Source organism: Thioalkalivibrio sp. ALgr3 (assembly GCF_000377325.1).
In the GTDB taxonomy this organism is placed as follows: domain Bacteria; phylum Pseudomonadota; class Gammaproteobacteria; order Ectothiorhodospirales; family Ectothiorhodospiraceae; genus Thioalkalivibrio.
In genome coordinates this window covers 1-109,463 of the sequence record NZ_KB897980.1, presented here as the reverse complement: position 1 = coordinate 109,463, position 109,463 = coordinate 1, and the positions used below count along the sequence as shown (strand labels likewise).

The 109,463-nt window shown below is 69.0% G+C and carries 113 protein-coding genes, 2 tRNA genes, 1 other RNA gene and 2 riboswitches (1 of these 118 running past the window's edge); of the genes, 86 read left to right on the top strand and 30 right to left on the bottom strand.

Annotated features, from left to right (window positions below; all coding sequences use genetic code 11):
• A protein-coding gene (locus tag C998_RS0107495; protein WP_018870244.1) for a TRAP transporter permease crosses the window boundary here: on the bottom strand, positions 1 to 2,414 show its 5' portion. 352 nt of this gene lie to the left of the window's left edge; 2,414 of the gene's 2,766 nt are visible here — the first part of the coding sequence; the start codon lies at positions 2,412 to 2,414; the stop codon falls past the left edge of the window.
• On the bottom strand, positions 2,407 to 3,390 hold the full coding sequence (locus C998_RS0107490) for a TAXI family TRAP transporter solute-binding subunit (protein ID WP_018870243.1): 984 nt from the start codon (positions 3,388 to 3,390) through the stop codon (positions 2,407 to 2,409). Before C998_RS0107490 ends, C998_RS0107495 begins: the two co-directional genes overlap by 8 nt.
• Positions 3,391 to 3,568: 178 nt before the next feature.
• On the opposite strand from C998_RS0107490, the gene C998_RS0107485 reads away from it, so the two are divergent.
• The gene (locus C998_RS0107485; RefSeq protein ID WP_018870242.1) at positions 3,569 to 4,927 is read left to right on the top strand and encodes a diguanylate cyclase; all 1,359 of its coding nucleotides are present in this window, start codon (positions 3,569 to 3,571) and stop codon (positions 4,925 to 4,927) included.
• A gap of 55 nt (positions 4,928 to 4,982) precedes the next feature.
• Here C998_RS0107485 and trxA read toward each other — a convergent pair whose 3' ends face one another.
• The gene (trxA, locus tag C998_RS0107480; RefSeq protein ID WP_018870241.1) at positions 4,983 to 5,972 is read right to left on the bottom strand and encodes a thioredoxin; all 990 of its coding nucleotides are present in this window, start codon (positions 5,970 to 5,972) and stop codon (positions 4,983 to 4,985) included.
• Positions 5,973 to 6,290: 318 nt separating this feature from the next.
• Between trxA and parE the strand changes: the two genes are divergently transcribed.
• The 8 genes from parE (at position 6,291) to C998_RS0107440 (ending at position 13,656) form a co-directional block, all read left to right on the top strand.
• The gene (gene parE / locus C998_RS0107475; RefSeq protein ID WP_018870240.1) at positions 6,291 to 8,177 is read left to right on the top strand and encodes a DNA topoisomerase IV subunit B; all 1,887 of its coding nucleotides are present in this window, start codon (positions 6,291 to 6,293) and stop codon (positions 8,175 to 8,177) included.
• A gap of 12 nt (positions 8,178 to 8,189) precedes the next feature.
• Positions 8,190 to 8,444, top strand: coding sequence for a Smr/MutS family protein (locus C998_RS0107470; protein WP_018870239.1), 255 nt, complete (start codon positions 8,190 to 8,192; stop codon positions 8,442 to 8,444).
• Positions 8,445 to 8,504: 60 nt separating this feature from the next.
• Entirely contained in the window at positions 8,505 to 8,738 is a 234-nt protein-coding gene (locus tag C998_RS0107465) for a hypothetical protein (RefSeq protein WP_018870238.1), read from the top strand.
• A 94-nt stretch (positions 8,739 to 8,832) separates the two neighbouring features.
• Complete coding sequence (locus C998_RS0107460; RefSeq protein ID WP_018870237.1) at positions 8,833 to 9,189, top strand: DsrE family protein; 357 nt, start codon at positions 8,833 to 8,835, stop codon at positions 9,187 to 9,189.
• Positions 9,190 to 9,199: 10 nt separating this feature from the next.
• A complete protein-coding gene (locus tag C998_RS0107455) occupies positions 9,200 to 10,828 on the top strand; it encodes a hypothetical protein (protein WP_018870236.1) in 1,629 nt (542 codons plus the stop codon).
• 157 nt (positions 10,829 to 10,985) lie between these two features.
• Positions 10,986 to 12,446 (top strand): Fic family protein, encoded by a 1,461-nt coding sequence (locus C998_RS0107450; protein ID WP_231364967.1) that lies wholly within the window; start codon positions 10,986 to 10,988, stop codon positions 12,444 to 12,446.
• Between the two features lie 14 nt (positions 12,447 to 12,460).
• Positions 12,461 to 13,354: a carbamate kinase gene (locus tag C998_RS0107445; protein ID WP_018870234.1), complete on the top strand. Its 894-nt coding sequence runs from the start codon at positions 12,461 to 12,463 to the stop codon at positions 13,352 to 13,354.
• 92 nt (positions 13,355 to 13,446) lie between these two features.
• Positions 13,447 to 13,656 carry a hypothetical protein gene (locus tag C998_RS0107440; protein WP_018870233.1) on the top strand — a complete coding sequence of 70 codons (210 nt, stop codon included), beginning with the start codon at positions 13,447 to 13,449 and terminating at the stop codon, positions 13,654 to 13,656.
• A gap of 12 nt (positions 13,657 to 13,668) precedes the next feature.
• Here C998_RS0107440 and C998_RS0107435 read toward each other — a convergent pair whose 3' ends face one another.
• From C998_RS0107435 to fnr, 3 genes are all read right to left on the bottom strand, one after another.
• Positions 13,669 to 14,238: a DUF2058 domain-containing protein gene (locus C998_RS0107435; protein ID WP_026279523.1), complete on the bottom strand. Its 570-nt coding sequence runs from the start codon at positions 14,236 to 14,238 to the stop codon at positions 13,669 to 13,671.
• A 104-nt stretch (positions 14,239 to 14,342) separates the two neighbouring features.
• Positions 14,343 to 14,831, bottom strand: coding sequence for a DUF2390 domain-containing protein (locus tag C998_RS0107430; RefSeq protein ID WP_018870231.1), 489 nt, complete (start codon positions 14,829 to 14,831; stop codon positions 14,343 to 14,345).
• Positions 14,824 to 15,552: a fumarate/nitrate reduction transcriptional regulator Fnr gene (fnr, locus tag C998_RS0107425; RefSeq protein WP_026279522.1), complete on the bottom strand. Its 729-nt coding sequence runs from the start codon at positions 15,550 to 15,552 to the stop codon at positions 14,824 to 14,826. The genes C998_RS0107430 and fnr overlap by 8 nt, the downstream gene beginning before the upstream one ends.
• 227 nt (positions 15,553 to 15,779) lie before the next feature.
• Here fnr and C998_RS0107420 point away from each other — a divergent pair, with 227 nt between their 5' ends.
• From C998_RS0107420 to cobJ, 17 genes are all read left to right on the top strand, one after another.
• Positions 15,780 to 17,012: a class I SAM-dependent methyltransferase gene (locus tag C998_RS0107420; protein ID WP_018870229.1), complete on the top strand. Its 1,233-nt coding sequence runs from the start codon at positions 15,780 to 15,782 to the stop codon at positions 17,010 to 17,012.
• Positions 17,013 to 17,121: 109 nt separating this feature from the next.
• A complete protein-coding gene (locus tag C998_RS0107415) occupies positions 17,122 to 19,017 on the top strand; it encodes a hypothetical protein (protein WP_018870228.1) in 1,896 nt (631 codons plus the stop codon).
• A gap of 54 nt (positions 19,018 to 19,071) precedes the next feature.
• Positions 19,072 to 19,324, top strand: a riboswitch (cobalamin riboswitch).
• 152 nt (positions 19,325 to 19,476) lie between these two features.
• Entirely contained in the window at positions 19,477 to 21,318 is a 1,842-nt protein-coding gene (locus tag C998_RS0107410) for a TonB-dependent receptor domain-containing protein (RefSeq protein ID WP_018870227.1), read from the top strand.
• Between the two features lie 4 nt (positions 21,319 to 21,322).
• Complete coding sequence (locus tag C998_RS0107405; RefSeq protein WP_018870226.1) at positions 21,323 to 21,889, top strand: cob(I)yrinic acid a,c-diamide adenosyltransferase; 567 nt, start codon at positions 21,323 to 21,325, stop codon at positions 21,887 to 21,889.
• Positions 21,890 to 22,079: 190 nt separating this feature from the next.
• Positions 22,080 to 26,696, top strand: a complete 4,617-nt coding sequence (locus C998_RS0107400; protein ID WP_018870225.1) for a cobaltochelatase subunit CobN — start codon at positions 22,080 to 22,082, stop codon at positions 26,694 to 26,696.
• A gap of 35 nt (positions 26,697 to 26,731) precedes the next feature.
• On the top strand, positions 26,732 to 27,172 hold the full coding sequence (locus C998_RS0107395) for a MotA/TolQ/ExbB proton channel family protein (protein WP_018870224.1): 441 nt from the start codon (positions 26,732 to 26,734) through the stop codon (positions 27,170 to 27,172).
• Positions 27,169 to 27,468 (top strand): DUF2149 domain-containing protein, encoded by a 300-nt coding sequence (locus C998_RS0107390; protein WP_018870223.1) that lies wholly within the window; start codon positions 27,169 to 27,171, stop codon positions 27,466 to 27,468. Before C998_RS0107395 ends, C998_RS0107390 begins: the two co-directional genes overlap by 4 nt.
• A 53-nt stretch (positions 27,469 to 27,521) precedes the next feature.
• Positions 27,522 to 28,130, top strand: a complete 609-nt coding sequence (gene cobO / locus C998_RS0107385) for a cob(I)yrinic acid a,c-diamide adenosyltransferase (protein ID WP_018870222.1) — start codon at positions 27,522 to 27,524, stop codon at positions 28,128 to 28,130.
• Positions 28,127 to 29,449 carry a cobyrinate a,c-diamide synthase gene (locus C998_RS0107380; RefSeq protein ID WP_018870221.1) on the top strand — a complete coding sequence of 441 codons (1,323 nt, stop codon included), beginning with the start codon at positions 28,127 to 28,129 and terminating at the stop codon, positions 29,447 to 29,449. The genes cobO and C998_RS0107380 overlap by 4 nt, the downstream gene beginning before the upstream one ends.
• Positions 29,446 to 30,261: a uroporphyrinogen-III C-methyltransferase gene (gene cobA / locus C998_RS0107375; RefSeq protein WP_018870220.1), complete on the top strand. Its 816-nt coding sequence runs from the start codon at positions 29,446 to 29,448 to the stop codon at positions 30,259 to 30,261. The genes C998_RS0107380 and cobA overlap by 4 nt, the downstream gene beginning before the upstream one ends.
• Positions 30,262 to 30,295: 34 nt before the next feature.
• Positions 30,296 to 31,414 carry a cobalt-precorrin-5B (C(1))-methyltransferase gene (locus C998_RS0107370; protein ID WP_018870219.1) on the top strand — a complete coding sequence of 373 codons (1,119 nt, stop codon included), beginning with the start codon at positions 30,296 to 30,298 and terminating at the stop codon, positions 31,412 to 31,414.
• The gene (locus C998_RS0107365) at positions 31,411 to 32,352 is read left to right on the top strand and encodes an ABC transporter ATP-binding protein (protein WP_018870218.1); all 942 of its coding nucleotides are present in this window, start codon (positions 31,411 to 31,413) and stop codon (positions 32,350 to 32,352) included. The genes C998_RS0107370 and C998_RS0107365 overlap by 4 nt, the downstream gene beginning before the upstream one ends.
• Positions 32,349 to 33,134: an ABC transporter permease gene (locus C998_RS0107360; protein ID WP_018870217.1), complete on the top strand. Its 786-nt coding sequence runs from the start codon at positions 32,349 to 32,351 to the stop codon at positions 33,132 to 33,134. The genes C998_RS0107365 and C998_RS0107360 overlap by 4 nt, the downstream gene beginning before the upstream one ends.
• Positions 33,131 to 34,555, top strand: coding sequence for a precorrin-3B synthase (cobG, locus tag C998_RS0107355; RefSeq protein ID WP_018870216.1), 1,425 nt, complete (start codon positions 33,131 to 33,133; stop codon positions 34,553 to 34,555). Before C998_RS0107360 ends, cobG begins: the two co-directional genes overlap by 4 nt.
• Positions 34,542 to 35,183, top strand: a complete 642-nt coding sequence (locus C998_RS0107350) for a precorrin-8X methylmutase (protein ID WP_018870215.1) — start codon at positions 34,542 to 34,544, stop codon at positions 35,181 to 35,183. Before cobG ends, C998_RS0107350 begins: the two co-directional genes overlap by 14 nt.
• Entirely contained in the window at positions 35,180 to 35,965 is a 786-nt protein-coding gene (locus C998_RS0107345) for a precorrin-2 C(20)-methyltransferase (RefSeq protein ID WP_018870214.1), read from the top strand. Before C998_RS0107350 ends, C998_RS0107345 begins: the two co-directional genes overlap by 4 nt.
• Positions 35,962 to 36,732, top strand: coding sequence for a precorrin-3B C(17)-methyltransferase (gene cobJ, locus C998_RS0107340; protein WP_018870213.1), 771 nt, complete (start codon positions 35,962 to 35,964; stop codon positions 36,730 to 36,732). Before C998_RS0107345 ends, cobJ begins: the two co-directional genes overlap by 4 nt.
• Here cobJ and C998_RS0107335 read toward each other — a convergent pair.
• Entirely contained in the window at positions 36,705 to 37,523 is an 819-nt protein-coding gene (locus C998_RS0107335) for a cobalt-precorrin-6A reductase (protein ID WP_018870212.1), read from the bottom strand. The two genes, cobJ and C998_RS0107335, sit on opposite strands and share 28 nt — an antisense overlap.
• A gap of 4 nt (positions 37,524 to 37,527) precedes the next feature.
• Here C998_RS0107335 and C998_RS0107330 point away from each other — a divergent pair, with 4 nt between their 5' ends.
• From C998_RS0107330 to cobM, 3 genes are read left to right on the top strand one after another with little or no spacing between them, the layout of a single operon-like run.
• Positions 37,528 to 38,763: a bifunctional cobalt-precorrin-7 (C(5))-methyltransferase/cobalt-precorrin-6B (C(15))-methyltransferase gene (locus C998_RS0107330; RefSeq protein WP_026279519.1), complete on the top strand. Its 1,236-nt coding sequence runs from the start codon at positions 37,528 to 37,530 to the stop codon at positions 38,761 to 38,763.
• A gap of 29 nt (positions 38,764 to 38,792) precedes the next feature.
• Entirely contained in the window at positions 38,793 to 39,221 is a 429-nt protein-coding gene (locus C998_RS0107325) for a cobalamin biosynthesis protein (protein ID WP_018870210.1), read from the top strand.
• Positions 39,221 to 39,985 (top strand): precorrin-4 C(11)-methyltransferase, encoded by a 765-nt coding sequence (gene cobM / locus C998_RS0107320; protein ID WP_018870209.1) that lies wholly within the window; start codon positions 39,221 to 39,223, stop codon positions 39,983 to 39,985. The genes C998_RS0107325 and cobM overlap by 1 nt, the downstream gene beginning before the upstream one ends.
• 195 nt (positions 39,986 to 40,180) lie before the next feature.
• Here the strand turns inward: cobM and C998_RS0107315 are convergent, their stop codons facing one another.
• Positions 40,181 to 40,747, bottom strand: a complete 567-nt coding sequence (locus C998_RS0107315; RefSeq protein ID WP_018870208.1) for a cytochrome c — start codon at positions 40,745 to 40,747, stop codon at positions 40,181 to 40,183.
• A 19-nt stretch (positions 40,748 to 40,766) separates the two neighbouring features.
• Complete coding sequence (locus C998_RS0107310) at positions 40,767 to 41,882, bottom strand: porin (RefSeq protein WP_026279518.1); 1,116 nt, start codon at positions 41,880 to 41,882, stop codon at positions 40,767 to 40,769.
• 121 nt (positions 41,883 to 42,003) lie between these two features.
• Positions 42,004 to 42,235: riboswitch (cobalamin riboswitch) on the bottom strand.
• Between the two features lie 169 nt (positions 42,236 to 42,404).
• On the opposite strand from C998_RS0107310, the gene C998_RS0107305 reads away from it, so the two are divergent.
• On the top strand, positions 42,405 to 43,406 hold the full coding sequence (locus C998_RS0107305) for a cytochrome-c peroxidase (protein WP_018870206.1): 1,002 nt from the start codon (positions 42,405 to 42,407) through the stop codon (positions 43,404 to 43,406).
• A 96-nt stretch (positions 43,407 to 43,502) separates the two neighbouring features.
• Here the strand turns inward: C998_RS0107305 and C998_RS0107300 are convergent, their stop codons facing one another.
• The gene (locus C998_RS0107300; protein ID WP_051076731.1) at positions 43,503 to 43,922 is read right to left on the bottom strand and encodes a DUF4399 domain-containing protein; all 420 of its coding nucleotides are present in this window, start codon (positions 43,920 to 43,922) and stop codon (positions 43,503 to 43,505) included.
• 168 nt (positions 43,923 to 44,090) lie between these two features.
• On the opposite strand from C998_RS0107300, the gene gltX reads away from it, so the two are divergent.
• From gltX to C998_RS0107280, 4 genes are all read left to right on the top strand, one after another.
• Positions 44,091 to 45,497, top strand: coding sequence for a glutamate--tRNA ligase (gltX, locus tag C998_RS0107295; protein WP_018870204.1), 1,407 nt, complete (start codon positions 44,091 to 44,093; stop codon positions 45,495 to 45,497).
• A 43-nt stretch (positions 45,498 to 45,540) separates the two neighbouring features.
• Positions 45,541 to 45,616 (top strand) — tRNA-Ala (locus tag C998_RS0107290).
• 24 nt (positions 45,617 to 45,640) lie between these two features.
• Positions 45,641 to 45,868 (top strand): hypothetical protein, encoded by a 228-nt coding sequence (locus C998_RS14470; RefSeq protein WP_024329038.1) that lies wholly within the window; start codon positions 45,641 to 45,643, stop codon positions 45,866 to 45,868.
• 24 nt (positions 45,869 to 45,892) lie between these two features.
• A tRNA-Glu gene (locus tag C998_RS0107280) sits at positions 45,893 to 45,968 on the top strand.
• A gap of 60 nt (positions 45,969 to 46,028) precedes the next feature.
• Here C998_RS0107280 and C998_RS0107275 read toward each other — a convergent pair.
• On the bottom strand, positions 46,029 to 46,478 hold the full coding sequence (locus tag C998_RS0107275; RefSeq protein WP_018870202.1) for a bacteriohemerythrin: 450 nt from the start codon (positions 46,476 to 46,478) through the stop codon (positions 46,029 to 46,031).
• Positions 46,479 to 46,885: 407 nt separating this feature from the next.
• On the opposite strand from C998_RS0107275, the gene C998_RS0107270 reads away from it, so the two are divergent.
• Together C998_RS0107270 and C998_RS0107265 are read left to right on the top strand one after the other, a co-directional pair.
• Positions 46,886 to 47,506, top strand: a complete 621-nt coding sequence (locus tag C998_RS0107270) for a class I SAM-dependent methyltransferase (protein WP_018870201.1) — start codon at positions 46,886 to 46,888, stop codon at positions 47,504 to 47,506.
• Positions 47,507 to 47,580: 74 nt separating this feature from the next.
• Entirely contained in the window at positions 47,581 to 47,811 is a 231-nt protein-coding gene (locus C998_RS0107265; RefSeq protein WP_018870200.1) for a putative motility protein, read from the top strand.
• 52 nt (positions 47,812 to 47,863) lie between these two features.
• Here the strand turns inward: C998_RS0107265 and C998_RS0107260 are convergent, their stop codons facing one another.
• Positions 47,864 to 48,475 (bottom strand): YceI family protein, encoded by a 612-nt coding sequence (locus C998_RS0107260; RefSeq protein WP_018870199.1) that lies wholly within the window; start codon positions 48,473 to 48,475, stop codon positions 47,864 to 47,866.
• Positions 48,472 to 49,245, bottom strand: a complete 774-nt coding sequence (locus C998_RS0107255) for a CDP-alcohol phosphatidyltransferase family protein (RefSeq protein WP_018870198.1) — start codon at positions 49,243 to 49,245, stop codon at positions 48,472 to 48,474. Before C998_RS0107255 ends, C998_RS0107260 begins: the two co-directional genes overlap by 4 nt.
• A gap of 80 nt (positions 49,246 to 49,325) precedes the next feature.
• Here C998_RS0107255 and C998_RS0107250 point away from each other — a divergent pair, with 80 nt between their 5' ends.
• From C998_RS0107250 to C998_RS0107235, 4 genes are read left to right on the top strand one after another with little or no spacing between them, the layout of a single operon-like run.
• The gene (locus tag C998_RS0107250) at positions 49,326 to 50,330 is read left to right on the top strand and encodes a zinc-binding alcohol dehydrogenase (RefSeq protein ID WP_018870197.1); all 1,005 of its coding nucleotides are present in this window, start codon (positions 49,326 to 49,328) and stop codon (positions 50,328 to 50,330) included.
• A gap of 36 nt (positions 50,331 to 50,366) precedes the next feature.
• A complete protein-coding gene (locus C998_RS0107245) occupies positions 50,367 to 50,765 on the top strand; it encodes a 6-carboxytetrahydropterin synthase (protein ID WP_018870196.1) in 399 nt (132 codons plus the stop codon).
• Positions 50,762 to 51,823, top strand: coding sequence for a glycosyltransferase family 4 protein (locus C998_RS0107240; RefSeq protein WP_018870195.1), 1,062 nt, complete (start codon positions 50,762 to 50,764; stop codon positions 51,821 to 51,823). The genes C998_RS0107245 and C998_RS0107240 overlap by 4 nt, the downstream gene beginning before the upstream one ends.
• Positions 51,820 to 52,674 carry a class I SAM-dependent methyltransferase gene (locus C998_RS0107235; protein ID WP_018870194.1) on the top strand — a complete coding sequence of 285 codons (855 nt, stop codon included), beginning with the start codon at positions 51,820 to 51,822 and terminating at the stop codon, positions 52,672 to 52,674. The genes C998_RS0107240 and C998_RS0107235 overlap by 4 nt, the downstream gene beginning before the upstream one ends.
• Before the next feature lie 6 nt (positions 52,675 to 52,680).
• On the opposite strand, the gene fabA is transcribed toward C998_RS0107235, so the two are convergent.
• Both fabA and C998_RS0107225 read right to left on the bottom strand, forming a co-directional pair.
• Positions 52,681 to 53,193, bottom strand: a complete 513-nt coding sequence (fabA, locus tag C998_RS0107230; protein WP_018870193.1) for a 3-hydroxyacyl-[acyl-carrier-protein] dehydratase FabA — start codon at positions 53,191 to 53,193, stop codon at positions 52,681 to 52,683.
• 94 nt (positions 53,194 to 53,287) lie between these two features.
• Positions 53,288 to 53,602: a hypothetical protein gene (locus tag C998_RS0107225; protein ID WP_018870192.1), complete on the bottom strand. Its 315-nt coding sequence runs from the start codon at positions 53,600 to 53,602 to the stop codon at positions 53,288 to 53,290.
• Between the two features lie 200 nt (positions 53,603 to 53,802).
• Here C998_RS0107225 and C998_RS0107220 point away from each other — a divergent pair, with 200 nt between their 5' ends.
• From C998_RS0107220 to mnhG, 9 genes are all read left to right on the top strand, one after another.
• Positions 53,803 to 55,179, top strand: coding sequence for a hypothetical protein (locus C998_RS0107220; RefSeq protein ID WP_018870191.1), 1,377 nt, complete (start codon positions 53,803 to 53,805; stop codon positions 55,177 to 55,179).
• Between the two features lie 117 nt (positions 55,180 to 55,296).
• Positions 55,297 to 55,986 (top strand): TIGR04211 family SH3 domain-containing protein, encoded by a 690-nt coding sequence (locus C998_RS0107215; RefSeq protein WP_018870190.1) that lies wholly within the window; start codon positions 55,297 to 55,299, stop codon positions 55,984 to 55,986.
• A gap of 116 nt (positions 55,987 to 56,102) precedes the next feature.
• Entirely contained in the window at positions 56,103 to 58,406 is a 2,304-nt protein-coding gene (locus tag C998_RS0107210; RefSeq protein ID WP_018870189.1) for a putative monovalent cation/H+ antiporter subunit A, read from the top strand.
• Positions 58,403 to 58,828, top strand: a complete 426-nt coding sequence (locus tag C998_RS0107205; RefSeq protein ID WP_018870188.1) for a Na+/H+ antiporter subunit B — start codon at positions 58,403 to 58,405, stop codon at positions 58,826 to 58,828. The genes C998_RS0107210 and C998_RS0107205 overlap by 4 nt, the downstream gene beginning before the upstream one ends.
• Positions 58,825 to 59,178: a Na+/H+ antiporter subunit C gene (locus C998_RS0107200; protein WP_018870187.1), complete on the top strand. Its 354-nt coding sequence runs from the start codon at positions 58,825 to 58,827 to the stop codon at positions 59,176 to 59,178. Before C998_RS0107205 ends, C998_RS0107200 begins: the two co-directional genes overlap by 4 nt.
• Positions 59,175 to 60,689: a Na+/H+ antiporter subunit D gene (locus tag C998_RS0107195; protein WP_018870186.1), complete on the top strand. Its 1,515-nt coding sequence runs from the start codon at positions 59,175 to 59,177 to the stop codon at positions 60,687 to 60,689. The genes C998_RS0107200 and C998_RS0107195 overlap by 4 nt, the downstream gene beginning before the upstream one ends.
• On the top strand, positions 60,686 to 61,159 hold the full coding sequence (locus C998_RS0107190; RefSeq protein WP_018870185.1) for a Na+/H+ antiporter subunit E: 474 nt from the start codon (positions 60,686 to 60,688) through the stop codon (positions 61,157 to 61,159). The genes C998_RS0107195 and C998_RS0107190 overlap by 4 nt, the downstream gene beginning before the upstream one ends.
• Positions 61,159 to 61,440, top strand: a complete 282-nt coding sequence (locus C998_RS0107185; RefSeq protein WP_018870184.1) for a monovalent cation/H+ antiporter complex subunit F — start codon at positions 61,159 to 61,161, stop codon at positions 61,438 to 61,440. The genes C998_RS0107190 and C998_RS0107185 overlap by 1 nt, the downstream gene beginning before the upstream one ends.
• Positions 61,433 to 61,840 (top strand): monovalent cation/H(+) antiporter subunit G, encoded by a 408-nt coding sequence (gene mnhG, locus C998_RS0107180; protein ID WP_018870183.1) that lies wholly within the window; start codon positions 61,433 to 61,435, stop codon positions 61,838 to 61,840. Before C998_RS0107185 ends, mnhG begins: the two co-directional genes overlap by 8 nt.
• A gap of 133 nt (positions 61,841 to 61,973) precedes the next feature.
• On the opposite strand, the gene C998_RS0107175 is transcribed toward mnhG, so the two are convergent.
• Complete coding sequence (locus C998_RS0107175; RefSeq protein WP_018870182.1) at positions 61,974 to 62,423, bottom strand: hypothetical protein; 450 nt, start codon at positions 62,421 to 62,423, stop codon at positions 61,974 to 61,976.
• 218 nt (positions 62,424 to 62,641) lie between these two features.
• Here C998_RS0107175 and C998_RS0107170 point away from each other — a divergent pair, with 218 nt between their 5' ends.
• From C998_RS0107170 to C998_RS0107155, 4 genes are all read left to right on the top strand, one after another.
• The gene (locus C998_RS0107170; RefSeq protein ID WP_018870181.1) at positions 62,642 to 63,310 is read left to right on the top strand and encodes a metalloregulator ArsR/SmtB family transcription factor; all 669 of its coding nucleotides are present in this window, start codon (positions 62,642 to 62,644) and stop codon (positions 63,308 to 63,310) included.
• 52 nt (positions 63,311 to 63,362) lie between these two features.
• Positions 63,363 to 64,682, top strand: a complete 1,320-nt coding sequence (locus tag C998_RS0107165; protein WP_018870180.1) for an MFS transporter — start codon at positions 63,363 to 63,365, stop codon at positions 64,680 to 64,682.
• Between the two features lie 135 nt (positions 64,683 to 64,817).
• Positions 64,818 to 65,648 (top strand): nucleoside triphosphate pyrophosphohydrolase, encoded by an 831-nt coding sequence (gene mazG / locus C998_RS0107160; protein WP_018870179.1) that lies wholly within the window; start codon positions 64,818 to 64,820, stop codon positions 65,646 to 65,648.
• A 56-nt stretch (positions 65,649 to 65,704) separates the two neighbouring features.
• Positions 65,705 to 66,436 carry a ferredoxin--NADP reductase gene (locus tag C998_RS0107155; protein ID WP_018870178.1) on the top strand — a complete coding sequence of 244 codons (732 nt, stop codon included), beginning with the start codon at positions 65,705 to 65,707 and terminating at the stop codon, positions 66,434 to 66,436.
• Positions 66,437 to 66,440: 4 nt separating this feature from the next.
• Here C998_RS0107155 and nadC read toward each other — a convergent pair whose 3' ends face one another.
• Genes nadC through C998_RS0107140 form a run of 3 tightly spaced genes read right to left on the bottom strand, consistent with a single transcriptional unit; the run spans position 66,441 to position 69,522 of the window.
• Complete coding sequence (gene nadC / locus C998_RS0107150) at positions 66,441 to 67,340, bottom strand: carboxylating nicotinate-nucleotide diphosphorylase (protein WP_018870177.1); 900 nt, start codon at positions 67,338 to 67,340, stop codon at positions 66,441 to 66,443.
• On the bottom strand, positions 67,337 to 68,761 hold the full coding sequence (gene xseA / locus C998_RS0107145) for an exodeoxyribonuclease VII large subunit (RefSeq protein WP_018870176.1): 1,425 nt from the start codon (positions 68,759 to 68,761) through the stop codon (positions 67,337 to 67,339). The genes nadC and xseA overlap by 4 nt, the downstream gene beginning before the upstream one ends.
• On the bottom strand, positions 68,758 to 69,522 hold the full coding sequence (locus C998_RS0107140; RefSeq protein WP_018870175.1) for a DUF4197 domain-containing protein: 765 nt from the start codon (positions 69,520 to 69,522) through the stop codon (positions 68,758 to 68,760). The genes xseA and C998_RS0107140 overlap by 4 nt, the downstream gene beginning before the upstream one ends.
• Before the next feature lie 152 nt (positions 69,523 to 69,674).
• On the opposite strand from C998_RS0107140, the gene guaB reads away from it, so the two are divergent.
• Both guaB and guaA read left to right on the top strand, forming a co-directional pair.
• A complete protein-coding gene (gene guaB, locus C998_RS0107135) occupies positions 69,675 to 71,135 on the top strand; it encodes an IMP dehydrogenase (protein ID WP_018870174.1) in 1,461 nt (486 codons plus the stop codon).
• A gap of 65 nt (positions 71,136 to 71,200) precedes the next feature.
• Positions 71,201 to 72,778, top strand: a complete 1,578-nt coding sequence (guaA, locus tag C998_RS0107130; protein WP_018870173.1) for a glutamine-hydrolyzing GMP synthase — start codon at positions 71,201 to 71,203, stop codon at positions 72,776 to 72,778.
• A gap of 27 nt (positions 72,779 to 72,805) precedes the next feature.
• Here the strand turns inward: guaA and C998_RS0107125 are convergent, their stop codons facing one another.
• The 4 genes from C998_RS0107125 to C998_RS0107110 all read right to left on the bottom strand — a co-directional run bounded on the left by C998_RS0107125 (position 72,806) and on the right by C998_RS0107110 (position 77,576).
• Positions 72,806 to 73,657 carry an HDOD domain-containing protein gene (locus C998_RS0107125; protein WP_018870172.1) on the bottom strand — a complete coding sequence of 284 codons (852 nt, stop codon included), beginning with the start codon at positions 73,655 to 73,657 and terminating at the stop codon, positions 72,806 to 72,808.
• A gap of 145 nt (positions 73,658 to 73,802) precedes the next feature.
• Positions 73,803 to 75,197, bottom strand: a complete 1,395-nt coding sequence (gene gorA, locus C998_RS0107120; RefSeq protein ID WP_018870171.1) for a glutathione-disulfide reductase — start codon at positions 75,195 to 75,197, stop codon at positions 73,803 to 73,805.
• A gap of 184 nt (positions 75,198 to 75,381) precedes the next feature.
• Complete coding sequence (locus C998_RS0107115) at positions 75,382 to 76,131, bottom strand: glutathione peroxidase (RefSeq protein WP_018870170.1); 750 nt, start codon at positions 76,129 to 76,131, stop codon at positions 75,382 to 75,384.
• A 185-nt stretch (positions 76,132 to 76,316) separates the two neighbouring features.
• Positions 76,317 to 77,576 carry a diguanylate cyclase gene (locus C998_RS0107110; protein WP_018870169.1) on the bottom strand — a complete coding sequence of 420 codons (1,260 nt, stop codon included), beginning with the start codon at positions 77,574 to 77,576 and terminating at the stop codon, positions 76,317 to 76,319.
• Between the two features lie 165 nt (positions 77,577 to 77,741).
• On the opposite strand from C998_RS0107110, the gene ffs reads away from it, so the two are divergent.
• From ffs to C998_RS0107085, 6 genes are all read left to right on the top strand, one after another.
• Positions 77,742 to 77,838: signal recognition particle sRNA small type (ffs, locus tag C998_RS14465), an RNA gene on the top strand.
• Between the two features lie 80 nt (positions 77,839 to 77,918).
• Positions 77,919 to 79,748, top strand: a complete 1,830-nt coding sequence (gene dnaX, locus C998_RS0107105) for a DNA polymerase III subunit gamma/tau (RefSeq protein ID WP_018870168.1) — start codon at positions 77,919 to 77,921, stop codon at positions 79,746 to 79,748.
• Complete coding sequence (locus tag C998_RS0107100; RefSeq protein WP_018870167.1) at positions 79,745 to 80,071, top strand: YbaB/EbfC family nucleoid-associated protein; 327 nt, start codon at positions 79,745 to 79,747, stop codon at positions 80,069 to 80,071. The genes dnaX and C998_RS0107100 overlap by 4 nt, the downstream gene beginning before the upstream one ends.
• Before the next feature lie 11 nt (positions 80,072 to 80,082).
• Positions 80,083 to 80,673 carry a recombination mediator RecR gene (recR, locus tag C998_RS0107095; protein ID WP_018870166.1) on the top strand — a complete coding sequence of 197 codons (591 nt, stop codon included), beginning with the start codon at positions 80,083 to 80,085 and terminating at the stop codon, positions 80,671 to 80,673.
• A gap of 35 nt (positions 80,674 to 80,708) precedes the next feature.
• Positions 80,709 to 81,053 carry a histidine triad nucleotide-binding protein gene (locus C998_RS0107090; protein WP_018870165.1) on the top strand — a complete coding sequence of 115 codons (345 nt, stop codon included), beginning with the start codon at positions 80,709 to 80,711 and terminating at the stop codon, positions 81,051 to 81,053.
• Positions 81,054 to 81,140: 87 nt separating this feature from the next.
• The gene (locus C998_RS0107085) at positions 81,141 to 81,935 is read left to right on the top strand and encodes a hypothetical protein (protein ID WP_026279516.1); all 795 of its coding nucleotides are present in this window, start codon (positions 81,141 to 81,143) and stop codon (positions 81,933 to 81,935) included.
• A gap of 36 nt (positions 81,936 to 81,971) precedes the next feature.
• On the opposite strand, the gene rsgA is transcribed toward C998_RS0107085, so the two are convergent.
• From rsgA to C998_RS0107070, 3 genes are read right to left on the bottom strand one after another with little or no spacing between them, the layout of a single operon-like run.
• Complete coding sequence (gene rsgA / locus C998_RS0107080; RefSeq protein ID WP_018870163.1) at positions 81,972 to 82,904, bottom strand: ribosome small subunit-dependent GTPase A; 933 nt, start codon at positions 82,902 to 82,904, stop codon at positions 81,972 to 81,974.
• An 18-nt stretch (positions 82,905 to 82,922) separates the two neighbouring features.
• Positions 82,923 to 83,258 carry a 4a-hydroxytetrahydrobiopterin dehydratase gene (locus C998_RS0107075; RefSeq protein WP_018870162.1) on the bottom strand — a complete coding sequence of 112 codons (336 nt, stop codon included), beginning with the start codon at positions 83,256 to 83,258 and terminating at the stop codon, positions 82,923 to 82,925.
• Between the two features lie 5 nt (positions 83,259 to 83,263).
• Positions 83,264 to 83,572: a cytochrome c gene (locus tag C998_RS0107070; RefSeq protein WP_018870161.1), complete on the bottom strand. Its 309-nt coding sequence runs from the start codon at positions 83,570 to 83,572 to the stop codon at positions 83,264 to 83,266.
• A 131-nt stretch (positions 83,573 to 83,703) separates the two neighbouring features.
• Between C998_RS0107070 and orn the strand changes: the two genes are divergently transcribed.
• A complete protein-coding gene (orn, locus tag C998_RS0107065) occupies positions 83,704 to 84,273 on the top strand; it encodes an oligoribonuclease (RefSeq protein ID WP_018870160.1) in 570 nt (189 codons plus the stop codon).
• On the opposite strand, the gene nadB is transcribed toward orn, so the two are convergent.
• Positions 84,240 to 85,889 (bottom strand): L-aspartate oxidase, encoded by a 1,650-nt coding sequence (nadB, locus tag C998_RS0107060; RefSeq protein ID WP_026279514.1) that lies wholly within the window; start codon positions 85,887 to 85,889, stop codon positions 84,240 to 84,242. The two genes, orn and nadB, sit on opposite strands and share 34 nt — an antisense overlap.
• 144 nt (positions 85,890 to 86,033) lie before the next feature.
• Here nadB and rpoE point away from each other — a divergent pair, with 144 nt between their 5' ends.
• From rpoE to C998_RS0106945, 23 genes are all read left to right on the top strand, one after another.
• Positions 86,034 to 86,612, top strand: coding sequence for an RNA polymerase sigma factor RpoE (gene rpoE, locus C998_RS0107055; protein WP_018870158.1), 579 nt, complete (start codon positions 86,034 to 86,036; stop codon positions 86,610 to 86,612).
• A gap of 14 nt (positions 86,613 to 86,626) precedes the next feature.
• Positions 86,627 to 87,232 carry a sigma-E factor negative regulatory protein gene (locus C998_RS0107050; protein WP_018870157.1) on the top strand — a complete coding sequence of 202 codons (606 nt, stop codon included), beginning with the start codon at positions 86,627 to 86,629 and terminating at the stop codon, positions 87,230 to 87,232.
• 3 nt (positions 87,233 to 87,235) lie between these two features.
• Positions 87,236 to 88,231 carry a MucB/RseB C-terminal domain-containing protein gene (locus tag C998_RS0107045; RefSeq protein WP_018870156.1) on the top strand — a complete coding sequence of 332 codons (996 nt, stop codon included), beginning with the start codon at positions 87,236 to 87,238 and terminating at the stop codon, positions 88,229 to 88,231.
• A 5-nt stretch (positions 88,232 to 88,236) separates the two neighbouring features.
• On the top strand, positions 88,237 to 88,716 hold the full coding sequence (locus C998_RS0107040) for a SoxR reducing system RseC family protein (protein ID WP_018870155.1): 480 nt from the start codon (positions 88,237 to 88,239) through the stop codon (positions 88,714 to 88,716).
• 82 nt (positions 88,717 to 88,798) lie between these two features.
• Positions 88,799 to 90,220: a DegQ family serine endoprotease gene (locus tag C998_RS0107035; protein ID WP_018870154.1), complete on the top strand. Its 1,422-nt coding sequence runs from the start codon at positions 88,799 to 88,801 to the stop codon at positions 90,218 to 90,220.
• A gap of 58 nt (positions 90,221 to 90,278) precedes the next feature.
• Positions 90,279 to 90,518, top strand: a complete 240-nt coding sequence (locus C998_RS0107030) for a glutaredoxin family protein (protein ID WP_018870153.1) — start codon at positions 90,279 to 90,281, stop codon at positions 90,516 to 90,518.
• Positions 90,515 to 92,317: a translation elongation factor 4 gene (gene lepA, locus C998_RS0107025; protein ID WP_018870152.1), complete on the top strand. Its 1,803-nt coding sequence runs from the start codon at positions 90,515 to 90,517 to the stop codon at positions 92,315 to 92,317. Before C998_RS0107030 ends, lepA begins: the two co-directional genes overlap by 4 nt.
• A 47-nt stretch (positions 92,318 to 92,364) precedes the next feature.
• The gene (gene lepB / locus C998_RS0107020) at positions 92,365 to 93,135 is read left to right on the top strand and encodes a signal peptidase I (RefSeq protein WP_018870151.1); all 771 of its coding nucleotides are present in this window, start codon (positions 92,365 to 92,367) and stop codon (positions 93,133 to 93,135) included.
• Between the two features lie 42 nt (positions 93,136 to 93,177).
• Positions 93,178 to 93,534: a DUF4845 domain-containing protein gene (locus tag C998_RS0107015; protein WP_018870150.1), complete on the top strand. Its 357-nt coding sequence runs from the start codon at positions 93,178 to 93,180 to the stop codon at positions 93,532 to 93,534.
• Between the two features lie 41 nt (positions 93,535 to 93,575).
• Entirely contained in the window at positions 93,576 to 94,256 is a 681-nt protein-coding gene (gene rnc, locus C998_RS0107010) for a ribonuclease III (RefSeq protein WP_018870149.1), read from the top strand.
• A complete protein-coding gene (gene era / locus C998_RS0107005) occupies positions 94,253 to 95,173 on the top strand; it encodes a GTPase Era (protein WP_018870148.1) in 921 nt (306 codons plus the stop codon). Before rnc ends, era begins: the two co-directional genes overlap by 4 nt.
• 16 nt (positions 95,174 to 95,189) lie before the next feature.
• The gene (locus C998_RS0107000) at positions 95,190 to 95,849 is read left to right on the top strand and encodes a DNA repair protein RecO (RefSeq protein WP_018870147.1); all 660 of its coding nucleotides are present in this window, start codon (positions 95,190 to 95,192) and stop codon (positions 95,847 to 95,849) included.
• Between the two features lie 16 nt (positions 95,850 to 95,865).
• Entirely contained in the window at positions 95,866 to 96,642 is a 777-nt protein-coding gene (locus C998_RS0106995; RefSeq protein ID WP_018870146.1) for a pyridoxine 5'-phosphate synthase, read from the top strand.
• A 19-nt stretch (positions 96,643 to 96,661) separates the two neighbouring features.
• Positions 96,662 to 97,039: a holo-ACP synthase gene (acpS, locus tag C998_RS0106990; protein WP_018870145.1), complete on the top strand. Its 378-nt coding sequence runs from the start codon at positions 96,662 to 96,664 to the stop codon at positions 97,037 to 97,039.
• Positions 97,040 to 97,086: 47 nt separating this feature from the next.
• Positions 97,087 to 97,494, top strand: a complete 408-nt coding sequence (locus tag C998_RS0106985) for a nucleotidyltransferase domain-containing protein (protein WP_018870144.1) — start codon at positions 97,087 to 97,089, stop codon at positions 97,492 to 97,494.
• Positions 97,494 to 97,913: a DUF86 domain-containing protein gene (locus C998_RS0106980; RefSeq protein WP_018870143.1), complete on the top strand. Its 420-nt coding sequence runs from the start codon at positions 97,494 to 97,496 to the stop codon at positions 97,911 to 97,913. Before C998_RS0106985 ends, C998_RS0106980 begins: the two co-directional genes overlap by 1 nt.
• Positions 97,914 to 98,281: 368 nt before the next feature.
• Complete coding sequence (gene sufB / locus C998_RS0106975; RefSeq protein WP_018870142.1) at positions 98,282 to 99,730, top strand: Fe-S cluster assembly protein SufB; 1,449 nt, start codon at positions 98,282 to 98,284, stop codon at positions 99,728 to 99,730.
• A gap of 64 nt (positions 99,731 to 99,794) precedes the next feature.
• Positions 99,795 to 100,217: a SufE family protein gene (locus tag C998_RS0106970; protein WP_018870141.1), complete on the top strand. Its 423-nt coding sequence runs from the start codon at positions 99,795 to 99,797 to the stop codon at positions 100,215 to 100,217.
• A gap of 50 nt (positions 100,218 to 100,267) precedes the next feature.
• Positions 100,268 to 101,017: a Fe-S cluster assembly ATPase SufC gene (gene sufC / locus C998_RS0106965; RefSeq protein ID WP_018870140.1), complete on the top strand. Its 750-nt coding sequence runs from the start codon at positions 100,268 to 100,270 to the stop codon at positions 101,015 to 101,017.
• Positions 101,014 to 102,354 (top strand): Fe-S cluster assembly protein SufD, encoded by a 1,341-nt coding sequence (sufD, locus tag C998_RS0106960; protein WP_018870139.1) that lies wholly within the window; start codon positions 101,014 to 101,016, stop codon positions 102,352 to 102,354. Before sufC ends, sufD begins: the two co-directional genes overlap by 4 nt.
• 28 nt (positions 102,355 to 102,382) lie before the next feature.
• Positions 102,383 to 102,928 (top strand): putative Fe-S cluster assembly protein SufT, encoded by a 546-nt coding sequence (sufT, locus tag C998_RS0106955; protein ID WP_018870138.1) that lies wholly within the window; start codon positions 102,383 to 102,385, stop codon positions 102,926 to 102,928.
• The gene (locus C998_RS0106950; protein WP_018870137.1) at positions 102,928 to 103,248 is read left to right on the top strand and encodes a non-heme iron oxygenase ferredoxin subunit; all 321 of its coding nucleotides are present in this window, start codon (positions 102,928 to 102,930) and stop codon (positions 103,246 to 103,248) included. The genes sufT and C998_RS0106950 overlap by 1 nt, the downstream gene beginning before the upstream one ends.
• 27 nt (positions 103,249 to 103,275) lie before the next feature.
• A complete protein-coding gene (locus C998_RS0106945) occupies positions 103,276 to 103,671 on the top strand; it encodes an iron-sulfur cluster assembly accessory protein (RefSeq protein WP_018870136.1) in 396 nt (131 codons plus the stop codon).
• A gap of 10 nt (positions 103,672 to 103,681) precedes the next feature.
• Here the strand turns inward: C998_RS0106945 and C998_RS0106940 are convergent, their stop codons facing one another.
• Together C998_RS0106940 and gloA are read right to left on the bottom strand one after the other, a co-directional pair.
• Positions 103,682 to 106,918, bottom strand: a complete 3,237-nt coding sequence (locus tag C998_RS0106940) for an error-prone DNA polymerase (protein ID WP_018870135.1) — start codon at positions 106,916 to 106,918, stop codon at positions 103,682 to 103,684.
• A gap of 97 nt (positions 106,919 to 107,015) precedes the next feature.
• Entirely contained in the window at positions 107,016 to 107,516 is a 501-nt protein-coding gene (gloA, locus tag C998_RS0106935) for a lactoylglutathione lyase (protein ID WP_018870134.1), read from the bottom strand.
• Between the two features lie 152 nt (positions 107,517 to 107,668).
• Here gloA and C998_RS0106930 point away from each other — a divergent pair, with 152 nt between their 5' ends.
• Positions 107,669 to 108,295 carry a hypothetical protein gene (locus tag C998_RS0106930; protein WP_018870133.1) on the top strand — a complete coding sequence of 209 codons (627 nt, stop codon included), beginning with the start codon at positions 107,669 to 107,671 and terminating at the stop codon, positions 108,293 to 108,295.
• Between the two features lie 15 nt (positions 108,296 to 108,310).
• Here C998_RS0106930 and aat read toward each other — a convergent pair whose 3' ends face one another.
• Positions 108,311 to 109,060, bottom strand: coding sequence for a leucyl/phenylalanyl-tRNA--protein transferase (aat, locus tag C998_RS0106925; RefSeq protein ID WP_018870132.1), 750 nt, complete (start codon positions 109,058 to 109,060; stop codon positions 108,311 to 108,313).
• Between the last annotated feature and the right edge of the window lie 403 nt (positions 109,061 to 109,463).

Here is a 109,463-nt window from a genome sequence, read left to right as displayed (position 1 = left end):
AGGCGCAGGCTGGCCCCGTCCGGAGCCGCGTCCACCACTTCGGTCAGGGTTGCCGGATCCTCGCTGACATGGGCCGGCGCGATGCGGTCCATCAGCACCGTCGGCGCGAGCAGGGTGAAGGCCACCACCAGCAGCAGCGCGGACTCCCAGTGACGGCTGCGGGTCAGGAACCAGCCCTGGGTGGCCGCGGTGAACGCCAGGATCCCCGCCAGTGAACCGAGGAATACCAGCGCCAGCTGGAACGCGTTGTCCACGCCGATCAGCAGCAGCTGGCTGTTGAAGATGAAGAAGAACGGCAGGGCCACGGTACGCAGGCTGTAGGCGAAGGCCTGCACCCCGGTGCGTACCGGGTCGGCCTTCGCGACGGCCGCGCCGGCGAACGATGCCAGGCCGACCGGCGGGGTGACGTCCGCCATGATGCCGAAGTAGAACACGAACAGGTGGGCCGCGATCAGCGGGATCAGGACGTCGTTCTGGGCGCCCAGTTCGACCACGATCGGGGCCATCAGCGTGGCCACCACGATGTAGTTGGCCGTGGTCGGCAGGCCCAGGCCGAGGATCAGGCTGATCAGCGCGGTCAGCAGCAGGACCAGCAGCAGGTTGCCGCCGGACAGGGTGTCGACCACGTCGGTGAGCACCAGCCCGAGTCCGGTCATCGCCACCGTGCCGACGATGATCCCCGCGGCCGCGGTGGCCACGCCGATGCCGATCATGTTGCGCGCGCCGGTGGCGAAGCCGTGGAACAGCTCCCAGACCCCGACCCATGCGGCCTGCAGCAGGCCGCCCGTGCCGCGCATCAGCGCCACCAGCGGGCGCTGGGTCAGGACGATGAAGATCATGAACGCCACCGCCCAGAACGCGGCCAGCCCCGGCGACAGGCGTTCCACCACCAGCGCCCAGACCAGCACCACCAGCGGCAGCACGAAATGCATGCCCGACAGAAGCACCGGGCCGATGCGGGGCAGCGGGCGGTCGGTGTCCAGCGGCTCGGGATCGGGTTCGCGCGCGGCGATCCACAGCAGCACCAGATAGGCCGCGAACAGCAGTCCGGCGATGATCCAGGCGGCGCGCTCGCCCGCCACGTCCTTGATCCAGCCAAGTCCCCAGTACACCGCGGCGGCGAGGATGATCAGGCTGGTCAGGGTCAGGCCGAACGCGATCAGGCGTCCGCGCAGGGTGCCGCCAACCGCGCGCTGCAGCCCCTCCATGCCGCCCTTGCAGGCCTCCAGATGCACGATGTAGAGCAGCGCGATGTAGGCGATCAGGGCCGGGAGGATCGCGTGCTTGAGCACCTCCACGTAGGAGATGCCCACGTATTCGACCATCAGGAACGCGGCCGCGCCCATCACCGGCGGCATCAGCTGGCCGTTGACCGAGCTGGCGACCTCCACCGCCCCGGCCTTGTGCGCGGGGAAGCCGACGCGCTTCATCAGCGGCACGGTGAAGGTCCCGGTGGTCACGGTGTTGGCGATGGAGGAGCCCGAGACCAGCCCGGTCATGCCCGAGGCCACCACCGCGGCCTTGGCCGGGCCGCCGCGCAGATGCCCGAGCAGGGCAAAGGCCACGCGGATGAAGTAGTCGCCGGCGCCGGCGCGTTCCAGCAACGCGCCGAACAGCACGAACAGGAACACGAAGCTGGTGGAGACGCCCAGCGCGATGCCGAAGACCCCCTCGTTGGACAGCCATTGCTGCGCCATCGCGCGCGGGTAGCTGGCGCCGCGGTGGGCGATCAGGTCGGGCATCAGCGGCCCGGCGAAGGTGTAGAACAGGAAGATCGCCGCGATGAGGGTCAGCGCCGGCCCCAGCACCCGCCGGGCGGCCTCCAGCAGCAGGATCAGGCCGATCCCGGCGACGATCAGATCGACCTCGGTGGGTGCGCCGGCGCGGTCCGCCAGGGTCTCGTGGAACAGGTACAGATACAGCGCGCTGAACGCGGCGACCGCCGCATAGAGCCAGTCGAACGCCGGGACCCGGTCCAGCGGATCGCGCCCGCGCAGCAGCGGCCAGGCCACCAGCAGCAGGGCTGCGCCCAGCGCGGCATACACCTCGCCCGGGCGCTCCAGCCCGGCGACCTGCCACGCGCCCAGTGCCAGCAGGGCGAGCCCGCCAAGGCCATAGGCAATACCGAAGGCGCGCGTCGGCAGGGTGCGCCGCGCGGTCGGCCGGAAGGCCGGGAACAGCAGGAAGGCGAGGAACACCGCGAACGCGAGGTGCACCGCCCGGGCATCGGTGTCCGACACCGTAAACCAGTCCAGCGCGTCCGGCAGCGGCGAGGCGATCCATAGCTGGAACAGCGACCATGCGACTGCGACCACGAAGATCAGGCCGCGCGTCGCGGTGCCGGGATGGCGCGCTCCGGTCTCGATCTCCTGCGGGGCGGCGGATTGCGGGGGTGTGCGTTCGGGCTCAGTCATGGATCCATCCTGCCTCGCGGAAATAGCGCCGCGCCCCCGGATGCAGCGGCGCGGACAGGCCTTCGTCCACCATCGCCTCGCGCTCCAGTCCCGCGAACGCCGGGTGCAGACCGCGGAAGGTATCGAAGTTCTCGAACACCGCGCGGGTCAGGGCGTAGGCGGCCTCGTTGCTGGTGCGCTCCGAGGTGACCAGGGTCGCGCCCACGCCATAAGTGCGGATGGTGTCTTCCTGCCCGGGATAGGTTCGGGCGGGGATCTCGGCGGCCATGTAATACGGGGTTTCGTTCACCAGGCGGTCGATGGCTTCGCCCTCCAGCGAGACCAGCCGGGCGTTGCAGGTGGCGATGGGTTCCTGGATCGCGGCCGACGGGTGCCCGACGGAAAACACGAAGGCATCCACGCGGTTGTCGCACAGGGCCTGGGCCTGTTCGCGCGAGGGCAGTTCGGCGACCCGGGCGAAGGTGTCGTGGTCCCAGCCGAGTTCGTCCAGCAGTTCTTCCATCATCGCGCGCTGACCCGAACCGGGGTTGCCGATGTTCACCCGCTGGCCGCGCAGGTCATCCAGGCTCTCGATGCCGGAGTCCGGGCGCACCACCAGGGTCAGCGGTTCGGGGTGCAGGCTGAACATCGCCCGCAGGTGACGCGCCGGGCCGAAGGCCTCGAAGCGTCCGCTGCCGTGGTAGGCGTGGTGCTGCAGGTCCGACTGGGCCACGCCGAAGTCCATGTCGCCGGAACGGATCATGTTCAGGTTGAACACCGAGCCGCCGGTGCTTTCGGCGGTGCAGCGCATGCCGTGTTTGTCGCGCGCCGCATTGAACAGCCGGCACAGGTGCTGGCCGGCGGGGTAGTACACTCCGGTGACCCCGCCGGTGCCGATGTTCACGAAGGCCTGTCCGGCCGCGGCCGGCAGGGCCAGCAGCACCCCCAGCAGGCCGAGCAGCAGGGCCGGACCGTTGCATCCGCCGTACCGGTTCATTCGCGTTTCCTCGTGACGCCTGATCGACGGGAGTCTAGGGAAACGCTGGTCAATGTGCACGCTCGCGTTGACGCCTGTCATGCTGCGGGGTCCAATGACCACCCTGCGACCGGCGTGAGGCCGGTGCGCGCCATGCGACCGGGAGTGAAGGATGTCTGAAGGAGAGCCCGCAGGGGCGGTGGCGCAGCAGCTGGTCGACGAGTGGCAGCGGCGCCTCGAACGCTGCCCCGGGCGCGTTCGTGCACGCGTGCGCGAGCTCGCGGAGCAGCACCGTGCCATGCTGGCGGAACGGTTCTATGCCGAGATGCTGGCGGACCCGGATGCCTGCGTGTTTCTCGACCACGAGGACGTCAACTCGCGGCTGGACGCCTCTCTGCAGGAATGGATCCGCGGCATCTTCTCGGTGGAGAGCGGCAGCGGCGTGGAGGAACAGGCCGCGCGTCAGGCCCATGTGGGCGACATCCACGCGCGCATCTCCATCCCCATCCATCTGGTCATGCGTGGCGCGCGCTGCGTGAAGGAGCAGCTCCTGACCCTGCTCGACCGGGATTCCGCGATGGGGCACGAAATGCGCCTGCAGGCCGCGCGGCATGTCTCCGACAGCATCGACATGGCGATGGAGCTGATGAGCCACGCCTATTCGCGCTCGCATGAGCGCAACGCCCGCGCCGAGGAGGCCTACCGTCTGTTCGCGGTGTCGGAGAACCTCGCCAGTGAGAAAGACCGCCAGCGGGCCTGCCTGCTGGACTGGGAGAACGGGCTGATGTTCGATCTGGCCATGGGGGCCTCGGGCGAGCAGCTGCCGCGGCTGGCGGCCTCCGAGTTCGGCCTGTGGTTCCGGCACAAGGGAGTGGACGCCTTTGGCGGGGCCGCGGAAACCGAGCGGGTGCTGGAGGCCATCGCCCGCATCGACGAGTTCCTGCTGCCTTCGCTGGTCTGCGTCGAGGCCCGGCAGCGGCAGGATTACCTGCGTGACGTGCGCGAGCAGGTCCGCAGCATCGACTACCATCTGGGTCAGCTGTTCGAGCGCAGCAACGAACTGGAGTCCGGGCGCGACGTCCTGACTCGGACCCTGAACCGCAAGTTCCTGCCCGTGGTACTGGGACGGCACATTGCCAGCGTACAGCAGACCCATGCCCCCTTTGCGGTACTGGCCCTGGATATCGATTATTTCAAGCGGGTCAATGACGAACACGGCCACGAGACCGGTGACCGCATCCTGCAGCAGTTCGCCACGCTGCTGGTCAGCAACTCGCGGGCCGGCGATTACCTCTTTCGCCTGGGCGGCGAGGAATTCCTGATGATGCTGGTGGACGTGGTTCCGCGCGATGCCGAACGCATCGCCGAGAAACTGCGCACCGCGGTCCGTGCCGAGCCGTTCCAGGGTGCCCATGGCGAGCAGCTCGGGCTGACCGTGAGCATCGGACTGGCCAGTCACGACGGCCACCCGGACTACCAGCGCCTGGTGCGCCGGGCCGATGATGCCCTCTACGCCGCCAAGAACGCCGGCCGCGATCGGGTCGCAACCGCCGACTGACCCGGGCCGCTCCCCCCTGCTCCCGCGGGGCAGGGTGCCCGCCCGCGGGGGGCGTTCAATACATCGCGGCCATCATCTTGCGGCGGTACTGGCTGACCAGCGGGTTGTCGTTGCCCAGGGCGTCGAAGGCCGCCAGCAGCCCTTTCTTGCCGGCGTTGTCGCCCTCGTTGTCCTTGTAGTCCGGGTGCTGCTTCATCAGCTCCAGGTACAGGCCCAGGGCCTCCTCGTAGCGACCGTGCAGCATGGAATACGCGGCCAGGGTTTCCAGGGTCTCCGGCGCCGGATCGCCCTGCTGCATCTCCTGTGTCAGCGCCTGCGGGTCGGCGCCGGCGGCCCGGCGGGAGAACCGCAGGTGGGCACGCAGGGTCTTCACCGCATCATCCTCGGCGCGGTTCAGCGGCAGCTGGTTGAGCTGCGCCTCGGCGGCGTCGGGGTCACCCGCCTGAGACAGCGCGCGCGCCAGTTCGATGCGCAGATCCGGGTCTTCGGGGAAGGCCTCCAGCGCAGTTTCCAGGGTGGCGCGGGCGGCCGTGGTGTCGCCGGCGCGGATCTGCGCGCGGGCCAGCTCGGCGCGCAGGTCCTTGTTGCCCGGGTCCACGGCCACGCCCTGTTCCAGCGCGTGTACGGCGCCAGCCGCGTCCCCGGCCTGCAGGGCGGCCAGGGCCTGCTGGCGATGGGTGTCGGAGGGACGCTCGACGTGGCGATCGATCATCTCGCGGATGGCGGATTCCGGCTGCACCCCCATCTGCTGATCCACCACCTCGCCGTGACGGAAGCACATGATGGTGGGCAGGCTGCGCACCCCGTACTGCCCGGCCAGCTCCTGGTTCTCGTCGCTGTTGACCTTGGCCAGGCGGAACGCGCCGCCGTAATCCTCGGCGATCTTCTGCAGCAGCGGCATCAGCTGTTTGCAGGGTCCGCACCAGGCGGCCCAGAAGTCGACCAGCACCGGACGCCGGTGCGATTCGTCCAGCACCGCCTGCTGGAAGCTGTCGCGGGTGACGTCGAGAATGGCATCGCCGGTGGCGTTTTCGGCTTCGGTCATCGGAAACCTCCTGAAAGATCGGAATACGGGATATGCGGTGCATTGTTGGGATCGTCCCGGCGATTGCAAGCAGCCCAGCCCCCGCGAGCTCTGGTACGCTGCGCACTGCGCGGCGCGCGGGGGCGCGGGTTCCGTCCGGAGGTTGCTTCGTCGCTTCGCTCCTCGCAATGACGGCGCTGTTCGGCAGGCCGGGCCCGGAGGCCTCTTCGGGCCTCGCAATGACCGGCGCTGAGGTACCGTCATCGCGAGGCGCGCAGCGCCGTGGCGATCTGTGCGGGCGGCCCCGGCAAAGGGCATGATCAACAAAGGGGTTCCTGAGTGAGCTATTCCGCATCCGACATCGAAGTCCTCGAGGGCCTGGACCCGGTGCGCAAGCGCCCGGGGATGTATACCGACACCGCGCGGCCCAATCATCTCGCCCAGGAGGTCATCGACAACTCGGTGGACGAGGCGGTCAGCGGCTACGCCAGCCGTATCGACGTGGTCCTGCACAAGGACGACTCGGTCTCCGTCACCGATGACGGGCGCGGCATGCCGGTGGACCTGCACCCGCGCGAGAACCGCCCGGGGGTGGAGGTGATCCTGTCCACGCTGCATGCCGGCGGGAAGTTTTCCGACAAGAGCTATCAGTTCTCCGGCGGGCTGCACGGGGTCGGGGTATCGGTGGTCAACGCGCTGTCCGAGCGCCTGGACGTGGACATCCGGCGCGACGGCCGGCGCTGGCAGATGGCCTTCGCCGGCGGTCACAAGCTGCAGGAGCTGGAGGCCGTCGGCGAGGTCGGCAAGCGCAACACCGGCACCACGCTGCATTTCTGGCCGGATGCGCAGTACTTCGACTCGGCGAAATTCTCGGTGCCGCGGCTCAAGCACATCCTGCGCGCCAAGGCGGTGCTGTGCCCGGGCCTGACCGTGACGTTTCGCGACGAGACCACCGGCGAGGCCTGCGAGTGGTGCTATCAGGCCGGTCTGCGCGACTACCTGGTGGAGGCCCTGGAGGGGCTGGAACGCCTGCCGGAAGAACCGTTCATGGGGTCGGTCTCCGGCCACAGCGAGGCGGTGGACTGGGCGGTGACCTGGCTGCCGGAAGGCGGCGAGGTGGTGTCCGAGAGCTACGTGAACCTGATCCCCACGACCCAGGGCGGCACCCACGTGAACGGCCTGCGCACCGGGCTGACCGATGCGGTGCGCGAGTTCTGCGAATTCCGCAATCTGATCCCGCGCGGGATCAAGCTGGCGCCGGAGGACGTGTGGGAACGGGTCTCCAGCGTGCTGTCGTTCAAGATGCAGGATCCGCAGTTCGCCGGGCAGACCAAGGAACGGCTGTCCTCGCGCCAGGCCGCGCCGTTCATCTCCGGGGTCATCAAGGACGCCTTCAGTCTGTGGCTCAACCAGCACCCGCAGCAGGGCGAGCGCATCGCCGAGCTGGCGATCCAGAACGCGCAGAAGCGCAGCCGCGCGGGGCGCAAGGTGGTGCGCAAGAAGGTGACCCAGGGCCCGACCCTGCCGGGCAAGCTGGCCGACTGCGCCAGCCAGGAGCTGGCGCGCACCGAACTGTTCCTGGTCGAGGGCGACTCCGCCGGTGGCTCCGCCAAGCAGGCGCGCGACCGCGATTTTCAGGCGATCATGCCGCTGCGCGGCAAGATCCTGAACGCCTGGGAAGTGGAGCCCGACCAGGTGCTGGCCTCGCAGGAGATCCACGACATCGCCGTGGCGCTGGGCGTGGATCCGGGGACGCAGAGCCTGGAGGGGCTGCGCTACGGCAAGATCTGCATCCTCGCGGACGCCGATTCGGACGGCGCCCACATCGCCACGCTGCTGTGTGCGCTGTTCCTGAAGCATTTCCGCCCGCTGGTGGAGCAGGGCCACGTGTTCATGGCCATGCCGCCGCTGTACCGCATCGATGTCGGCAAGCAGACCTTCTATGCCCTGGACGAGGACGAAAAGGCCGGAGTGCTGGAGCGTATCGAGGCGGAAAAGCTGAAGGGCAAGGTCGCGGTGACCCGTTTCAAGGGGCTGGGCGAGATGAACCCGATGCAGCTGCGCGAGACCACCATGAATCCCGACACCCGCCGTCTGGTGCAACTGACCCTGGATTCGGCCGAGGAGACCGGCAGCCTGATGGACATGCTGCTGGGCAAGAAGCGCGCCGGGGAACGCCGCGCCTGGCTGGAGGGCAAGGGGCACCTGGCCGACGTGGACGTGTGAACGGAGGCCCGTATGTCGCGGCTTTCCATCGACCTGCACGAATGCTTTCGCGATGGCCGGCGCATCGATCAGGCGCTCAACGGCGCGATCGACGAGGCCTGCGAGAAACGCATCAAGACCGTGGAGATCATCCACGGCAAGGGCAGCGGGCAGCTGAAAAAGCGGGTGCTGCGTTTTTTGCAGCAGCCGGAGGTCAAGGCGCGTTACCACCGGGTGGAGAAGGATTCGAAGAATCATGGTCGGCTGTTCGTGCATTTTCGCCACTGAATTCGCGCCGCCGTGTCGGGGCATGCGGCGCCGCCGTGCGTATGCGATAGGATGCGCGCCATGCCGACCGTTCTGCGCCTGTTCGACCGCCTGCCGCTGTGGCTGTTTGCCCTGATCGTGGCGACCGTGGGCCTGTGGCCCTGGCAGCCCGAGCCGGCGATCGCCGGACTGGTGCGCGACCTGCTGGCCGGTGAACTCGCCGGTGCGGCGGGCTGGGGCGGTCTGCTGGTGCACGGACTGCCGTGGCTGCTGATGGCGCTGCGCCTGGCCCGCCAGAGCCGGACCGGCGCCTGATCGGGTACGCTGCGGACTGTTTGAACAACAACGGGCCCGCCGGGTCCGCCAACCGGCCGCAAGGCCGACACGCGACGACACAGGAGAATCGACCATGCGCTTTATCGTTGCCGTTACCGCCGGAACCGATGACCCCACCCGCGCCACGCTGGGCATGATCGCCGCCAAGGTGGCGAAGGATCAGGGCCACGACGTGACCGTATGGCTTCAGGGCGAGGCGGCGAACATCGCCAACCGCAACGTCTACGACAAGATCGTCGGCCACAACATGCCGGCGATGAAGGACATCGTCGAGGATCTGGTCGACGCCGGCGTGCCGCTGTGGGTCTGCGAGGCCTGCGGCCGTGGTCGTGACGTGACCCCGGACAACTTCCTGGCCACCGCCGAATACGCCGGCATGGGCCATTACGTGCAGGCGGTGGCCGAGTTTGATCGCTCGATGAGCTTCTGATTCGGGCGGGTTGAGCTTCCCGCCCGAACAGTCCGGCCGGCGCCTGCGCGCCGTCCCCGGCGGGGTCCGCGTCCTGCTGACCCTGCTGCTCCTGAACGGGCTGGTCCTGGCCCTGGACATCCCGCGCCACGCGGGCCCGGGGCCGGGGTGGCTGGCCTGGGAGGCCGTGGTCCTGGCCGGACTGTTCGCCGTTCTTCCTCTGGCCACCGCGCGCGTACTGGCGCGGGTCGTGGCCTCTGCCCTCCTTGCACTGATCGTACTGGCGCTGTTCGATGCGCTGGCCCGGGTCAGCCTCGCCCGTCCGCTGAATGTCTACGTGGACATCGGCCTGCTGGATGCCGTGTTCCGGCTGCTGACCGGCAACCTGCCCACTGTCGGCGTGATCCTGGCCGTCGCGGCGCTGCTGGTCGTGATCGGGCTGGCGGTGTGGTCGCTGGCGCGTCTGCTGGCGCGCCCGGTCGTGCCCCGGGGCGCGGGTTTCGTGCTGCTGGGCGCGGGCCTCGCCGGGCTCGCGGGCCACGCGACGGGCGTGGAGCCGCCGCGCACGGCGGCGCCCGCGGTGGCGCTGGTAACGGAGCAGGTCGACGGCATGCGCGAGGCGCGGCGCGAGGATCGCGCGCTGGCGCACCGGCTGGAGGCGGATTCGCGGCTGGCCGAACCCCGGCCGCTGGAGGGCCTGGCCGGCGTCGACGTGGTGGTGGGTCTGATCGAGTCCTACGGGGTCTCGGCGCTGGAGATCCCGCGCTATGCCGAGGTGATCGAGCCGACGCTGGAGGATCTGCAGCAGGATCTCGCCGCGCGGGATCTGCACGTGGTGACCGGGGTGATGAAGGCCCCGATCGCCGGCGGGCAGTCGTGGCTGGCGCATGCCACCCTGCTGTCGGGCGTGGCCGTGCGGCATGCCGGGCAGTACCGCCGGCTGCAGGAGCGCGAGCGGGCGACCCTGGTGCAGGACTTCGCGGCCACCGGCCACCACACGGCCATGCTGGCCCCGGCTATCACCCTCGACTGGCCGGAGGGGCGCTGGTTCGGCTGGGACCGGATCCTGGACCGCGACGGCATGGACTACCGCGGGCCCCCGTTCTTCTGGGTCACCATGCCCGACGAATTCACCTGGTGGCGCTTCGAACAGGACGTGCGGCCGGACCCGCAGGGCGGGGAGGCGCCGGTGTTCGCGATGCTCGCGCTGGTCAGCAGTCACGCCCCGTGGACCCCGGTGCTGGACGTGCTGGACGACCCGGATGCGATGGACGACGGGCGGGTGTTCCACGAACAGGCCGGCGCCGGGCCCGCCCCCGAGGTGCTGTGGCGGGACTTTGACCGCGTCCGCGATCATTACGCCGAGGCGGTGCGCTACTCGCTGGAGGTCAGCGGCCACTGGGCGCGTGACCACGTGGACGAGGACACCCTGTTCCTGATGCCGGGCGACCACCAGCCGGCGGCCCTGGTCACCGGCCCGGACCCCTCGTGGGCGGTGCCGGTGCACGTGATCTCCGGGGACCCGGAGCTGCTGGAGCCGTTCCGGGCCCGCGGCTTTCACGACGGTTTCGAGCTGCCGCCGGCCACCGGGGACGAGGACATCCCCGGGTTCGAGGACCTGCGCGACTGGCTGCACGAAGATTATGGCGACGCTTCCTGACCAACCGACGGCTGCGTAATCGTTTTGTCGCGCGTTTGGGTTTTTATAACACAAATGTTTCGCCTGAATCGGTTTTGTTGCAGTCTGGGGCCATTGAACACCATGGATACGGCGTATGAGCTCATTGGGTTATCGGTGGCTGATTCGGACATTCGGATTGCCGTCCGCCCCTCTGCCCGTGTCGTCGAGTCCGGGCACGCGCCTGCGTGAAACATGGCAGGAGGACGGAGCGGTCCGGCGCGAATATCCGCCGCAGTACGACCCCGGGGATGCGCTCGCGAACCAGCTCGAATTCGCCCTGAAGCACGAGGGCGTGAATCTGGCGGTTCTCGCGGACCTGTTTCGCGCCTGTGGTCCCGCACCGATCGAGGAGGCGGTGAGCGAAAAGCCCACCGGGCGTTATCGGCGGCTGATGGGGTTCTTCTACGAACGCCTGACCGGGGAGCGCCTCGCGGTCTCGCGGACAGCGGGCGGTAACTATGTGGATGCACTGAACCCTGACCATTACCTGACCGCAGCGGAGCCGGAATTCGACCGGCGCTGGCGGGTCCGGGACAACCTTCTTGGCAATGGTGATTTCTGCCCGGTCATTCGTCGGACGCAGCGACTTGAAGACGCCCTTGCCCAGCCGCTGACCGAGGAGCTGTCCGGATTGCTCGGGGCATTTCCACCGGAACTGTTTGCCCGGGCCAACGACTATCTCTACCTCAAGGAAACGCGCTCGACCTACGGGATCGAACATGAGCCGGAACCGGTCTCCGGGCGTCTCGAGCGCTTCGTGGCATTGCTGCGTGAAGCAGGGCGGGTGCCGCTCGCGGAGCTGCTGGACGAGGCCGGCCTGACACGGCGCCAGAATCTGGTGGTGGACCCGCGCTATGCGGAAAGCGGTTTTCGCTCTGTCCAGAATTACGTGGGCGAGCAGCGGCCGGATTTCACGCAGCGTGTGCACTACGTATGCCCTCCGCCCGGATGGCTGGTCTCGATGATGGAAGGCCTGGCGACGGTGGCTACGCGGAGTCGCGGACTTTCGCCGCTGGTTCGTGCCGCGGCCGTGGGGTTCGGCTTTGTCTTCATTCACCCGTTCGAAGACGGTAACGGGCGGCTCCATCGTTTCCTGATCCACGATCTGCTGCATCGCGACGGATTCGTGGAAGGCGATCTCATGCTTCCGGTATCGGCCACCATGCTGCGTCGGATTACCGAATACGACGCGGTGCTGGAGCGTTACTCGCGGCCGCTGATGGAGGAGCGGGTCGACTACCATCTGGACCCCGAAGGGCGGCTGGAGCTGCTGAATCCGGAAGAGGTGGCCAGTTACTATCGCTACCCCGATCTGACGGCGCAGACCGAATACCTCGCGGAAACGGTGGCCCGCACCGTCCGGGAAGATCTGGTGGAAGAACTGCGTTTCCTTCGCGGTCATGACGCTGCACGCCGCGCGGTGCGCGAGATCGTGGATCTGCCGGATCGGCGTCTGGATCTGCTGCTGCGTCTTCTCCACCAGAACGAGGGGCGGCTGTCACGGAACAAGCGCGGCCAGTTCGGCGAGATCGAGGATCATGAACTCGAACGGATCGAGCAGGCCTGGCAGCAGGCATTCAGGCTCATTGACGGCTGACGGGAGGTACGGGCATGCGCATCGTGGTCGCCCTGGGGGGCAACGCACTGCTGCAGCGGGGGGAGACGCCCTCGGCCGCGAATCAGCGGCACAACGCGCGGCGCGCGGCCGCGACCATCGCCGGCCTGGCGGCGGAGCACGAGGTGATCGTGACCCACGGCAACGGCCCGCAGGTGGGGTTGCTGGCGAACCAGGCGGAATGCGACCGCATCGCCTGGCCGCTGGACGTGGTGGGTGCGGAGAGCCACGGGATGATCGGCTATATCCTCGCGCAGGAGCTGCACAACGCACTGGGACATGATCGCGTGGCAAGCCTGCTGACGCAGACCGAGGTCGACCCGCGGGACCCGGCCTTCGACGAGCCGAGCAAGTTCATCGGACCGACCTACGCCGAGGAGGCCGCGCGGCGCCTGGCACAGGAGCGTGGCTGGCGCATCGCCCGCGACGGCAAGGCCTGGCGGCGGGTGGTGGGCTCGCCCGAGCCGCGCGCGTTGCTGGGGGTGCCCGCGATCCGGACCCTGGCGGCCAGCGGGACGCTGGTGGTGTGTGCCGGCGGCGGCGGGGTGCCGGTGGCGCGCGATGCCGACGGCCGGCTCTCGGGCGTGGAGGCGGTGGTGGACAAGGATCTGGCTGCGGCCCTGCTGACCGCCGAGGTGGAGGCCGATGCCCTGCTGATGCTCACCGATGTCGATGCGGTCTATGCCGACTGGGGCACGGACCGGGCCCGGCGGCTGGACCGCCTGAAGGCCAGCGACATTGATCCGGCCGAATGGCCGCCGGGGTCCATGGGGCCCAAGCTGGATGCGGCGCGGCGGGTGGCCGCGGGCGGCCGCATCGCGGGTATCGGGGCGCTGGAGTCGGCCGCGGCCCTCCTCGCCGGGACCGCCGGGACCCGGGTGACCCCGTAACGGACGTGCCCCCGGTTGCGACCCGAGTTCTTGGCGCCGCGCCCTTGCCCCGGCACGCTGATGGCGAAGCCTTCGGAGGAGATGAGAAAGACATGAACATGCGGAAGATAAGTCCGGCCCTGCTGCTGGCCGCCGGCCTGTGGCTGGCCGGTTGCGATGGCGAACCACAGGCGGAGGACGGTCCGCCTCAGGCCCTCGGCGAGCGCCAGATGGAGCCGCAGCCGACGGATAACGAGGGCGTGCGACGCCCGCAGCAGCGGGGCATGCCGGCCGCCGACGTCAAGCGCACCGACGACGACTGACGCGGCGGAGTCTCACCACATCAGGTCGTCGGGCACCACGTGATCCGCATACGGGTCGTCGGCGGCCGGTTCGCTGTCCGCGGCCTCCTCGGCCGGGATGACCAGCGGCCACTGCGGGTCGCGTTCGCGGATGCGATCCGCGGTCTCGCGGGGCACCAGGCGAAAACCGGCCTCCGGTCGGTGGTCGAGGCCGGCGATCGCGGCGCGTCCGTCGGCCAGCTGGCGCCGCAGGGCCGGCGTGACCGGCAGGCTGCGGATCCGCCCGCCCTGCTGGAAGTGATAGTCCTCGGCATCCTCGCCGGCGGGCACCGGATACAGGTTGGAACTGACCAGCTCGCGCAGCTGGGCGGTCAGGGCCTTGCGCGCGGCGCGGGCCTGGCGTTCCTCGTTCTTGCGCCGCGAGCGTTCGGCCTGTTCCGCCTGACGCTGCTCGGCGGCCGTGGGCTCGGCCGCGGGTGGCCCCGCCTTCTTCGGCTTTTTGGCCTTTTTCTTGCCCTTGTGCTGTTCGCTGCGGGCCTTCTTGACCTGCTTTTCGTCGACCAGGCCGGTCTTGAGGAGCTGGTCGCGCATTGCGTCGGACATGTTCGGTTGCCGTCTGGCTGAGTGGAACCCGTCAGGATAGCCGGAACCGGGGGCTGCGTGCAGGGGAGGTCGGGGCGTGGTCGATGTTTTGCCGACGCGGCCGCTCAGGGGAGGCCCGGGACCGAGGACGAGGCGAGTTCAGCGGCGCCTGCGGAGCGTTCGTCCGGCGGGAGTCCGGGTTCGAGGCGGGCGAGGCGCTCTCCGATGGTGTCCGCGCGCGGGCGCCGGTGCGGGGCTGCGTCGGCGGCCGGAGGCGGGCATTCCTGCAGCAGGTGCAGCGCCCCCAGGTGCTCCGCGCGCAATTCCAGTTCCAGCAGGGCGCGGTACAGGGCATGTCGTTCGGGGGTGTGCAGGCGTCGGCGCAGGGCCCGGATCCGGAGGGTGGCGCGGGTACTCCAGTCGCGTGCCCGGGCGTGCAGCCGATCGAGATCGTCGGTGGTCAGCGCCCCGGGATGCCAGGCGGCGAACAGCACGCGAATCACGTCAGCGCCATGGTGGTCCTGCCAGGACATCAACCGATCGCGCAGCCCCGGATCGCTCCAGGCGGATTCGGCGAACGACCAGAAATCCCCGGTGGCCCGGGTGTCAGGCACTGCTGGCGGCGGACGTGCTGACGCCGGCCGTGGTCCGCAGGGCATCCAGGTCGGGGATGTGCAGATCGCGGGTGTGCAGCTCGATCAGGCCCTGGCGCCGCATCTGCGTGAACAGCCGGCTGATGGTTTCCTGCGTCAGGCCCAGGTGGTTGGCGATCTCCGCGCGCGACATCGGCAGGATGAAGCGGTCGGCCGCCAGCCCGCGTGCCTGGTGGCGCTGCGACAGCGACAGCAGGAACGTTGCCAGACGCTGCTCCGCGCTGCGCTGGCCGAGCAGGGCGTGCAGGTTCTCCTCGCTTGCCAGGCCGCGGCTCATCACCCCCATCAGGTGCTGCCGGAACGTGGGCAGGCGGCCGGACAGATCATCCACCAGCGACCACGGGACCGCACAGACGCTGGTGGACTCCAGCGCGATGGCGGTGACCGGATGGGACCCCTGGTGAATGGCATCCAGTCCCAGCAGTTCGCCGGCCAGCGCGAAGCCGGTGATCTGCTCGGTCCCGTCGTCACCCATCAGCACCGTTTTCATCGCGCCGGTGCGCACCGCATACAGGTATTCGAACGGCGACCCCATGGCGAACAGCGTGCTGCCCTTCTCGATCGGACGGCGCTGCTGCACGATCTCGTCGAGCTGCCACAGCTCGGTATCCGGCAGACCCATGGGCAGGCAGAGCTGACGCAGGGTGCACTGATCGCAGGCTTGAGTCGGGCGCAAGGTCATGTCCGGAGGGTAGCCCGTTTGCGGCAATGTGGAAAGACGCCGCGGGTTTTTACGCCGGCGCTCGCGGTGGCGGTGTTTCCCGGATGCACTACGCTTGATGCGTTGGTACAACGGATGGTGTGCGGACCGGCTCCACTGGACGGGCCCGGAGGTGAGAGTTAGACTCAGTATAAAAATAGCCGGACACGGAATCGTGCCGGATTTCAGGGAATCGGGGGCACTCAGTAATGATTGAACGGATGCTGGAACAGTATGTTCGCTACGGGACGCTGACCCTGCGTCACCCGGATGGCACCGAGCAGCGTTTTGGCAGCGGCGAGCCGGAAGTGGTCATGCAGCTGCATGATGCCGGCGCCCTGAAGCGCATTGCGCGGGATCCCGGTTTCGAGCTGGGCGAGACCTACATGGACGGGCTGTGGTCGCCCGGTCCGGAAGGGCTGCGGGTCTTTCTTGATATGACCATGCGCAATTTTGCGCCGATGTTCCAGAAGCGGGTCGGTTTCCTGACGCGTTCGCTGCGCGCCCTCGTGGAGCAGGGCAACCGGGTGGCGCGCAGCTACAAGAACATCTCTCACCACTACGACGTGGACGAATGGCTGTTCCGGCGGTTCCTGGACGAGGGGATGTTCTACAGCTGCGCCTATTTCGCCGAGCCGGGGATGAGCCTGGAGGAGGCGCAGCAGGCCAAGTGCGAGGTCCTGCGCCAGAAACTGTGCCTGGAGCCGGGCATGCGCGTGCTGGACATCGGCTGCGGCTGGGGCGGGCTGGCGATGTATCTGGCCGAGCACGCGGATGTCCGGGTCGATGGCATCACCCTGTCGCGCGAGCAGCTGCGGGTAGCGCAGGACGAAGCGAAGCGCCGGGGTCTGGAGGACAAGGTGCGCTTCCTGTACCAGGACTATCGCGAGCACGACGATCAGTACGACCGGATCGTCAGTGTCGGCATGTTCGAACACGTGGGGCAGCCGAACTACGGCACCTTTTTCCAGCGGGTCAACGACCTGCTCAAGCCCGACGGGATCGCGGTGCTGCACACCATCGGTCGCCAGGAGCCACCGGGCACGGCCAACCCTTGGCTGAAGAAATACATCTTCCCCGGCGGTTACACCCCCGCCCTGTCCGAGGTGATGGAAGCGCTGGAGCCCACGCCGCTGTACACCACCGACATCGAATTCTGGCGGCTGCACTATGCCGAAACCCTGGCCGAATGGTACCGGCGCTTTCAGGCAGTCCGTGAAGAGGCGGCGGCCAGTTTCGACGAGCGCTTCTGCCGCATGTGGGAGTTCTATCTGGCCAGCTGCGAGGGCACTTTCCGCTGGTGGAAGCAGGTGGTGTTCCATATCCAGATGGCGCGTCGGCAGGATGCCGTTCCGCTCACCCGCGACTATCTCTGCGGGCGCGAAGACCCCGGGGTGCGTTCGGTGCCGCCGGCGGACGAGCTGATTTCTTCCGCGCGGTGAACCCCGGCCTCCGGCACGGGTCCAGTGTGGGTCCCCGCCGTTCTGACGGCGACGTGCGGGGCATTCGAGCTTTACACTGACCGGGGATTCCGGTGTTCGGGGAGTAGGGGTGTTCCGCCTTTTTCGTCAACGCAAGTCCGAGGCATCGGGGGCCCCCGAAACGCAGGAGTCGAATCAGGACCAGGTCCTGATCGAGGCTGCGGGACGCAGCCGCATCACCGAGGTGGCGACCAGTGCCCGCAAGGTCCCGTGGTCGCTGAACCTGCTGCAGCTTTTGTGGGCGGCCGGCCCCGTGACCTTCCTCGCGATGCAGGGCGGCTATTTCCTCGGGTTCGGCCATGCGGCTCCCACCCAGAACTTCGTCTTCTTCGCGGTCTACACCCTGCTGTTCGGGGTGATCGGCCTGATCGCGCGCTTTGTCGCCGATGCGACCCGCGGGCGGCGTCAGGAGCGCTCGCAGGTCCAGCTGCGCAATACCATCGATCTGCTGCCGGATCTGCTGTTCGCGACCCGTGACCTGGCCATGGGCGAGATGACGCCGGACATGCGGCGGCGCCAGTCGGCGGCGGTGCTGCTACACGAGGTGGAGGTCTCCCCGGAGGCGGTGGCGGTCGCGGTGCGCGAAATGACCGGCGACCCGACGCTGGCCTCTACCGCCGAGCAGATCGAGATCTATCGGCGTCTGGGGCTGCATGCGCGGGTCGCGGACCTGGTGGAGGCCACCGCCGACGCGCGCATGGCCGCGCTGGAGCGGCTGCACGCCGAGGATTCGGATCTCGCCGAGCTGCTGCGTGACCGCCTGCGCGGGGTCGCGCCGACGCGCGAGGACGGCGTGCGCCGCATCGACCAGTTTCTCGAACGCCTGTTCTCCGCGGCGGATGCGGATGACCTTACGCGCTGCACCCTGGATGATGTCCAGGCGATCTTCGTGCTCGCCTTCGAGCTGGTTAACGGGCGCCAAATCAAGCGCCTGAGTTTCGAATGGTCGGGGCCCTGGCAGCTGGGCCGGGCGCTGGACCGGCTGGAATACCAGAGCAACCGCTTCCGCGTGGCCCAGGCCGGGGTGATCAGCCGTCTCCGCTCGCTGGGGATGCTGCTGGCGCAGAGCGAGACCAGTGGCATCACTCAGCAGCATCTGCGCGAACCCCTGCCGGTCATGGGACAGCAGGTGCTGGCCGGCCTGCGGACCATGCTGGAGGCGGAGCCGGACGTGAAGAGCCCCGACGGCCGTATCCTCGGTGCCGCGATGTCGCAGGTGGAAGAACTGCGTGAAGCCCGGGACCGCCTGATGCAGGCGCAGAGCCGTTACGCCAATGCGGTGGAACGCTGGGAAAACCTGCGCCGGCGCGAACGGGACCGCAAGGGTGCTCAGCGCTGGCAGAAGCGTTCGGCCCGGCGGATCCGGGTGTCGGAGGAGCTGATCGAACTGGACGATGATCAGAAGATCCGGCTGGCCGACGGTCTGTGTGAATATCTCGAGGAGCTGCAGATCCGGCGCGAGGGCGATTTCATCTTCTTCGGCAAGAAGCCGCTGGACGGCGATACCGCCAAGCGCATCGGCATCCAGCTGGCGCTGCTGCTCGACCCGCTGGTGGAGCTGAGCAACCCCAGTATCCAGCGGGCGATCTATTCCAGCCCCGCGGCCTATCTCGGCGGGCTGTACGTGGGCATGAGCGCCGACGCCAAGGCCGGGCTGGGCTCCGCGATGGTGCGCATGGTGCGCCAGGATCTCGGGCGTGCGGCGGAGTGGCTCGCGCTGCGCCTGACCCGGGTCTACCACCTGCCGCTGACCGACGGCATGCGCAGCTTTCTCGAGACCCACTACGGGGCCAACCCCGAGCGCCTGGCGATGCTGGCCCAGAACACCGGGGACGAGTCCCACCCGGTGGCCCTGCGTGCCGAGCGCTCGCCGGAATTCGACGCGATGGTCCAGGACAAGGAATGGGGCCGCCTGCTGCGTCGTGGCGCCCGCTATCGCCAGGCCGAGGAGGCGCGGCAGACCTGAACGCCGCGCGGTCGGCCGGAGAGCACGGGTGGAAAATCAGGGGGGGCTCATGTACCCTGCGCCCCGTTCCTCGGTGCCCTGGCGGTTTCGCCGCCGGGTTAAACGGGAAGTCCGGTGAGCGCTCACGCGCGAGTCCGGCGCTGCCCCCGCAACGGTGATCGAGCGCGGATCCATTCCGGAGTCCTTCGGCAGTGGATCCTCGAGGCTGGCGGCCGAATGCCACTGTGTCATGGACACGGGAAGGCGCCGCCCGCCGGGAATCTCCCGCTCGTCAGCCCGGAGACCGGCCGGGGAATGGTCGTGCGGCACGCGGAGGGCGTGCGAGACGGATGACCGTTCCCGCCACGGGTCCCCGTACCCGTTTCCCGCCGGGAATGCGTTCCTCGTCTTCCTCCCTCGCGCCGGCGCGATCCCCGTGAACCAGCGGCGTGCGGGCGGCTCGCCGGGAGATCCGAAGACATGAAACGCAGTATCCTTTCCGCAGCCATCGTTGCAGCCGTGTCCCCGGCCGTGGCCGACGAAGCGCCGGGTACCAGCCCCGATTCCGCGACCCTGGAACCCGTTCAGGTCACCGCGACCCGTCTCAGCCAGACCGTCGACGAGGCCCTCGCCTCGGTGACCGTCATCGACCGCGAAGAGATCGAGCGCCTGCAGCCGCGCCAGTTCACCGATCTGGTGGAGGGACGCGCCGGGGTCTCCGTCTCCAGCGCCGGCCCGTTCGGCAAGCAGTCCAGCGTGCGCCTGCGTGGCACCGAATCCGATCACCACCTGATGCTGATCGACGGCGTGCGCATGGGGTCGGCCACCACCGGCGGTGCCAGCTGGCAGTTCCTGCCGCCCGAGGAGATCGACCGCGTGGAGATCGTGCGCGGGCCGCGCACCTCCATCTACGGCTCCGATGCCATCGGCGGGGTGACCCAGGTCTTCAGCCGCGCGGGCCGCGAAGGTCCGCCGCGGGTCAATGCCTTCCTTGGCGCCGGCAGCTTCAGCACCTGGGAGGCCGGAATCGGTGTGGCCGGCGGCACCGGGCGCACCGATTACAGCCTGTCCGTCAGTATGTTCGATACCGAGGGCATCGACGTGCAGGACGACGTGGGTGACGACGATCCGGATGGCTATGACAACACCTCGCTGGCCGGCAAGGTTGCCCACCGCCTCGACAACGGGATCGAACTCTTCGGGAACGTTTTGTACTCGGAAGGTGAATCCGAATTCGATAGTACTGAGGGTGATGACTACACTGATTTTGTGCATGCGGCAATCCGTGCGGGTTTCCGAATGCCGGTTACCAGTCGCTGGGATACTGAAATCAGTGTGTCGCACAGTCGGGACGAAAATGATCGCTATATCGACGGAAACTTTAGTTCGCAATATGACACCCGCCGAGACTCGGTTGACTGGCTGAACGAGATTGCTTTGACGGATCGGCTGCTGTTAACGGCAGGTCTGGATGCCCGGGAGGATCGGATTGATGTGGACGACCCGGATTTCCTGGGGGGTGAAGAATATGAGGAAACCAGTCGCTATAACGTGGCTGCTTATGCCCTGATTCAGGCCGACCTTGGGAATCACCTGCTGGAGGGGTCGTTGCGTCACGACGACAACGAGCATTTTGGCGACGAGACGACCGGGCAGGTTGCCTGGGGTCTTCAGGCCACGGACGCCCTGCGGCTTCGCGCCAGCTACGGCACCGCGTTCAAGGCCCCGACGTTCAACGACCTGTACCATCCGGACGTCGGATTCTTCCGGGGCAATCCGGACCTGGTTCCGGAGGAATCGGAAACGTTTGAGCTCGGAGCGAGGTACTCGGCGAGTCTTGCGTATGTCGACGTCGCGGTCTTCGAGACCCGCGTGGATGACCTCATCACGGGATTCCCGATGCCCGAAAACGTCGACGAAGCGCGCATTCGCGGGCTGGAGCTTGAGGGCGGCCATGACCTCGGGCCGTGGAATTCGCGGGTGTCACTGACCCTGCTGGACGCCGAGGACCGGGACACGGGTAATGAGCTGGCGCGCCGGGCCCCGGTCTCGGCCCGCTTCGATCTGGATCGCCAGTTCGGCGACTTCTCCGTGGGTGGGACCATCCTGGCCCGGAGTCGCAGCTATGACCGCGGCGACAACGAGACGCGCCTCTCGGGCTACGGCACCATGAACCTGCGCGCCGCGTATGCCCTCGATCCCGAGTGGACGGTGGAAGGCTCTCTGACCAATGTCTTCGATCGGGATTACGAGACCCAGGCCGGTTATAACAACCCCGGCCGCGCCGCGTTCGTGAAACTGCGTTATCAGCAGCAGAGGTAAGGTCATGGGCAATCGACTGTCGAAGATCGCGACCCGCACGGGTGACGAGGGGCGTACCGGCCTGGGTGACGGCTCGCGCGTGGACAAGGACTCGCATCGCGTCGAAGCCTTTGGTGACGTGGACGAGCTGAACAGCGTCATCGGGCGGGTGCTGGTGCACGAGCTGCCCGAGGACGTACGGCGTTCGCTGTCGCTGATCCAGCATGAGCTGTTCGACCTGGGCGCGGAGCTGGCGGTGCCGGGGCATCAGGCCCTGCCGGAGGCGTCGGTGGAGCGCCTCGATGTCGAGCTCGAGGGCTTCAATGACGAGCTGCCGCCGCTGGAGGAGTTCATCCTCCCGGGGGGCGGCCCGGCCACCGCGGATTGCCATATTGCCCGCACCGTCTGCCGCCGCGCCGAGCGGCGGCTGGTCGCGGTCAATCACCACGAGGCCCTGCGGCCCAGCTCGCTGGCCTACCTCAACCGCCTGTCGGATCTGCTGTTCGTACTGTGCCGGGTGCTGGCGCGCCACGAGAACGGTTCCGAGGTCCTGTGGCAGCCCGCCGCTCGGCGCGAGGCCTCCGGCGGCTGAATCTGCCCGCGGCGCCGTGACGGCGGATCCGCGAAGGCCCCGATCGACAACAGTGCCGCGACGCTGACGCGACCCGCGGCCGATCTCCTTTTCTTCACGCTCCGTCGGGACGCCTCGAGTGTCCCGGCGGCAGTGTGTGCACGTATCCGGGTGTTGAATGATGAGTACATGGAAAAAACGCTACCCCCTGTTGCTGGCGCTGCTGCTGCCGGGGGTTCCGGCGGCGGACACGGAACCGGCCCCGCATATCCTCGGTATCGTCTCGGATCGCTCCGCCGCCGAGGTCACGGCCGGGGCGCATCGTTTCCTCGAGGCCTTCCCCGAATCCGACGTGCGCCTGCGCACTCCGGAGCAGCTGGCCGACAAGGATGACTCCGAGGTCACCGCGTTGTGGGAGGACGCGGACGCCGTGCTGGTGGCGGCGGTGCTGGGCGACGAGGTCGGCCGCCTGACGCGGCTGCTGCGCGAGCGCGGTCCGGATGCCGAAGTCCCGCTGCTGGCGATCAACAGCGACCGGCAGCTGACGGCTCTGTCGCGCCTGGACGGCGAGCAGCCGCTGGCCGGTCTGGAAGACGACGAACGGACCGAGCTGGCGGAGAACCCGGATGCCGACGAGGATCCGCGCGAACACCTGCGGGAGCAGCGGCAGACGTTCCCCGAGCAGGCCGGCTGGCTCACCGGCCGGGCGTATTACCAGGGGCGTACGCCGGAGAGCATGGAGGGCCTGATGCGCTGGCTGGCCGCCGAGGCCGGCCACGACATCGACGTGCCGCAGCCGGATCCGCGCGAGACCATCCGTTTCTACCACGACGGTCGCGCGGTGGATGACGCCGCCGCAATGGATCTGGATGAACGCCCGGCGGTCGCCCTGCTGGACCTGGACACCGGCGACCGGCCGGGCGACCGTGCACTGCTGGATGCCGCCTGCGACGCGCTGGAATCGCGCGATCTGCAGTGCTTCGGCGTGCTGGCGCGCTGGGGCGGCGCCAGCCGGCAGGCGGTGGAGGACCTGGCGCAGTCGGCGGCACCCGCCGATCTCGCCGGCATCGTCTCCCTGCAGGACTTCGTGATCGGGGGCGGCGGTAATCGCGAGGCGGTTGCCGGGGCGCTGGGCGAGCTGGACGTGCCGGTGGTCAAGGGCCTGCGCCTGGCCTCGCGCAGTGAGGGCGAATGGCGGGTCGCGCATGACGGCATCCCCTGGGACAGCATCCACTACCAGGTGGCCATGCCCGAACTGCAGGGCGTGAGCCAGCCCACGGTGCTGGCCGCCGCCGGCGAGCCCGAGATCGACGACCGCACCGGCGTGCGCCTGATGCTCTCCGAGCCGATCCGCGAACGGGTCGACGCGGTGGCCGAACGCATGGCCCGCTGGCAGCGCCTGCGCGAGCGTTCCAATGCCGACAAGCGTGTGGCCATCGTCTACTACAACCATCCGCCGGGGCGCCACAACATCGGCGCCGACAAGCTGGATGTCCCCGAGTCGCTGCTGGAGACCCTGGATCTGCTGCGCGACGCGGGCTACGACACCGGGGATCACCCGGAAGATGCCGAGGCCCTGCTGGACGATATCCAGGATCGCGGCGTCAACCTGCCCGAACATGCCGCCGCGGCCGCCGACATCGCCGGCCGCGTGGCCAGCCTGGATGCGGAGACTTATCGTTCCTACTTCGAGACCCTGCCGGAGACCGTACAGGCCGAACTGGTGCACGGTCCGGTGGGCTATCTGCACGAGCGGCTGCTCAAGGCCCGCGAACTGGGCGCGACCGACGCCGCGGAGCGCGCGCTGGAGAACGGCATCGGCGATCTGCGCCACATGGTGCAGAACTACTCGCATGACGCGCAGCAGCGTGCGCAGTCACTGATCGACCAGCTGGAGCGCGAGTGGGAGGCGCTGCTGGACGGCGGCGGCGACCTGGCGCAGGCGGAATCCCTGCGCGACGCCCTCACGCGCACCGGCATCCCGGGCCTGAGCGGCTGGGGCGAACCCCCGGGCGAGGCCATGACCCACGACGGGGCGATGCATTTCCCCGGGATCGAATACGGCAACGTGTTCATCGGCCCACAGCCGCCGCGGGGCTGGGAAGTCAGCGAGCGCCTGCTGCACGCCAACACCACGTTCCCGCCCACCCATCAGTACGTGGGCTTCTACCACTGGCTGCGCGACCATTTCGAGGCGGATGCGCTGGTCTACATGGGGCGCCACTCCACCCGCGAATTCCTGCCGCGGCGCCGCGCCGGGCTGGCCCCGGACGACTATCCTGAACTCCTCGGCGGCCCGTTGCCGGTGCTGTATCCCTACATCGTCGATGGCGTGGGCGAGGGCATCCAGGCCAAGCGTCGCGCCCAGGGCGTGATCATCAGCCATCTGACGCCGGCGCTGGCGACCACCGAGCTCTACGACGACCTGCTGGAACTGCGCCAGCTGGTCGAAAGCTACGAGGCGAGCACCGATCCGAATTCGCCGACTCAGGCCCGTGCCGCGGAGACGCTGCTGGCCCGTATCGAGGAGCTTGGTCTGAGCGAGACCATCGAGGAGGCGATGGATGCCCACGACCACAGCCATGATCACGATCATGCGCATGATGGTGGTGACGACCACGGGCATGACCATGACCACGGGCATGACCATGACCACGGCCATGACCATGATCACGGGCATGACCATGATCACGGGCATGACCACGACCACGGCCATGACCACGACCACGACCACGGCCATGACCATGACCATGATCACGGGCATGACCACGACCACGGGCACGATCATGACCACGGGCACGATCATGACCACGGGCACGATCATGACCACGGGCACGATCATGACCACGGACATGACCATGATCCGGCTCACGAGGGTGGGCTGGCGGACCTCGACGAGGAGCTGATGGTCCACGACATCGGTCACTGGGTGACCGACATGCAGGAGGAGCACATGCCCCTCGGACTGCATGTGCTGGCCCGCGACTGGGATGGCGGGGCCGTGGACACCATGCTCGACTCGATGGCCGGCGACGCGGAGCCGGACGCGGCGATGCGCGAAGACCTGGAGGGCTCGCCCGCCAATGAGGGAGCCAACCTGCTGGCCGGGCTCGAGGGCCGCTTCGTGCCGCCGAGCCGCGGCAACGATCCGGTGCGCACCCCGGATGTGCTGCCCACCGGGCGCAATTTCCACGCCCTGTCCTCCGATCTGGTGCCCACCCGCATCGCCTGGAGCCTGGGCCAGGACCTGGCGGCCGATGCCCGCGAGCAGGGCGACCCCGAGGCCGAAGGCAGCGAGGCCGTGGTGCTGTGGGCCTCCGACACCGTGCGCGACGAAGGCGTGATGGTGGCCTTCGGACTCGACATGCTTGGTGTCAAGCCCGACTGGAACAGCCGCGGGATCGTCGAGGGCCTGAAGCTGATGGATCTCGACGAGGCCGATCGTGAGCGTCGCCGGGATGCCCTGTTCACTACCTCGGGGCTGTTCCGCGATCTCTACGAGGATCAGCTGGCCTGGCTGGATCAGGCCGCGCGCCTGGCCCTGGACGGCTCGTCGAAGACCATCCGCGCCGAATATCCCCACCTGGACGAAGCGCTGGACGTGGCCCTGGAACCCTTGGGCGAGGACCTGAGGGATCCGGGCCGGGAGCCGCTGGAGCGCAACGACGTGGCGAGCCAGTGGGTAGCCGATACCCGGGCGCTTAAATCCGATGGCGTGGAGGCGGCGGAGGCCGGCCGTCAGGCCGCGCTGCGGGTGTTCGGCACCGCGCCGGGGGCCTATGGCGCCGGGGTGAACCGTCTGGCCGACCGCTCCGGGGCCTGGGAGGATCGTGCCGAGCTGGCCGACGCCTATGCCCGGCGCATGGGGCATGCCTATGGCGCCGGGACCCGCGGCGAGCCCGCTCACGATGCCTTCGATGCGCGTCTGGAAGGCGTGGGCCGCACCTACCTGGGCCGGGCCAGCCATCTCTACGGCCTGCTGGACAACGACGACGGCTTCGACTTCCAGGGCGGTCTGTCGGCCGCGGTGGAACACGCCCGCGGAACGCCGCCGGACAATCGCATCCTGCAGCATGCCGATCCCGACAACCCGCGCGTGGAGAGCCTGCAGCGTGCGCTGATGACCGAGCTGCACGGGCAGAACCTGAACCCGCAGTGGATCGAGCCGCTGATGGATCACGGCTATGCCGGGGCGCGGACCTTCACCGCCGATTTCGTCAACAACCTGTGGGGCTGGCAGGCGACCAGCCCCCACGTGGTCGGTTCCGAGGTATGGGACCACGTACACGACGTCTATCTGCAGGACCGGCACGATCTGGGGCTCGACGAGTTTCTGGAAGACGGCCACAAGGTGCACGTGAAGACGCACATGCAGGCCACGCTGCTGGTGGCCGCGAGCCGCGAGTTCTGGGATGCCGACCCCGAGGTCCTGCAGGCGCTGTCCGAGGACTTCGCCGAACTGGTGGCCGAGCACGGCCTGCCCGGCAGCGGTCATACGCGGCCGGATCACCCCGTGCTCGACGAAGTCGCCGAACGCCTGGACGACGCGGAACTGGCCGAGGCCTTCGACGCCGTGCGCGAGGCCGCGCAGATCGAACGCGAGCCCGCCGAGACCGACCCGGCGCGCATGGCCGAGATCCAGCCGCTGGAACAGCCGGATGCCCGCGAGATGCAGGAGGCCCCGGAGCCGGCCGAGGTCGAGGCGGCGGAGGCCGAGGACGGCCGCGAATCGGGCGAGGCGCGCGCCATGCCGTGGCTCTCCTGGCTGGTCTCCGGGGCCCTGTTCGTACTGCTGCTCGGAGGCATCGTCGCCGGTCGGCGCCGTTAAGAAAGCGCTGAACAAAAATTGATGAGGTAACGCGAATGTCGTTCTCGATCACGATGGAACTGATGGACACGGTGGTGAGCTGGCTGCTGGAGCCGGTGATCATCGGCCTGCTGGTGCTGGTCGCGGTGGCCGTCTGGGAGCTGGGACAGGCCGTGGGCGAGCGCACCGGCGGGGTGCGGCGCCTGGAGACCAGCGGCAATGCCGAGCGCCTGGCGTTCCTGGCGCGGCGGCGCATCGACCGTGCCGACCTCCTGGCGCGTATCGGCCCGATGCTGGGGCTGATGGGGACGCTGATCCCGCTGGGACCGGGGCTGGCGGCCATGGGCCGGGGCGAACTCGACGTACTGGCGCAGGCGGTGACCGTGGCCTTCAACACCACGGTCCTGGGGCTGCTGATCGGTATCCTCGGCTTCCTGCTCGGCCGCCTGCGCCGGCGCTGGTATGACGGCGCGATGGAACGCATGGAGGCCGCATGAGGGTCCCGCACTACCGCGCCAGCCGGTTCGACGCGCCGGACGAGGAACCCATGGGGCCGCTGGCTAACCTCGCGGACATCATGCTGGTGTTCGCGGTCGGCCTGATCGTGGCCCTGGTGGCCGCCGACGACGGACTGGAACAGCAGGAAGCCGGCGGCGTGGACGTCGAGGCCGGCGAGGAGGTTCCCGAACTGCCCGACGGCGCCGGCGAGGCCGGCTCCGGTTTCGAATCCATGGGCCAGGTCTACCGCGACCCGGAGACCGGCCGCATGCTGTTGATCGAGGGTGGCGACTGAGTACACCCGAGCCGGCCGCCCAATGGCCGCAAACCCAATCGAGGAACAGGACCATGAGTGATCAGGACGAACGCGCGCGCCGCCACGCCGAGCGCATGGCGCGCAAGAAGGAAGTGGTGGACCGCAAGATCGCCGAGGCGCAGGAGGAACGCGGCGTGTTCCTGGTGCTGACCGGCAACGGCAAGGGCAAGAGCTCCTCCGGTTTCGGGATGGCGGCGCGCGCGCTGGGCCACGACATGCAGGTGGGCATCGTGCAGTTCATCAAGGGCCGTTTCGCCACCGGCGAGGAGGCCTTCTTCAAGCGCCAGGACAACGTGCAGTACCACGTGATGGGCGAGGGCTACACCTGGGAGACCCAGGATCGCGAGAAGGACGGCGAGGCCGCGCGCGAGGCCTGGGCCCACGCCCGCGACATGCTGACCGATCCGGCCATCGACCTGGTGCTGCTGGACGAGCTGCACATCGCGCTGAAGTACGGCTATCTGGATGTCGACGAGGTGGTGCGGGACCTTACCGCGCGCCCTGAGATGCAGCACGTGATCACCACCGGCCGCGCGGCCCCGCAGGGCCTGATCGACGCAGCCGACACGGTGACCGAACTGCAGGTCGTCAAGCACGCCTTCCAGGCCGGCATCAAGGCGCAGAAGGGCATCGAGCTGTGACGGTGAGCTGTCCGGCGGCGTTCGTGGCGGCGCCGGCCTCGGGGCAGGGCAAGACCACGGTCACCGCCGCGATCGCGCGTTACCACCGCAACCAGGGGCGCCGGGTGCGGGTGTTCAAGACCGGCCCGGATTTCCTCGATCCGATGATCCTGGAGCAGGCCTCCGGGCATCCGGTGGACCCGCTGCATCTGTGGATGGTGGGCGAGGCGGCCTGCCGGGCGAAGCTGCATGCCGCCGCGCAGGATGCCGACCTGATCCTGGTCGAGGGCTCCATGGGCCTGTTCGACGGCGACCCCTCCGGCGCGGACCTGGCGGTCGCCTTCGGCTTGCCGGTGCTGGCGCTGGTGGATGCCGGCGGCATGGCCCAGACCTTCGGCGCCATCGTGCACGGGCTGGCGACCTGGCGCCCGGAGATGCCGCTGGCCGGGGTGATCGCCAACCGCACCGGCAGCCCGGGACACGGGCGCATGCTGCGCGATGCCACGCCGGACAGCGTGCATTTCTTTGGCGCGATCCAGCGCAATGAGGCCCTGAGCGTGCCCGACCGCCACCTCGGGCTGGTGCAGGCCGGCGAGGTCGCCGACCTGGACGCCCGTCTGGAGGCCGCCGCGCAGGCGATCGCCGAGGCCGGGGTGACCGAGTTGCCGGCCCCGGTGGCGTTCGCCCCCGAAGCGGACGCCGGTGCGGAGTCCGACTCGCACTCCGGGAGCGAACGGGCCCCGCGGCTGGACGGACTGCGCATCGGCATCGCCCGCGACGCGGCGTTCGCCTTCACCTATCCGGGCAACCTCGAGTTCCTGCGTGCGCAGGGCGCGCGGCTGGAGTTCTTCTCCCCGGTGGCCGGCGATCGCCTGCCCCAGGTGGATGCGGTGTGGCTGCCGGGCGGCTATCCCGAGCTGCACCTGGAGGCACTGGCGGCCAACACCGGCCTGAAGGCGGATCTGGCCGCGCATCACGCGGCCGGCCGGCCGATCCTGGCCGAGTGTGGCGGCTTCCTCTACCTGCTGGAAGAGCTGGCGGACCGCGACGGCCACGCCGCGCCCATGGCCGGCCTGCTGCCGGGGCATGCGCGTCTGGAGGACAAGCTGCAGGGCCTCGGGCTGCAGGCGGCGCCGCTGCCGGAGGGCGAGCTGCGCGGCCACACCTTCCACCACACCCGGGCCGAGGTCGGACTGGAACCCGTCGCGCACTGCACCCGTGCCCGCGGGGCGGGTTCCACCGGCGAGGCGGTCTACCGCGACGGCCGGCTGACCGCCACCTACCTGCACGCCTGGTTCCCCTCCAACCCGGAGGCGGCCGCGGCCCTGTTCGCGTCATGAGTCGGGCGTTCACGGACAACTCGCCGGCCGCCGGCCGTGTGGATCTGGTCGGCGCCGGGCCGGGTGATCCCGGGCTGCTGACGCTGGACGCGGCCGCGGCGCTGCGCGACGCCGAGGTGTTGCTGCACGACCGCCTGATCCCCGAGGCGATCCTCGCGATGGCCAGTCCGCAGGCCGAACGCTGCTACGTGGGCAAGGCGCGCTCCAACCACAGCCTGCGCCAGGAGGAGCTGAACGCGCTGATGATCGAACGCGCCCGCGAGGGGCGTTACGTAGTGCGGCTGAAGGGCGGAGATCCGTATGTCTTCGGCCGTGGTGGCGAGGAGGCGGCGGCACTGGCGGCGGCCGGCATCCCGGTGCGGGTCATCCCCGGCATCAGCGCGGCCGGCGGCTGCGCGGCGTTTGCCGGCATCCCGCTGACCCACCGCGATCATGCCCATCGCTGCCAGTTCGTGACCGCGCACCGGCGCAACGGCAGTACCGAGCTGGACTGGGAGGCGCTGGCCGCTCCGCGGCAGACGGTGGTGATCTACATGGGGCTGAACCCGCTGGCGGAGATCTGTGCCGGGCTGGTCGCCGCCGGCGCCCCGGCCACGCGGCCCGCCGCCATCATCGAGCACGGGACCCGGCCGGGGCAGCGCGTGGTCGCCGGCACCCTGGGGGACCTGCCCGGGCGCACCGCGGCGCTGGCGCTGGAGTCGCCCAGCCTGCTGATCGTGGGCGACGTGGTGGGCGAACGCGCCCGGCTGACCGGCGATGCTTCCGGGGCGCCCGCGATGGACCTCGGCGCGGTTGACGGGATCCATGGTTGAGCCCGTACCCGAGCCGGGCGCGCAACCCGGAGCGATGCGCGCGGAGAGCCGCGACGGCACCGCGCCGCTGCGCACCGGCCTGACCACCGGCACCAGCGCGACCGCGGCGGCCCTGGGGGCGGCGCGGCTGGCGCTGGGCGGCGGCGCCACCACGAGCCAGGAGGTGGTGCTGCCGCGTGGCCAGGTGGTCAGCCTGGCGCTGGCGTCGCTGGAGCGGGTTCCGGGCGGTGCCGAGGCGGCCGTCATCAAGGACGCCGGCGATGATCCCGATGCCACCCACGGCGCCCGGATCCGCGCGCGGGTGGAGCCGCGGCCGGACGCGGGGGTGACCTTCGTCGCCGGACCCGGGGTGGGCACGGTGACCCGCAGCGGCCTGGTGCTGCCGCCGGGAGAGCCGGCGATCAACCCGGTGCCGCGCCGGATGATCACCGACCACCTCGAACGCCTGGCCCGCGAGCTGGGCCATGCGGGCGGGTTCCGGGTCACGCTCGGCGTGGATGGCGGCGAGCGCATCGCCCGGCGCACCATGAATCCGCGCCTCGGCATCCTCGGCGGCATCTCCATCCTCGGCACCACCGGCATCGTGCGGCCCTTCTCCTGTTCCGCCTACATCGCCTCCATCCACCAGGCCATCGACGTGGCGCGGGCCAACGGCCTGCGGCAGGTCGCCTGCTGCACCGGCGGCACCAGCGAACGCACCGCGAGCGAGCGCTACGGGCTGGACGAGATGGGGCTGGTGGAGATGGGCGATTTCTTCGGCGCGGCGCTCAAGTACCTGCGGCGCCAGCCGCTGCCGCGCGTCGCGCTGGTGGCGGGCTTCGCCAAGCTGGGCAAGTTCGCCGCCGGGCACCCGGATACCCACAGCCGCAGCAGCGCGATCGACCTGGATTTCATCGCCGCCACCGCCGAGGCCGCCGGGGCGGATGCCGCGCTGGCGCGGCGGATCCGCGGCTGCAACACCAGCATCGAGGCCCTCGCCGTCTGTCAGGAGGCCGGCGTGGCACTGGGGGACCGCATCGCGGCGCTGGCCCTGGAGCAGGCGCGCAGCTATCAGCTGCCCGACACCACGCTGGAGGTGGTCGCGGTGGATCGCCAGGGCCGGGTGGTGGGGACGGCCGGTGACGGCGCGGATGCCCCGGAGGTGACGCGATGAGCGCCCCGGCCATCGCCATCGACGACCTCGCCAAGCGCTATCGCGGTGGCCGGGTCGGCCTGGACGGGGTCAGCCTGCACGTCGACCCGGGGGCGTTCTTCGGCCTGCTGGGGCCGAATGGCGCCGGCAAGACCACCCTGATCGGGCTGCTGACCTCGCTGCTGCGCCTGGAGCGCGGCACGGTGCGGATCTTCGGCCACGATGTCGCGCGCGAGCCGGTGGCGGCGCGGCGTCTGGTCGGTCTGGTGCCGCAGGAGGTCAATTTCAACAGCTTCGAGCCGGTGGGCGAGATTATCGAGACCCAGGGCGCCTACTACGGACTGTCGCCGCGCCAGGCGCGCCGCCGCACCGACGAACTGTGCGAGCGCCTGGGGCTGGCCGACCGCCGCCGGCAGACCGCCTGGGGGCTGTCCGGGGGCTTCAAGCGGCGCCTGCTGCTGGCGCGCGCGCTGGTGCACCAGCCGCGCCTGCTGGTGCTGGACGAACCCACCGCCGGCGTCGACCTGGAGGCCCGCCACGACCTCTGGACCCTGCTGCAGGAACTGAACGCGGATGGCGTGACCATCCTGCTGACCACGCATTACCTGGAGGAGGCCGAGCGCCTGTGCCGCGAGCTGGCCATCATCGATGGCGGGCGCATCATCGCCCGCGGCGGCACCGGCGAGCTGCTGCGCGGGCTGCGCTTCCAGACCCTGGTGGTGGAGCTGGTCGAGCCGCTGGCGCGGCCCGGGGAGCTCGCGCTGTCCGCCGGCACCCTGCGTCCGGTGGATGCGCACACCCTGGAGGTGGACGTGCCGCGGGGCACCGAGCTGAACCCGGTGTTCGCCGAACTGACCGCCGCCGGGGTACGCATCGCCGGGCTGCGCGAGAAGGGCAATCGGCTGGAGACCCGCTTTCTCGAACTGCTGCGCGAGCGCGGCGGGGAGGGCGCGGCATGAGCCCGCTGCACAACGCCGCGCTGTACTGGTACGCCTGGCGCGGGCTGGTGGTGAAGCAGGTGCGCCGCTTCCTGCGCGGCTGGGTGCAGAACCTGCTGCCGTCGCTGGTGACCGCGGTGCTGTTTCTCGCGGTGCTGGGGCATCTGGTGGGGCGCGAGATCGGCACCCTGGGCGGCGTGTCCTACGCCGACTTCATCCTGCCGGGCCTGGTGATGCTGGCGGTGGTCACCAACGCCTACGGCAACAGCAGCCTCGCGCTGTTCGGCGCGCGCCTGCAGCGCCACATCGAGGAGATCCTGGTGGCGCCGATGCCGGCGTGGCTGGTGGTGGCCGGGTTTGCCACCGCCGGGGTACTGCGCGGGCTGCTGGCCGGGGCGCTGGTGCTGGCGGTGGCGCTGCCGTTCAGCGATCTGCAGCTGCACCACGCCGGGGCGGTGCTGGGGATCGCGCTTCTCACCGCGGTGCTGTTCTCGCTGGCGGGCCTGATCAACGGCCTGTACGCGCGCAGCTTCGACCATACCTCGGTGATCAGCACCTTCGTGCTGACCCCGCTGATCTATCTCGGCGGGCTGTTCTATCCGGTGGAGCGCCTGGCCGATCCGTGGCAGGGGATCGCGCAGCTGAACCCGCTCTATTACGTGATCGAGGGCTTCCGCCACGGCCTGCTGGGGGTCAGCGCGGTCGCCTGGACCACGACCTTCGCGGTACTGGCCGCCGCCTGTGTGATCGTGGCGGGCGGGGCCTGGTATCTGCTGGCCCACAGCCGGAGGCTGCGCTCATGAACCGTCCGGCGGCGCCGCAGCCGCCGCGAGTGCGCGGGGCCTGCCCCGGGGTGGCGGCGCCGATGGCCACCGGGGACGGCTATCTGCTGCGCCTGCGCCACCCGATCGGGGGGCTGGGGGCGGCTGCGGCGCGGGTGCTGGCGGACACCGCGCGGCGTTTGGGCAACGGCGAACTGGAACTGACCCTGCGCGGCAACCTGCAGCTGCGCGGCGTGGCGGCCGGCGACCTGGACGCGGCGCGCGCGGCCCTGGCCCCCACCGGACTGGTGGATGCGCAGGCGGAGCGCGAGGCGCGGCGCAACGTGCTGGCGGCGCCGGTGCCGGACCTCGACCCGGAGGCGGTGGAGGTGCTGGCGCTGGCGCGCGCGGTGAGCGCCGCGATCGTCGACGCGCCCGCGCTGCGGGATCTGCCGGCCAAGGTGGGTGTGGTGGTCGACGGTGGCGGGCGTGCCTCGCTGCGCGGGGTGCCGGCGGATCTGCGTCTGGACCCGCTCGCCGGCGCGGGGCCTCGTTTCCGCCTGGCGGCCGGAGGCACCGCGGCCACGGCGACCCCGCTCGGCGAGGTGTCGGCGCAGCACGCCCCGGCGGCGGTGGTGCGCACCCTGTGCGCGTTCCTCGCGCAGCGCGCCGCGCTGGATCCGCCGCCGGGGCGGCTGCGTGACGCGGTGGGCATGCCCGGAAGCGAGGCGCTGCGCCTGCCGGGCGCGGAGAGGGAGACGCCAGGGGCGGTCGCCAACGCCGACACGCCGGTGCGCGTCGGGGACTGGCTCGGCGCGGCGGCCGGCGGGGCCTGGGTGGGGGCGGTCTTCCCGTTCGGCGTGATCGAGGCCGACCGGCTGGAGAGTCTGGCCGCGTGGCTGGAGCGGCGCGGCGGCGGCCTGCGCCTGACGCCGTGGCGGGCGCTGCTGGTGACCGGCGTGGCCGCGGAGGCCGTCCCGGAGCTGCAGCCACTGCTGCGGGAACTGGGTGCGGTGACCGAGCCGGCCGACCGGCGCCTGGCGGCGGATGCCTGTGTCGGGCACCCGGGCTGCGCCTCGGCGCACATCGCCGCGCGCAGCGAGGCGGCCGCGCTGGTGCAGCGCATGCCGGCCCTGGCCGCGAGCGGGGTGCGGCTGCAGGTATCCGCCTGCGACAAGCGCTGCGCGGCGCCGCCGCGGACGGATGGCGGGGTGGTCGAGTGGATCGCGCGGCCGGACGGCCATGCCGTGGTGCTGCGCTCGCGGCCCGGTGCGGCCCTTGAATGGAGCGGGCTGGCCCCGGCGCAGGCGCGCGCCCGGATCGCGGCGCTGGAGCGGGCGTTCGCCCGTCAACGCAATGCTGGAGAGGAGTTGCAGACCATGCTGGAACGGATCGGGCCCGAGGCCTGGAATGCCGCGGTGGACGCGGCGCTGTGCGAGGAGGACGAACGTGACGGAGACTGAGGCCTGGCGCTACGAGCGCGACGGGAAGGCGATCTATGCGGAGTCGTTCGCGATCATCCGCGCCGAGGCGGACCTGGAGCGCTTCCCGGCGGATCTGGTGGCGGCGGTGGAACGCATGATCCACAGCTGCGGCATGCCCGATCTGGCGCAGGACATCCGCTTCTCGCCGGGTGTCGGCAGTGCGCTCCGTCAGGCGCTGGAGGCCGGCGCCCCGGTGCTGTGCGACAGCGAGATGGTGGCCCACGGCATCACCCGCGCGCGCCTGCCGGCGGACAACCCGGTGCGCTGCACCCTGCGCGATGCGCGCGTGCCGGAGCTGGCGCGCGAACTGGACAACACCCGCAGCGCCGCGGCGATGGAGCTGTGGCGCCCCGAGCTGGCCGGCGCGGTGGTGGCCATCGGCAATGCGCCCACCGCGCTGTTCCGCCTGCTGGAGATGCTGCGCGACGGCGCGCCGCGCCCGGCGGCGGTGATCGGCATCCCGGTGGGGTTTGTCGGCGCGGTGGAGAGCAAGCAGGCGCTGGCGGACAACCCGTTCGGGCTGGAATACCTGACCGTGGCCGGGCGCCGCGGCGGCAGCGCGATCACTGCCGGGGCGGTCAACGGCCTGGGGAGGGAGCCGGCATGAGTGCGGCGGAGACGAGCGGGCCCGGAACGATCGCCCCCGGAACGATCGAACCCGGGGTGCTCTGCGGGGTCGGCACCGGTCCGGGGGACCCCGAACTGATGACCTTCCGCGCCGCGCGGCGCATCGCCGAGGCGCCGGTGGTGGCGTATTTCTGCAAGCGCGGGACCACCGGGCAGGCGCGGCGCATCGCGGATGCGCATATCGGTCCCGGGCAGATCGAGGAGGCGCTGGAGTATCCGGTGACCAACGAGATCGCCCACCAGGAGGAGAGCTACCGCAGCCGCATCGAGGCGTTCTTCGACCAGTGCGCCGAACGCCTGGCGGTGCATCTGGAGGCCGGCCGTTCGGTCTGCGTGCTCAACGAGGGTGATCCGTATTTCTACGGTTCGTTCATGCACGTGCATCTGCGCCTGCGCGAGCGCTTCCGCAGCGAGGTGGTGCCCGGGGTGATCTCGCCGATCGCCGCGGCGGCGCAACTGCCGGCGCCGCTGGTGATGCGCGACGACACCCTGAGCGTGGTGCCGGGGACGCTGCCGGAGGCGGAACTGGAGGCGGCGCTCGCGCCCGCGCAGGCTGCGGTGATCATGAAGCTCGGCAAGCAGCTGCCGAAGATCCGCCGCGTGCTGGAGCGCCTGGGGCTGACCGCGCGCGCCTGGTACATCGAACGCGCGAGCTTCGACGAGGAACGGGTGCGGCCGCTGGTCGAGGCGCTCGAGGAGACGCCCGGGGAAGCGCCGTATTTCTCCCTGATCGTGATCCACGGCGAGGGGGTGCGGCGATGAGCGGGCGTCTGACCGTGGTCGGGGTCGGCCCGGCCGGCCCCGAATGGATCACGCCGGAGGTGACCGCGCTGCTCGCCGATGCCACCGATCTGGTCGGCTACGGGCCGTATCTGGAGCGCGTGGCCGGAGCACATCACCGCGTGCATGCCTCCGACAACCGCGAGGAACTGGCGCGCGCGGCGCATGCGCTGGACATGGCCGCCGAGGGGCGCGACGTGGGAGTGGTCTCCGGGGGTGACCCCGGGGTGTTCGCGATGGCCGCGGCGGTGTTCGAGGCCCTGGAGGGCGCGCAGCCGGGCCGCTGGGATGCGGTGGCGGTGGAGGTGCTGCCCGGGGTGTCGGCGATGCAGGCGGCCGCGGCGCGGCTGGGGGCGCCGCTGGGCAACGATTTCTGCGCGATCTCGCTGTCGGACAATCTCAAGCCGTGGTCGCTGATCCGGCGCCGGGTGCGGCTGGCGGCCGAGGCCGACTTCGCCATGGCCTTCTACAACCCGATCTCGCGCGCGCGACCGTGGCAGCTGGGTGCGGCGCTGGACATCGTGCGCGAGGTCCAGGGCCCGGACACCCTGGTGGTGCTGGCCACCGCGGTGGGCCGCGGCGAGCGGGAGGAGCTGCGGGTCGCCACCCTCGGCGAGGTGGATCCGGCGGCGGCCAACATGAGCACGCTGGTGATCGTCGGTGCTGCCTCCACCCGGGTGCTGGAACGCCCCTCCGGCCGGCGCCACGTGTACACCCCGCGCTATGTCGAGTCGGCGGAGTCGCAGTGAACGCGCGGGAGGTCTTCCAGCCACTCCAGGGCCGCCTGCGGGGCGTGGAAGCGGGGCACCCCGGGGGCGTCCGGCGGCCGGTCCACCATCACCACCGGGATGCCGCGTTCGCGCGCGGCCTGCAGCTTGGGGGCGGTGGCCTCGCCGCCGCTGTCCTTGGTGACCAGCACGTCGATGGCGTGGGTCTCCAGCAGCCGGTGCTCGTCGGCCAGGCTGAACGGGCCGCGGGCCCGCAGCCAGGTGACCCGGGGCAGCGCCGGCGGCGGTTCCGGCGGGTCGATGGTGCGGATCACGTAGTCCAGCTCGGGCGTGGCCGCGAAGGCCTCCAGGTGCTGGCGCCCGGTGGTGATGAGCACGCGCCGGCCGAGGCCGGGGAGCGCGCGGGCGGCGGCCTCCAGGTCGGGCACGCGCAGCCAGTGATCCCCGGGGCCGGCCTGCCACGGCGGCCGGGTCAGCCGGGCCAGGGGTACGCCGGCGTGGCGCGTGGCGGCGACGGCATTGGCCGACATCTGCCGCGCGAACGGGTGGGTGGCGTCCACCACGGCGTCGATGGCGTGGTCGCGCAGCCAGGCGGCGAGGCCCTCGGCGCCGCCGAAGCCGCCCGTGCGCCGCGGCAGTCGCGAGGGTGCGGGCCTGCGCGTGCGTCCGGCCAGCGACACGGTGGCGTGCAGCCGCGGGTGGCCGTCCAGCAGCGGTTCCAGCGCCGCAGCCTCGGTAGTGCCGCCCAGCAGCAGGATCTGCCGCGGGCGCGTCGCCCCGGGGCCGGTATCGGTGGATGAACGGGAGCTCATGAGGATGACCAGTCTAGCCACGAACGAGGAGCGAGCGCCATGGCTGAACATCGTCGGCGTGGGTGCAGAGGGGCTCGCGGGGCTGGCCCCGGATGCCCGCATGGCGCTGGACACGGCGGCGACGGTGATCGGCGGCGCCAGGCATCTGGAGATGCTGCCGGAGCGGCCGGGGCAGGAGCGGCTGGTGTGGCCGTCGCCGCTGGAGACCGCGCTGGACTGGATCGAGGCGCGCGCCGGGCAGCCGCTGTGCGTGCTCGCCAGCGGCGACCCCTTCTGGTTCGGGGTGGGCGCGACCCTGATGCGGCGTTTTCCGGTCGCGCAGACCTGCGTCTGGCCGGCGCCCTCGGCGTTCAGTCTGGCCGCCGCGCGCATGGGCTGGCCGCTGCAGCAGACCCGCTGCCTGTCGGTGCACGGCCGGCCGATGGAGGCGCTGCGGCCCTGGCTGCATGACGGCGCGCGACTGCTGGTCCTGAGCCGCGACGGGGATACCCCGGCGGAACTGGCGCACTGGCTGACCGGGCTCGGCTTCGGCGATTCCACCCTGACCGTGCTGCAGTCGCTGGGCGCGGACCGCGAGGCGGTCGTCAGCGCCTGCGCCGGGGCCTGGCCGGAGGTCGCGATCGAGGCGCTGAACACCGTGGCGCTGGAATGCCGGGCCGGGCCGGCGGCGCAGGTGCTGGCCGCCAGCGCCGGCCGGCCGGAGGCGCAGTTCGAGCAGGACGGTCAGATCACCAAGCGCGAGGTGCGGGCGTTGGCGCTGGCCCTGCTGGCGCCCGGTCGCGGCGAACGGCTGTGGGACGTGGGCGCCGGCTCCGGTGCCATCGGCATCGAGTGGATGCTGGCGGATCCGGCCAACACCGCCGTGGCCATCGAGCCGCGCGCGGAGCGCCTGGAACGCATCGCGCGCAACGCCAGCACGCTGGGGGTGCCGGCGCTGCGTCCCGTCCACGGGCGGGCGCCGGAGGCACTGGAAGACCTGCCGCCACCCGATGCGATCTTCATCGGCGGCGGGCTGACCACGCCGGGGCTGGTGGAGCACTGCATGGGCCAGCTGCGCCCGGGCGGGCGGCTGGTCGCCAGCAGCGTGACCGTGGAAGGGGACGCGGTGCTGGCGGCGGCGCACGAGCGCCACGGCGGCGAGCTCACGCGGATCAACGTCAGCCGCGCGGAGCCGCTGGGCGGCATGGCCGGCTGGCAGCCGCTGCGGCCGGTGACCCTGTGGGCGCTGCGCCGGAGCTGAGGGAAACGCCGAGCGGGGCGCGTGTCCGGGTGATCCCTGGCGTCGGCTTCGCCTCGGCCTGCACGGCCGGCGAGCTGGAGGCGCTGGTCCGCGAGGTGCTGGCCGAGGCGCACGCCGGGTTGCGGGCGGGGGGCGGCGAGGCGATCGCGATCCGGCCGCTGGCGGCCCCGGCGCACAAGGGCGACAGTCCGGTGCTGTGGACGGCCGCGCGCGACCTGGAGCTGGAGCCGGTGTTCGCGTCGGCGGCCGCGCTGGCCGCGCGCGACGCGGCCCTGTCCACGGAGTCGGCGAGCTCGCGTGCCGCCGCCGGGGTCGGTTCGGTGGCGGAGGCGGCGGCGCTGGCGGTGGCCGGCGACGGGGCGCGCCTGCTGCTGCCGCGGCGGCTCTCCGCGCGGGCGAGCTGCGCGGTCGCGGTGCGCATGGTGAACGGGACGGACGGGCTTTTCGAGGAGGGGTGATGACGGTTCATTTTGTCGGAGCGGGGCCGGGTGCGGCCGATCTGCTGACCTTGCGCGGGCGCGATCGCATCGCGGCCTGCCCGGTGTGCCTGTATGCCGGTTCGCTGGTGCCGGAGGCGGTGCTGGAACATGCCCCGGAGGGGGCGCGCGTGGTCAACACCGCGCCGCTGACGCTGGACGCGATCATGGAGGAGATCGAATGCGCCCACGCGGCGGGCCAGGACGTGGCGCGCCTGCACTCCGGCGACCTGTCGGTCTACAGCGCGCTGGGCGAGCAGATCCGCCGGCTGGAGGCGGCCGGGATCGAGTACAGCATCACGCCCGGCGTGCCGGCATTCTCCGCCGCCGCCGCGACCCTGGGGCGGGAACTGACGGTGCCGGAGGTGGCGCAGTCGGTAGTCCTGACGCGCACGCCGGGACGGGCGTCCTCCATGCCGGAGCGCGAACGGCTGGCGAGCTTTGCCGCCACCGGGGCGACCCTCGCGATCCACCTGTCGCTGCACAATATCGAGACCGTGGTCGAGGACCTGCGGCCGCACTATGGCTGCGACTGCCCGGTGGCGATCGTCTTCCGCGCCAGCTGGCCGGACGAGACCGTGGTGCGCGGTTCGCTGGGGAATATCGCGGAACGGGCGCAGGCCCTGACCACGCGGCGGTCGGCGCTGATCCTGGTGGGCCCGGCGCTGGACCCGGGCGATTTCCGCGACAGTGCGCTGTACGACCCGGCGCATGTGCGCCGTTACCGTGGCATGGACGGGGACTGAGCGGCGGTGCCGCCGATCTTCCGCAGGCAGGAATGACTCCGGTGGAAGTTGTGGGGCACGGGCCTTTTCGCCTGCAAGCAGGCTCCTACATCGTCGCGAACTTGTAGGAGCCTGCTTGCAGGCGAAGGCGGGGCGCTCCTGGTCAGGATAACGGAAAGGGGCCGCCGGGCGGCGTCCCGCGTTTTCCCGCGTGGTTCAGCGGCGGCGGAAGTTGTCGTGGCAGGCGAGGCACTGGTGGCGTACCCCATTCAGCGCCTCGGTGGCACGAAGCTGGAAGGCCTCGTCCTCCAGGTCGTTGGCCGCCTCCACCTTGCGCTGCAGCTCGGTGGTCGCCTCGCGGTAGGCCGCCTTGTAGTCGGCGAACTCCGGGTCCTCCCAGGCCGCGGGCAGGGCCCCGGGTTCGCCGTCCCGCGCCGGTGTCTCGCGGGCGAACCAGGTGTCGACGTCGGCGGCCCGGCGCGCGAGTTCGTCGGCCAGGTCGGGCAGGCGTTCGGCGAACGGTGCGTCGTAGCGCAGGATCTGCTCGATGCTGCGGTAGGTGGCCGAGGTGCCCTGCATGCTCTGCTGACGGAAGCGCTGGAAGGCCTCGGTGGCGTCCACCCCGGCCGGGTCGTCCAGGGTCTCCGCAAAGTCGTTCCCCCAGGGGCCCGGCATCGGCACGCTGATCTCGTCTTCCGCGCCTGCGGTGCCGGCCGCTGCGAGCAGCAGGGCCAGCGACAGGCCGGCCGTCAGCGACCGGCGCGTGGATGGCATCCGTTGCATGGCGATTCTCCCTGTTCGTTCAGAAGCGGAACTGGTGCTGCAGGTGCAGCTGCCAGTTCGAGGTGTCGGTGTCGCGGTCCAGCCACATGAGCTGGGTTTTCTGCCGCTGACCCCGGTGGTACCAGTTGAGGCCGGCGCCCCATTCGCGCTGCCAGCGCTCATCCCCGTTCAGGTCGTCGCCGGCGTCGTGGCGCAGTACCGCGTGGCGGGCGGCGAGCTCGAGGCCCTCCAGCGGCAGCGACTGCGCCAGTTCCAGCTCGGCCCCCAGGTCGTGGTAGCTCGCGGTGCGGTCGGGGGAGACATTGCGGCGGTAGGCCGCCAGCGACAGCGAGGTATGGCCGAACTTGACCACCGCATCGGCGGTGGCGGTGACCCAGTCGGCGCGCTGCCGGTCGACCGTGTCCTCCTGCCCGCGGCTCCAGTCGCGCAGGTGGTTGCGGCTGGCGGCCTGAAGGCCGGCGCCCAGGGCAACGGTGCGCTCCACGGCCCGGCCCACCGTGGTGTTGTCGCGCGGGACCGATCCCACCGGGGCCCAGGCGCCGCGGGCGCTGAACAGGTGCGCGGAGGTGGAGGGCCGGTTGTCGCGCTGATCCAGGCGCCCGCGGCCGTCAAACACGCCGATGGCCCAGGCGCGGTCGTCGCCCGCGCCGCCCAGCAGGGCGAGGCCGGTGTCGCGTCCGGCCGGGATCTCGAACTGGTTGCCGGCGATGCTCAGTTCGGTGAACAGGCGGTTGGGGCCGCCGATGTCCCGCGCCAGACCGAAGGGGACGGTGAACTGGCCGGCCCGCAGGCCCAGGTGTTCGCCCGGGCCGTACTGCAGCCAGATGTCGCGCATGGACAGCTCGCCGCTGCTGAAATCCGGCTGCAGGCGAAAGCTCAGTTCGGGGTGGAACAGGGTGCCCGAGGTGTCCAGCCAGGCGCGCCGGAAATCGAATTCGCTGCTGGAGCCCTCCGGATCATGCTCGTAGCTGTAGCGGCCCTGGATCAGCGGATCCAGGGTGACCTGCAGGCCATCTTCCGCGTCGCCGAATTCGAAACCGGCCTGCGCCGGAGCGATGCCCGCGGCCGTCATCAGGCACAGGGTGGCCAGGGCCGGCACGGCAGGCCGCCCCGGTCGGAGATGGATACGCTTCATTGTTGTGTTGCTCCCCTGGACGTGCGACCCCGCACGCCGTGGATGAAACGACGCCGGCAGTCGGGCAAGGGAGCAGGGGGCGGCGGACACGCCGGCCCCGGCCCGCTCGGCCGCCCGCCGCGGCGTCGGGTTTCCTCCAGGCCGGTCTCCGGACTCGCGAAGGGGATGCAGGACATCCCGGGCGGATCGCCTTCCCGCGGGCATCCCGTGGATGCGCCGCAGTGGCACTGGATCCGCCTGTCTTCACCTACCGTTGCGGGGGCAGTGCCGGCATTGTGAACGTCGATTCACGCACCGGCTTCCCGATTATCCCCGGCGTCGTGGGCCGGGGCACCTGAAGGCGGGCGGACTGTAACCGCGTCCCGTCACGCGGGCAAGGGCGGAGCCGGGTTGATCTGTATCAAGGTTATGCAGGATTACACCGCCGGCCGGCCTGTGACGGGGGATGTTTCTTTTAGACTGAGTCCATGTGGTGACGGTTTGCAGCCGGGCCGCATCCAGACCAATAAAAAGGAGCGAACCATGCAGAAGAAGCGCATTTTCCGGGGGCTGCTCGTCTCGGCCTGTACGGCCGTGGCACTGGGCCTCTCCGCCCCGACGTTCGCCGGCGATTACGATCAATACCGCGACATGTTCGAGCCGCTGCCGGCCCTGCCGCCGATCCCGGCCGACAATTCCCTGACCGACGAGAAGGTGGAGCTGGGCAAGTTCCTGTTCTTCGAGCCGCGCATCTCCAGCTCGGGCGTCATTTCCTGCGCCACCTGCCACAACCCCGCGCTGGGCTGGGCCGACCGCATCCCGCGTGCCGTTGGGCATGCCGGCCAGGTGGGCGAGCGCAACAGCCCGACGGTGCTGAACTCCGGGTTCTTCGAGGCCCAGTTCTGGGATGGCCGCGAGGATGACCTGGAAGGCCAGGCCCTGGGTCCGATCCAGGATGCGGTGGAGATGGCCATGCCGCTGGAAGAGGCGATCGCGCGCCTGGAGGACTTCCCCGAGTACATCGAGATGTTCGATGCGGCGTACCCGGATTATGACGGCGACAACGTCGTGAACACCGATCACGTGGCCAAGGCCCTGGCCTCGTTCCAGCGTACCCTGAACACGCCGAACTCCGATCTGGACCGCTGGCTGGTGGGTGACGACGACGCGATGACCGAGCAGCAGAAGCGCGGCATGGCCCTGTTCGCGGACAACGGCTGCGTGGCCTGCCACCGTGGCCCGGCGTTGACCGACTCGAATTTCCACCAGATCCAGGTGCCCGGTTCCGAGGACAAGGGGCGCTATCTGGTGACCGGGGAGGAACGCGACAAGTACGCCTTCAAGACCCCGACGCTGCGCAACGTGGCCCTGACCTACCCCTACATGAACAATGGCGAGACCGAGACCCTGAAGGAAGCCATTGAAATCATGGGTCAGGAGATGCTGGACACCGACTTCACGGAAGACGAGCTGGAAGACATCGAGGCGTTCATGCACGCCCTGACCGGCGAGATGCCGGACATCACCATCCCGGCCCTGCCGTGATCCATCGGGGGCTCAGCGGCTGAACCCTGATGCCCCCTTCGTCGAGGCTTTCGAGGCCCCCTCCATGCGTGGAGGGGGCCTTTTTGATGGGTGCCGCTATTCCACCGTGATGGTGATTTTTTCGGAAACCACCGGCGGGTCGAAGCTGATGTGGCGATAGTCCATGAAAAGCAGCTGCAGGGTATGGGTGCCGGGCTCCAGTTCTACCTCACCTTCGGTCTGACCACCTCCGAAGTGGTGTTTGTGGTCCGTGAAGGGCAGGGAGGCATCCAGGTCCACTTCGTCCAGAGGCTTGTTTACGAGCAGGTGGTGGTGCCCGGTGTTGTCGGCGTCGACGCCGGCCGGGGCTACCCCCATGCCGCGCAGTCCCATGCGTACATGTACCGGGCCCTCGACGGTGTCACCATCCTGCGGGCTGATGAAGTAGACCTCGGTCCCCTCGGCGGGTGCCGGGCGATCGGCGAGCGCCGATACGGGCAGGACAAGCGCGGCGGCAAGGGCCACGGACGAGGCCATGAAGATCCGGTTTCTGATCATCGGAGAATCTCCTTTTCCGGGTGAAGGGCGCAGGGACCGGGTCTCGGGGTCCCTGAAGGAAGTGTAGACGGTCCGGGGCGGGGTCAAGGGCGCGGTCGTCTGCTACCCTGTGTGGCCCTGTTGACTACCGGAAGCGAGTGTTCGCGCATGGCCTTTCGTACCCGTTTTGCCCCCAGTCCGACCGGCTATCTGCACATAGGCGGTGCCCGCACCGCGCTGTTCTCCTGGCTTTACGCCCGCCACCATGGTGGCGAGTTCGTACTGCGTATCGAGGACACCGATCTCGAACGCAGTACCGCCGAGTCGGTGAATGCGATCCTCGAGGGCATGAACTGGCTGGGCCTGACCTATGACCAGGGGCCGTTCTATCAGACCGAGCGTTTCGACCGGTACCGCGAGGTGATCGACCAGTTGCTGGCCTCCGGGCATGCCTATCGCTGCTACTGCACGAAGGAAGAGCTGGATGCGATGCGCGAGGAACAGAAGGCGCGCAAGGAGAAGCCGCGCTACGACGGCCGCTGTCGCGCCCGAACCGAGCCGCGCGAGGGCGTGGATCCGGTGATCCGTTTCCGCACCCCGGACGAGGGCGCCACCATCGTTGATGACATGGTGCGCGGCAAGGTGGCGTTCCAGAACAGCGAGCTGGACGACCTGATCATCGCCCGCTCCGACGGTTCGCCGACCTACAACCTCACGGTGGTGGTGGACGACATGGACATGGGCATCAGCCATGTGGTGCGTGGCGACGACCACCTGAACAATACCCCGCGCCAGATCAACATCCTCAGGGCCCTGGGTGTGGAACCGCCGCGTTACGGGCACCTGCCGATGATCATGGGGCCGGACGGCGCGAAGCTGTCCAAGCGCCACGGGGCGGTGTCGGTGATGCAGTTCCGCGAGGAGGGCTACCTGCCCGAGGCGCTGCTGAACTATCTGGTGCGGCTGGGCTGGGCCTACGGGGACCAGGAGATCTTCTCGCTGGACGAGCTGGTGCGCCTGTTCGATATCGAGGACGTCAATCAGTCCGCCTCGGCCATCAACCCCGACAAGCTGCTGTGGCTGAATCAGCACTACATCAAGACCCTGGACCCCGACCATGTGGCGCTGGAGCTGGGCTGGCATCTCGGGCAGCTGGGCGTGGATCCCGCCGAGGGGCCGGAACTGCGGCAGGTGGTGCTGGCGCAGCGGGAACGGGCGCGGACGCTGCGCGAGATGGCCGAGAACAGCGTGTATTTCTATCGCGACTTCGACGAATACGATCCGAAGGCCGAGCGCAAGCAGCTGACGCCGGAGGCCCGCGAGGTACTGCAAACCCTGCACGACGGCTTCAGTGCCCTCGGCGCCTGGGACAAGGAGGCGCTGCACGAGGTGGTGCAGCACACCGCCGAGCGGCTGGAACTCAAGCTCGGCAAGGTCGCCCAGCCATTGCGTGTGGCGCTGACGGGCGGTACTGTATCGCCACCGATCGACGACACGCTGGTGCTGATCGGACGCGAGCGCTCGCTGGAACGGATCGAGCGGGCCATCGCAAAGATTTCCGCACAAGCGGGTTGACACGAATAAGGGGTGTGGCTACATTACGCACCTCGCCGGTTACGGGGCCATAGCTCAGCTGGGAGAGCGCCTGCATGGCATGCAGGAGGTCGGCGGTTCGATCCCGCCTGGCTCCACCATTACGGCGAATGGCAGGATCAGCGATGCATCGTTTTGGAATGATCTCCATCTACGTTGGGCTGGTTTTGTCGATTGTGGGATTGTTCGGCGGTTTCGGGTTGATGTTTGCCGGTGAGCAGACATGGTCCAAGCCACTGGTCGCAATGGTCCCGCTGGGGTTCCTGCTGGTTTTCAACGGTGTGGTGACAACCATCCTGCATCGTCCGAAAGGCAGCCGCGGAAGTGAAAGGCCGCAAGGACCTCCTGACTAGTTTGCAGCATGACGTTGCCTCTGCGTCCCCATCGTCTAGAGGCCTAGGACACTGCCCTTTCACGGCAGCGACCGGGGTTCGAATCCCCGTGGGGACGCCATATTCCAAGGGCCCGGATCCAGACGCACTGGATCCGGGCCTTTTTCGTTCTGGTCCGGAATCAGCCGCCGAAGATCTTTTTCTTCCAGCGCGACAGCCAGCCCCCTTCCAGGATCGGTCGGACATAGGGGACATAGTCGAGGTCATCGCGCTTGATGTGGTTCATCAGCCACAGGCCCAGATCCGAGCGGATCTTGCGCGCCACGCCGAAGGTGTCGTGTCCCTTTTCCAGTTCCCCGCGCAGCTTCTCGATGCGTGCGGCAAAGGCCTCGTGCACCTTGCGGTGGGCATCCAGGGCCGGGTAACCGGCCTTCTCCATCAGGCCCTCTTCGAACACCAGGTGGGACGAGGTGTAGTCGAGAAGGCCGTCCACCACCTCGCGCACTTCCTGTTCGTTCTCGGTGGCGATCGCATGTTCGGTCTGCTGCAGGTATTCGAAGATCCGCTTGTGCTGTTCGTCGATCACATCCAGGCCGAGTTCCAGATTGGAGCTCCAGTTGAGGCTGGTCATGGGGAACACCCTTTCCGATGGTGGATATAGAACCCTGTACCATGTAACAGAATGAGACGGGTTGCGCATCGCAGAGGGGGGCCAGACCGCTTCTTTGTTGATCCGTGTCAATTGAAGGGGCGGCGGAGGGGAAGGGCGAAAAAAAGAAGCCCGGCCGGAAGCCGGGCTCAAGGTACTGAAACAACCGTGTGACGGAGGGAGTCGGTTGTCTCGGTGTACCGGTCGGGGACCGGGTCAACACCATGCAGTGGCCACATCGTGACCGGGGTTACGGAAACACCCGTGGAGGGTTTTTCGTCACCACTCGTTAGCTGTGACGGGATAACCGGAGAGAGGTTCCGGTTGCGGGTGCGACATGCGATACAGTTCACGGTTTCTCCGACGGTGAATCAATACGGAACGAGTACATGCGCGGACTGGAACAGATCCCCTGGCTTTACGATGGCTTCATGGTGCTGGCCGATGCGCTGGGCCTGCGTCGCTGGCGGATGCGCCTGGTATCCGGGGCCCGGGGACGGATCCTGGAAGTCGGTTGCGGAACCGGGCGCAATTTGCCGCTGTATCCGCAGACGGCGGAAGTCATTGGCGTGGAGCCGGACTTCCTCGCGCTACGGAGTGCGCGGCGTCGCGCTCCCGGGGTGCCGCTGGTGGTGGCCCGCGCCGAGGCCCTGCCGTTCGTCGAGGGGCAGTTCGACGCGGTGGTATCCGGGCTGGTGTTCTGTTCGGTGCAGGATCCGCCCGCCGCCCTGAACGAGGTGCGGCGGGTCCTTGGCGCGGAGGGCGAGCTGCGGATGCTGGAGCATGTGCGCCACACGCGTCCGTTGCTGGCGCGGATGCAGGACCATGTGCAGCCGGCCTGGACCTGTGTGGCCGGTGGCTGTCATCCCAACCGGGATACCGAAGCCGCAGTGACCGCCGCCGGTTTTGCCATCGATCCGCAGGACCGGGTGGCCCGGGGCGTGATGCGGCGCTTCACCGCGCGTCCCGCCGGATCCGGAAAAAAGGCTGCGGAGAACCCTCAAGTCTGAGCGGTAGCCGCCGCTAACGTCGGTGCAGGCGTCCTGTCCATTCGCAAACGCCTGTCAACGCCAGGGAGGTACCCATGGATGTCAACGCAGCGGTATCCCAGGCCGTGCAGATGCAGCAGGCGAGCCTGATGCAGCAGAAGGATGTCGCGGTAATGAATCGTGCCATGGAGGCCGAAGAAGCCGCGGTGGCGCAGCTGATCGACGGCATGCCCGACGTTTCGGGCAGTGCCGGGGTGGAAGCAGCGGCCGGTGCGGCCGCAGCGCTGCCCGACAATGTCGGGACGCTGGTCAATACCACGGCCTGAGGCAGGGCCGGAGATCGACGGTCTCCGGCCTTTTTTGCGGGGGGCCGGGCGGTTACTGCCGCTGTGCCTCGAATTCGATGATCAGTTCCACCGTGTCGCCCACGATGTTGCGGATCAGTCCGTAATCCATGCCGAAGTCGCTGCGCTGGAATTCGCCCCGCATCGAGGCGCCCAGCACGTAGGGGCGGGAGAAGATGCCGCCCAGCGGAAACGGGTAGCGTCCGACCCTGTTGATGGTGACGTCCAGGGTGATCGGCCGGGTTTCGCCGAGCAGTTCCAGATCCCCCGTCAGCTGCCCGCTGTCCTCCCCGGTGGGTTCGTAGTCGGTGGCGGTAAACCGCATCTCGGGGTAGTTCTCCACGTCGAGGAAGTCTTCGTTGCGCAGATGGTCGTCGCGTTCCTCGTGGTTGGTGAACACGCTGTCGGTCTGTACGACGAAATACCCCTCGCCCAGCTCGCCCGTGTCGGGATCGAACATGAAGGACCCCTCGGCCTCGAGGAACATGCCCAGGACCCGGGCGAACTCGGCATGATCGACGAGGAAGCCCACCGCGAAATGTTCGGTGTCGATCTCCCACTCGTCCATTGCCAGGCTGGTTCCGGGCAGCACCGATGCCAGGCTCAGCAGGGCCGTCGCGGCCAGGGTGCGGAATCGGTGGCTCATGGGGTTTCCTCCGGGGTCTGGGGATGTGAACCGGGTCTGTTCCGATACAGATAGACGATATCCGCGGCGAATGAAACCGTGAGCATGGCCAGCGCCAGGACCGCTGCGGCGACGGCCGCCGCCGCTGGAACGGCAGGGGTGAGCGCGATCAGCAGGGCCGGGGTCTGTAGCACGCACACCGCCTGGCGGCGCCGGCTGGGCGGCAGATCCGCGCGCAGCCAGGGCAGTCCGCGCCCGGCCAGCACGAACAGATAGCGCATGGCCCCGATTGCCAGCACCCAGGGGCCAGCGGGTCCGGGCTGCCACGCAAGCACGGACAGCGCGAGGATGAGTGCCGCGTCCAGTTCCATGTCGAAACGCGCGCCGAACGCCGACGCGGTGCCGCTGCGCCGTGCCACGGCGCCGTCGAGCCCATCCAGCAACAGCACCAGCAGGGCGAGGACGACGACCCAGGCCAGTCCGGCATCGGGCAGGGGGAACGCGGGCATCGGTGCGAGGAGCGCCAGGCCCCCGACCGGGGCCGCGAGGGCCGCGCGCATCAGGGTTACGCGGTTGCCGGGCCCGGGGACCGCGGGCAGGCCGCCGGCGTGCCCGGCACCGGTCACCAGCAGCCCCCACAGCAGCGCCCAGAGCAGGGCGGTTGCGGGCAGCAGAGCGGGGCCGACCGGGGTCAGGCTCGTAATGAGGGTCGCAACACCCAGCGCCAGCAGTCCGCCGAGAACCAGATCGGTGGAGCGGAGCGGCCTGTGCAGGGCGGTGGGGGCGGGCATGGACGGGCTTTCCTCGGCTACACTGCAGGCTTCATTCACCGGGAGGATGGCGCAGTGTCCCTCTGGTCGCGAAAGCCCGCATGAACCGCGCACGAGCCTTCTGGATCACCGCGCCCGGCGAGGGCGAGATCCGCGATGCGCAATTGCCGCCGCCGGCCTCCGGGGAGTGCCGGGTGCGGGCCCGCTATGGCGCGATCTCGCGCGGCACCGAGTCGCTGGTGTTTCGCGGGCGGGTACCGCCGGATCAGTACACCGCGATGCGGGCACCGCTGCAGGAAGGGGATTTCCCGGCGCCGGTGAAATACGGCTACATCAGCGCTGGCGTGGTCGAGTCCGGCGAGCGTGCCGGCGAACGGGTGTTCTGTCTCCACCCGCACCAGGATCGTTACAACGCGCCGGATTCCATGCTGGTGCCGATCCCGGACGCGGTCCCGGACGCGCGCGCGGTACTGGCGGCGAACATGGAAACGGCCGTGAACATCGTGTGGGACGCCGGGCCGGGTCCCGGCGACCGGGTGGCGGTGATCGGTGCGGGCGTGGTCGGGTTCCTGTGCGCCTGGCTGATCCGTGCGATCCCGGGCACGCAGGTGGATCTGATCGACCCCGAGCGCGCGCGGGCGGAACCGGCGCGGGCGCTGGGACTGACGCTGCATACGCCGGCGGATGCCCGCGAGGCGCTGCCTCCCGCGTCGCGCGATGCGGTGATCCATTGCAGCGGTCAGGGCGACGGGCTGGTGCAGGCGCTGGAGCTGGCGGGTACCGAGGCCCGGGTGGTGGAGGCCAGCTGGTATGGCGATGCGCCGGTCAGCCTGCCGCTGGGAGCCGGGTTTCATTCGCGGCGTCTGGAGCTGCGCAGCAGCCAGGTGGGCCGTATCCCGCCGGCACGCGCCGCGCGCTGGGATTATCACCGGCGTCTGGCGCTGGCGCTGGAGCTGCTCGCCGATCCGGCGCTGGAGGTCCTGATCAGCGGCGAGGATCGTTTCGAGGACCTGCCGCGGGTGATGCCGCGGGTAGCCGGGCCCGAGGCCGCCACGACACTGTGCCATCGCATCCGTTATCCCGATCCCGACCCCGTGTGGGTCTGAACGAGTCCGACCGAATTGCCAAGGAGAGACTCCCGCATGTACAGCCTGAACGTCCGCGATCACTTCATGATTGCCCACAGCTTCGCCGGTGAGGTGTTCGGTCCCGCGCAGAACCTGCACGGCGCCACCTACGTGGTGGACGTGACCTTCCGCCGGGCCGAGCTGGATGACGACGGTCTGGTGGTCGACATCGGCCGGGCCGGCGAGGTGCTGCGCAGCATCCTCGCGGAACTGAACTACCAGAACCTGGACGACCGACCCGAGTTCGAGGGGCAGAACACCACAACCGAATTCCTCGCCCGGGCGATTCACGGACGCATCGCCACCGCCATCCACGAGGAGCGTCTGGGCGCTTCCGCACGGGGCCTGGACGCGGTCTGCGTGACCCTGCACGAATCCCACGTGGCCTGGGCCGCCTACGAGGCGGCTCCTTGAGCGAGGCCGCCGATCTGCGCCTGCTGGTTCCCGGGGCGCTGGATCAGCCCACCGGTGGCTACCGGTTCGATGCGCGCATGCTGGCGGGCCTGCGCGAGCGCGGCTGGCAGACGGCAGTCGACGAGCTTCAGGGCGACTTCCCCGGACCCTCCGCGGACGCTGCGGCGGCGCTGGATGCGGCCCTGGCGGCGGCCCCCGACGGCCAGCGGGTGCTGGTCGACGGCCTCGCGGGCGGCGCCTTCCCCGAGGTGCTCGAGCGCCATGCCCAGCGGCTGCGTCTGCTCGCGCTGGTGCATCACCCGCTCGGGCTGGAGACCGGCCTGGAACCCGCGCGCAGCCGCGAGCTCCTCGCGCTGGAGCGGGCCGGGTTGCGAAGCAGCCGCGGGATCGTCACCACCAGCGCGTATACCGCCGACGTGCTGGCCGGATGGGGAATCGAGCGTCCGCGTCTGCGGGTGGTCCCGCCCGGTGTGGAACGTCAGGCGGAGGCATCGGGACCCGGTCCCGGGGAGCCGCCGCGCCTGCTGGCGGTGGGGGCCCTGATCCCGCGCAAGGGGCAGCACCACCTGATCGCCGCGCTGGCCGGACTCACGGATCGCGCCTGGCATCTGGTACTGGCCGGGCCGGCGGATCGCGACCCGGGATTCGTGTGTCGCCTGCGCCAGCAGATCGAGGACAGCGGTCTGCGGGACCGGGTCACCGTCACCGGAACCTGCGACGAGGCCGATCTCGATGCCTGGTTCGATGGCGCGTCGCTGTTCGTCCTGCCCAGCGAATACGAGGGGTTCGGCATGGTGTATACCGAGGCCATGGCGCGCGGCCTGCCGGTGATCGCGACCACCGGTGGCGCGATCCCGTACACCGTTCCGGCCGCCGCGGGTGCCCGCCTGCCGCCGGGCGACGTCCCGGCGTTGCGCGCCGCGCTGACGGATTATCTGGAGCGCCCGGAGGCCTGGCTTGCCGCCGGGGCCGCCGGCCGACGGGCCGCGCGGCAGATGCCCGACTGGCCACAGGCGGTCGTCGCGATGGATCGGGCGCTGCGCGAGCTGACACCATGAGCGAGCACTTCGATCGCGACTGGCTGGGCCTGCGCGAGCCCGTGGATCATGCGGCGCGCCCGGCGTCCCTGGCCGACGCGCTCGCGGAGTGGGTGGTGCGGGTTCGGGGAGCGAACGAGGCACCGCTGCGGGTGCTGGATCTGGGTGGCGGCACCGGTTCGAATCTGCGCTGGCTCGCTCCGCGGCTGCCGGACCCGCAGCTCTGGACCCTGGTGGATCATGATGCCTCCCTGCTGGACGCGGCCCGCCGCGACGCCGGCGGCGAACGCGTGGAACACCTGCGGGTCGAGGACTTCGCTGCCGCGCCTCCGGCCTTGCCGGGCGCGGCGCCCGCCCCGTTGCTGGTGACCGGCGCGGCGCTGCTGGATCTGGTTTCGGCCCGATGGCTGGATGCACTGGTCGCTGCCTGTGCTGCGCGCGGGGCCGCGGTGCTGTTCGCGCTGAGTTACGACGGCCGGATCGAATGGTCGCAGCCGGATCCGGAGGATGCGGCCCTGCTGGCGGCGGTCAATCGCCACCAGGGCACCGACAAGGGTTTCGGGCCGGCGCTGGGTCCGGGGGCGGCGATGCACCTGGAGCGGGCGCTGGAGCGTCATGGTTATCGCGTGGAGGCGGCCGCCTCACCGTGGGAGCTGGATGCGGCCAGGCCGGCGCTGGTGCGGGCCCTGATCGACGGCTGGGCCGAAGCGGCGGCTGCCATGGAGCCGACACGGGCCGGGGACTTTCGGGCCTGGGCCGCGCGGCGCCGGGCTGCAGTGATCGGCGACGGCTGCCGCCTGCGCGTCGGGCATCGGGACGTTCTGGGGCTGCCCCCGGCCTCGGGCCGGGGCTCGGGCGCGGCTGCCGGGTGACGCCGCTCAGAAATTCTCGGTGGAGGTGAACAGGCCGACGCGCAGGTCACTGGCCTCGTAGATCGTGCGGCCGTCCACCTGCACAGTGCCGTCGCCGATCCCCAGCACCAGCTTGCGCGAGATCACCCGCTTCATCTCCACATGGTAGGTGACCCGCTCCGCGGTGGGGAGCACCTGGCCGGTGAACTTCACCTCGCCCACGCCCAGCGCGCGCCCGCGCCCCGGGTTGCCCAGCCATGCCAGATAGAACCCCACCAGCTGCCACATCGCGTCCAGCCCGAGGCAGCCGGGCATCACCGGATCGCCCGGAAAGTGGCAGGCGAAGAACCACTGATCGGGGTGGATATCCAGCTCGGCCACCATCTCGCCCTTGCCGAACTGCCCGCCGTCGCTGTTGATCTCCGTGACCCGGTCCATCATCAGCATGTTGGGCACCGGCAGCTGAGCATTGCCCGGGCCGAACATGTTGCCGTAGCCGCAGGCCAGGAGTTCATCGCGATCGTACTGATTCTTCTGCATTGAAAGATGCTCGGGGGAAAAGCCCGGTATTGGACCGAAACCGGCGGGCAAAAGCAATTCCCGCCGCGCTGCACGGCGGCGGGAAAAGGCCGGTTCAGGCGTCGGCCGGGTAGCGCAGCAACTCCGCAAGGGTAAAGAAACGGTCCCCGCGCAGATAGCCGGCCTGGACTTCCGGGACCAGGGCGCCGGGGCGCCCCCGGGCGTCGCGTTCGGCCACCCACTCGGCGGGCAGGGTGTCCAGGATGTGGGCGCTGGCCAGGCGCCCGTCCTCCAGCTGACTGGCATGGACCTGGCCGTTCCCCCGGTGACGGAAGGCCGGAATCCAGCCCGCGGTGAAGCCGGTATCCAGCCATTCCGGCTCCTCGCGGGTGGTCACCGACGGGCCGGACAGGAGATCGAGATCAAGCATCGCGGATCCTCCGAAGATTTAATCGGGGTATCGGCGCGGCCCCGCGGAACTTGAGGCCGGGACGATCGCCCTGCGTCGGTGGTGCGGGCGGCGAGCCGGGTACGGGTCGTGCATAATCGTGATCATCATACAGACCGCGAAACCGTTCCCGGGGACGCCGGCCTTCCGGTCGCTTCGGGTGCGGACCGAAAGGGGGAAGAGTGGCGGTTACCGTCCTGCTGTGGATCCTGGCGATCGTGATCGCCATTGGTGTGCTGGATCTTGCGCGACAACCGCTACGGCGTTTTCTCGTGGCGCTGGCGGGTGCGGTCGCACGGGGTGTGTGCGCCCTGCGACGCCAGGTCCTGCATCTGCGGGATGCGGTGCGCGACTGGCATGGGGGGCATCTGGAGCGCCTGGAGGCCGAACGCATCCATTCCGCGGTAGAGGCGCTGGAGCGTCGTTATGCCGAGATGGTCGGGCATGACCTCGCCCAGTTGCCGGCATTGCGGCAGCAGGCGCGCGACACGCTGCGCGTGCTGGACGAGGCCTATCAGCGCGACGAGCAGCGGCTGATCCAGGAGCCCGAATGGGTCGAACGGCTGGAGGCCCTGGCGCGCGGTCCTGCCAGTGATACGCCGGAAAGCCGGCGCCTGGCGCAGGACATGGAGGACACCGTACTGCGCATCGCCCGCTCCGGGCTGGAGGAGCAGCGGCGTTCGGCCAGCGCGCTGCTGTCGGCCCGGCGACGCGCGGACAGCCCTTTGCGCGAGATGGTCGGCAATCTGGAGCGGGTACAGGAACGCCTGGCCCGGCTGGAGCGCCAGGGCGAGCGCCTGGACCGGGCGCTGGGCCGTTGCGAGGAGGTCGACCGTCCGGTCCGGCGCGCCCTCCCGGCGCATGCCCAGGCGGCGACCCAGTGGCTGATGGGCGCGGCCGGCCTGGCCCTGGCCGCGCTGGCCGTGGTGGTCCATCAGCATGTCTTCGGCCCGGCTCTGGCCGGCATGTTCCCGGAGACCGCCAACGCACCGGGCGCGATGGCACCCGGGTCGGAATGGATGCTGTACCTGCTGCTGGGGACCGCCGCCCTGGCCGGATGGATCCTGGCCGAGACCCGCGGCGTGACCCGGGTCCTGCCGCATGCGCTGATGGAGGGCGGCGGCTGGGCGCCGCGGGTGCTGGCCGGACTGTCCATCGCGGTGCTGGTCCTGGTGGCGGCGGTATCGGCGTTCACCGGGTTCCATCTTGACTGGCTCATCTACCAGCATGAACTGGTCACTCTGCTGCTGGAAGGCGAGGAACGCGCCCTGCCAGCCGGCATCCGTCATGCCGAACAGCTGGTCGGCGCGGCGCTGGGACTGCTGATCCCGCTGCTGCTGGCGCTGGTGCCGGTGTGGGTGGTGGGCTTTCTGCAGGCGACCCGCATCCTCGCCGGGGGGGTGCTGAGTGCCGGGCTCGGCGTGCTCGCGGGCATCCTGTACCTGGCGGCGGTAGGGGCCTGTCAACTGCGGCGTCTGCTGCCGGCGACCTTCGAACTGATCATCTTCGTGCCGGCCGCCATCCGGCGCTGGCTGGCCGCGCGCCGCAACGGGGCGTGAACCGTGTCACCGGAAGCCGGAGGGATGCGTGCACATTCGCCAGCGCCTGCCTAGAATGATCCCTCTTCCGAAACATCGCCGCGCCCCGCTCGGGTGCGGCCAATGACGAGGCAAGGCATGGTGCGCAGGTTGCAGATCCGAAACGGGCTGGTGGTGCTGTCGCTGGCGGGGGCCCTGATGGTCGCAGGCACTGCGCCGGCTGCGGCGCAGACGCGATACGTCTCGGACAGTCTGGAGACGGCCGTTTACAGCAGTCCGCAGGGCGGGCGGATCGTCAGTTCGGTGGATGCCGGTGACCAGGTACAGGTGCTGGAGGACGACGGCGGCTACAGCCGTATCCGTCTGCCCAGTGGCAACGAGGCATGGATCCTGACCCGCTACCTGCAGGACCAGCCGCATGCGCGCGAACGCCTCGCCGAGGTGGAAGAGGAGCTGGCCGAGATCCGTTCCGGCGCCGACGACCAGGAAGGCCGCATCGCCGAACTGCTGGACGAGCGCAATGCACTGCAGCGCGAAGTCGAAGAACAGTCCGAACGCATGGCCGGCATGCAGGAAGAGCTCGAGGAGCTGCGCGACATTGCCGAACGGCCGCAGGAAATCCAGCGGCGCAACGAGCGCCTGGAAGAGGAACTCCTGGAGACCCGCGAAGCCGCCGAGGACTACCGGCGTCAGGTCGAAGTGATGCGCGCCGACAGCGACCGCCGCTGGTTCATGACCGGGGCCGCCGTGGCCGTGGGCAGCGCGATCCTGGGGATCATCCTCACACGCCTGCCGACCCGCCGTCGGCGCAGTGACTGGCTGAACTGACCCTCCGGCCGGGGGCGGGGTCTGTTGCGCTGTCGGGGCTGACCCGGTAGCCTTCCCGCTCCCGTGACGGGCGCCCGGCGGGCGCTCCCCGATCCCCTTTCAGGACCCCCGTCTGGATGCTGTTCGCGATTCTTTCAATCTTCGTGGTGGCGGCGCTGGCGCCCGTGGTGCATCGGGCGACCGGGCGCCACAGCGGCTGGGTGCTGGCCCTGTTGCCGGCGGCCCTGTTCGTCTACTTCGCGAGTTTCCTGCCCGCCGTCGCGGCGGGTGAGAGCGTGCGCCTGGCCTGGCAGTGGATGCCCGGGCTGGATGTCCAGTTCTCCTTCCTGATCGACGGCCTGTCGCTGATGTTCGCGCTGCTGATCGCGGGCATCGGCGTGTTCGTGGTCAGCTACGCCGGGCGCTACCTCGAGGCGCACCGCGACCTCGGGCGCTTCTACGTGCTGATCCTGTCGTTCATGGGCTCCATGCTGGGGCTGGTGCTGGCCGACAACATCATCCTGATGTTCATCTTCTGGGAGCTGACCAGCATCACCTCCTACCTGCTGATCGGCTTCAACCATGAGCAGCTGAAGGCGCGCAAGGCCGCGCTGCAGGGCCTGATCGTGACGGTGGGCGGCGGTCTGGCGCTGCTCGCCGGTCTGGTGCTGCTGGGCGTGGCCTCCGGGTCCTGGGAGCTCTCGGAGATCCTGGCCGGCGAGGATTCGCTGCACGAGCATGCGCTGTACCTGCCGCTGGTGATCCTGATCCTGCTGGGCACCTTCACCAAGTCGGCCCAGTTCCCGTTCCATTTCTGGCTGCCCAACGCGATGGCCGCGCCCACGCCGGTCTCGGCCTACCTGCACTCGGCCACCATGGTGAAGGCGGGGGTCTATCTGATGGCGCGCCTGAACCCGGAGCTGGGCGGCACCGAACTGTGGACCTGGACGCTGGGCCTGTTCGGCGCGGTGACCATGTTCACCGGCGCCTGGATGGCCATCCAGAGCACCGAGATCAAGAAGCTGCTGGCCTATTCCACGGTGATGGCGCTGGGCACGCTGACCATGCTGATCGGCATCGGGACGCCGTATGCCGCGATGGCCGGCGCGACCTTCCTGCTGGCGCATTCGCTGTACAAGGGCGCGCTGTTCATGCTCGCCGGTTCCATCGACCACGGCACCGGCGAGAAGGAAGTCCCGAACATGGGCGGGCTGCGCCGCGCGATGCCACTGACCGCGGCGTTCTCGGTGATCGCCGCGCTGTCGCTGGCCGGGCTGCCGCCGCTGTTCGGCTTCGTCGGCAAGGAACTGATGCTGGAGGCGGCCCTGGGCGCCCCCGACGCGCTGGCCGTGGTCCTGCCGTTGCTGGCGCTGGCCTCGGCCATCCTGGTGGTGGCGGTGGCGGCGATCGTCGGGCTGCGGCCGTTCTTCGGTGCGCGTCGGGAATACAAGCGCACGCCGCATGAATCGCCGGGTGCGATGCTGGCCGGGCCGGCGGTACTGTCCGTGCTGGGGCTGGTCCTCGGTCTGTTCCCGGCGCTGGCGCAGCCGCTGGTGGCGGCCACCGCGATGTCCATCCACGGGGCCGATACCGGGATGGAGCTCAAGCTGTGGCACGGCATCAATCTGCCGCTGGGCATGTCGCTGCTGAGCCTGGCCGCGGGTCTGGTGATCTATCGCTTCTGGGATTCGGTGCGTGCCGGCATCGGACGCATCATGGTGCCGGCCGGGCGCATCGCGCCGGAGCGCGGCTACGAGCGCTTCATGGACGGACTGGTGTGGTTCTCGTCGTTCCAGACGCGGGTGCTGCAGAACGGCTACCTGCGCACCTACGTGATGGTCACCATGCTGACCACGGTCGCGCTGGTGGTGGGCACGTTTGCGGCCCTGGGCGGCTTCGAGATCTCGGTGCGCTTCGACGACATCCTGATCCACGAGTGGGTGATCGTCGCCCTGGTCGCACTGGCCGCCATTTTCGTGGCCACCACCAGTTCGCGGCTGGCCGCGGTGGCTTCGCTGGGCATCGTGGGCTTCGGCGTCGCGCTGATCTACGTGTTCTTCAGCGCGCCGGATCTGGGGATCACCCAGGTCCTGGTCGAGACCCTGACCGTGATCCTGCTGGTGCTGGTGCTGTTCCGCCTGCCGGGCTTCCTGAAGTTCTCCAATCCGCTCACGCGGGTGCGTGACGTGATCGCCTCGCTGGCGGTAGGCGTGACCATGACCGCGGTGCTGATGGCCACCCTGGGCGTGCAGTACTTCCCGGCGATCTCCGAATACCACATCGCCGAGTCCGAGCCGTCGGCCTACGGGCGCAACATCGTCAACGTGATCCTGGTCGACTTCCGTGCCCTGGACACCCTGGGCGAGCTGTTCGTGCTCGCGCTGGCCGCGGTGGGCGTGTACGCGATGATCAAGTGCCGTGCGGAGGACCGCAAGTCATGATGGCCGGCTCGCTCATCCTGCAGACGGGGACGCGGCTGCTGCTGCCACTGCTGCTGCTGTTCTCGGTGTTCCTGCTGCTGCGCGGCCATGACGAGCCGGGCGGCGGGTTCATCGCCGGTCTGGTGGCGGCGATGGCCTTCGCGCTGTACATGTTTGCCTTCGATGTCTACAAGGCGCGCGCCATCCTGCGCATCGACCCGCGCAACATGCTGGGCATCGGTCTGCTGCTGGCGACCCTGTCGGGCGTACCCGCGCTGCTGCAGGGGCGCGCCTACCTGACCTCGCTGTGGTGGGACGTGGAGGTCCCGCTGTTCGGCGAGCTCAAGCTCTCCACCCCGCTGGTGTTCGACATCGGCGTGTACCTCGTGGTGATCGGCACCGTGCTGACCATCGTCCTGGCCCTGGCGGAGGCGGAAGAATGACTGCGGAACCCCTGCTCGCGATCCTGGTGGGCGTACTGTTCGCCACGGCCACCTACCTGATGCTGCGGCGCAGCCTGGTCAAGCTGGTGATCGGCCTGATCCTGCTGTCCAACGCCGCCAACCTGCTGATTTTCGCCACCTCGGGCCTGACCCGGGGCGCGCCGCCGCTGATCCCGGAGGGCATGCTCACGCCCGACGGCGCGGTGGCCGACCCGCTGCCGCAGGCCCTGATCCTCACCGCGATCGTCATCAGCTTTGGCGTGCTCGCCTTTGCGGTGGTGCTGATCCATCGCGCCTACGAGGTGGTGGGCGCGGATGACCTGGACGAAATGAAGGATACGGACACGTGAGGCTCGAGGTCGCCCTTCCGGTCATCATCCCCCTGTTTTTCGGGAGCCTCGCGCTGGCCTTCTGGCAGTGGCGCGGGGTGCAGCGCGCGGTGGGCGTGCTGGGTGGCGTCGCCCTGACCGCCGCCGGCATCTGGCTGCTGGTGGCGGTGTGGAACGACGGCGTGCTGGCCATGCACATGGGGAGCTGGCAGGCGCCGTTCGGCATCGTGCTGGCGGCCGACCTGCTGAGTGCGACCATGGTCCTGCTGACCGGCGTGATGGGGCTGATCGTCGCGCTGTATTCGCTGGTCTCGATGACCCCGGATCACGAGCGCTTCGGCTACCACCCGCTGCTGCAGCTGCTGCTCGCCGGGGTCGCCGGGGCTTTCCTGACCGGGGACATCTTCAACCTGTACGTGTGGATCGAGGTCCTGCTGGTCGCGTCGTTCGCGCTGCTGATCCTGGGCGGCGAGCGCGCGCAGATGGAGGGGGCGATCAAGTACGTCACCCTCAACCTGGTGTCGTCGCTGATCCTGCTGGCCGCGGTGGGTCTGACCTACGGCCTGTTCGGCACCCTGAACATGGCGGAGCTGGCGGCCTACATGGGCGAGGCCGAGAACACCGGTCTGGTGACCGTGGTGGGCGTGCTGTTCATGGTCGCCTTCGCGATCAAGGCCGCGGCATTCCCGCTGTTCTTCTGGCTGCCGGCCTCCTACCACACCCCGCCGGTGGCGATCTCGGCGATCTTCGCCGCGCTGCTGACCAAGGTCGGGGTGTACGCGCTGATCCGCTTCTTCACCCTGATGTTCACCGAGGCCCCGGAGGTCACCCAGAACATCCTGCTGTGGGGCTCCGGCTTCACCATGCTGGTGGGCGTGCTGGGCGCGGCGGCGCAGTTCGAGTTCCGCCGCATCCTGGCCTTCCACAGCGTCAGCCAGATCGGCTACATCATCATGGGCCTGGCCCTGCATACCCCGCTGGCGCTGGCCGGTTCGCTGCTGTTCATCCTCCATCACAGCATCGTCAAGACCAACCTGTTCCTGATCAGCGGGATCTCCTATTTCGCCCGTGGCACCCACGAGCTGAAGGATCTTGGCGGGCTGTACCGCACGCACCCCGGACTGTCGGTGCTGTTCCTGATCTCGGCGCTGTCGCTGGCCGGGCTGCCGCCGCTGTCCGGGTTTCTGGTCAAGCTGATGCTGGTGCGCGCGGGTCTGGAGATCGAGGCCTACTGGATCGTGGCGATCGCGCTGATCACCGGCCTGCTGACGTTCTACTCCATGGTCAAGATCTGGGCCGAGGCGTTCTGGAAGGCCGACCCGCGCGGCGAGCAGGCCCCGGCGAACGGGCCGGCCTGGCCCGAGCGCGGGGGGCTGTGGCTGCTGTATGCGCCGGTGGCCGCCCTGGCCGGGCTGGCGGTGCTGATGGGCGTGGCGGCCGAGCCGTTCCTGCAGCTGGCCATGGCCGCCGGTGAGCAGATGCTGGACGTGGATGCCTATGTCGAGGCGATTCTGGGGGGCGACGCGCAATGAACCTGCTCGCACTCAACCTCCTGCTGGCCCTGGCCTGGATGATGCTCACGGGCAGCTTCACCGCGACCAGCCTGCTGTCCGGTCTGGTGTTCAGCTACATGGCCCTGTGGGTCGCGTTCAACCGCAAGGCGGATCACAGCAGCTTCTTCTGGAAGGTGCCGAAGGTGATCTCCTTCATCGCGTTCTTCATCTATGATCTGATCAAGGCCAACCTGGTGGTGGCCTGGGACGTCCTGACGCCCACCCATTTGATGAAGCCCGGTGTGATCGCGTTCCCGCTGCGGGCCCATACCGATGCGCAGATCACCGTGCTGGCCAACCTGATCTCGGTGACCCCGGGCACGCTGAGTCTGGATGTCTCCACCGATCGCAAGGTGCTGTATATCCATGCGATGTACCTGCAGGACGAGGACAAGCTGCGGCAGGAACTGCGGGACATGGAAAGCCGCGTGATGGAGTTGATCGACTGATGCCGATTCTCGACTGGGCCGTGAACGCGACCTTCGTGATCCTCAGCCTGGCGCTGGTGATCATCTTCATACGCCTGATCAAGGGCCCCAGCCTGCCGGACCGGGTCGTGGCGCTGGAACTGATCGCCTCGCTGACGGTGGGGTTCATCGCCACGCATGCGGTGGCGACCGGCATGGCCAACTTCCTCGACGTGGCCGTGGTGCTGGCGCTGACCGCGTTCCTCGCCGCGGTGGGCTTCGCGCGGTATCTGGAGAAGGGAGGTTACCGCAGTGATGATTGAGTGGATCACCGCCTTCCTTTTGTTGCTGGGCTCGCTGCTGATGCTGCTGGCGGCGCTGGGCGCGCTGCGCATGCCCGACCTGCTGACCCGTATGCATGCGACCACCAAGGCCGGCGCGCTCGGTGGCGGCACCATGGTGGTGGCGGCCGCGGTGTTCTTCGATGACGGCGCCGTCACCGCCCGCGCGCTGGCGATCGTGGTGTTCATCATCCTGACTGCCCCGGTGGCCGCGCACCTGATCGGCCGCGCCGGCTATTTCGTCGGCATCCCGCTGTGGGAGGGGACCCTCAAGGACGAACTGAAGGATCGCTACGATCCCGAGACCCACACCCTCGCTTCGGAGGACAAGCCGGAGGACAGGAAATCCTCCGCCCCCGCCGAAGAGCGCGACCGCGACTGACCGATTCCCGGGGCTCCGGTCACGGCCGGTGCATCCCGCACCCCCGCGTCGCGCGCACAAAAAAGCCGGGGCCCGCAGGCCCCGGCAAGTTCACGCTTCACGTACGAAGGGGTGTCCGGAGAGACGCCCGGGATCAGGCCGCGTGGGTCTCCTTCGCCTCGCGCGCGGCTTTCGCTTCTTCGGGATCGTAGGCCGCCCCGGACCACAGCATTTCGTAGGCGATTTCCTCGTTGCCGTTCTCGCACAGCTCCAGCACTTCCTGGAACAGGGGCTGGAAGGTCTCGCTGCGATGGGAGGCCTCATGTTCCTCCATCGTGCGCCAGAAGGTGATGATCAGCGCTTCCTTGTCCTTCATCGGGCTTTCCACGGCCTGGCCGATGGTGGAGCCCTCGTTGGAGACCGCACCGGAGTTCAGGGCCACGAAGCCCCCGACGAAGCCGGTGTCCGAGTGATAGGTCTTCACGTTCTCGCACAGCACGGCCACGCGTTCCTGCAGGTCGTCGATGCTGTATTCCGGCTTCAGGATGACCCGGTTGATGGTCACCACGCCGTCCGGCGGAAAGTTCTGGATCAGATTGCTCATAACGACCTCCTCAGTTTGCGGAAGATGCCCTCGGGCATTGTCGCTTCATTCAGCGAATCAGCATGTGCTGAATGAATTGTTGACCAATCTACTCAGGAAATGGCTGTACGCAACAAAGGCACACGGGCCGAAGGGCCTGGGAAGGGCGGGGTTGTTTCGGGTGGCCGGCCCAGTATATCGTGCATTCCAACGAATATTGGAATGTAGAGTGTCCCGCGATGGACAAGCGCGAACTGAAGGACGTGCTGTACGAGCAGGTGGCGCGAATCACGCGCGCCGCGGCCAGCCCCAAGCGCCTGGAGCTGATCGAGGTGCTGGTGCAGGGCGAGAAGACCGTCGAGCAGCTGGCGGCGGACACCGACATCAGCGTCAAGCTGGTCAGTGCCCACCTCAAGGCCCTGCGCGAGGCCCGGCTGGTGACCGCACGGCGCGCCGGACGCCATGTCCATTACCGTCTGGTCGACCGGCATGTGGCGGATTTCTGGGTGATGCTGCGTTCGCTGGCGGAGGAGCGCCTGCTGGAGCTGCAGGCGGCCACCCGCGAGCTGACCGAGCGCGCCGACGAGCTGGCTCCGGTCGCCGGCCACGAGCTGCTGGAACAGGCACGGCGTGGCGAGGTGGTGGTGCTGGACGTGCGCCCCGGGGTCGAGTACGCGGCCGGGCATCTGCCGTGTGCGCGCTCCATCCCGCTGGAGGAACTGGACGAACGCCTGCAGGAGCTGCCGCGTGACCGCCCGGTTGTGGCCTACTGCCGCGGCCCCTACTGCCTGATGGCGAAGGAAGCGGTGGCGCTGCTGGGCGAGCACGGGATCGCCGCGCAGCGGATCGAGGAGGGCGTGGCCGAATGGCGCCACGCGGGCCTGCCGCTGGCCGACGAGCGGGACTGACGCGGCCGGGGCCCCGGCCGCGAGATAACGCATTTCCAGAGGAAACCGGAACATGGACAAGCACAAGGCCGCCGAGGCCTACGATCACATCACGCACGGGATCCGCGAGAACCTCGGGCAGTTCAGCCAGCAGCTGATCCAGGTGTTTTTCGTCGGCCTGACCATCGGGATGATGCGCACGGTCATCCCGGCGCTGGCGGAGGACGAGTTCGGCGTGGCCGAGGGCTCGTTCATGCTGCTGACGGCTTTCGTGGTGGCCTTCGGGATCGTGAAGGGCGCGCTCAATTTCGTTGCCGGCCGGCTGTCCGAGCGCATGGGCCGCAAGAATGTCCTGCTGCTGGGCTGGCTGTCCGCCATCCCGATCCCGTTCATGATCCTGTACGCCCCGACCTGGGGCTGGATCGTCGCCGCCACGGTGCTGCTGGGCGTGAACCAGGGTCTGGCCTGGTCGATGACGCAGACCGCCAAGATGGACATCACCCGGGCGAACGAGCGCGGCTTCACCATGGGCATGAACGAGTTCTCCGGCTATGTCGGCGTGGCCGTGGCCGGCATCGTCACCGGGTACATGGCGTCTGCCCTTGGCCCGCGCGTCGGCCTGCTGGTCTTTGGCCTGGTGGTGATCGCGCTGGCGATCGTGATGACCTTCCTGCTGGTGCGCGAGACCATTGACTGGGCGAAGGCCGAGGGGGCCCGCCATGCGGCCGGTCGCAACGACGGGCCGGTGGCGCGTTATCCGCAGAACATCCCCGATGCACCCACGACCTGGCAGGTGTTCACCCTGATGTCCTGGCGCGACCGGCGCATGGCGGCGTTCAGTCAGGCCGGGCTGGTGGAGAAGTTCGTGGACGCGCTGGTGTGGGTGTTCTATCCGGTGTTCCTGTACCAGCAGGGGCTCGGTCTGGCGGCGATCGGCTGGATCGTCGGCATCTACGGCTTCGTCTGGGGCGGCTCGCAGTTCTTCACCGGGCGCCTGTCCGATCACATCGGCCGCATGAAGCCCATCGTCTGGGGCATGTGGATCTGTGGCGCCGGGGTTGGGCTGACCCTGCTCGGTACCGGGGTCATCTGGTGGTCGTTCGCCGCGGTGGTCACCGGCTTCGGCATGGCCCTGCTGTACCCCAACCTGAGTGCGGCGGTCGCGGACATCGCGCATCCCAACTGGCGCGGATCGGCGATCGGGACCTACCGCTTCTGGCGCGACCTGGGCTACGGCATCGGCGCGCTGGGGCTGGGCATCGTCGCGCATCTGGGCGGCTCGGTGGAATGGGGCTTCTGGTTCGTGGTGATCGCGATGTTCCTGTCCGGGGCCCTGGTCTGGTGGTGGGGCGAGGAGACCCATCCGCGCCTGAACCCGGCCGACCCGAAGTAGGTCACCGCCGGGTCCGCGGCGGGCCGCACCGACCCACGGCCGGAGCCCGGCCCGTGCCGTTACGCCGGGCCGGGTTTTCCGTCACGGGATCGGGGCGTTGGCGCGGGGCGACCGCGGTCCGTACACTGCCCGCACATGACGGAATCCAACCCCCTGACCCGGCTGCGCGAGATCATGGCGCGACTGCGCGACCCCGAGCACGGCTGTGCCTGGGACCGTGCGCAGACCGCCGCGAGCATCGTCCCGCATACCCTCGAAGAGGCCTATGAGCTGGCCGACGCCGTCGCGCGTGACGCCGGCGACGCGGCCTCCACCGCCGAGCTGCGGGAAGAACTCGGGGACCTGCTGTTTCAGGTGGTCTTCCAGGCGCGCATCGCCGAGGAAGCCGGGCGCTTCGATCTGGATGACGTCGCCCGCGGGATCGCCGACAAGCTGGTGCGGCGCCATCCGCACGTGTTTGCCGGCCACGCCTTCGGTGACGATGCCGAACGCGAGGCGGCCTGGGAGGCCGACAAGGCCGCCTCCCGCGAGCAGCGGGGCCATGCCAGCTCGATGGACGACATCCCGCTGGCGCTGCCGGCGCTGGCCCGCGCGGTCAAGACCCAGCGGCGGGCCGCGCGTGACGGCTTCGACTGGGACGACGCCGGGCCGGTGGTCGACAAGATCCATGAGGAGATGGCCGAGGTGAACGAGGCCGTGGCCGCCGGCGCCGATCCGGACGCGGTGGCCGAAGAGGTCGGCGACGTGCTGTTCGCGGTGTCCAACTGGGCGCGTCATCTGGGCGTGGATCCGGAGGGCGCGCTGCGCGGCAGTACCCGCAAGTTCGAGGCCCGCTACCGGCGCATGGAGGCCCTGGCCGAAGGCCGGGGCCAGTCGTTGTCCGCGCTCGATTTCGCCGAGCAGGAGGCGCTGTACCAGCAGGCCCGTCGCCAGCTGCGTGGCGACCCCGAATCAACCCCCGAATAACTCCGAACAACCCCGAACGGCCGGGCACCCGTCCCGTCCCGAGAAAAGGAACCCGTATGGAACACGGCCTGGATTCGCTGCCCGATCACTTCATGCCCGCGCGCATCGAGCGCATCGAGCAGGTGACCCCGCTGATCCGCAGTTTTACCCTGGCGGCGGACCCGCAGCGCTTCGTCTCGCGTGCCGGTCAGTGGCTGGACCTGGTGATCCCGCAGGGCGATGCCAAGCCCTTCGTCGGCGGCTATTCGGTGGTCTCCGCGCCGCACGATGACGGCCGCCTGGAGCTGGCCATCAAGTACGCCGATCACCATGCGGCCACCCATCATCTGCACACCGCGGCGCGCGAGGGCGACACCGTCTACATCACGCCGGGGCAGGGGGATTTCTGCTTCGAACACGGCATGGCCGACAACGTGGTCTTGCTGGGGGCCGGCATCGGGGTGACCCCGCTGTTCAGCATCCTGCGCTATGTGCACCAGTCGGCCCCCGATGTGAATGCGCACCTGGTCTACAGCGTGGCGCGTCAGGACGAGGTGCTGTTCCCCGAGGAGCTGGAGCGCCTGGCGCAGGCCGACAACATCGACGTGACCCTGACCGTGACCCGCGAGGCGGAGGACTGGCTGGGGCACACCGGGCGGATCTCGCATTCGTTGCTGGAGTCGCTGGAGCTGCCGCGCGACGCGCTGTTCTATTTCTGCGGTTCGCGCGAGTTCATCGAGGACATGGCCACGCTGCTCGGCGAATGGGGCATTCCCGAGGCGCAGCTCAAATACGAGAAGTGGTGGTAGGGCGTCAGGCGTCGCTGTCGAGACGCAGCGACAGGTCCACCGCCCGCAGGTGCTTGGTCAGCGCCCCCACCGAGATGTAGTCCACCCCCGAGTCGGCGACTTCCAGCAGGGTCGCGGCGGAGACCCCGCCGGAGGCCTCGGAGATCGCACGCCCGCGGATGCGCCGCACCGCTTCGGCGCGATTCGCGGGTTCCAGCTCGTCCAGCATGATCACGTCGGCCCCGGCGGCCAGCGCCTGGTCGACCTCGTCGAGGTTTTCCGTCTCCACCTCCACCCAGCGTCCGGCGCCCAGCGTGCGCGCCTGCTCCACCGCGGCGGCAATGGAGCCGCAGGCGGCGATGTGGTTTTCCTTGATCAGCACCGCGTCCCACAGGCCCAGGCGGTGGTTGTGGCCGCCGCCGATGCGCACCGCGTACTTCTGCGCGTGGCGCAGGCCGGGCAGGGTCTTGCGGGTGTCGAGGATGCGCGCATGGTGGTCCTGCAGGCGCGCCACCCAGCGGGCGGTCTCGGTGGCGGTGCCGGACAGGGTCTGCAGCAGGTTGAGGGCGGCGCGCTCGCCGGCCAGCAGCGCGCGGGCCGGGCCCTCGATGCGGGCGATCCGGGTCTCGGCCGCGCAGGTCTCGCCCTCGGTGACCGCCCATTCGATGCGCAGGTTCGGGTCCAGCCGGGCAAGCACGCGTTCCGCCCAGGGCTGGCCGCAGAGGACGGCGTCCTCGCGCAGCCACAGCGAGGCGCGCGCCTGGCGCCCGGCCGGCACCAGCGCCGCGGTCACGTCGGCGGCCATGCCGCCGGGCCCGAGGTCCTCCTCCAGCGCGGCGGCCACCTCGCGCTCCAGCGCGGCGGGGTCGGGTTCGGCGGGGCCGCGGACGAACGGGTCGCGGGGCTTTTCGGGGTGCGGGCTCATTGGGGCTCTTCCGTTGCCGGGTGGCTGCGGACCACTGTCAGATCGACGTGGCCGCTTGCCAGGCGGGCGGAAACCGCGTCTCCGCGGTTCACGTCGGCGGCATCCCGCAGCAGTCCGCCGTCCTCGGTGGACAGGATGGCGTAGCCGCGGCGCAGTACCGCGGTGGGATCCAGCGAGTGCAGCTGGCGCCGGCTCGCCTCGAACTGGCGCCGGCGTGCATCCAGCTGGCGCTGCGCCGCGCTGCGCAGGCGCTGATCCAGGCGGTGGAGGCGTTCGCGCCGGGTCGCCAGATCGCGGTCGGGGCGTACCTGCTGCAGCCGCTGGCGCCGGTGGTCCAGACGCAGGCGGGCGTGGTTCAGTCGCGCCCCGGGAGAGGCCCCGGCGAGGCGCAGGCGGGCGCGCTGCAGGCGCTGTTCCGCGCGTTCCAGACGCAGCCGCCCGGCGCGTTGCAGGCGTTCGCGCTGCTCGTCGAGGCGCTGGAGGTTGCGTTCCAGGATCTGCCGCGGATGGCGCCGCTGCAGGCGGCCGGCGAGCCCTTCCAGGCGTGCGCGATCCTCGTGGATGCGACGCGCCAGCCGCTGTTCCAGGCGTGCGCGCAGTTGGTTGAGCTGCTGGCGCAGGGCGGGGCCGTCGGGGCTGACCGCCTCGGCCGCCGCGGTGGGGGTGGAGGCGCGCAGGTCGGCGACGAAATCGGCGATGGTGACGTCGCTTTCGTGGCCCACGCCGGTCACTACGGGGATCGGACAGTCCGCGATCGCGCGCGCCACGCTCTCCTCGTTGAAGGCCTGCAGGTCCTCCAGCGAACCGCCGCCGCGTGCCAGCAGGAGCACGTCCACCGCGCGTTCCTCGCCGGCACGCTGCAGTGCGGCGACGATCTGTTCGGCCGCCGCGGCGCCCTGGACCGCAACGGGATACAGCGTGACCGGCAGCAGCAGCGGGAAGCGCCGCGCCAGGGTGCGTTCGATGTCGTGGCGGACATCGCCCTGGGCCGAGGTGATTACGCCCAGGCGATGGGTCCGCGCCGGCAGCGGCCGCTTGCGCGCGGGGTCGAACAGGCCCTCGGCTTCGAGCTGCTTCTTCAGCCGCTGGAAGGCGGCCAGCAGCCGGCCCTCGCCGGCCGGCTCCAGCCGCTCGACCACGATCTGGAACTGCCCGCGGGCGGGGTAGATGCCCGCGCGCCCGCCCACCTGCACCGCGTCGCCGTCCGCGAAGGGCGCCGCGCGCCGGGCGTTGCCGCGAAACAGCACGCAGTTGACGCTGGCGTTCTCGTCCTTCAGCGAGAAGTACTGGTGGCCCGACGGGTAGCGGCGCAGGTTGGAGACCTCGCCCTCGACCCGCACCGAGCCCAGCCCGTCGCGCAGCAGTCCGTCCGCGCACTGGTTCAGCTGGGCCACGGTCAGGACCGCGGCGGAATCATTCATTCGCCGCCTCCGAACACGCGTTCCAGAAGTTCGGTGCCGCGCCCGACCGGGTCGGCCCGCAGCGCCGCCTCTTCCTTCGCCAGGGTGTCGAACAGACCGGACATCGCGTAGCCCAGTACGTGGTCCACCGGATCGAAGGCGATGTCGGCGACGAACGGGATGTCCTCGACCTCGGCCAGCAGGTCGTTGTAGGCGCTGATGGCACCGGATTCGCGCAGGGCCTCGTCGATGACCGGCTCCATGCGCGCGGCCAGCGGGTCGCTCATGCGGGTCTCGAAGTGGCGGGTGGCGGCATCGTCGGGGCCCTGGATGATCTCGCGGGCCTCGTCCAGGGTCAGGTCCTCGATGGCGTCCAGGAACAGCTCGCGGGCCTGCGGGGCGGCGTCCTCGGCGGCCCGGTTCATGCGTTCGTGCAGGTCGTCGACCGGGCCCGCCGCACCGAAGCGGTCGAGGGTGTCGCGCGTGGACTGCACCAGTCCGGGCAGCGGGATGCGCACCTCCGGGTTTCCCCAGAAGCCGTTGTGGCGCGCCAGTTCGCCGGTGGCGTTGCGGGTGGCGATGGACAGCGCCTCGCGCAGGGCGTCGATGCGCTCGCCCTGGCTGAGAGCGCTGCCATTGTCGCCCCCGGTCAGGCTTCCCAGGGCCTCGCGGCCGCGTTCCCACCAGTCGGCGCCGGCGGGTGCGGCGGGCAGCAGCGCGGTTGCCGGCAGGAGGCGGAACAGGAACCGGCGGCGGCCGGCAAGACGGGATGTCGATGACATGTCTGGACCCTTCGGAATGCGGAGATACAAGGGTAACTTCGCAGCGCTGCGGATGCGACGCACCTGCCCGATCCGCCTTTACCCGTCAAGCCCCGGATTCTATACTGTCCGGCTCTTTCCTCCCGGTCCCCGGGCCCTGTCTGGAGTGGTGCATGCGGATACTCGGTGAAGCCCTGACCTTCGATGACGTTCTGCTGATTCCCGGGCATTCGAACGTCATCCCCCGCGACGTCGACATCTCCACCCGGATCAGCCGCGGGATCACGCTCAGCGCGCCGCTGGTCTCCGCGGCCATGGATACGGTGACCGAGGCCAGCCTGGCGATCGCCATGGCGCAGGAGGGCGGCATCGGCATCGTGCACAAGAACATGCCGGCCGAGGCCCAGGCCCGCGAGGTCTGGCAGGTCAAGAAATACGAGAGCGGGGTGATCAGCGAACCGATCACCGTGGGGCCCGACGCTTCCATCGGCGACGTGGTGCGGCTGACCCGGGACAGCCACATCTCCGGCGTGCCGGTGGTGGACGGCAACGATCTGCGCGGCATCGTGACCTCGCGCGACCTGCGTTTCGAGACCCGCATGGAGGCCCCGGTTTCCGAGATCATGACCCCGCGCGACCGCCTGGTGACCGTGCGCGAGGGTGCCGGGCGCGAGGAGATCCTCGGGCTGCTGCACAAGCACCGCATCGAGAAGGTGCTGGTGGTCAACGACGCCTTCGAGCTGCGCGGCATGATCACCGTGAAGGATATCCAGAAGTCCACCGAACACCCGTATGCCAGCAAGGACGAGCGCGGCCGCCTGCGCGTGGGCGCTGCGGTGGGCGTGGGCGAGGGCACCGACGAGCGCGTGGCCGCGCTGGTCGAGGCCGGTGTGGACCTGGTCGTGGTGGACACCGCGCATGGCCACTCGCAGGGCGTGCTCGACCGCGTGGCCTGGGTGAAGAAACACTACCCGGACGTGCAGGTGGTGGGCGGCAACATCGCCACCGCCGATGCGGCGAAGGACCTGGTGGCCGCCGGTGCCGACGGGGTCAAGGTCGGCATCGGCCCGGGCTCGATCTGCACCACCCGCGTGGTGGCCGGGGTCGGCGTGCCGCAGATCACCGCGATCTCCGAGGTGGCCGGGGCCCTGGAAGGGACCGACGTCCCGCTGATCGCGGATGGCGGCGTGCGCTTCTCCGGCGATCTCGCCAAGGCGGTGGCCGCCGGCGCCCATTGCGTGATGCTGGGCTCGATGTTCGCCGGCACCGAGGAGGCGCCGGGCGAGGTCGAGCTCTACCAGGGGCGCTCGTACAAGATCTACCGCGGCATGGGCTCGCTGGGCGCGATGCAGCAGGGTTCCTCCGACCGCTACTTCCAGGATCCGAACGCCCCGGCCGACAAGTTTGTCCCCGAAGGCATCGAGGGCCGGGTGCCGTACAAGGGTTCGATCGTCGCCATCATCTATCAGCTGATGGGCGGCCTGCGCTCCTCGATGGGCTACGTGGGCGCGCAGAACATCGCCGAAATGCGCAGCAAGCCACAGTTCGTGCGCGTGACGGCCGCCGGCATGCGCGAGAGCCACGTGCACGACGTGGCGATCACCAAGGAAGCCCCGAACTATCGCATGGACTGATTCGGCCCGCCGGCCGGATCCCCGACACAGACCCCGGCCACCCGGCCGGGGCAGTGGATAACCACATGACCCAGGATCTGCACGCCCACCGCATTCTGGTACTGGACTTCGGTTCCCAGTACACCCAGCTGATCGCCCGCCGCGTCCGCGAGGCCGGAGTCTATTCCGAGGTGCATGCCTGGGACATGCCGGCGGAGGACATCCGCGCGTTCGCGCCCACCGGCATCATCCTTTCGGGCGGGCCCGAATCGGTGAACGTCGAGGCACCGCCGCGCGCCGAGGACGTGGTGTTCGAGCTGGGCGCGCCGGTGCTGGGCATCTGCTACGGCATGCAGACCATGGCCGCACAGCTGGGCGGGCGCGTCGAACCCTCCGAACGCCGCGAGTTCGGCTATGCCCAGGTGCGTGCCCGCGGCCATACCCCGCTGCTCCGCAATATCGAGGACCACACCACGCCCGAGGGCTACGGGATGCTCGACGTGTGGATGTCGCACGGCGACCACGTGACCGAACTGCCCGAGGGCTTCCGCCTGATGGCCTCCACGGATTCGGCGCCAATCGCCGGCATGGCCGACCCGGACCGCGGCTTCTACGGCGTGCAGTTCCACCCCGAGGTCACGCATACCACCCAGGGGCAGCGGATCCTCGAACGCTTCATCTACGAGATCTGCGGCTGCGAGGCGCTGTGGACCGCCGACAACATCATCGAGGACATGGCCGCGCGGGTGCGCGAGCAGGTCGGCGACCAGCGCGTGGTGCTGGGCCTGTCCGGCGGGGTGGATTCCTCGGTGGTCGGCGCGTTGCTGCACAAGGCGATCGGTGATCAGCTCACGTGCGTGTTCGTGGACACCGGCCTGCTGCGCGAGGGCGAGGGCGACCAGGTGATGGCGACCTTCGCCCGCCATCTGGGCGTGAACGTGATCCGGGTGGATGCCGAAGACCGCTTCATGAGCGCGCTGGCCGGCATCGAGGACCCCGAGGCCAAGCGCAAGGTGATCGGCGGGCTGTTCATCGACGTGTTCGACGAAGAGGCCGGCAAGCTGGAAAACGTGAAGTGGCTGGCCCAGGGCACGATCTACCCCGACGTGATCGAGTCGGCCGACTCCAAGACCGGCAAGGCCCATGTGATCAAGTCGCACCACAACGTGGGCGGCCTGCCGGAGAACATGAAACTCGGTCTGGTCGAGCCGCTGCGCGAGCTGTTCAAGGACGAGGTGCGCAAGATCGGTGTCGAACTGGGCCTGCCCACCGAGATGGTCTACCGTCACCCGTTCCCGGGGCCCGGCCTGGGCGTGCGCATCCTCGGTGAGGTGAAGAAGGAATACGCCGATCTGCTGCGCCGGGCGGATGCGATCTTCATCGAGGAACTGCGCAAGGCCGATCTGTACGACCGGACCTCGCAGGCGTTCGCGGTGTTCCTGCCGGTGAAGTCGGTCGGGGTGATGGGCGACGGCCGGCGCTACGACTATGTGGTCGCGCTGCGCGCGGTGGAGACCATCGACTTCATGACCGCCCGCTGGGCCCACCTCCCGTACGAGTTCCTCGATCACGTCTCGCGCCGCATCATCAACGAGATCCCCGGCATCTCGCGCGTCACCTACGACATCTCCGGCAAGCCCCCCGCCACCATCGAGTGGGAGTGAGTCCCGCCCCCTGCTCGAGGGGCGGTCCTACTCGAAGATCTGGTTGACGTGGTTCAGGCCGGTCTCGTCGGTGTCCCAGTCCAGGGTCAGCCGGTCGGGGTCGCCGGTGAGGCGGCGAAAGGCCGGGACCTCGCTCCGGTCCACGGTGGCGAGGCGGTGGCGGGTGCCACCGTAGGACTCGATGTTGGCGGCCTGCAGGATGTCGGTGTAGGAGACCGGCTCGTGGGCGCCCGGATCCTGGCGGATCTTTTCGTGATCGCCCACCGCGCGCACGATCTCCGGGTCGAAGTTCCAGCTCTTGAGCATCGCCCGGCCCATCGGCACGTGGGCCGCGTCGATCGCGGCCTGGATCGCGCGCGGATCCTCGTAGATCTCTTCCACCTTCTCGGCGCGACGCAGAATGGGCACGGCGCCGATGTCGTGGACCAGTCCGGCCAGCAGCGCGATGTCCGCGTCCAGATGGCGCTGCCGGCGGGCCAGCAGATAGCTGAGGACCGCGACCTCCAGGCTGTGGGCCCAGAGCTGCTCCATGCGCTCGCGGATGGCCTCGTTGCCGGTCTGGAAGACTTCCTTCATCGAATGGGTCAGCACGACCTGGCGGACCCGTTCCATGCCCAGACGGGTCACGGCCGAGTGGATGGTGGAGCAGCGATGAAGCCCGCGATAGGCGGGGCTGTTGGCCTGGCGTACCAGACGCGAGGCCAGGGCGGTGTCGCGCGAGATCAGGTTGACCAGGTCGGCGATCGTGCTGTTGTCGTCCTGCACGATGAACAGCGCCTGCACGGAGATGTCCGGCAGGGTGGGGATGTCCACCAGCTGCCGGTCGAGGTCGCTTCGCAGTTTCTCGAGGAAGTTTTCGACATCCGTGCGGGTAGCCAAAAGATGCACTCCGTGCGGCGTTTCTGTGGCGTGGAGTATGCCACAGCCACCGGCGTTCGGGGTTGCAGGTCCCACGGGCCTTCGCCCGGATGGTGGCCCGCAACCCCGTGGCACGCGCCTGCGGGGCGGGGTGCCGTTCCGCAGGTCAGGCGGCTTCGGCGAGGCCCTCCGCACGGCCGGGGCGACCCTGCTTGAGGGTGACCAGTTCCTCGGCGCTGGTGGGATGCAGCGGGATGGTCAGGTCGAGGTCGCGCTTGGTCGCACCCATGCGCACCGCCACCGCGAAGCCCTGCAGCATCTCGTCCACGTGGGGGCCGATCATGTGGATGCCGACGACCTTTTCGTCGTCGCCGGCGCACACCAGCTTCATCACCACCGGCGGGACCTCGCCCTCGGCAAAGGCCCGGTCGAGGCCGCCGAAGCTCGTCTCGTAGACCCGCACCGAATCGCCGTGACGTTCCACCGCCTGCGGCTCGGTCAGTCCGACCATGCCGGCGGTGGGATGGGTGAAGGTCACCGTGGGCACCTGTTCGTAGTCCACCGGTACCGGGTTGTTTTCGGGGGCATACCAGTGCTCGGCCAGACGCCGGCCGGCGGCGATCGCCACCGGGGTCAGCGGGGCCTTGCCGATGATGTCCCCCAGGGCGTAGATCCCTTCGACATTGGTCGCCTGCCACTCGTCCACCGGGATCACGCCTCCGGGGCCGGTTTCCACGCCGGCCTCTTCCAGCCCCATGTCCGCGGTGGCCGGTTTGCGGCCGACGGCCCACAGCACCTGCTGGTAGGGGCCGAGTTCTTCGCCGCCTTCCAGCTGCACGGTGACCGCGCCCGGTTCGCCGCCCAGCCCGGACACCTTCACCCCGAGGTGACGGCCGATGCCCTGGTGCTCCATGTGCTGGTCCAGGGCGTCGCTGATGGCGGGATCGAACATCTCCAGCACGCGATCTTCCATCGCGACTACGTCGGTCTGCACGCCCATGGAGCGCAGCATCCCGGCCATCTCCAGGCCGATGTAGCCAGCCCCGATCACGGCGATGGACTGCGGCAGTTCGGTCCACTGGAAGAAGTCGTCCGAGGTCGCGCCCAGTTCGGCCCCTTCCAGCGGCGGCACCACCGGCGCCCCGCCCATGGCCAGCACAATGCGATCGGCGCGGTATTCGGTGCCGCTTTCGCTGATCACGCTGTCGCTTCCGTTCAGCCGGGCGCGCTCGGCGATGTGGGTCACGCCCAGCTTTTCCAGGTGCCCGGACCAGAACTCGTTCAGGTTGCCGAGCAGCTTTTGCCGTTGCTCGGCCAGCTCGCCGTAGCGAATGCCGCGGATGTCCACGTCCACGGCGAATTCGCCGGCCTGGCGGGCCTGGCTCATGTGTTCCGCGGCGTACCAGGTGAGCTTTTTGGGCACGCAGCCCTCGTTCACGCAGGTCCCGCCCAGCGGCTTCGGGTCGAACACGGCGACGCGGGCGCCATGGGGCGCGGTGCGTTCGGCCACCGCCAGGCCGCCGCTGCCGCCGCCGATCACGATGATGTCGTAGTGTTCCATGCTCTGTTCCCTGTTCATTGTCGGTCTGAATCGAAGTCTGCCACGGCGAGCGCTCAAGGAGCGGTCGCCGGGGTCCGCCATCCGTGTCCGCACGTCCGGCAATTTGTCGTGGGACCTGCGGATACGGATGGCCACCCGGGGTGGCCAGGGCCGGAACGGGCGCGGGCCCGTCCCGGCGCGGGGATCACGCCGCCCGGCGCTCGCGGTGGATCCATTGCTCCAGTTCTTCGGAGCCGCCGATGCGGTGGCCACCGACGAACACCTGGGGCACGGTCATCGCGCCGGTGGCGGCGCGCAGGCTGCGCAGGCTGGCGTCACGGCCCAGCACGATCTCCTCGTAGTCCAGGTCCGCGTCCTCCAGCATCTGCTTCGCGCTGGCGCAGTAGGGGCAGCCCGGCTTGGTGAACACCACCACGTCCTCGGGGCAGGCCGCCTCCGGCGCCACGTGCGACAGCATGGTGTCGGCATCGGAGACCACGAAGGGGTCGCCCGGCTCGTCCGGCTCGATGAACTGCTTCTCGATCACGCCGTCGCGCACCAGCATGGAATAGCGCCAGGAACGCTCGCCGAAGCCGAGGTCGCTCTTGTCGACCAGCATGCCCATCTTCTCGGTGAACTCGCCGTTGCCGTCCGCCAGGAAGGTGATGCGGTCGGCCTCCTGGTCGGCCTGCCAGGCCTCCATCACGAAGCCGTCATTGACCGAGATGCACACGACCTCGTCGATGCCGTGCTTCTTCAGAACCGGCGCCAGTTCGTTGTAGCGGGGCACGTGGGCCGAGGAGCAGGTCGGGGTGAACGCGCCCGGCAGGGCGAACACCACCACGTTGCGGCCGCTGAAGATGTCCGCGGTCCGGACGTCGTTCCAGTCGTTGTCCTTGCGGCAGCGGAAGGTGACTTCCGGGACGCGCTGACCTTCGCGATTTTCCAGTTCCATGTTCTCTCTCTCCTGTTGCAGATTGCGGTTTCGGAAACGGGTGAAAAGTCATGTGCCGGCCTCGGGCCGACGACAGGTGCAAGATTAAGGGGTGCTCTTCGATAAATCTAATCTTTTATAATTAAAATGCTATTAGCCCAAGGCTATGATCGAGGTCGCCGGGGGAAGGGCCTCGCCATGGACCTTCATGCCGGACGCGCCAGGATCACGCGGTTGCGGCCGTCGTGCTTGGCGCGGTAGAGGGCCTGGTCCGCAACGGAGATCAGCTGGCCGGGGGCACCGGCATCGCGGGGGAACAGCGCCGCCCCGATGCTGACGGTGACGCGTGAGCGGTTCAGCGGTTCGGGCCAGCGGGCCCCGGCCACGGCGGCTCGCAGGGTCTCGGCGAAGTCCTCGGCCCGGACCGGGTCCGCACCCGGCAGGACGATCATGAATTCCTCGCCACCCCAGCGCATGGCGATGGCGTGTTCCGGCAGCGATTCGCGGATGCACTCGCCGAAACGTTCCAGCACCGTGTCTCCGGCCTGATGGCCGTGACGATCGTTGATGGTCTTGAATTCGTCGAGATCCAGCGCCAGCAGCGCCAGGGGCCGATCCTCGTGCTCGCAGGCGGTCAGGGCCTTCTCGAACAGTTCCTGTCCCCGCCGGCGGTTGTAAAGGCCGGTGAGCGAGCAGTAATCCGCCCTTTGCTGAAGGGACAGCTCGAGGGTCTTGGTGTCGGTCACGTCGTGGATCATGCCGCAGACCCGCAGTGGCTTTCCGTGGTCGTCCCGCAGCACGATGCGTCCGCGATCGGAGACCCACAGATAGTGCCCGTTGCGGTTGCGCAGCCGGTATTCGGCGTGAAAGGCGGGCCGGCGGCCGGCCAGATGATCCTCCAGTTTGGTCAGGACCAGCGGCCGGTCCTCGGGGTGCACGTTATCCTTCCAGGTGTCGATGACCTCTTCCATCTCGTCGGGACCGTACCCCAGCAGGGACTTCAGGTTCGGGCTGAACACCAGACGTTCCTGCTGCGGATACCAGTCCCAGACCCCCTCGGCGATGTCGTACAGGACCTGCCAGTGTTCGCGGCCGGCGTCCTCGTCCGGCGACGACCCGCGTTCGGGGATCTCGCGGGCGACCGACACGAAATACTCGCGCCCGTCGACATGCTGCACCGACGTCAGGATCTCCACCGGGATGGCCGAACCGTCCGCGTGGCGGTGCTCGCCGAGGAAGCGATAGGGCGCCTGGTTGCGGATGACCTCGGCGATCTCGCTCCAGGCCGGCATGCCCTGTACGCCGGTCTGGAGCGACATCACCGATTCGTGCAGGAGCTGGTCACGGCTGAGCCCGAGGCTGGCATGCGCCTTTTCGTTGCCGTCGATGATCCGTGAGGTCTCCGGATCGATGATATAGACGGCGTCCGGGAGGCCGTGAAAGAACGACGCGGCTGAAGCGGCCATGGGGATCCCGGCTGAAGCGACTGGGGCCGGCATTTTACCCCGGCCGGCGCGGGGTTGCGAGCGCGGGCACCGGATCGAGGTTGACGTGCGTGGCCGAAACCCTGATGCTTTCGGGTTCGGTCGGGCGGCGGTGATCCGTGCGGCCAACAGCGTTATGGTGGTCCGTATCAGTCCCCTCGCGACGACAGGTTGTGAACCCCGCCAGGCCCGGAAGGGAGCAACGGTAGCAACTGCGTCGGGCGCCGGGGTGTGGCGGGTGCGGGCCACCTCCCTTCCAGTTTCGCTTTCCGGTGGGGCCGAGTGCCCGGAGGCCACGGCGACCGCTCCGTCCATGGGAGAGGCATGAGTCACCAGGTTCTGGCCCGCAAGTGGCGGCCCTCACGTTTCGAGGATCTCGTCGGTCAGCCGCACGTGGTGCGCGCGCTCTCCAATGCGCTGTCCGGCGAGCGGCTGCATCATGCCTATCTGTTCGCCGGCACCCGCGGCGTGGGCAAGACCACCGTGGCGCGCATCCTGGCGCGCTGTCTCAACTGCGAGACGGGGGTGACCGCCGAACCCTGCGGCCAGTGCCGTTCCTGCGTGGAGATCGCCGAGGGGCGGCACCTTGACCTGATCGAGGTCGACGCCGCCTCGCGCACCCGGGTGGACGACACCCGCGAGCTGCTGGACAACGTGTCCTACGCCCCCACCACCGGCCGCTTCAAGGTGTACCTCATCGACGAGGTGCACATGCTGTCGGAGAAGAGCTTCAACGCGCTGCTCAAGACCCTGGAAGAACCGCCGGAACACGTGAAGTTCCTGCTGGCGACCACCGACCCGCAGAAGCTGCCGGTGACGGTACTGTCGCGCTGTCTCCAGTTCAACCTCAAGCCGATGCCGGCGCCGCTGATCGCCGATTATCTGACCGGGGTGCTCGAGACCGAGGGCGTGGGTGCCGAACCCGGTGCGCTGCTGCGTCTGGCCGAGGCGGCCGAGGGCTCGATGCGCGATGCGCTCAGTCTCACCGACCAGGCCATCGCCTACGCCGGCGATCAGCTGAGCGAGGGGGCGACCTGCGACATGCTGGGGCTGCTGCCACGCACCCGGCTGACCGGGCTGCTGGATGCGGTGTTCGCCGGGGACGGTGCGGCGCTGGTCCACGGTCTTGCCGAGCTGGATGCCCTGGGGCCGGACTGGTCGCGGCTTCTGGATGAACTCGCCTCGTTGCTGCATCGGGTGGCGGTACTGCAGGTGGCGGGCGAGGTGGCCGATGGCGGCGAAGCGGGCCTGGACTGGGCGCGCGAGGCCGCCGGCCGCGAAGACCCCGAGGCGATCCAGCTCGCCTATCAGATCCTGATCCATGGCGTACGCGACCTGCCGTATGCACCGGAACCGCGCATGGGGGTCGAAATGACCCTGCTGCGGCTGCTGGCCTTCCGTCCGGAGGGCTCGCCGGAGCCCGCGTCCGGTACCACAACCGGCGGGAGCGGCGCGGCTGGCCGGCCCGAGAACCCCGCGAACCGGGGCCCGGCGGTGCAGGCCGAGCCCGCGTCCCGTGCCGCGCCCGCGGCCGAGGCCGAGGCCCCGGAGCCGGCGCGGGCAAGCCCGTCTTCCACGCGCGGGCCGGATGCCGGGGAGGCCGGCGCGGTACGCGAGCCGCATGCGGCCTCGGCCTCCGCGCCCCCGGAGAAGACCGCCGGAGCCGATGCGGCGGGCGCTGCCCGCCCGGCGCCGGCCCCGGTGCCCGCCGCTCCGGTGGCCGAGGGCGAATTCGACTGGCATGCGTTTGCCGCAGGTCTTCCCGCGGGTACCGCGCGTGAAATCGCGCTGCAGGCCGAATTTCGTTCGCTGGATACGGAGCGGCTGACGCTCGCGCTGCCGACCGACTACCGCATGCTGTGCACGGAACGGGCCCGGGAACGCTTGTCCAGGTCCCTGGAGGCGCATCTCGGCCGCGGCGTGCGTCTGGAGATCGTGGATCAGGAAGAAGCCGGTGGTGACACGCCGGCCGCGCGTCTTGCGGCGGATGCCGAGGCGCGTCAGGCTGAAGCCGAGTCCGCCATGCGGCAGGATCCGGTGGTGCAGGCGCTGCACGAGCGCTTCGGGGCCGAACTCGGCCCGGTGCGCCTGCGCGACGACGACCCGACACTTAATCAGGACCCCGGAACAGCGGGACAGGAGAACCGAAAATGATGAAAGGCGGCATGGGCAACATGATGAAGCAGGCCCAGAAAATGCAGGAAGAAATGCAGCGCGTGCAGGCCGAGCTGGCCGAGATGGAGGTCGAGGGCCAGGCCGGTGGCGGGCTGGTCAGCGTGACCCTGACCGGCAAGCACGAAGCACGCAAGGTGCGGATCGATCCCAGCCTTTTCCAGGACGATCCCGATATGATCGAGGATCTGGTGGCCGCGGCCATCAACGATGCCGTGCACAAGGTGGACACCACCAGTCAGGAACGCATGAGTGAACTGACCAGCGGCATGGGCCTGCCGGCGGGCATGAAACTGCCGTTCTGAGCCGGACCGCGGTGGATACGGAACTCGACGACCTGGTACAGGCACTGCGCTGCCTGCCGGGGGTGGGCGGCAAATCGGCCCGGCGCATGGCGCTGCACCTGCTGGAACGCGACCGCGAGGGCGCACGGCGCCTGGCACGGGCGGTGGACGCCGCGGTGGAGAACATCGGCCACTGTTCGGTGTGCCGGACGCTGACTTCGGCGGAGACCTGCGAGCGCTGTCTGGATCCCGATCGCGACGACCACGTCCTGTGCGTGGTCGAGAGCCCCGGTGACGTGATGGCGATCGAGGCGGCGACCGACTTCAACGGTCGCTTCCACGTGCTTCTGGGGCGGCTGTCGCCGCTGGACGGCATCGGCCCCGAAGAACTGGGGCTGGACCGGCTCGAGGAACGCCTGCGCCAGCAGGGCACCGAGGAGCTGATTCTCGCCACGAACACCTCCGTGGAGGGCGAGGTCACCGCCCACTACCTGGCCGAGATGGCCGGGCGCCTGGGAATCCGCGCCACGCGCATCGCGCAGGGGATCCCCAGTGGCGGGGAGCTGGAATACACCGATGCGGGGACCCTGGCGCACGCCTTGTCGGGGCGCCGCGATTACTGATATAAATCGCGCCGGCCGGGCGCGGTGGAGGCACCATGGAAGACTGCATCTTCTGCAAGATCGTGGCCGGGGAGATCCCCGCGACCATCGTCCGCGAGACCGATGACGTGATCGCCTTCGAGGACCTGCATCCCCAGGCGCCGCTGCATGTCCTGGTGATTCCGCGGCGGCACATCGCGACCCTGAACGACCTCACCGCCGAGGACGCGGAAACCGTCGGCAACATGGCCCGGGTGGCGGCCGGCATCGCCGCCGAGCGGGGCTATGCCGAGGACGGCTATCGTACCGTGATGAACTGCAACCAGCAGGGCGGTCAGACGGTCTACCATATACACATGCACCTGCTCGGTGGTCGGCCCCTCGGCTGGCCCCCGGGCTAGCGAACGCGACGGGCCGGGGAGGCCGGCGCCGTGGCAATAGGGAGAACGGGCGTGAAGCAACGCGGAGATCATAACGGCACCACGGCCATGGCCGGGGCGGAGAATGCCCCGGGCCGGGCACGCGTGGTTGCCCGGCTGGCGGTGCCGTTGATGCTGGTCGCGGTGTGCGCGACGCCGATGGTTGCGGCGGCCGAAGTAGCGGCCGATGATGACACCACCCGCTTCTCCGTGACCCGGACCCTGAATCTCGACGGTGGCGATCCGGTTGCGGCGGTGGGCGACCTGTCCTCCTTCTCCGCCGCGGCGGGTGCGGGCGGAGAGACCCGGCCCGATCCGCGTTACCGCCTGATGCTGGATGCCGACGCGGTGTCGCGTCCGGCGGATGACATCACCGGTGTGGGCGACCGTTTCGAGGCGACCGGCGCTTTCCGCCAGCGCCTGGGCTCCAGTGGCCTGGGGTACGGGGTCGATCTGGGCTTCGGCATGGAGTCGCGCAGTGCGCCGGGACACCTGCGCGAGGATGCGGGTACCACTTCCTACTTTACCGACTTCAGCTTCGGCCCCACCTTCGAGTCGGGCGGTTTCGACAGCCAGCTGCGGGTCGGCGTGCGCCAGCCGCTGGCGGGCGATTCGCGGGAAACGGTCGCTGCGGGGAGTGGCCTGCAACCGCGCGACCACACGCGCGGGGCCAGCTATCTGAGCCTGGACGGCAGCCTCCGCCTGCGCAACGACAGCGAGCTGTCGATGAGCCTGTTCTACGACGACTATTCGCTGGAATCCTCCGAAGGCTGGATGGAAGACCGGCTGGAATTCGACGGCATGCGTCCCGAATCCGGCGGTTCCTCGTCGGTGTTCGGCGTGGAGATGGGCCTGACCTTCTGATTCGTTCTGAATCGTGACGCGGGGCCGCTGCCGGGCTCAGTCCCGGCGCCGGGTCTCCGCCCGCAGTTCCTGCCAGGCCTCCAGCCGTTCCCGCGGCAGCTCACCGGCGGCGACCGCCGCTCCCACCGCACACCCCGGTTCGGCCGCGTGCCGGCAGTCGCGAAAGCGGCATTCCCGGGCCCGTTCGGCGATGTCCGGGAAACCGCGCTCGAGCGCGTCAGCGTCGTCCAGCTCCGGCGTGAAGTCGCGCACCCCGGGGGAATCGATCCATGCGCCATCGCCCGCCAGCGGATACCAGCGCGCCGTGGTCGTGGTGTGGCGCCCTTCGCCGGTCTGCCCCAGGGTCGCGGTTTGCAGGGCCTGTTCCGGCGCGTTGCCGGCGCGGCGCAGCAGCGCATCGATCAGCGATGACTTGCCGGTGCCGGACTGGCCGACGAGGATGTTGCTGCCCCCTTCGGCGGCCGCCGCCAGGGTGTCCAGCCCGGTGCCCTCGTGCACGCTGACCGGCAGCGCCTGCAGGCCCAGATGGCCGTACTGCCGGTCCAGGCGCTGCGCGCCGCCGGGATCCAGCTCGCATTTGTTGAACAGCAGCCGGGGTTCGGCCGGCAGGTTGTGGATCGCCACCAGGAAGCGGTCGATCAGGAAACGCGCCGGTGCCGGCTCGGCCGCCACCACGATCCAGACCCGGTCCACCCCGGCGGCGATGGTCTTGCGGCGGCCGTAGCCGTCGCGCCGTACCAGTGCATTGCGGCGCGGCTCGCGGCGCAGGATGCGGTGGCCGTCGGTTTCCACGCGGTCCCCGCAGACCAGATCCCCCGTGCGGCGCTGCAGCTGCACGCGATGCAGGTGCCCGTCCTCGTCGAGGAGGTCGGCCCTCTGGTTGAGGCGGGCGGCAAGACGCGCGCGGGCGGGCAGGGGATCCGCGGTCCTGGGGACCGCGGATCCCGGGTTCCGGACGGACCGGCTCATGCAGGCTGCATCGACGGGTCAGTCGAACAGCGCATCCACGCGCGCGGCGCAGATGAAATCGTTTTCGGTCAGTCCGCCCACCGCGTGGGTGGAGAACTGGACCCGGCAACGGTTGAAGCCGACTTCCATGTCGGGATGGTGATCCTCGACATGGGCGATCCAGGCCACCGCGTTCACGAAGGCCATGGTCTCGTGGAAGTTGCGGAAGCGGAACTCGCGCCGGATGTCCTTCGTGTCGCCGCCCAGTTCCCAGGATTCGTGCAGCTGGCCCAGGGCCCGGGTTGCGTCCTCGGCCGGCATCGGGTCGGTGAAGCCTTCGCAGGCCTGGCAGTGGCGGGTCTTCAGATCGCTCATGGGGTTCAGTCGAATCCGTAGTATTCGTCGTTGAGGTAGGCCACGATGGCTTCGATCTCGTCATCGAAGAAGGCGGTGCCGATGTTGGCGTCGCAGCGCCGGACCATCGATACGAGTTCATCATGATCGCCGACCATGCGGTCGTCACGGGTGTACATCCCGGAGCCGTCGCCGCCGTGCATGTCGGCGTGGCAGCTGACGCAGTTGTTCTCGTGCAGATCCTGGCCCATCCGGATTTCGTCGTTCGCCTGCGCGGTGGCGGTCATGCCGCCGGCCAGCGCCAGGGCGGCCAGAGAGGTGGTGAGGTGTCGCATGGGGCCCTCCTTCTTCGTGGATGCCGGTCTTGTTCGTTGCTCGATGCGACGGGCCCCCGGGGCCCGTCCCCATGATGATAGACTGCATCGCGCCATCATAGGGCACGACCGGGTGCCGCAGAGGAGAGACAATGACGGCGAGTGCGGAAAATCTGATCTGGATCGACCTGGAAATGACCGGCCTGGAGCCGGAAACCGACCGGATCATCGAAGTGGCGACCATCGTAACCGACAAGCACCTCGAGATCCTGGCCGAGGGCCCGGTGGTCGCGGTGTTCCAGTCGCCGGCGGTGCTGGACGGGCTGGACGCCTGGAACCAGCGCACGCACGGCGAATCCGGCCTGCTGGATCGCGTGCGCCACAGCGACCACGACGAGGCCGCCGCGGAGCGCGAGACGCTGGCGTTTCTGGAGAAGTGGGTGCCGAAGGGGCAGTCGCCGATGTGCGGCAATTCCATCTGTCAGGATCGACGTTTCCTGGCGCGCAACATGCCGGAGCTGGAGGCCTGGTTCCACTACCGCAATCTCGACGTGTCCACGCTCAAGGAACTGGCGCGGCGCTGGGCGCCGGACGTGCTCCAGGGGCTGTCGAAGAACGCGTCGCATCAGGCCCTGCAGGACATCCGCGACTCGATCGACGAACTGCGGCACTATCGCGAAAAGTTCATTCAGCTCCCGCCGGCGGCGCGCCCCGCCAGCTGACCGGCGGGCGAGGGCGGCACCAGCACGGTGGGGGTGCCGTCCAGTTCCGGATCGCGTTCGGGGTAATCCAGCAGGTAATGCAGGCCGCGGCTCTCGCGCCGGGCCAGCGCGCTCTGCACGATGATCTCCGCCACCATGCCCAGGTTGCGCAGCTCGATCAGGTCGGGCGAGATCCGGTAGTGGCTGTAATATTCGTGGATTTCTTCCTGCAGGATGCGGATGCGCCGCTGCGCGCGCTGCAACCGGCGGCGGGTGCGCACGATCCCGACGTAGTCCCACATCAGCCGGCGCAGTTCGTCCCAGTCGTGCGCCACCACCACTTCCTCCTCCGACTCGGTCACCCGGGATTCGTCCCAGGCCGCCGGGACCGGCAGGGCCTCGGGGGCGGGCAGATCGGTCTGCGACAGGATGTGCTCGGCCGCGGCGCGGGCATAGACCAGGCATTCAAGCAGCGAGTTGCTGGCCATGCGGTTGGCCCCGTGCAGCCCGGTGCAGGATACCTCGCCGGCGGCGTAAAGCCCCGGCAGATCGGTCTGCCCGAAGGGGTTCACCACCACTCCGCCGCAGGTGTAGTGCGCGGCCGGCACCACCGGCAACGGCTCGCGCGTCATGTCGAAGCCGTATTCCAGGCAGCGTTCGTGAATGGTGGGGAAGTGTTCGCGGATGAAATCCGCCGGCTTGTGGCTGATGTCGAGATACACATGGTCGATCCCGAGGCGTTTCATCTCGTGGTCCACCGCGCGCGCCACGATGTCGCGCGGGGCCAGTTCGGCGCGCTCGTCGAAGCGCGGCATGAAGCGTTCCCCGTCCGGCAGCTTCAGTAGCCCGCCTTCGCCGCGCACTGCCTCCGAGATCAGGAACGACTTGGCCCGGGGGTGGTACAGGCAGGTCGGGTGGAACTGCATGAATTCCATGTTGGCGATGCGGCAGCCGGCGCGCCAGGCCATCGCAATCCCGTCGCCGGTGGCGCCGTCGGGATTGGAGCTGTAGAGATAGACCCGGCTGGCGCCCCCGGTAGCCATGATCACCGTGGGCGCCATGATCGTCTGTACCTCGCGGGTCGCGGTATCCTGGACATAGGCCCCGACCACACGGCGCACGCCGTCCACCCGCGAGGTGATCAGATCCACCGCCACATGGCGTTCGAGTACGTCGATGCTGGCGGTGTCGCCGGTGCTGCGCACCAGCGCGTCCTCGATCGCGCGGCCGGTGGCATCGGCGGCATGTGCCACGCGGCGGGCGCTGTGCCCGCCCTCGCGCGTCAGATGCAGCCGGCTGCGGCCCTCGAAGGATTCGCGCGTGAACGGCACCCCGAGGTTGAGCAGCCACTGGATCGCCTCGGGCCCGGCCGCGACGGTGCGGCGCACCGCGTCCGCATCGCACAGCCCGGCACCGGCGTCGATGGTGTCGTCGATGTGGGCGTCGAAGGAATCCTGGCGGTCGAGCACCGCCGAGATGCCGCCCTGGGCGTAGCGGGTCGAGCCCTCGTCCACCGGGCCCTTGCTGAGGACCACGACTCGGCGATGCGGGGCGAGATGCAGGGCCGCGCTCAGTCCGGCCGCACCGCTGCCGATTACCAGCACGTCGGCTTTGCGGGCTTGTTGTGCTGTATCCATGCGTCAGGTAACGTTTTGCGCTTGTTGCGCAATGGCCGGGAAGCCGGGAGCAATCCCCGGCGAGCGGGTTTCGAACTTCATGCAGGTCAGGCGGTCCATGAACCCTAGAATACTGGAGACGAGTCGCCGAACGGGAGTCCCCGGATGAGCGAGAAGGCTTCCGACGAGGCCCTGGTTCGGCGTGTCCAGAATGGCGAGAAAGAGGCCTTCGACATCCTGGTCCTGAAGTATCAGCACAAGATCGTGAATCTTGTCGGCCGCTATGTGCACGACCACGCCACGGCCCTGGATATCGCCCAGGAAGCCTTCATCAAGGCCTATCGCGGTCTCGCGAACTTTCGCGGCGAAAGTGCGTTCTACACCTGGCTGTACCGGATCGCCATCAACACCGCCAAGAATCATCTCGTCTCCCAGGGGCGGCGCCGGCCCGAATCCGAGGTCGATGCGCAGGATGCCGAACAAATGGGGGGCGATTCCGCTCTCAAGGACAATGCAACCCCCGAGGGGGAAGCGCTGTCGCAGGAGATAGAGGCGGCCGTCCAGCGCACGATCGACGAGCTGCCGGACGATCTGCGGACCGCGATCACTCTGCGCGAGATCGAAGGTCTGAGCTACGAGGAAATCGCGCAGACCATGGGATGTCCGATCGGCACGGTCCGGTCGCGCATCTTCCGGGCGCGCGAGGCCATCGACGAGACCTTGCGACCATTGTTGAACGACTGAATGAGCATGATCGTATGAGTGAACAAGTCAGCAAGACGGAGCGTCTCTCGGCCTTGGTGGACGACGAGACCGAGGCGTTCGAGACGCGTCGCCTGGTGGACGAGCTGCTGCAGTCGGAAGAAGATCGCAAGCAATGGGAACGCTATCACCTGATCGGGGACTCGCTGCGCGGCGGGATGCGCATGACCGCGCCTCCGGATCTGCTTGAGGGGGTGCGCGAACAACTGGCCGAGGAAGAGCCGCTGCATGTCGAACCGGAGCACTCCGGGGTCGATCGGGCCACCCGTTCGCGCTGGTTCCGGCCTGTGGCCGGTACCGGAGTGGCGGCGGCCGTTGCGGTGGTGACCCTGGTGGGCATGCAGATGATGGGCACCGGTCAGCCCGGCGGCGACGCAACGCCCGGCATGGCCGCGGGCGAGTCCGCTCCGGCCGAAGTGCAGACGGCACGCACGCCCGCGGGTAGCGAGGAGGCGGCCAGCGGCGCCGGCATGCCCGACGCGGACGAGCCGGGCGAGGAGCTGGACCCGCGCTTCGTGCGTTATTTCGAGAACCACGCCGACCTGACCGGTCCCGGCTCCGCTGCCTTCGGGCGGGTACGTTATTCGGTTGGCGAAGAGTAAACCATGATGCGCGGAGGTCTGCCCTGGGTGCTGGCGGCTTCCGTCGCCCTGCTCCCGCTGCCGGTGATCGCCAGTGATCCCGGCCCCGCCGAGTGGCTGGAACGCATGTCCGCGAGCGTGCACTCGGAAAGTTACCGCGGGACATTCGTCCTGCAGCGCAAGGATCGCCTCGATACGGTGCGCGTGATCCACGCCATCGAGGACGGAGGTTATCGCGAACGGCTGCATACCCTCAGCGGCCGCGAGCGCGAGGTCGTGCGCTCGGTGGATCGCCTCAGTGCCCAGTCCGGGACCGGGGCCGCCTCCGGCGGGCAGGCCGCCGAAGCCGGATCGGCCCCGCGCTGGCCGGTGAGTTCCCCGGTTCACCTGCTGGCGGAACACGACGGCTATTCCCTCAAGGATCAGGGTCGCAGCCGCGTGGCCGGACATGCCTGCCGCATGCTGCTGGCCCGCGCCAGTGACCTGCTGCGCTACAGCCACCGCTACTGCCTGCACGAAGACACCGGCCTGCCGCTGCTCAGCGAGCTCTATTCCGGGAGCGGCCAGCTGCTCGAACGCCTGGCGTTTACCGATCTCGAACTGCTGGACCGCGTGCCGGACGCCGCCCTCGAGCCGGTCAGTGAAGACGCCGACCGCATCGAGGTGCGTGCCGAGCGCGGACACCTGCGCCCGGACCCCGACGGCCGGGACTGGGGCTTCAGTGAACTGCCGTCGGGTTTCCGCCTCGTGGTGGCGCGCGAACGCAGCAGCGATGATCCGGAACAGCCCGGCCGCTATTTCGTGGTCAGCGATGGCCTGGCCTCGGTCTCGGTGTACGTCGAGCCCGTGGAAGGCGAGCGCCGGTTCGAGGGCGCGACCCGCGCCGGTGCCACGCACGCGGTGGCCCGGGTCGAGGGCGATTATCAGATCACCGCCGTCGGCGACGTGCCCCGCGAGACCGTGGAGCGCCTCGCCGCGGCCATGCATCCGCCGCAGCCCGACGGGGACCGGCGTGAGTGACTGGCATGAGTGACTGGATCGAGGAACAGGGTGAAGTTCTCGACGTGGACGGGCACACCGCCCGCGTGCGCATCCAGCGCCGGTCCACCTGTGGCAGCTGCTCCGCGCGCAGCGGTTGCGGCAGCGGGGTCCTGTCGGACGTCCTCGGGCGCAAGCCCATCGAAGTCCGGGTCGGCCATTCCGGCGACCTGCAGGCCGGCGATACCGTCACCCTCGGCGTACGCGACACCGCGCTGGTCGCGGGTGCGCTGATGATGTACCTGCTGCCGCTGGCCGGCCTGATCGGCGTGCCCGCGCTGGGCATGGCCCTGTTCCCCGGTGCCGGCGAGGGCGTGCTGCTGCTGGCGGGCCTCGGTGGCCTCGGGGCGGGGTTGCTGGGGGTGCGTCGCTGGATGCGCCAGCGCGATGCCGCGTTCCGTCCGGTGGTGCTCGCGCGCCAGCCGGGCAGCGGCATCGTGCGGCCGGTCGCCACCCGCGCCGGCTGAACCTGTCGCGGCCCGCGGGGAACTTGCGCGCCTTCGCGACGTCCAGAGGCATGTCCGTTCAAGCTTCCCGGAGAGGGATTCAATGATGCTGAAACCGATGCAATGGGCGCTGGTCGCCCTGGTCTTTCTGGCCCTGTCACTGCCCGCTTCGGCGCGGCATCTGCCCGATTTCGTGCCGCTGGCGGAAGAACACAGCCCGGCGGTGGTGAACATCTCGGCCACCCGCACCAGCGAGGTGCCCGAACACGGCGGCATGCGTCAGTTCGAAGGGACTCCGTTCGAGGACCTGTTCGAGCGTTTCTTCGGCGAGCCCCCGGGTTCCGGTGGCGACCCGCGCCAGCGCGAGCGTGATTCGCTCGGCTCCGGCTTCATCTACAGCGAAGACGGCTACATCGTGACCGCCAACCACGTGGTCGAGGGTGCCTCGGAGATCGTGGTCCACCTGTCCGACCGGCGCGTGTTCAATGCCGAGGTCGTCGGTACCGACCCGCAGAGCGACGTGGCCCTGCTGAAGATCGACGCCGAGGACCTGCCCACGCTGGAGCTGGGTTCCTCCGAGGAGCTCCGGGTCGGGGAATGGGTCCTGGCGATCGGCTCGCCGTTCGGCTTTGACCACTCGGTCACCGCCGGGATCGTGAGCGCCAAGGGGCGCAGCCTGCCGAGCGAGAACTACGTACCCTTCATCCAGACCGACGTGGCCATCAACCCGGGCAACTCCGGTGGTCCGCTGATGAATCTCGACGGCAAGGTGATCGGGATCAATGCCCAGATCTACAGCCGTACCGGCGGGTTCATGGGCCTGTCGTTTGCGGTCCCCATCGAAGTGGTGGGCGACGTGGTGACCCAGCTGCGTGAACACGGCGAAGTGACCCGCGGATGGCTGGGTGTGCTGATCCAGGAGGTTACCCGGGATCTGGCCGAGTCGTTCGACATGGACAAGCCCTCCGGTGCCCTGGTCGCCCGAGTGCAGGCGGACAGTCCCGCGGAGAAGGCGGGGTTCGAGGCCGGTGACGTGATCCTGCGCTTCAATGGCCTGGACGTGCCGAATTCCAGCGCGCTGCCGCCGATTGTCGGCCGCACGCCGGTGGGCAGCGAGGTCGAGGTGGACATCCGTCGCGGCTCCGAGGACAAGACCCTCGAGGTCACCATCGAGGCGCTGCCCGAGGACGTCGCCGAACGCCGGTCGGCCCCGGCCCAGCCGGAGGAGGCCCGGCCCGAGCCGCAGAGCCTGCTGGGCATGCGCCTCGAGCCGCTGGACGCCGAAACGCGCGAGGAGCTCGGCGTCGACAACGGCCTGGTGGTGCTGGAGGTCGAGGACAACCCCGCGCGCAGCGCCGGCGTGCGGCCGGGCGACGTGATCGTGCAGTTCGCGCGGCAGCCGGTGGGTTCGCTGGAAGAACTGGAAGAACGCATCGAGCAGGCCGGCCCCGGCACGACCGTCCCGGTGCTGATCCAGCGTGGTGGCAACCCCACCTTCATCGCCCTGCGCATTCCGCAGGACTGACGGGGCCGCCGGCCGGCCCCGGGTGTCGGGGCCGGGTTTCGGGGCCGGTGCATCGCACATGACGCAACTGACGGTGTACCATCGCGAAGGCTGCGGGCTCTGCGAGCATATGCTCGCAGAGCTTTTTGCTTTGCAAAGCCGTTATACTTTTACGCTCGACGTCGTCGACATCGACGAGGACCCGGACCTGCGGGAACGCTACAACACCAAGGTGCCGGTTCTTGCCGTCGACGGCGACATTCTCTGCTGCCACTTTCTTGACCGAGAGGCACTGCTGGACCTGCTGGGGCCCGCATGAGTGATACCCGTCTGACCCGTAACTTTTCCATCATCGCCCACATCGACCACGGCAAGTCGACCCTTGCGGACCGCCTGATCCAGGGCTGCCGCGGGCTGACCGAGCGCGAGATGTCGGAGCAGGTGCTGGACTCCATGGATCTCGAACGCGAGCGCGGGATCACCATCAAGGCGCAGAGCGTGTCGCTGTACTACGACGCCAACGACGGCCAGCGCTACCAGCTGAACTTCATCGATACCCCGGGCCACGTGGATTTCTCCTACGAGGTCTCGCGCTCGCTGTACGCCTGCGAGGGTGCGCTGCTGGTGGTGGATGCCTCCCAGGGCGTGGAGGCGCAGAGCGTGGCCAACTGCTACACCGCCATCGACCAGGGGCTGGAAGTCGTGCCGGTGCTCAACAAGATCGACCTGCCCGCGGCCGAACCCGACCGCGTGGCCGACGAGATCGAGGACGTGATCGGGATCGAGGCCACCGATGCCCTGCGGGTGTCGGCCAAGACCGGCGAGGGCATCAGCGAGCTGCTGGAGGAGCTGGTGCGGCGCATCCCCCCGCCGCAGGGCGATTCGGAAGCTCCGCTGAAGGCCCTGATCATCGACTCGTGGTACGACAACTACCTGGGCGTGGTGGCCCTGGTGCGGGTCAAGGCCGGGCGCCTGCATGCCGGCCAGAAGATCAAGGCGATGGCGGTGGAACGCCCGCACGAGGTCAATCGTGTGGGGGTGTTCACGCCCAAGCCGGTGGATCGCGAGTATCTGGACGTCGGCGAGGTGGGCTACATGATCGCCACCATCAAGGACATCTCCGGGGCCAAGGTCGGTGACACGATCACCGACTTCAACAACCCGGCGGACGAGCCGATCCCCGGGTTCCAGGAAATCCAGCCGCGGGTATTCGCCGGTCTGTTCCCGGTCTCCGCGGACGACTTCAACGACCTGCGCGACGCGCTCGACAAGCTGCGCCTGAACGATGCCGCGCTGTCATTCGAGCCGGAGACCTCGGCGGCCCTGGGCTTCGGCTTTCGCTGCGGCTTCCTCGGCATGCTGCACATGGAGATCGTGCAGGAACGCCTGGAGCGTGAATACGGCCTGGACCTGATCAATACCGCGCCCACCGTGGTCTACGAGGTGGAAAAGAACGACGGCAGCGTGGTGCCCGTGCACAACCCTTCGGAGCTGCCGCCGAACAACGAGGTCGCCGAGATCCGCGAGCCGGTCATCGAGGCGAATATCCTCGTGCCGCAGGAGTACGTCGGCGCAGTCATGACCCTGTGCGTCGAAAAGCGCGGGGTGCAGACCCGCATGGCCTATCACGGGCGTCAGGTGCAGCTGTCCTACGAACTGCCGATGGCCGAGGTCATGCTGGACTTCTTCGACCGGCTCAAGTCCGCGACCCGCGGCTATGCCTCGTTCGACTACCACCCGCTGCGTTTCCAGGCAGCCCCGCTGGTGCGGGTCGACATCCTGATCAACGGCGACCGGGTGGATGCGCTTTCGGCGATCGTGCATCGCGACCAAGCCGAATCGCGTGGACGCGAGATCACCGAGCGCATGGCGAAGATCATCCCGCGGCAGATGTACGAGGTGGCCATCCAGGCGGCGATCGGCTCCAAGATCATCGCGCGTTCGACGGTCAAGGCGATGCGCAAGAACGTGCTCGCCAAGTGCTACGGCGGGGACGTGAGCCGCAAACGCAAGCTGCTGGAGAAACAGAAGGAAGGCAAGAAGCGGATGAAGTCCATCGGCAAGGTGGACGTTCCGCAGGAGGCCTTTCTCGCGGTACTCTCGGTGGACGAGAAATGACGGGAACCACCGGGCCGTCGGGCCGGTAGCGGGGGCAGGGAAACAGCATGGCGAATCTGGAACTGATCCTGGTCGTGGCGACCGCGGTAACCGGCCTGATCTGGCTGGTATGGGCGGTGCTGCGCCGACGGCTGAGCCCCGAGCGCCGGGCGAAGATGCCCTGGTATGTGGACTACTCGCGCTCGTTCTTCCCGATCCTGCTGATCGTGCTGGTCCTGCGCTCGTTCGTTGCCGAACCGTTCCGCATCCCCTCGGGCTCCATGATGCCGACCCTGCTGGTGGGCGATTTCATCATGGTGAACAAGTTTTCCTATGCCGTACGCCTGCCGGTCACGCGCACCAGGATCCTCGACACCGGGGCCCCGGAACGCGGCGAGGTCGCGGTATTCAAGTATCCGCGCAATCCGGCCGAGGACTACATCAAGCGCGTCGTGGGGCTTCCCGGTGACGAGATCGAGTTCCGCGACCGCGTGCTGTACGTCAACGGCGAGCCGCAGCCGGCCGAAGAGGTCGGTACCTTCGACGGCGAGGGCTCCGGTGCGGTGATGTCCGGTGCCACGCTGTTCGAGGAGACCATGGGCGACCGGACGTACAACACCCTGATGCGCGAGGACCGCCCGGCCGCGGAAGGGCGGGTGGTCGTGCCGGACGGGCATTACTTCATGGTCGGGGACAATCGCGACAACTCCAACGACAGCCGGTCGTGGGGCTTCGTGTCCGAGGAGCTGCTGGTGGGGCGTGCGCTCTTCATCTGGCTGCACTGGGATTACAATGGTAGTCATATGGACTTTTCCCGCATCGGGCAGGCCATACGCTGATACATGACAGGGACGGGGGTAACCATGCAATCGAAGACCAGAATGAAGGGCGCCGGGGCCACCACCATCATGGCCATGATCTTCCTGGCCCTGATCGTGCTCACCTTCGTGATCCAGATGGGTACGCAGTACACCCAGTATCTGACGGTGCGCTCGATCATGCAGGACGTGGCGGAGCAGCCGGGCGCGGCGGACAAGAGCGAAGACGAACTGTGGAGCGAGGTCCGCCGGCGCTTTCAGCTGAACACGGTGCCGGACGAGATCGAGGAAGAGCACTTCTCGGTCGGCGAAGGTGACGAGGGTCCGGCGATGAACATCGACTACGAGATCCGGCGCGGCTTTCTGGGCAACATCGACATCGTTGCACAGTTCTCCTATTCCGCGACCCTGGCGGACTGACGAGATGAGATCGGGACGCGAACGGAAGGATCCAGACGTGCATGGCTGAACGGGATTTTCGAACCTTGCTGCCCGAGGCGGTGCGGGACGGTGAAGGCATGCGCCAGGCGCTGACCCATCGCAGTGCCGGCGGGCGCAACAACGAGCGCCTGGAATTCCTCGGTGACGCGGTACTCGGCCTGGTGGTTGCCGATGCCCTGTACGAGCGGCTGCCGGACTCGCCCGAGGGAGACCTGACCCGGCTGCGGGCCGCGCTGGTGAATCGCGAATCGCTGGCGGCCCTGGCGCGCGAGACCGGTCTGGAAGGCATGCTCAATCTGGGCCAGGGCGAGCGCAAGAGCGGCGGCCAGCGGCGCGACTCCATCCTTGCCGATGCGGTCGAGGCCCTGATCGGGCTCACCTATCGCGAGGCGGGCTTCGACGCCGCGCGCGATTTCACGCTCGCGCTCTATGCCGAGCGTCTGGAAAACCTCCCCGCCGCCGAGACCCTGAAGGACCCGAAGACCCGGCTGCAGGAAAAACTGCAGGGCCGCAACGCGGAGCTCCCGGTCTACGAGGTGCTGGAGGTCTCCGGACCCGACCATCAGCGCCATTTCACCGTGGCCGTGCATCTGCCCACCCAGGGCTGGGGACAGCACGGACGCGGCTCCAGCCGCCGCCGGGCCGAACAGGCCGCGGCCGAAGCGGCCCTCCACCGGCTCCAGCAGACCCAGGAACAATGAATACACCCGAGAACGAGGCACGTGACGGCACGCGTTGCGGGCTGGTCGCGCTGATCGGCCGTCCGAACGTCGGCAAGACCACCCTGATGAACCGCCTGGTGGGCGAAAAGCTGGCGGCCACCACGCGCCGGCCGCACACCACGCGCAACCGCATCCTCGGCATCGTCACCGAGGGTGACGACCAGATCGTGCTGATGGACACCCCCGGGATCGATCAGCAGCGCACCAAACTGGTGAACCAGGTGCTCAACCGCACCGCCAGCCAGGCCCTGTCGGATGCCGACCTGATCTGCTTCCTGACCGAGGCGGGCCGCTTCGGCGAGGCGGACGAACGCATCGAGGAGGCGGTACGTCAGTCCGGGCGGCCGGCCCTGCTGGTGATCAACAAGGTCGACCGGCAGAAGAACAAGGAAGAGCTGCTGCCGTTCATCGAACAGCGCATGGCCGCGTTTCCGTATGCCGGGGTGGTACCCATCGGCGCACGGCGGGGCACCAACCTGCCGGGGCTGATCGAGGAGATCCGCAACCACCTGCCGGAGGGCCCGTTCCTGTACGACCCGGACCAGCTCTCCGACCGCCCGGAGCGTTTTCGCGCCGAGGAGATGATCCGCGAGGCGATGCTGGAACAGCTGGGCGAGGAGGTGCCCTACTCGGTCGCCGTGCGCGTCGAGAACTGGGAAGATGCCCCGCGCACCGCTCATATCGACGCGGTGATCCTGGTCGAGCGCGACAGCCAGAAGGGCATCGTCATCGGCAAGGGCGGGCGCCGGCTCAAGCAGATCGGCCAGGCCTCGCGCCACCAGCTCGAATCGCTGCTGGAGCGCAAGGTGATGCTCAACCTCACCGTGCGCGTCGAGGCGGACTGGTCGCGCAGCCCGCGGGCGCTGCGCGAACTCGGGATCGAGGAACCGCGGTAGCCGCCGGAATCCGTACATGAGCAGCGCCGCCAGCGAGGTCACCCCGGGCGTGGTCCTGCATGCGCGTCCGCTGCGCGAGAACAGCCGCGTGGTGGAGCTGGTCACCGAGCGGGCGGGGCGCGTTGCCGCGGTGGCCCGCGGGCGTGCGGGCAGCGTGCGCCCGTTCGTGCTGCTGGATCTCGCGTGGCGCGGGCGCGGCGAACTGCCCAGCCTGAATGTGGCCGAGGAACGCCGGGTGTACCCGCTGACCGGGCGCCGGCTGGTCTGCGGCCTGTATCTGAACGAGCTGGTGCTGCGCCTGTTCCCGCGCGACGCCCCGCTGGAGGACACCCTGCAGACCCTGACCGGGGCCTACACCGATCTCGCGCAGGACCGTCCGGCGGATCGCATCCTGCGCCGGGCCGAGTGGCAGCTGCTGGGGGGGCTGGATTCCGGTCTCGCGTTCATCGACCCGGACGATCTCGAGCCCGAGGCGTGGTATCGCTACGAACCGGAACATGGCCTGCACGACGTGCCTGCCCGCACCGCCGGCGCCGTGCCCGGCGCCGCACTGCAGGCACTGGCCAGCGGCCGGGACGTCCCGGATAATCTCGCCCGGGCCAGCCGCGATTTCATGCGCGCGCTGATCGACGCCCATCTCGACGGCCGGCCGCTGCAAACCCGCGGTCTGCTCTGAACAGGAAACCGATACCATGACCGACGCCGCATCCGTTCCCGCGCTCAAGCTGGGGGTCAACCTCGACCACATCGCGACCATCCGCCAGGCGCGGCACACGCCGTACCCGGACCTGATGCAGGCGGTGCGCCTGGCCGAGGCCAGCGGGGCCGACTCCATTACCCTGCACCTGCGCGAGGACCGCCGGCACATCCAGGACGACGACGTGTTCGGCATCAAGCCGCGCCTGACCGTGCCCATGAACCTGGAGATGGCCGCCACCGACGGGATGCAGACGATCGCGCTGGACCTGCGGCCGGAATACTGCTGCATCGTCCCCGAGCGCCGCGAGGAACTGACCACCGAGGGCGGACTGGATGCCATCGGCCAGCGCGAGCGCCTGACCGCTTTTGTTGGCCCCCTGCGCGAGGCGGGCATCGCGGTGTCGCTGTTCGTCGAGCCCGACGTGCGGCAGCTGGAGGCCGCGGCGGCCATTGGCGCCCCGGTGGTGGAACTGCACACCGGGGCCTATGCCAACGCCACCGATGCCGGCGAACGCGAGCGGCTGCTGACGCAGATCAACGAGGCCGCCGAGGCCGGGCGGCAGATGGGGCTGGTGATCAACGCCGGCCACGGCCTGGACTACGACAACGTGCGCGCGATCGCCGCCAACCCGGTGTTCAACGAACTCAACATCGGCCACTCGATCGTGGCCCGCGCGCTGTTCACCGGGCTGCCGGAGGCGGTCAGCCACATGCGCGGCCTGATGGACGCCGCGCGCGAGGGCGCCCCGGTCGGCCAGTACCCGGTGTGACCCGGGCGAGGGCCTCGGCGTGATCCTCGGGATCGGTACCGACCTGGTGCAGGTGGCGCGCATGCAGGCGCTGTGGACGCGCCACGGCGAACGTTTCGCCGACCGCATCCTGCATCCGGTGGAACGCGCCGATCTCCCCGCGCAGGACCCGGCCGGCTTCCTCGCGCGGCGCTTCGCCGCCAAGGAGGCCCTGTCCAAGGCGCTGGGCTGCGGCGTCGGCGCCGGCATGGCCCTGGTCGACGCCGGCGTCACCCACGATGCCCGCGGCCGCCCGGAATTCGTGCTGGAAGGCCGCGCCCGCGCCACCGCCGAACGCCTCGGCGCCGGCCCCGTCCACCTCAGCATCTCCGACGAACGCGACTACGCCCAGGCCTTCGTCATCATCGAACGCGCCTGAGGCTGCCCGGCGTTGCACGCTCCTGCGTGGAGCCGGATACTCGAGGCATGATTCTCGAGATGAGCGACAGTCCGCTGGCGACACTCCTGCGCACCCGGCTTGCGGAGCAGGACGCGGTGATGGCGGCCTATCTGTTTGGCAGCCATGCGCGAGGAGAGGCCTGTCCCGACAGCGACATCGACCTCGCGGTCCTCACGCCGGAGCCGATGTCCCGCTCGCTGCTCGATCCACTGGCGCGCCTGGAAATGGATCTGTCGGACACGCTGGGCCGGCGGGTCGATCTGGTCGACCTGCATTCCGCTCCCCCGGATCTCGTGCACCGGATCCTGCGCGACGGTCATCTGCTGCTGGACCGCGCCCCGGACCGCCGCGCCGCGTTCGAGGTGGCGGCGCGCAACGCCTATTTCGACGTCCTCCCCTATCTGCAGGAATACCGCCGCGGAGCACGGGCTTGATGGATCGGGCGCTGGTCGAGAAGAAGCTGGCGTTCATCCGCACGTGTGTACGCGAGCTGGAGGAGCTGGCGGACCCGACGCGCCTGGACACCGACGTGCGCGAACGGCGGTTCGTGGAACATACCCTGCAGCTGGCGATCCAGGCGGCCCTGGATGTGGCGTCCCACTGGGTTTCGGCGCGCAGGCTCGGAGAGCCCGAAAGCAACCGCGATCTGTTTCTGCGGTTACAGGGCGAAGGGATGGTCTCCGCCAAACTGGCCGAAACTCTGGCGGCGATGGCGGGGTTTCGCAATATTCTGGTCCATGGTTACCAGAACGTGGATCCCGCCCGGGTTCGGGAGATCCTGGAGCATCACCTGCCGGACCTCCAAGAGTTCGTCGACGCGGTGTTCGCCGCCCTGGAAGAACCCCCGCGCTAGCCGAAGTCGCGGGAGCGGGTGACCTGCCCGGTCGGATCATCGGCGCTCGCCCGGCATGCGTCCGACCCGCATGCCGCGGTGCGCCGTCAGGTCGGTGACGCAGCCTCTCTGCCCCCAGGTACTTCTTCCTCCGCCCCACAAGCACATACCTTCCCCCGGGGCTTGTATCAATGCTCGGTATAATCCTTATTGAATTACTCAGGAATTCTCTTATCGTCGGAACCGAAGACAGAGGGCGGAGGCGACCCCCTGATTCAGGCGACGACGGGATGTAACGCCAATCTCGGTCGGCGTCTCGGGAGCGCGGGCTGCAACCGGATCCTGCTCTGCCCTCGCGTGAGTTCAACCGCACAACCGAGGCAAGGCTTATGTCGACCCAGCCGAAGGACATCGAGCAACTCGTCAAGGGCGAGTACAAGTGGGGCTTCTCCACCGATATCGAGCAGGACATCCTGCCCCCGGGATTGAACGAAGACGTCATTCGGGCGATCTCGCGCAAGAAGCAGGAACCCGAGTTCATGCTCGAATGGCGGCTTGCGGCCTACCGCGACTGGCTCCAGATGCGCGAACCGACCTGGGCGCATGTGCATTATCCGAAGATCGATTTCCAGGCGATTTCCTATTTCGCGGCGCCGAAGTCGAAGGACGATGCACCGCAGAGCCTGGACGAGGTCGACCCCAAGCTGCTGGAAACCTACGAGAAGCTCGGCATCCCGCTGGACGAACGGGCGCGCCTGGCCGGCGTCGCGGTGGATGCGGTGTTCGACAGCGTGTCGGTGACCACCACGTTCAAGGAAAAACTGGCGGATGCCGGCGTGATCTTCTGTTCCTTCTCCGAGGCGCTGCAGGAATACCCGGAGCTGGTCGAGCGCTACCTCGGATCCGTCGTGCCCCGCAATGACAACTATTTCGCCGCCCTGAACTCGGCGGTGTTCTCCGACGGCTCGTTCGTGTACGTGCCGAAGGGCGTGCGCTGCCCGATGGAGCTGTCGACCTACTTCCGCATCAATGCGATGGACACGGGCCAGTTCGAGCGCACCCTCATCATCGCCGAGGAGGGTTCGCACGTGAGCTACCTCGAGGGCTGCACGGCGCCCCAGCGTGACGAGAACCAGCTGCACGCCGCAGTGGTCGAGCTGGTCGCCGAGGCGGATGCGGAGATCAAGTACTCCACCGTGCAGAACTGGTTCCCGGGCGACGAAGAAGGCAAGGGCGGCATCTACAACTTCGTCACCAAGCGCGGCGAGTGCCGCGGTGACAACAGCAAGATCGCCTGGACCCAGGTCGAGGCGGGGTCCGCCATCACCTGGAAGTATCCGAGCTGCGTGCTCAAGGGCGACAACTCGGTCGGCGAGTTCTACTCGGTGGCCGTGGGCAACAATTTCCAGCAGATCGACAGCGGCACGAAGATGATCCACGTGGGGCGCAATACCCGCAGCACGATCATTTCCAAGGGCATTTCCGCCGGCCGCGCCAACAACGCCTACCGCGGCCTGGTCCGCATGACCCCCGGGGCCGAGAACGCCCGCAACTACACCCAGTGCGACTCCTTGCTGCTCGGGGAGACCTGCGGCGCGCACACCTATCCGTACATCGAGGCGAAAAACCCGAGCTCGAACATCGAACACGAGGCGACGACCTCCACGGTCAGCGACGATCAGATCTTCTACCTCAAGCAGCGCGGTCTGTCCGAGGAGGATGCCGTCAACATGATCGTGAACGGTTTCTGCAAGGAGGTCTTCGGCGAGCTGCCCATGGAATTCGCCACCGAGGCCGAGGCCCTGCTGAGCGTTTCGCTGGAAGGGGCGGTCGGCTAGCCGCTGTCCCGGCAGCTGGTTTGCACAAGGGTCCGACACAAGCGTCCGACAAGAGGGGTCCGATATGAACAAGCAAGAACTGTTAAGCGCATTCGAGATGATGCCGGACTGGGATGACCGCTTCCGCATGATCGAGGATCTGGGACGCCAGATGCCGACCCTGGCGGAGGAGGCGCTCACGGAGGAGAACCGCGTCAAGGACTGCAACACGCAGGCGTGGCTGATCGCCCATCTGGACGACCAGGAGCCCCCGCGGCTGGTGCTGGAGGCGGACGCGGAGACGTCCATGGTGCGGGGCCTGATGGCCCTGATGCTGCTGCCGTTCCGGGACAAGACGCCGGAGGAAGTCCTGAACACCGACCCGTATGAACTGCTGGGCGAGGTCGGCATGGACGAAGCCCTCAGCCCGACCCGGCGCGCCGGCATGGAGGCGCTCATGCTCCGGGTCAAGGAGCTGGCCCTCGAGCATGCCCGGACGAATGCCTAGGGCGCGCCACAACCGACATTGAATTTCCAGGTACCCGGAGGACAACGCACATGCTGAAGATCAACGACCTGCATGCATCGATTGACGACAAGGAGATCCTCAGGGGGATCGACCTCGAGGTAAAACCGGGCGAGGTCCACGCCATCATGGGACCCAACGGCTCCGGCAAGAGCACCCTGTGCCAGGTGCTGGGCGGCCGCGACGGTTATGAAGCCACGTCGGGGTCGGTCACCTATCAGGATCAGGACCTGCTGGCGATGGAACCCGAGATCCGCGCCCGCGAAGGGATGCTGCTGGGCTTTCAGTACCCGGTGGAGATCCCCGGCGTCAAGAACATCTATCTGCTCAAGGAAGCCTACAACGCCCAGCGCAAGCACCGCGGCGAACCCGAGGCGGACACCTTCCAGTTCCTGACCCTGGTGCGGGAAAAGATGCAGATGATGCAGATGGACGAGAGCTTCCTGCATCGCGCGATCAATTCCGGATTCTCCGGGGGCGAGAAGAAACGCAACGAGATCCTCCAGATGCTGGTGCTGGAGCCGCACCTGGCCCTGCTGGACGAGACCGACTCCGGGCTGGACATCGACGCCCTGAAGATCGTGGCGGAAGGGGTGAACCACCTGCGTTCGGCGGACCGGGCGATCGTGCTGGTGACCCATTACCAGCGCCTGCTGAGCCACATCGAGCCGGACTACGTCCATGTGCTGTCCGGCGGCCGGATCATCAAGTCCGGTGACAAGACGCTGGCCCAGGAGCTCGAGCGCGAAGGCTACCAGGGGATCATCAAGGAGGCCGCATGAGCGCGAACGCACTGGATACCCATTACATCGGGCAGCTCGAGCAGCTGCAGGGAACGTTGAGTGCGGATCTGCCGCCGTGGCTCGCGCAGCAACGGCGGGCGGCGGCCGAGCGGTTCGCGGAGTCCGGCTTCCCCGACCCGCGTGCCGAGGAATGGAAATACACCAACGTTCGCCCGATCGCCAACAAGCCGTTCTCGGTTGCCAGCGAATGCGGGCTGCTTGACGCCGCGACACTCGAGGAGCATGTCTTCGGCGAGCTCGAGCCCTGGCGCCTGGTGTTCGAGAACGGGTTCCTGCGCGACGACCTGTCGCGACTCGACGGACTGGCTCGAGGGGTCCGCATCGACGGCCTGAATACGGCGATCCGGGAGGGGGCGACCATCCCGGAACAGTGTCTGGACGGGCTTGCCCACGACCAGTACTCGTCGTTTGCGACGCTGAATACCGCGTTCCTGACCGACGGGGCCGTGATCCACCTGGAGCCCGGTGTGGTGCTGGAGCGCCCGATCCACCTGGTGTTCTACGGAACCCCGTCCAGTGAGAATGTCTGGTGCCACCCCCGGGTTCTCGTTGTGGGCGAGTCCGGTTGTGAGGCCACCATCATCGAGCACTACGTGGACGGGGAAGGGGCGCGCAGTTTCACCAACACGGTTACCGAGATCGAGGCCCATGCCGGGGCTCACCTGCACCACTATCTGGTGCAGGAGCATGCGGATACCGCCTATCACGTCGGCAATGTCTTCGTCCGCCAGCGGCGCGACAGTGTGGTGACCTCGCACAACGTGAATCTGGGCGGGCGCCTGGTGCGGCACGACCTGAACGTGGACCTGGTGGAGCCCGGCGCCGAGACCCATCTCAACGGCCTGTTCCTGGTCGGTGACCGGCAGCATGTGGATACCCACACGCGGGTCCACCACTCGGTCCCGCATACCACCAGCCGCGAGCAGTACCGGGGTATCGCGCAGGGCCGGGGCCGCGGGGTATTCAAGGGGCGTGTCCTGATCCGTGAAGGGGCCCAGAAGACCGCCGCGGAGCAGCACAGCGCCAATCTCCTGCTGTCGCCCAAGGCGGAGATCGACGCCAAGCCGGAGCTGGAGATCTACGCGGACGACGTGAAGGCGGCGCACGGCGCCACCGTCGGCCAGCTGGATGCCGATGCGCTGTATTACCTCGCCAGTCGTGGCATCGGGCCGGAGATCGCCCGGGGCATGCTGGTCTACGCCTTTGCCGAAGAAGTGCTGGAGCCGATGAAACTGGATCCGGTCCGGGCGGTGGTGGAGAACCGGCTCGCGCAGCGTCTCCCGGAGGCCGTGCCCGCCACTCTTGCACAAGCGTGATGACACCCGAACATTCGGAGGAATGACGATGGCGTCTCAGGAAATCGTGAAACTGGAGCGGGACACGCTGGCGGTTGCGGTGCCATCGGGCCAGAAGGTGATGATCGGAGAAGGCAGCCAGGTGGCCCTGATGCAGGCGCTCGGCGGCTCCTTCACCGTCACCGCGCAGGGGCGGATGTTCCGCATCAGTGGTGAAGACGCGGATGCACTGGGCAAAACGCCGCCACCGCCGCCGCAACTGCCCGAAAATGCCTCGGACGAAGATGTCGAGCAGCTGGTGTGGGAGCAGATGAGGACCTGCTACGACCCGGAGATCCCCATCAACATCGTGGAACTGGGGCTGATCTACTCCTGCACGGTGGAGAAAGAGGAAGACGGCTCGCGCTCCGTGTGGGTCGAGATGACGCTGACCGCACCCGGCTGCGGGATGGGGGACACGCTGGCCAACGATGTATGGCAGCGGATCATGGAGGTTCCCACCGTCGAGCAGGCGGGGGTCGAGATGGTGTTCGATCCACCGTGGGATGCCTCGCGGATGAGCGAGGCCGCGCGTCTCGAAACGGGGATGTTCTGATGGAAGACTGGGCCGATGTAGCCGCCGTGGACGACATCCCCCCGGGCGAGCGCCGGGTGGTGGAGGTCGACGACGTCCCGATCGCGGTCTTCAACCTGGAGGGGACCTTCTACGCCATCGAGGACCTGTGTTCGCACGAGGAATATCCGATCGCCGAGGGTGAGTTGCGTGATGACCGACTGGTTTGTCCGCACCACGGTGCCGAGTTCTGTCTGCGCGACGGCAGTGCACTCACCGCCCCGGCGGTGGAGCCACTTACCTGTTTCCCGGTGCGCGTCCGCGACGGGCGCGTCGAGGTCCGTGACGACCGCTGGGATTGACCCGTTTCACGCCAGAGAGGTGTAGCCATGAATTCGAACATCGCCGACGCGACTGCCGAGACCGCCCGCATTCCGGAGAGCGACCGGATTCGCGCGACCGACGATGCAGTCCGGCACATCCTCGCGCAGATGGAGAGTGACCCCGAGGCCGTCGGATTTCGCGTTGAAGTGAAACGCACCGGGTGCTCCGGGTGGATGTATTCGGTGGACCTGGTCCGCGAGCCGCGACCCGATGATCTGGTGTTCCGCGTGGATGAACGCCTCGACGTCCATGTCGATCCGAAGAGCTTCGAATTCATCCGCGGAACGGAGATCGATTTCCAGGCGGAGGGGCTGACCCGGCAAATCGTCTTCCACAACCCGAACGTCACCGCCGAATGCGGCTGTGGCGAGAGCTTCTCCGTGGATACCGCCGCTTCCTAGGAGCTGGTCCTTAGCCGAAGTCGCGGGAGCGGGTGACCAGGTCGCCGAGCCAGGTGCTGCGGTCGGTCAGGCGTCGGGCGACCAGGTGGCCGACGCCGTCGGCCCACTGCCATTCGCCGTCGATCTCCAGCAGCTGGCCGTGCAGGACCTCGGCGCGGAAGCGTTCCACGCGGTCGGGCCAGACGATCACGTTCAGCGTGCCGTGTTCGTCCTCCAGGGTCAGGAATACCGTGCCGTTGGCCGAGCCCGGGCGCTGGCGGGTGATCACCAGACCCGCGTAGCGCGCCGGGCCGGGGCGCCGGCGCGCGGAAAGCGTCGCGGAGTCCGGCAGGCGCCGGCGTTCGAGCTGCGGGCGCAGCAGGGCCAGCGGGTGCGGCCCCAGCGTGAGGCCGGTGGTGGCGTAGTCCTGGACCAGGTCGTCCACCGCGTCGGGCACCGGCAGCAGGGGCGTGCGGGCGTCGTCCCCGGCCTGCCCCGGCTCGCGTGGCTCGCGTGGCTCGCGTGGCTCGTGCGGGGCGTCGGCGGGCTCGGCGTGTTGCGGCAGGCCCTCGAACAGCGGCAGCGGGGCCTCCACCGCATCGGCGGCCCAGCGCGCCTGGTGGCGGTTGCCGGCCAGCGCCTCCAGGGCCCCGGCGCGCGCCAGCCGGCCGGCCTCGGCCCGGCTCAGCCGGGCGCGTGCGACCAGCTCGGGCACGTCGCTGAACGGGCCCTCGGCGCGGGCCGCGTGGATGCGTCCGGCGACCTCCCGGCGCAGGCCCTGGACACGGTTGAAGCCCAGGCGCAGGGCCAGCGGGGCATCCGGCACGTCCGGCGCGTCCGGCGTATCCGGTGAGTCGCCGGCGGCCTCCAGGCTGCATTCCGGCTGGCTGTGGTTCACGTCCACCGGGCGCACCTCCACGCCGTGACGACGGGCATCGGCCACGATCTGCGCCGGGCCGTAGAAGCCCATCGGCTGGCTGTTGAGCAGGGCGCAGGCGAAGATCGCCGGCTCGAAGCACTTCAGCCAGGCCGAGACCCAGGTGATCAGCGCGAAGCTGGCGGAGTGCGATTCGGGGAAGCCGTATTCGCCGAAGCCGAGGATCTGGCGATACAGCCGCTCGGCGAACTCGGCGGAATAGCCGCGCTCGCGCATCCCCTCCAGCAGCCGCTCGCGCCAGCGCCCGAGATCCCCGCGGCGGCGCCAGGCGCCGATGGAGCGGCGCAGCCCGTCGGCCTCGCCGGCGGAGAACCCGGCCGCCACCATCGCCAGCTCGATCACCTGTTCCTGAAAGATGGGCACGCCCAGGGTGCGCCCCAGCACCCGTTCGATCTCCGCGTTGGGGAAGCGCACCCGCTCGGGGTGTGCCCGGCGCTTGAGATAGGGATGCACCATCTCGCCCTGGATCGGGCCGGGACGCACGATGGCGATCTCGATCACCAGGTCGTAGAAGTTCTTCGGCTTCAGCCGCGGCAGCATGCTCATCTGTGCGCGCGACTCGATCTGGAACACCCCCAGGCTGTCGGCCTTCTGCAGCATCGCGTAGACCGCCGGGTCCTCGGCCGGGATGTCGGCCAGGCCCCAGTCGCGGCCGCGGTGCCGGTGCATCAGCTCCAGCGCGCGGCGCACGCAGGAGAGCATCCCCAGCGACAGCACGTCGATCTTCAGCAGGCCGGCGGCGTCGAGGTCGTCCTTGTCCCACTGGATCACGCTGCGTTCGGGCATCGCCGCGTTCTCGATTGGCACCAGCTCGTCGAGCCGCCCGGCGGCGATCACGAAGCCCCCGGTGTGCTGCGACAGGTGACGCGGGAACCCGACCAGCTCGGCGGTCAGGGCCTGCCACTGACGGGCCAGGGCGCCGTCGGGTTCCAGGCCGACCTCGCGCAGGCGTTCGGCCGGGATGCCCTCGTCCCACCAGGCGAGGTTGGCCGTCAGCGCGTCCAGTCGCGCGCGCGAGAGCCCCAGCGCCCGGCCCACGTCGCGCAGGGCGCTGCGGCGGCGATAGCGGATCACGGTACAGGCCAGTGCCGCGCGGTTGCGGCCGTAGCGCCGGTAGATGTACTGGATCACCTCCTCGCGGCGCTCGTGCTCGAAGTCGACGTCGATATCCGGTGGCTCGCCGCGCTCGGCGGAGATGAAGCGCTCGAACAGCATGCTGGAGCGCGACGGATCCACCGCGGTGATGCCCAGCGCGTAGCACACCGCCGAGTTGGCCGCCGAACCCCGGCCCTGGCACAGGATCCCGCGGCTGCGGGCGAAGCGCACGATGTCGTACACGGTGAGGAAGTAGGGTTCGTAGCCCAGCTCGGCGATGATGCCCAGCTCGCGCTCGATCTGCGCCTGCACCGCCTCCGGGATACCGTCGGGCCAGCGCTTGCGGGCCCCGCGCAGGCTCTCCTCGCGCAGGTACTCGGTGGCGGTGCGCCCGGGCGGCAGCGGGTCGGTGGGGTAGTGGTATTCGAGTTCGTCCAGGGAGAAGCGGCAGTCGTCGGCGATGGCGACCGCGTGGTGCAGCCAGGCGGCCGGATACAGCGTGGCCAGGTCCGCGCGCGGGCGCAGGCCGCGTTCGCCGTTGGGAAACAGCCGGTCGGCCGCCTGCGCCACGGTACAGCGGTGGCGCAGCGCGGTCAGCACGTCCTGCAGCGCGCGCCGCCCGCGGGCATGCATGTGTACGTCGCCGCAGGCCGTCACCGGCAGGTCGTGTTCCTGCGCGAGATGCCGTGCCCGGGCGATCTGCGCCGGATCCCCGGGCGTCCGCAGCAGCGCCACCGCCAGATGTCCCTGCCCGGGCGCGGCCCATGCCCGCAGCCAGGCCGCTGCGTCGTCGGGATCGGCCGTGTCGGATTCCGGCCACAGATGCAGCAGCACGTGCCAGCCGGCGCGCTCCGCTTCCGGGACTGCCTCCAGATCCGCCCGGGTCAGGTGGTGCTCGCCCTTGTCCGCGGCCCCGCGCGCGGTGGTGATCAGGCGGCACAGGGCGGCATAGCCCGTGCGGTCGCGCACCAGCACGGTCAGTTCGGGGCCGTCGGCCAGCTGCAGGCGGGCGCCCGCGATCAGGTGCACGCCGGTGCGCTGCGCCGCCTCGTGCGCGCGCACCAGGCCCGCCAGCGAGGCGATGTCGGTCAGCGCCAGCGCGCGATAGCCCAGCGCCGCCGCGCGCTCCACCAGCTCCTCGGGGTGCGAGGCCCCGCGCAGGAACGAGAAGTTGCTCAGCGCCGTCAGCTCGGCAAAGGCCGGGGCGGTGTCGGCTTCGGGTGCGCGTTCGTCCATATACTGTATATTTGTACAGTATCACGGGCGAAGCAAGCCGCTCCCCGGAATCCGGGGGACGGCGAGGGCTGTCAGGGGGCTTCGGGGTGGCGGGGGATCAGCGCCCCAGGCCGGTGAGGCGCGCGGGCTCCAGGATCTCGATCCAGTAGCCGTCGAGGTCCTTCACGAAGGCGATATCCTTCAGCCCGCCCTCGTCGGGGCGCTTCACGAACTCCACATCGTTCTGGTCGAACCAGCGCACCGCGGCGTCCAGGTCGGGCACCGAGAAGCAGATGTGGCCGAAGCCCTGCGGTTCGGCATTGCCGTCGTGGTAGTGGAAGTCCGGATCCTTCTCGGTGCCGTAGTTGTAGGTCAGCTCGAGGATGCCGCGCTGGCTGAACATCCAGCGGGTGCGTTCGCCCTCGTCCTGCGGCGGCGCCGGCTCACCTTCGTCCTGGCGGGCGAGGAAATACAGCGTGAACTCGAACTCCGGGAAGTCCAGGGTCTTCACCAGCTCCATGCCGAACACGCGCCGGTAGAAATCCAGCGACGCGTCCGGGTCCTTCACGCGCAGCATGGTGTGGTTGAAGCGGAAGCCTGCGGTCGGGTTGTCGCTCATGTGCGGATCCTTTGTTCGGCCGAATGGGATGGGTCGGGAGAATGGAACACGCCCCCGGCGTCTCCCGCAACTGCCCGGCCGGTGCGTGCTGTCCTATACTGCGCGGATCGCAAGGGAAGAATACGGAGATCGGGGTGAACTCACGACTGGCAATGCGGGCCCTGGTCCTGCTGGCCCTGGTGCTGACGGCCAGCGGCTGCGCGATGCTCTCGCCCTCGCCGCCGCAGGATCAGAGCAACATCTGCGAGATCTTCCGCGAGGAACCGCGCTGGTACGACTACGCCCTGGACTCCCAGGAGCAATGGGGCACTCCCATTGCCACGCAGATGGCGATCATCCAGCAGGAGTCCTCGTTCCGCAGCCACGTGCGCCCGCCGCGCGAGCGCCTGCTGGGGATCATCCCGTGGCGCCGGCCGTCCTCGGCCTATGGCTATGCCCAGGCCCAGGACCCCGTCTGGGGCGAATACCGCGAGGACGCCGGCAGCCGCTTCGCCCGGCGCACGCACATGAAGCACGCGACCGACTTCATCGGCTGGTACAACGAGCGCACCCGGCGCATGACCGGGGTTTCCCTGCATAACCCGGAGCACCTGTATCTCGCCTACCACGAGGGGCAGGGCGGCTATAACCGCGGCAGCTATCGCGGCAAGCCCGGGGTGCAGCGCGCCGCGCGTCAGGTGCGTGACCGCGCCAGTCGCTATGCGAGCCAGCTGGAGAGCTGCGAGTCCGAGTTCCGCTGCCGACGGTTCTGGCAGGTGGGGCCGTTTTGTCGCCAGTGACGGTCTGCCCGGGGTCTACCACTCCGGGTCCAGCGGATGCAGGTCCGGGTCGAGCGTCCAGGGGCCCGGCGGCGGCACGGTCCGGTCGGCGACCAGGGGGCGGATCCGGCGCAGGAACGTGTCGCGCGGGAGTTCGATCGCGCCCAGGTTCACCAGGTGTTCGGTGGCCATCTGGGTGTCGATCAGCGGCCAGTCCCGGGCCACCATGTGGCGGCACAGCCAGGCGAGGGCAATCTTCGAGGCGTCGCGCTCGAGGCTGAACATGGACTCGCCGCAGAACAGCCGGCCCGCGGCCACCCCGTAGAGCCCGCCGATCAGCCGCGGGCCGTCCCACACCTCCACCGAATGCGCATGGCCCACGCGATGCAGCGCGGTATAGGCCTCCTGCATGCTCTGGGTGATCCAGGTGCCGGCGGAGCGGGCGCGCGGGCCGGCACAGCCGGCGATCACGCGCTCGAAGGCGCGGTCGAAGGTGACGGTGTAGCCGGCGTTGCGCAGGGTCTTGCGCAGCGAGCGGCGGATGCGGAAGGCGCGTGGTTCCAGCACCGCCCGCGGGTCGGGGCTCCACCACAGGATCGGCTGGCCGGCCTCGAACCAGGGGAAGATCCCGCTGCGGTAGGCGTTGACCAGGCGCGGCACCGAGAGATCGCCGCCGGCGGCGAGCAGGCCGTTGGGCTCGTCCAGCGCGGTCTCCGCCGGCGGGAACGGCGCCTCCGGGTGATCCGGGTCCAGCCAGGGGAGGGTGATGGGGCTGCGGGGGCTCATGCGGCGCCTGGTTGGTCGGTGCCGGATCGGTCGGTGCCGGATCGGCCAGAGGGCTGGCCTCCTACGGCGGTGGGAGGCCGGCCCTCCGGCCGATTGTGCGTTCGGGCAATCTCCTGCGCCGGATCGGCCAGGGGCTGGCCTCCTACGACGGGTCGAACCCTGCCCCCGGTAGGAGGCCGGCCCTCCGGCCGATTGTGCGTCCGGGCGGTCTCCTGCATCGGATCGGCCAGGGGCTGGCCTCCTACGACGGGTCGAACCCTGCCCCCGGTAGGAGGCCGGCCCTCCGGCCGATTGTGCGTTCGGGCAATCTCTTGCGCCGGATCGGCCAGGGGCTGGCCTCCTACGGCGGGGCGAACCCTGCCGCCGGTAGGAGGCCGGCCCTCCGGCCGATTGTGCGTTCGGG

What these genes read in the sequence shown, in the direction of transcription:
- C998_RS0107265 (WP_018870200.1), top strand. Translation starts at nt 47,581, where the DNA reads ATGGATGTCAACGCAGCGGTATCCCAGGCCGTGCAGATGCAGCAGGCG.
- C998_RS0107395 (WP_018870224.1), top strand. Translation starts at nt 26,732, where the DNA reads ATGTCGTTCTCGATCACGATGGAACTGATGGACACGGTGGTGAGCTGG.
- nadC (WP_018870177.1), bottom strand. Translation starts at nt 67,340, where the DNA reads ATGAGCCCGCACCCCGAAAAGCCCCGCGACCCGTTCGTCCGCGGCCCC.
- C998_RS0107190 (WP_018870185.1), top strand. Translation starts at nt 60,686, where the DNA reads ATGAACCTGCTCGCACTCAACCTCCTGCTGGCCCTGGCCTGGATGATG.
- C998_RS0107460 (WP_018870237.1), top strand. Translation starts at nt 8,833, where the DNA reads ATGCGCTTTATCGTTGCCGTTACCGCCGGAACCGATGACCCCACCCGC.
- C998_RS0106930 (WP_018870133.1), top strand. Translation starts at nt 107,669, where the DNA reads ATGCGGGCCCTGGTCCTGCTGGCCCTGGTGCTGACGGCCAGCGGCTGC.
- C998_RS0107215 (WP_018870190.1), top strand. Translation starts at nt 55,297, where the DNA reads ATGGTGCGCAGGTTGCAGATCCGAAACGGGCTGGTGGTGCTGTCGCTG.
- C998_RS0107465 (WP_018870238.1), top strand. Translation starts at nt 8,505, where the DNA reads ATGCCGACCGTTCTGCGCCTGTTCGACCGCCTGCCGCTGTGGCTGTTT.
- C998_RS0107440 (WP_018870233.1), top strand. Translation starts at nt 13,447, where the DNA reads ATGAACATGCGGAAGATAAGTCCGGCCCTGCTGCTGGCCGCCGGCCTG.
- C998_RS0107155 (WP_018870178.1), top strand. Translation starts at nt 65,705, where the DNA reads ATGGAACACGGCCTGGATTCGCTGCCCGATCACTTCATGCCCGCGCGC.
- C998_RS0107210 (WP_018870189.1), top strand. Translation starts at nt 56,103, where the DNA reads ATGCTGTTCGCGATTCTTTCAATCTTCGTGGTGGCGGCGCTGGCGCCC.
- C998_RS0107085 (WP_026279516.1), top strand. Translation starts at nt 81,141, where the DNA reads ATGGCCGGGGCGGAGAATGCCCCGGGCCGGGCACGCGTGGTTGCCCGG.
- C998_RS0107305 (WP_018870206.1), top strand. Translation starts at nt 42,405, where the DNA reads ATGCAGAAGAAGCGCATTTTCCGGGGGCTGCTCGTCTCGGCCTGTACG.
- era (WP_018870148.1), top strand. Translation starts at nt 94,253, where the DNA reads ATGAATACACCCGAGAACGAGGCACGTGACGGCACGCGTTGCGGGCTG.
- C998_RS0107235 (WP_018870194.1), top strand. Translation starts at nt 51,820, where the DNA reads ATGAGCGAGCACTTCGATCGCGACTGGCTGGGCCTGCGCGAGCCCGTG.
- C998_RS0107435 (WP_026279523.1), bottom strand. Translation starts at nt 14,238, where the DNA reads ATGTCCGACGCAATGCGCGACCAGCTCCTCAAGACCGGCCTGGTCGAC.
- lepA (WP_018870152.1), top strand. Translation starts at nt 90,515, where the DNA reads ATGAGTGATACCCGTCTGACCCGTAACTTTTCCATCATCGCCCACATC.
- xseA (WP_018870176.1), bottom strand. Translation starts at nt 68,761, where the DNA reads ATGAATGATTCCGCCGCGGTCCTGACCGTGGCCCAGCTGAACCAGTGC.
- C998_RS0107250 (WP_018870197.1), top strand. Translation starts at nt 49,326, where the DNA reads ATGAACCGCGCACGAGCCTTCTGGATCACCGCGCCCGGCGAGGGCGAG.
- C998_RS0106980 (WP_018870143.1), top strand. Translation starts at nt 97,494, where the DNA reads ATGGATCGGGCGCTGGTCGAGAAGAAGCTGGCGTTCATCCGCACGTGT.
- C998_RS0107370 (WP_018870219.1), top strand. Translation starts at nt 30,296, where the DNA reads ATGCGCGCGGAGAGCCGCGACGGCACCGCGCCGCTGCGCACCGGCCTG.
- C998_RS0107050 (WP_018870157.1), top strand. Translation starts at nt 86,627, where the DNA reads ATGAGTGAACAAGTCAGCAAGACGGAGCGTCTCTCGGCCTTGGTGGAC.
- C998_RS0107470 (WP_018870239.1), top strand. Translation starts at nt 8,190, where the DNA reads ATGTCGCGGCTTTCCATCGACCTGCACGAATGCTTTCGCGATGGCCGG.
- cobJ (WP_018870213.1), top strand. Translation starts at nt 35,962, where the DNA reads ATGAGCGGGCGTCTGACCGTGGTCGGGGTCGGCCCGGCCGGCCCCGAA.
- guaB (WP_018870174.1), top strand. Translation starts at nt 69,675, where the DNA reads ATGCGGATACTCGGTGAAGCCCTGACCTTCGATGACGTTCTGCTGATT.
- C998_RS0106950 (WP_018870137.1), top strand. Translation starts at nt 102,928, where the DNA reads ATGGAAGACTGGGCCGATGTAGCCGCCGTGGACGACATCCCCCCGGGC.
- C998_RS0107335 (WP_018870212.1), bottom strand. Translation starts at nt 37,523, where the DNA reads ATGAGCTCCCGTTCATCCACCGATACCGGCCCCGGGGCGACGCGCCCG.
- C998_RS0107070 (WP_018870161.1), bottom strand. Translation starts at nt 83,572, where the DNA reads ATGCGACACCTCACCACCTCTCTGGCCGCCCTGGCGCTGGCCGGCGGC.
- C998_RS0107075 (WP_018870162.1), bottom strand. Translation starts at nt 83,258, where the DNA reads ATGAGCGATCTGAAGACCCGCCACTGCCAGGCCTGCGAAGGCTTCACC.
- lepB (WP_018870151.1), top strand. Translation starts at nt 92,365, where the DNA reads ATGGCGAATCTGGAACTGATCCTGGTCGTGGCGACCGCGGTAACCGGC.
- C998_RS0107365 (WP_018870218.1), top strand. Translation starts at nt 31,411, where the DNA reads ATGAGCGCCCCGGCCATCGCCATCGACGACCTCGCCAAGCGCTATCGC.
- mnhG (WP_018870183.1), top strand. Translation starts at nt 61,433, where the DNA reads ATGATTGAGTGGATCACCGCCTTCCTTTTGTTGCTGGGCTCGCTGCTG.
- C998_RS14470 (WP_024329038.1), top strand. Translation starts at nt 45,641, where the DNA reads ATGCATCGTTTTGGAATGATCTCCATCTACGTTGGGCTGGTTTTGTCG.
- C998_RS0107360 (WP_018870217.1), top strand. Translation starts at nt 32,349, where the DNA reads ATGAGCCCGCTGCACAACGCCGCGCTGTACTGGTACGCCTGGCGCGGG.
- C998_RS0107345 (WP_018870214.1), top strand. Translation starts at nt 35,180, where the DNA reads ATGAGTGCGGCGGAGACGAGCGGGCCCGGAACGATCGCCCCCGGAACG.
- C998_RS0107090 (WP_018870165.1), top strand. Translation starts at nt 80,709, where the DNA reads ATGGAAGACTGCATCTTCTGCAAGATCGTGGCCGGGGAGATCCCCGCG.
- sufB (WP_018870142.1), top strand. Translation starts at nt 98,282, where the DNA reads ATGTCGACCCAGCCGAAGGACATCGAGCAACTCGTCAAGGGCGAGTAC.
- C998_RS0107445 (WP_018870234.1), top strand. Translation starts at nt 12,461, where the DNA reads ATGCGCATCGTGGTCGCCCTGGGGGGCAACGCACTGCTGCAGCGGGGG.
- trxA (WP_018870241.1), bottom strand. Translation starts at nt 5,972, where the DNA reads ATGACCGAAGCCGAAAACGCCACCGGCGATGCCATTCTCGACGTCACC.
- C998_RS0107270 (WP_018870201.1), top strand. Translation starts at nt 46,886, where the DNA reads ATGCGCGGACTGGAACAGATCCCCTGGCTTTACGATGGCTTCATGGTG.
- C998_RS0106985 (WP_018870144.1), top strand. Translation starts at nt 97,087, where the DNA reads ATGATTCTCGAGATGAGCGACAGTCCGCTGGCGACACTCCTGCGCACC.
- C998_RS0107165 (WP_018870180.1), top strand. Translation starts at nt 63,363, where the DNA reads ATGGACAAGCACAAGGCCGCCGAGGCCTACGATCACATCACGCACGGG.
- cobM (WP_018870209.1), top strand. Translation starts at nt 39,221, where the DNA reads ATGACGGTTCATTTTGTCGGAGCGGGGCCGGGTGCGGCCGATCTGCTG.
- C998_RS0107035 (WP_018870154.1), top strand. Translation starts at nt 88,799, where the DNA reads ATGATGCTGAAACCGATGCAATGGGCGCTGGTCGCCCTGGTCTTTCTG.
- C998_RS0106970 (WP_018870141.1), top strand. Translation starts at nt 99,795, where the DNA reads ATGAACAAGCAAGAACTGTTAAGCGCATTCGAGATGATGCCGGACTGG.
- cobO (WP_018870222.1), top strand. Translation starts at nt 27,522, where the DNA reads ATGAGTGATCAGGACGAACGCGCGCGCCGCCACGCCGAGCGCATGGCG.
- C998_RS0107275 (WP_018870202.1), bottom strand. Translation starts at nt 46,478, where the DNA reads ATGACCAGCCTCAACTGGAGCTCCAATCTGGAACTCGGCCTGGATGTG.
- C998_RS0107045 (WP_018870156.1), top strand. Translation starts at nt 87,236, where the DNA reads ATGATGCGCGGAGGTCTGCCCTGGGTGCTGGCGGCTTCCGTCGCCCTG.
- cobG (WP_018870216.1), top strand. Translation starts at nt 33,131, where the DNA reads ATGAACCGTCCGGCGGCGCCGCAGCCGCCGCGAGTGCGCGGGGCCTGC.
- C998_RS0107330 (WP_026279519.1), top strand. Translation starts at nt 37,528, where the DNA reads ATGACCAGTCTAGCCACGAACGAGGAGCGAGCGCCATGGCTGAACATC.
- fnr (WP_026279522.1), bottom strand. Translation starts at nt 15,552, where the DNA reads ATGACCTTGCGCCCGACTCAAGCCTGCGATCAGTGCACCCTGCGTCAG.
- C998_RS0107170 (WP_018870181.1), top strand. Translation starts at nt 62,642, where the DNA reads ATGGACAAGCGCGAACTGAAGGACGTGCTGTACGAGCAGGTGGCGCGA.
- fabA (WP_018870193.1), bottom strand. Translation starts at nt 53,193, where the DNA reads ATGCAGAAGAATCAGTACGATCGCGATGAACTCCTGGCCTGCGGCTAC.
- C998_RS0107300 (WP_051076731.1), bottom strand. Translation starts at nt 43,922, where the DNA reads ATGGCCTCGTCCGTGGCCCTTGCCGCCGCGCTTGTCCTGCCCGTATCG.
- C998_RS0106995 (WP_018870146.1), top strand. Translation starts at nt 95,866, where the DNA reads ATGACCGACGCCGCATCCGTTCCCGCGCTCAAGCTGGGGGTCAACCTC.
- C998_RS0107040 (WP_018870155.1), top strand. Translation starts at nt 88,237, where the DNA reads ATGAGTGACTGGATCGAGGAACAGGGTGAAGTTCTCGACGTGGACGGG.
- sufC (WP_018870140.1), top strand. Translation starts at nt 100,268, where the DNA reads ATGCTGAAGATCAACGACCTGCATGCATCGATTGACGACAAGGAGATC.
- C998_RS0107225 (WP_018870192.1), bottom strand. Translation starts at nt 53,602, where the DNA reads ATGCTTGATCTCGATCTCCTGTCCGGCCCGTCGGTGACCACCCGCGAG.
- C998_RS0107255 (WP_018870198.1), bottom strand. Translation starts at nt 49,245, where the DNA reads ATGCCCGCCCCCACCGCCCTGCACAGGCCGCTCCGCTCCACCGATCTG.
- C998_RS0107410 (WP_018870227.1), top strand. Translation starts at nt 19,477, where the DNA reads ATGAAACGCAGTATCCTTTCCGCAGCCATCGTTGCAGCCGTGTCCCCG.
- C998_RS0107110 (WP_018870169.1), bottom strand. Translation starts at nt 77,576, where the DNA reads ATGGCCGCTTCAGCCGCGTCGTTCTTTCACGGCCTCCCGGACGCCGTC.
- sufT (WP_018870138.1), top strand. Translation starts at nt 102,383, where the DNA reads ATGGCGTCTCAGGAAATCGTGAAACTGGAGCGGGACACGCTGGCGGTT.
- C998_RS0107030 (WP_018870153.1), top strand. Translation starts at nt 90,279, where the DNA reads ATGACGCAACTGACGGTGTACCATCGCGAAGGCTGCGGGCTCTGCGAG.
- gloA (WP_018870134.1), bottom strand. Translation starts at nt 107,516, where the DNA reads ATGAGCGACAACCCGACCGCAGGCTTCCGCTTCAACCACACCATGCTG.
- C998_RS0107100 (WP_018870167.1), top strand. Translation starts at nt 79,745, where the DNA reads ATGATGAAAGGCGGCATGGGCAACATGATGAAGCAGGCCCAGAAAATG.
- aat (WP_018870132.1), bottom strand. Translation starts at nt 109,060, where the DNA reads ATGAGCCCCCGCAGCCCCATCACCCTCCCCTGGCTGGACCCGGATCAC.
- C998_RS0107390 (WP_018870223.1), top strand. Translation starts at nt 27,169, where the DNA reads ATGAGGGTCCCGCACTACCGCGCCAGCCGGTTCGACGCGCCGGACGAG.
- cobA (WP_018870220.1), top strand. Translation starts at nt 29,446, where the DNA reads ATGAGTCGGGCGTTCACGGACAACTCGCCGGCCGCCGGCCGTGTGGAT.
- C998_RS0107015 (WP_018870150.1), top strand. Translation starts at nt 93,178, where the DNA reads ATGAAGGGCGCCGGGGCCACCACCATCATGGCCATGATCTTCCTGGCC.
- C998_RS0107420 (WP_018870229.1), top strand. Translation starts at nt 15,780, where the DNA reads ATGATTGAACGGATGCTGGAACAGTATGTTCGCTACGGGACGCTGACC.
- C998_RS0106940 (WP_018870135.1), bottom strand. Translation starts at nt 106,918, where the DNA reads ATGGACGAACGCGCACCCGAAGCCGACACCGCCCCGGCCTTTGCCGAG.
- dnaX (WP_018870168.1), top strand. Translation starts at nt 77,919, where the DNA reads ATGAGTCACCAGGTTCTGGCCCGCAAGTGGCGGCCCTCACGTTTCGAG.
- C998_RS0107245 (WP_018870196.1), top strand. Translation starts at nt 50,367, where the DNA reads ATGTACAGCCTGAACGTCCGCGATCACTTCATGATTGCCCACAGCTTC.
- sufD (WP_018870139.1), top strand. Translation starts at nt 101,014, where the DNA reads ATGAGCGCGAACGCACTGGATACCCATTACATCGGGCAGCTCGAGCAG.
- C998_RS0107310 (WP_026279518.1), bottom strand. Translation starts at nt 41,882, where the DNA reads ATGAAGCGTATCCATCTCCGACCGGGGCGGCCTGCCGTGCCGGCCCTG.
- guaA (WP_018870173.1), top strand. Translation starts at nt 71,201, where the DNA reads ATGACCCAGGATCTGCACGCCCACCGCATTCTGGTACTGGACTTCGGT.
- gltX (WP_018870204.1), top strand. Translation starts at nt 44,091, where the DNA reads ATGGCCTTTCGTACCCGTTTTGCCCCCAGTCCGACCGGCTATCTGCAC.
- C998_RS0107205 (WP_018870188.1), top strand. Translation starts at nt 58,403, where the DNA reads ATGATGGCCGGCTCGCTCATCCTGCAGACGGGGACGCGGCTGCTGCTG.
- C998_RS0106945 (WP_018870136.1), top strand. Translation starts at nt 103,276, where the DNA reads ATGAATTCGAACATCGCCGACGCGACTGCCGAGACCGCCCGCATTCCG.
- mazG (WP_018870179.1), top strand. Translation starts at nt 64,818, where the DNA reads ATGACGGAATCCAACCCCCTGACCCGGCTGCGCGAGATCATGGCGCGA.
- rpoE (WP_018870158.1), top strand. Translation starts at nt 86,034, where the DNA reads ATGAGCGAGAAGGCTTCCGACGAGGCCCTGGTTCGGCGTGTCCAGAAT.
- C998_RS0107405 (WP_018870226.1), top strand. Translation starts at nt 21,323, where the DNA reads ATGGGCAATCGACTGTCGAAGATCGCGACCCGCACGGGTGACGAGGGG.
- C998_RS0107490 (WP_018870243.1), bottom strand. Translation starts at nt 3,390, where the DNA reads ATGAACCGGTACGGCGGATGCAACGGTCCGGCCCTGCTGCTCGGCCTG.
- C998_RS0107200 (WP_018870187.1), top strand. Translation starts at nt 58,825, where the DNA reads ATGACTGCGGAACCCCTGCTCGCGATCCTGGTGGGCGTACTGTTCGCC.
- rsgA (WP_018870163.1), bottom strand. Translation starts at nt 82,904, where the DNA reads ATGAGCCGGTCCGTCCGGAACCCGGGATCCGCGGTCCCCAGGACCGCG.
- C998_RS0107000 (WP_018870147.1), top strand. Translation starts at nt 95,190, where the DNA reads ATGAGCAGCGCCGCCAGCGAGGTCACCCCGGGCGTGGTCCTGCATGCG.
- C998_RS0107175 (WP_018870182.1), bottom strand. Translation starts at nt 62,423, where the DNA reads ATGAGCAATCTGATCCAGAACTTTCCGCCGGACGGCGTGGTGACCATC.
- C998_RS0107315 (WP_018870208.1), bottom strand. Translation starts at nt 40,747, where the DNA reads ATGCAACGGATGCCATCCACGCGCCGGTCGCTGACGGCCGGCCTGTCG.
- rnc (WP_018870149.1), top strand. Translation starts at nt 93,576, where the DNA reads ATGGCTGAACGGGATTTTCGAACCTTGCTGCCCGAGGCGGTGCGGGAC.
- C998_RS0107185 (WP_018870184.1), top strand. Translation starts at nt 61,159, where the DNA reads ATGCCGATTCTCGACTGGGCCGTGAACGCGACCTTCGTGATCCTCAGC.
- orn (WP_018870160.1), top strand. Translation starts at nt 83,704, where the DNA reads ATGACGGCGAGTGCGGAAAATCTGATCTGGATCGACCTGGAAATGACC.
- C998_RS0107140 (WP_018870175.1), bottom strand. Translation starts at nt 69,522, where the DNA reads ATGTCATCGACATCCCGTCTTGCCGGCCGCCGCCGGTTCCTGTTCCGC.
- nadB (WP_026279514.1), bottom strand. Translation starts at nt 85,889, where the DNA reads ATGGATACAGCACAACAAGCCCGCAAAGCCGACGTGCTGGTAATCGGC.
- C998_RS0107260 (WP_018870199.1), bottom strand. Translation starts at nt 48,475, where the DNA reads ATGAGCCACCGATTCCGCACCCTGGCCGCGACGGCCCTGCTGAGCCTG.
- C998_RS0107115 (WP_018870170.1), bottom strand. Translation starts at nt 76,131, where the DNA reads ATGGAACTGGAAAATCGCGAAGGTCAGCGCGTCCCGGAAGTCACCTTC.
- gorA (WP_018870171.1), bottom strand. Translation starts at nt 75,197, where the DNA reads ATGGAACACTACGACATCATCGTGATCGGCGGCGGCAGCGGCGGCCTG.